Origin of the sequence: Paenibacillus tyrphae (genome assembly GCF_027925525.1) — a bacterium.
Taxonomy (GTDB): Bacteria; Bacillota; Bacilli; order Paenibacillales; family NBRC-103111; genus Paenibacillus_G; species Paenibacillus_G tyrfis_B.
This window is the reverse complement of the sequence record NZ_BSDJ01000027.1, coordinates 1-106,091: the sequence shown is the minus strand read 5'-3', so window position 1 is coordinate 106,091 and position 106,091 is coordinate 1. Positions and strand designations below refer to the sequence as shown.

Genomic DNA, 106,091 nt, shown 5'->3' with positions numbered 1-106,091 from the left:
CCCGTGAAATTACCGCTAATTGTAATCAAGTTCACGGGTTTCAAGGACGGCTGGAGGGATATACCCTACCGGCGTATGCAGAGGATTTTTACGTGAAGCGGGCTTCTCGAATAAACTCGGACCGGGCCTAAGCCCAGTCCCTACGAAGCGGATCAAACCGGCGGATTCGGATCGTACGGATAGTTCACCGGCGTAAAGAAGTCCTTGTATCGTTTGAATGACGGCGTCGTCGGCGACAAGATCTCCGCCACAGAGTTGCCGACAATCGTTGCGACATTGGCCAATTTGTCCTTGCTGATTTTATCGATGGTGTCGTACCGGGTATGGTATTCGGGCTCGGCGGGGGAATGGGTGTACAAAGCGGTGGCGACTCCCCGCTGGTAGAACGGAACATGATCGCTCCGTCCGAACCGGCCGTACGGAATGACCCCGGATAATCTGGAGGCAAAGGTCGCGCCCAGATCGGTGACCACGTTTTTCTGTCCGTTCACCGTGTACATGCCCAGGGTGCCGGAATTTTTGCTGCCTACCATATCGAGTTGAAAATGTCCGATGAACCGGCCGATATCTGTGGAGCTGAGCGAGTTGGCATAGGCTTTAGAGCCGTATAAGCCGTATTCTTCCGCGCCGAACGTCAGGAAGCGGACCTCCGAATCCCGCTGGGTACCTGCGACGACCCGCGCCACTTCCAGCACAACGCCTACGCCGGAAGCGTCGTCGTTCGCTCCGGGGCCTGCGGACACCGAGTCGTGATGGGCGCCGACCGTAACCAGATCGCTGGTCGTTGTCGCCGTATTGGGCCTTAGCGTAGCCACGACGTTATAGGAGGTGGCGGCCATGGCGGCTACACCCTGAACGCTGAGACGTACCCGGGGGCCGCCGTTTGCCGACGCCTTTTGCTTCAAGGCTTGCGCGTCTTTGCCCGAAAGGCTGACGGTCGGAAGGGAAAGGGTGCTGAATTGCGTATCCGAAATTGGGGCATCGGAGGACGGATTGTAAAGAATGACGGCCACGGCGCCTTGATCCGCGACGTTGGCGATTTTGTCATTGGTGTCGATTTGGCCCGCTTCGATCAGAGCTACCTTTCCCTTGAGCTCCAGACCTTTTACATCCTGCAGTGTTCCTTTTTTCGCATCGACAACCTCACCGCTGACATCGCCGCCTTGCGTGTTTTGCAGGGCTTGCGGAGCAAGCTGCTGGCTTGCCAATCCATGAGTTCCTTCGATCGTCAGTTGAATGCTGCTTGGGGCGGTAAATTTAGGGAATGTAAAGGACTGCAGGGTGACCGTGTAGCCGTACTTCTCGAGCTCGCCTTTGATGTACTGCACCGCATTGTACTCATTTTGCGTTCCGGCTACCCTCGAAGACATGGCCAAGCGCGAAACGTGGTTGAAGATGGCGTCTCCATTTACGGTGATGGCGTTAGCCGAGCCATGGACGACAGCGCCTTCGGGTCCGGCCTCCGGAGGAGCCGCTAACGCGAGCCCTGCACCCGATCCCCAGCAAAGGCTGGCTGCCAATAGAAAACGCGACCAAAAAATTCCTTTCATCATGTCACTCCTTTTTGTTGTGAAATGTAATACGCTTCTACTTTATTGCGGCGGCCAACTCAAATATGTATGCATTTTTGGAATGAACGAATGAAAAAAGCGCAGCCATCTTCCCGTACACGGAGAGGCTTGCGCTTTCGAATAATTAACCGATGTTTAATTATATTTAATTTCAATCAAACCTGCCCGCTCTCGCTCTCGATCCGATACGGCTTCGGTCCAAGCTCGATCATGCCGGCACGTTCCGTTTGAAGCTTGACCGTCGTCGGAAAAATACCGGGCATCCGCTCATCCGGAAACCAAGGCCGCTTGTGATCGATCACGATCAGCAGACCTTCCACATCGCCGACCGCGGCAAATTGCCGGCCGTCTCCGCTCCACTTCTCCAGCGAAAACGATTCGTGTAGCTGCCGGAGAGCGGCAGGCAGTTCCTCGACCGGCAGACCAATCTCGCTAATGCGTAAAATATCTTTGGGCGAGAAAGACTCACTGGTTGCATTGCTCAAGGAATGATGAGCGATCAATTCGACGAGATTGCCGTCCGGATCGTAGAAATATAAGGCCGTGGCATTCCAATTCGGAAAAGGATATTGTACGGCGTCGTCTTTGGCAATCAGCTCGATTCCTTTGCTGCGCACCCACTCCAACGCTTCGTTCGCTTTATTGTCGGGAATCGTGAAGGCGATATGGTAATAAGCTTGTTCCCGGTCATTCGAGACAAAAGTAAGCTTGGATTCGCCCGCCTGTAGTACAAGCGAATCCGCATTCTCTTCCAGCACGGGAAGCTGAAGCGTATCGCGATAGAACCGTTTTGTCGCCTCGTAATTGGAGGAGTGCAAAATCACTTCGCGTATTTTCATTTTGATCTCTCCTTCGTGATAGGTCACGAGAAGACTTTCGACGCGTCCCTTCCTGCCCGCGGAACCAAGGGATAGCTGTGGAACCCTTGTCCGTACACTTCGCTGGCTTCGCTTAGAATGACGAACGCTTGCGGATCTACCGTGCTAACGATCCTCTTAAGTGGCGCAATGTCGGCATTCCTCAGGACGACCATCAGTACCCCGCGGGGTTCCCCGGTATAGCCGCCCCAGCTTGTGAACCGTGTCAAGCCGCGGTCCAGTTCCAGCAAAATCGCAGCGCGCAGCGCCTCTTCGCGTGTTTGATCCGTAATGATAAAGGCTACCTTGGAATCTGAAGCCGAGTGGACCAGCTCCAGCGCCTTTTTCGTTAAAAACAATCCGATCCATGCATACAGCGCCTTCTCCGGCGAAAAGACGATCGCAGCCATTAAAATAACGGCAAAGTCGAGGATCAGCAGTGCCTTTCCCAGCCCGATGCCGAGCTTGCGGTTCAGGAGCAGCGCCACAATCGTAAACCCGCCGGAGGAGGCGTTGCCTTTGAAAATCAACCCCAGCCCAAGCCCGGTCCCGATACCGCCGTAAATGGCGGCCAGCAGCATGTTGTCTGTCAGCGGCGGCACGCCTTCGGTCAATAGAATACACAAAGGTAGCAGGACGGAGCCCAGTACCGTTTTGACCGCAAATCCCCGGCCGAATACCGCCGCTCCCGCCAGAAGCAGCGGCACGTTGATCAGCCATTGGCTGATCGCCGGCTTCAAGCCCGTTACATATTCGAGGACGGTGGACAAGCCGGTCACACCGCCCGCAGCAATCTGATGCGGATGCTGAAACATGTTATAGCTGATTGCCATCAGCAGGCAACCGATTGTCAAGTAAGCCATCTGCACTCCGAAGGCCGCCGCACGGCCATACCCGGAAGTGCCGCGATCCTGTTTCATGTTGCTTGCACACTCCCTGCTCTTGGATGTAGTTCTTCATCTTTTTATCATGAATGCTACACCCCAGCAAGAGCGCAGTGCAACGCGAATTCGCTGTATAACGCCTACGCCGCAATGCTTTCACACTTTCTTGCAATACAGCAATCCGGTCAGCCCTGGCTTGCTTTTAATCGTCATCCAATCTGCAAAATCTCGCGTTCCGCGTAGCGTCCGCCGTTCATTTCACCGATGACCTCCATAGCCGCCGGACCGCCAAGATGCATCGCCCATTTCTGAATCTCGCTCACCACTTCGCGCAGCGCCTGCCCCTTCGCTGTCAGCTCATAGTCAATGCGCACCGAAATTTGGTTTCGCACCTGTCGGACAACGATGCCTTCGAGTTCAAGATGCTTCAACCTTTCGGCCAAGGTGCGGGAATTCAGGTTGAGCAGCAGGGCGATTTCCGTAAACCCTGTATAGCCGTCAAGCAGCGCGGATATGATGTGCAGATTCCAACGCGTTCCGAGAAAATGATAAGCTGCCGGGCAATCGGCATGATCCGGTTCGGTACCCGTTTCCGACAGGTCATGAAGCGTACGTGCTGTCTTTTCGCCATGATGTGTCATGAGGGACCTCTCCTTTCTCGCAAGGGATTATATACTTTTTATACTTTTATGTTTATAAATTATGGTATCAATTTGCGGATTTGTCAATCGCTTCTTCGCTAGCCTTTTTTCCAACCCGCCATGACCACGAAATTAAAATATTTGTAAATGCAGTCCACGTCCGAAAATCCGGCCTGCTTCAGCCAGATCAGCTGCTCCTCCAAAGTGGACATCCGGTCCAGCTTGGTCCGTTCGTAAGCCGACGAAATTTCGCCCGCAGACAGCCCGCTGCTCTCTACCTTGCGTCTCCAATCCTGCTTATACCGCTCCTCCAGCGCAGGCGTGCTTCCCAACACCTGATCCGCGTTAATAAACAGTCCGTTGTCGTTAAGCAAGGCATAGGCGGTACGGTATACCTTTTGCTTCTCGGCATCGGCAAGGTGGTGAATCGACAGAGATGAGATGACGATATCATGCTTCTCCCGGTACTCACAGGCTGTATAATCCCCGACCATGTACGTGACATTCGGCACGCCGCTGAATCTCGTCCGGGCCACCTCCAGCATAGAGCCGGAGAGATCCACGAGGGTCAGCTTGGCCCGAGGGTGCTTCTGCAGCATGAACGCCGAAAACAAGCCGGTGCCCGCACCCAAATCTAAAATGCTCGGAGCATCGTTCCCCTCATCCGTTAACGAAACGGCAATCTGGTAAAAGTCGTCGAAGCAAGGAATCAATTTGCGTCTTTGCCGGTCGTATACGCTTGCTGCTTCGTCAAACCGTTCCACGAGCTGCTTTTTGGTATGGTCCATCTCGGTTCCCTCCGGAAAAAAGATTAGTAATTGCTTTAGCGATAGTATAAGCAAAGTACAGTTATAACAAAAATATATTAAAGTTATAATATATATAGTTAATAACTATAGAAATAAGGGTCAACATCGTCCAAAAAGACGTATAGGAGAGGCTGGCGGACGCCAAAAAGACCGTCGAACGATGCCCGACAGCCCATTGATAAAACGATGTTTTTCCTACATGAACAGCTACCCCGGCGCCGTTACAGACGCCAGGGTCAGTCCAATTCGATTCGATTACCGCGCAAGCTCCTTCAGCTCGGCCGACTCCAGAAATCTCTCGCAATCAAGCGCCGCCATGCAGCCTGTGCCCGCTGCGCTGATCGCCTGCCGATACCGGCTGTCCTGAACGTCGCCGCACGCGAATACGCCGGGAATGTTCGTTTCCGTCGTGCCAGGCTTCACCAGCAGGTAGCCGTGCTCGTCGGTCGTCAGCTGGCCGTCCAGAAACTTCGTATTCGGCGTGTGGCCGATCGCTACGAAGATGCCGTCTACTTCGATGATTTCTTCCTCGCCGGTGTCGTTGTTTCTCACCTTAAGCCCAGTCACGCCCCGTTCGCCCGCGATGACCTCCAGCGGAGTCCGGTTCAACTGCCAGCTGATTTTCTCATTGGCGCGTGCCCGCTCCTGCATAATCTTCGACGCGCGAAGCTCGGTGCGACGGTTCACCAGAACGACCTCCGAAGCGAAGCGGGTCAGGAAGTTCGCCTCTTCCATGGCCGAATCCCCGCCGCCGATGACAATAATTTTTTTGCCCCGGAAGAAGAAGCCGTCGCATGTCGCACAGGTGCTTACCCCGCGGCCGACGTTTTCCTTTTCTCCCGGAATACCGAGGTATTTCGCGGAGGCTCCGGTGGATACGATCACCGTTTCCGCTTGAATGTCGCCCATGCCTTCTACCGAAAGCGTAAACGGCCGTTTGGAAAGATCCGCTTTGTTCACCCATCCCGTCCGGAATTCGGCGCCGAAACGCTCGGCCTGTTTACGCATATTATCCATTAATTCGGGGCCCATGATTCCTTCCGGGAAGCCCGGGAAGTTCTCGACCTCGGTCGTCGTCGTCAGTTGTCCCCCCGGCTCCGGACCTTCGATCACCAAGGGCTTCAATCCCGCTCTCGCCAAATAAATAGCCGCCGTCAGCCCTCCGGGGCCGGTTCCAATAATTACGCTATTGTACATGATGTGTTCCTCCTTCATACTGCCTATCCTTAAGCTTTATCATATCTCCCTCGGAGACAGGTTGCATGAAGGTTTGATTAAGGTCACATGAAGGATTCATGAAGAAAGTGCCAGCGGCGGAGCCGGTTTCAGATTGTTGAGAAACCCTAGAGTAGAAAATCTCAGAGAAATAGAGGTGGGGTATATCCCGTAAGAGTTTACGTCCGCCTTTGAAACCCGTGAAAATACCGCTAATTCTAATCAAGTTCACGGGTAGATAGGGGGTCCCCGGAAAGTAATCGGAATAAGCTTCCAAGTATTACTTCACTTTCTGGGGGAGGGCAGCGGCTGGAGGGATATACCCCACCGGCGTATGCAGAGAATTTTCTTTGCGAAGCGGGTTTCTCAACAAGCTCGAGCGGCGGAACCGCTCCATGCGGCTATGCTTCGAGATATTTCCGGAAAAAGCGGACAATTTCCGTATTCATCGCGATGTGATTTTCCATTTTTTCCGTTTGATGCCCTTCGTCCTCGAAAATAATCAGCTTCGCTTCCTGGCCGCGGGCCCGCATGTCCGCGTACAACTGCTCGGCCTCGCTGACCGGAACGCGCGTGTCGTTGCGGCCGTGGAAGATGAGCAGCGGCACTTTGATGTTCTGCGAATGGTTGAGCGGGGCGATCTCCTCGAAGAAGTCCGAATCGTCCGCCAGCGTGCCGTATTCCGCTTCGCGCAGCGCTCTGCGCCATTCCCCGGTGTTCTGCAGAAACGTGCGGAAATGCGAGATGCCGACGATGTCCACCCCGGCCGCCCATAAATCCGGATAATGGGTGAGCGCGGCCAGCACCATAAATCCGCCGTAGCTTCGCCCCATAACGCCGATTTTGCCGGTGTCGACCGTCGCGAAACGGCTCAAGTCCTTCACCATCCACGCCAAATCGGCCACCGCGTCCATCCGCTTTCTCGCGTTGTCGAGATTCAGATATGTTTTGCCGTAGCCCATACTCCCGCGCACGTTGGGCGTCACGACGTTAAAGCCTTGCCCGACCAAATATTGAATGACCGGGTGAAATTCGAACCGGATCTGCGATTCCGGCCCGCCATGCACGTACACCACCGTAGGCGCGGGACAGCTTTCCTCGGCCTGCCCGGCGCTCCCCGCCGGCCGGTAGTAAAAATACGGCACCTCCACCCCGTCAAACGAACGGAACGTGTACAGCTCGGCCTCCTGCCACAAATGCTCGATTGTCTCCGACCTGCCGAACGAGGTGAGGCGCCGGAGCGTCTCGTCCTTCAACCCGTAGCGCCAGATGTCCCCAGGCAGCACCGGGCTTTTCAGCGCGAAAATCAGCTCGTCGTCATTCATCCACGACAACGATGAAATCACGCCGCGCGGCAGCTCCACCGCCGTGGAATGTCCGCCTTCCACCTCATACAGGTATAGCGCGGAAAAGCCGCCTTCGTTCACGGTGTACGCGATCCGGCTGCCGTCCGGCGACAGCTTCGCCGCCTCGATATCCCACGCCGGGACATGGACGAGCAGCTCCGCCCCCGCCCGTTCCGGGGAAAAGCGGTACAGCGCCATCGTGTTCTCAGCCGCATTGGTCACGAAATACCCTGTGCCGTCCTTCGTCAGTTGGACCGAAGCGTAATCGCCCGCCCCCGGCACGCCGATCTCCCGGATCGCGCCGCTGCGCAGCTCAAGCACGTGCAGCGACTGGACCACATTCGTCACATCGGCCAAAATCAGCAAGCCGCTGCCGTCCGGCAGCCAGCAGAGCGGCACGCACCGGCCTTCGTGCCGGTACACCTCCTCGACCTGCTTCGTCTCGACGTCCTGCACGAAAACATCGAACAGCCCGGGACCCCGGCGGTTGCTGGAAAATGAAATTTTTTGCCCGCAGGGAGACCAGTCTCCGACATTGTGAAAATGCTGTGGGGACACCATCAGCCCCTGCACATCCAACGTGTCGTTGTCCAGCACATAAAGCTGCTGCTTTTCGTTCCCCTTATGATCCATCCCAATAACCGTCCGGGAACCGCACGGAGAATGCTTGGCTTCCACGACCCGGTCGGGCAGCTGGATCACCTGCTCGCAGCGGTCCGTCGCCGCATCCCAGCTCCACAGCTGAGGCAGGCCGGTTTTCTTGGTCAAAAACGTAACTCGCCCGCGCCCCGGAACCACTTGCGGCTGATAGGCGGACAGTACGGTAAGATACGCGTGCAGCTTATCGTTTTGCTCGGTCAAAGCTTTCGATTCCATCGGTTGATCGCTCCTTTATAGCGGAAAATGGCAAGCCGCCAAATGGCCGTCCGCTTGCCGCTCCAAGGCAGGCGGCGCGCTGCGGCAAATGTCCTGCGCGTAAGGGCAGCGCGTATGAAAGCTGCAGCCCTTCGGAGGGTTCGCCGGGTTGGGCAGATCGCCCTGCAGGATAATGCGCTCCTTCCGCTGCGTCGGATCGGGCACCGGAACGGCCGATAGCAGCGCTTGCGTGTACGGATGGCGGGGGTGCGCGAACAAGGAGTCGCGGTCCGCCAGCTCGACGATTTTGCCCAAGTACATGACGGCGATGCGGTCGCTGATGTGTTTAACCGCAGGCAGCCCGTGGGCAATGAAGATGTAAGTCAGCTTCAGTTCTTTCTGCAGCTTCTTGAGCAGATTCAAAATTTGCGATTGGATCGACACGTCCAGAGCGGACACCGCCTCGTCACACACGATCAGGCTCGGATTCAGCGCGAGCGCCCGGGCAATCCCGATGCGCTGCCTCTGGCCGCCGCTGAATTCGTGGGGATGTCGCGACATATGGTGCTCATCCAGGCCGACCAGCCGCAGCAGCTCGACGACCCGCTCCTTCAAAGCTGCGCCTTTATACAGGCCGTGCACCTCCAGCGGCTCGGCGACGATGTCCTCGACCTTCATTCTCGGGTTGAGCGACGAGTACGGGTCCTGGAAAATGATTTGCAGATGGCGGCGCACCTTGCGCACGTCCTCTTTGCCAAGCGCCGTCAAGTTCTGGCCCTCGAACCAAACTTCGCCTGCCGTCGGCTCCAGCAGCTGCAAAATAAGCTGGCCCGCCGTCGACTTCCCGCACCCGGATTCGCCCACGATCCCAAGCGTCTCCCCGCGGTTCACAGTAAAGTCGAGGCCGTCTACGGCATGCACAACCCCTTTTTGCCGGGAAAACAAGCCTTGCTTGAACGGAAAATGCTTTTTTAACCCTTTAACTTCCAATAGTAGCTGGCTCGTTTGGCTCATGTCAAATCACTCCTTACTGTAGAAGCAGCGCGCCCAATGGCCCACGGCAACCGGTTCGAGCATCGGGACGTTGGACTTGCAGTGCTCGGTTGCGACCGGACAGCGCGGGTGGAACGCGCAGCCGCCCGGCATGTTCAGCGGATTGGGCACCGAGCCGTAGATGGAGCCCAGCTCTTCACGCTGCTCGTCAAGCTTCGGCAGCGAGCCGAGCAGCCCTTTCGTATACGGGTGCCTCGGACGGGCGAACAGCTCGAACACGTCCGCTTCTTCCACGACCTCGCCAGCATACATCACGACGACCCGGTCGGCCATCTCCGCCACGACGCCGAGATCGTGGGTGATCAGCACGACGCCCGTATCCCGGTCCTTGCTCAAGCCTTTGAGCAGCTCCAAAATTTGCGCCTGAATCGTCACGTCGAGCGCTGTTGTCGGCTCGTCGGCGATCAGCAGCGCCGGGTTGCAGGCCAGCGCCATCGCGATCATGACGCGCTGCCGCATGCCGCCGGAGAGCTGATGCGGGAAATAATCGACGACTTTGTCGGCCCGCGGGATGCCGACGCTCTCCAGCATGGCGATGCTTTTCGCTCTCGCCTGCTTTTTGTCCGCGTTCTGGTGGTTGCGAAACACCTCGCCTAGCTGATTCCCGATCGTGAACACCGGATTCAAGGACGTCATCGGCTCCTGAAAAATCATCGAAAGCTTATTGCCCCTCAGCTTGCGCATTTCTTTATGGCTCTTGCCGAGCAGGTTCTCGCCTTCCAGCAAAATCTCCCCGCCGACAACTTTGCCCGGCGAAGCGACGAGTCCCATAATGGACAGGGACGTGACGCTCTTGCCGCATCCGGATTCGCCGACAATGGCGAGCGTCTCCCCTTTCGATACCGTGAACGAAACCCCGTTGACGGAGGCGACGACGCCTCCCTCGGTTTTGAAATGGGTTTTCAGGTTTTTAACTTCCAACAGTGGCGCCAAAGGTTTCACCTCGATTCGTGTCGTGTACATCCCGCGAGTTAAGATTCTTTCGTTTTCATTCGCGGGTCCAATATATCGCGCAACCAGTCGCCGAGGAAAATGATCCCCAGCACGGTAATCGTAATGGCGATGCCGGGGAACGTCGCGACCCACCAGCTGGTGGCCAGATATTGTCTGCCGTCACTTAGCATGCCGCCCCACGTGACGGTTGGCGGCTGAATGCCGAGTCCGAGAAAGCTTAAAGATGCTTCCAATATAATGGTCGTGGCGATGCTCAGCGTGGACACGACGATGAATGACGATACGACGTTGGGCAGAATATGCTTGAAAATAATCCGTACGTCGCGCGAGCCGACGGCACGGGCCGCTCTCACGTAATCGCGCTCCTTGACGCTGAGCACTTCCCCCCGGATAATGCGCGCATACTTGACCCAGTTGGTGACCCCCAACACGAAAATGAGCGAGAACAAGCCGGGACCGAGCACCGCAAGAATCACGAGCATGAATAAAATATTCGGAATCGCCAGGAAGGCGTCGACGATCCGCATTATGATCCGGTCGGTCCAGCCTCCGTAATATCCCGAGACCAGCCCCAGAATGACGCCGATCGTTCCGGCGACGGCCACGGCGCATACGCCGACGAGCAGTGAGATTTGCGAGCCGTAGATGATGCGGCTGAGGACGTCGCGCCCCAGATTGTCCGTGCCGAGCGGATGGTCCGTCGTGCCTTTCGCCATCCACATCGGAGGCACCAGCCGCTTGGCCGCATTCGTCTTGGCAGGATCGTGCGGGGCCACGGCGCTCGCGAAAACCGCCATGAACACAACCGCAACGACGATGATAAATCCGATGGTACCCGTCTTGCTCTTCAGCAGCGAACGGACGATGCGCGCCGCCTTGCCGGGACGCTTCGATGCGGATGCTGCGCCGACCTTTCCGCTTTGCGCTTCTATCGATACGCTCATGTGTGCGCTCGCCTCCTGCGTTTAATTGAATTTGATGCGCGGATCCAGCAGCCGGTAGACGAGGTCCGCGAGCATGTTGCTGAGAATGACCAGGAACGCGATGACGAAAACGGCCGCCTGTACGATCGCCATATCCCGGGTATTGACCGCTTGAATAATAAGCTGCCCCATGCCGGGCCACGCATAGATCGTCTCTGTAATGAGCGCCCCGCTGATCAGTGTGGAAATTTGCAGCGCCATGATCGTGACGACCGGAATGAGCGAGTTGCGGAACGCATGCTTGTAAATGACAAGCTTCTCGGCTACGCCTTTACTGCGGGCGGTTCGAATGTAATCCTGTCCTAAAATTTCCAGCATACTGGAGCGGATCAAGCGCGTCATTTCGGCGGCGATCCCCGTACCGAGCGTCACTGCGGGCAGAACCAGATGCAGCAGCGTGCCGCGGCCGGACACCGGGAACATCCCCAAGTTCACGGAGAAGAGCAGAATAAACATAATGCCGAGCCAGAAATGCGGCATCGCCTTGCCTAGCACCGCCGCCCCGGTAGCGAACACGTCCCAGAACGAATTGCGCTTGGTCGCTGAAATGATGCCGAGCGGAATGGCGATAACCGTCGCGACGAGCATTGCCGCAGCCGCGAGCTCGAACGTCGCTGGCAGCCGGTCCAGCACGATCGGCAGCGCAGGCTGGTGGTAGCGGAACGAATTGCCGAAGTCCCCCTGTACCAATTGCGCCATAAATTTGAAATATTGGATGTGCAGCGGCTGGTCCAGACCAAGCGCCGTGGTCAGCGCCCTGCGGTCTTCGTCCGTCGCCGTGTCCGGAAGCATCAGCGTGACCGGATCTCCGGAAACGTGGACGAGCAGGAACACGATCAGGGAGATCAGAAACAGCACGGGGATAAACTGCATAATCGACTTCACGAAAAATTGCCTCACGGTGTACCTCCCAAGGACAGGATGGAATGACAAAGGGGTCTGCGACTGAGACCCCTCGAACAAGTTAGGTTAGCCTACTTCAAAATAATTTCGTCCGCATATGTGATTTCGTCGATTCTCGGAGTAAACTCTATGCGTTTGTTGATGCCGTAGTTCGCGCCCAATTGCAGCAACGGAATTTGCGGACGGTCCTTGGCCAAAATGTCCTGCGCCTGCTGGAACTGCTTCTCCCGCTCCTGGGCGTTCATATTTTTCTCCGCGTCGCTCAGCAGCTTCGTCACTTCGGGATTGTTGTACCCCGTATCCGGTTTCAGACGCTTGTACAGCAGCGCGGCGTCGAACATCGAGTTGGAGTACGCGACAAGGAACATATCTCCGGTCGTGCCGGCATTGCGTTTTTCGTTGAATTTGCTCGATTCCAAAATTTCCATCTTCACCTTGATGCCGACCTCTTCCAGCATCGCCGCGATCAGCTCGGACGTTTCCTTATCCTTGAGCGACTTGCCTACCGAGCCCGTGAAGTTGATCGTAAGACCGTTTTCAAAACCGGCTTCCTTCAGCAGCTGCTTGGCGCGCTCGGGATTGTAGTTCGACTTGCCGAACAAATCCGGCTTCGCTCCGAAGATGCCCGGGATAATCGGCGTCAGCGTTTCTTTGCCGTCGCCTTCGAACAGGCTGTCGATAATCGCTTTTTTGTTGATCGCCAGATCGATGGCCTCGCGCACGCGCGGATCGGCCGTCGGGCCGCTCGTCGTGCGCAGCGACAGCAGCATGACGCGTGTCGTCGGACCGCTGATCGTCTGGGTCGAGTTGACGTTGTTAATCCGTTTCATATCGGTCGGCGGAATCTGCACCGCGATGTCGACCCCGTCGGTCAGCAGCTCGGAGACCCGTGTCGCTTCCTCCGGAATCGAGCGGAACACCAGCTTGTCCCATTTCCCTTTTTCGCCGAAATAATCGTCGTTTTTCACCAGAATGACGCGGTCGTCACGAATCCATTCGGAGAATTTGTACGGGCCGGTGCCTACAGGCTTTTTCAGAAACTCGTCCCAGCCCTTTTCCTGAATATATTTGGACGGCAGCATGCTGGAGCCGAGGCGGGACAGGCGCGACAGCAGAACGGGCTCCGCTTCGTGGGTAATGACGTCGACCGTCAGGTCGTCGACCGCCTTCACTTCCTTGATCTGCTTGTAGTTGCCGTTCTCCACCAGCTTGGCGTCTTGGGCAACGCGCTCCAGCGAAAATTTCACGTCGGCCGCCGTAAACGGATCGCCGTTCTGGAATTTGACGCCCGGGCGCAATTTGAACCGCCAGGTGGTCGGGTTCACATTTTCCCACGATACGGCCAAATCGGGCTGAAACTTGCCTTCCCGATCCCGCTTAACCAAGTAATTGAACATGTTGACATGAACCGACTCCGTGCTCGTAAAGCCGTGGTTGTGGACGTCGAAGCCGAGAATGTCGCCGCTTCGGGCAATGGTCAGCACCTTCTCCTTCGTTTGCCCGCTTCCCTGCTGCCCGCCTGTACCCGCCGCATCCGGTTTGCCGCAGCCGGCAAGACCGACCGACAACGCAAGAACCAAGGCCAGACTGATGGATGTAAACCTTTTCATAAATGTGTGTCCCCCTTCAGGATTACTCTTGGATGGCAAAGTCTTCGATAATGGCCGCGATATGCTTGATGCCTCGGATATAATCGTCGACAGCGATATTTTCATTCGGGGCATGGTTATTCGAAGCAAAATGCCCGACCCCGACGGAAACCGCAGGAATGCCGATGCGCTGGCACAAAATGTACATCGGGCCGGTCGCGGGCGACATTGGCTTCAGCGTCGGCTCCGTCCCGTAGACCTGCTTGGCCGTCCGGACGACCGACCGCGCCAGAGCGTTATCGAGCGGCGTACGGGCCGGATACGTCATCGTATACGGAATCGCTTCGATATCGGCGAAGCCGTGCTCGTCCAGGTGCCGGCGCAGTAGTCGGAAGATTTCGAACGGGTCCTGATCGGGCACGAGACGAAAATCCAGCTTCACCCTCGCCTCGGACGGCAGAACCGTCTTCTTGCCCTGGCCGGTATAGCCCGATTGAAACCCGCACACGGTACAGGTCGGCTGGTAAATCAGCTTTTCTTTCAGCGGCAAACCGGACAGCCCGAGGACGAACGAGTCCAGACCGAACTTCTCCAAGGTGCTTTCTTCGTCGTAAGCCATCTGCCGGAGCACCTCGATGTCCGCCTCGGACAAGGCAGCCACCTTATCGTAAAAGCCTTCGATATGTATGCGTTCGTCGGGCGTTTTGAGCGTGTTGAGCGCCCAGATTAACCGCCAGGCCGGATTTTCGATCACGGCAGCATGCGAGGAGTGCATCTCCGTATTCGCCCCCCGGCACACGAGCTCGACGTAGCACATGCCTTTCACTCCGAAGCTGGCCTGCAGGCTGCCATCTGCGTTCTTGTAGCCGAACTCCCAGATACAGCCGTCCGCTTGCACAAGCTCCCTGTGCGCGTCGACGAATTCTCGGAGATGCAGGCTGCCGATCTCTTCTTCGCCCTCAATAACGAACTTCACATTCAGCGGAAGCCCGCCCCGCACCGCCGTATAGGCATGCACCGCAGCGAGCCGGGCGGTCAGATTGCCTTTGTTGTCCGCGACCCCCCGGGCATAGATGCATCCGTCCCGGATTTCGGCGGCAAATGGCGGCGAGTCCCACAACTCCACCGGGTCTTCCGGTTGCACGTCGTAGTGATTATAAAAAGAGAGCGTTTTCTTTTTACCGTTTGCAAACTCGCCGTAGACGACCGGGTAGCCGGAAGTATCGATCCGCTTCGCGTGGCCGCCGATCTCCCGGATCAGCCCCTCCACCATCTTCGCGGTTTCCACCATTCCCCGGTTTTGCGCCGCAACGCTCGGCTGGCGGCATAACGCCTGCAGCCAGCGGATATACTCGTCCCGGTGCCGCTCGATATAGTCAAAGACGTCCTGCAAGAATAACCACCCCCGATTTAGTGGAAAAATTCCCTTAATAGTCCCTTAATAAACTATAAAACATGTGCTATGATAGTGTCAACAAATAAAAATCGATCCGGACCCGCATTTCAGAAGGATTTTTACTGGTTGCTCCGAACTTGGAATAGGTCCGGCATTTTACATTCGGAAAGGACATCAAACGATATGATTGCCAGAGTTGGAGCCGTCGGCCCGAAAGATTCGATCGACCTGATCCGCGAGATCGGCCAAGAGTTTCAAGACCGGTTGACGATCGTTCCGTTCGTCTATCAGAACGTAAGCGAAACGGCGGATATCGTCCGGCGCGAAGAACATCACATTGACCTATGGGTATTTTCGGGACAAGCCCCTTACGCGATCGCTCAGGAGCAGAACATTAAGCAACCGGCGCTTTTCCCGCAGTTGAACGGCTCCTCCCTGACGAAGGTGCTGCTCGAAATCGTATACCGCGACCGGCTGCAGCTCGGGCGGGTCAGCTTCGATACGATCCTGCCGGAGCATTTCTACGAAACCTGCGCGGAGTCGGATCTGGCTTACGACACCATTCCGCTGCTGTCGTATACCGGCTTCAAGCCGACCGAAGAGCTGGTCGCCTTCCACTCCGGGCTGTTCGCTCAAGGCAAGGTCGATGCCTGCGCCACCTGCTTGAGCCGGGTGTACGAGGAGCTGAAGTCGCAGGGCATTCCCGTCTACCGGATTACGCCCAACCGGATGACGATCCGCACGATGCTCCATCTGGCCAGCACCGCAGGCGAAACCATGCATTTCAAAAAATCGCAAATCGCGGTCATGCTCATCGATATCGAAGAGCCGGAAAAGCTGATCGGGCAAAACAAAAGCTCCTACGACGTACGCCGTCTGGACCTGCAGCTTCAAGAGACGATTCTGGGCCATGTCGAGGCGCTGTCCGGCTCCTTTGTCGCCCTCGGCAACGGCAAATATATCGTCTTTACGACCCGGGGAGCGTTCGAGACGGCCGAGGCGAGTGCCCATCCTTCCGTGCTGCTCGAAAAAATCGCCTTGCTCACCGACCTGAAAACGAACATCGGCATCGGTTTCGGCGTGACCGCGCTCGCTGCCGAGCGCAATGCGCAGATCGCCCTGCAGCACGCCAAAAAAACGGGCAATTTTTGCGCCATTCTGGTCACCGACACAGGCGATATCGAAGGTCCCCTGCGGCAGACCGGCAGCATCAACTTCAACTATCGGACGGAGGATATCAAGACAAGCGAGCTGCTGAAAAAAGCGGGCGTGACGATCACGACCTACAACAAGCTGCTGTCCGTCCAAAAAAACCTGGGGCAAAACTCGATCAGCGCCCCCGACATCGCCGAATGGCTCGGCATGACCAAGCGGAACGCGCGCCGCATCCTCGGCGACCTGGAAGAGCACGGCCTCGTCGAGCTCATCGGCGAGGAAGCGCCGACCAACCGCGGCCGTCCGCGCAAAATATTCCGCGTCAAGGAGCTGCGCTAATCGTCCGCAGCTACCGTCGCCCGCGAACGGCGCTTATGCACGGCGCCGCTTTCACGGACGGCGGTCAGGGTAGCGCTTTCATAAAGCGATACGTCTTTTTTTCCCTTTGGGCCCCTTTTTTGCTTCGATTTATCCTTCTTGACATGCCAACACAAGCCGGACCAAAATTTCCGTCCCGATCACCAGCACGTCCTCGTCAAAATCGAAGCGGACCTGATGATGCCCGTCGGTCAGCGGTGAGCCGAACAGTAGATAAGACGCTTGGCCGCCCTGCTCCTGCACGCGGTTCATCATATAGACGACATCCTCCGAGCCGCCCAAGTCCATTCTCGGCACGAAAGATTTGACGCTGCCCATCTTCTCCGCCTCCTGCCGGATAAGCGGAATTAATCCGGGACTGCTCTCGGCTCCCGGTGCTTCGCCAACGATCTCCCATTCGCAGGCGACGTCGTGCAATTTGGCCGTCTGCTCCAGGATGCGGATCGTTTCTTTTTTCATAAAATCGTTCAGCTCGGTCGTCTCGCCGCGCGTTTCCAGCTCCATCACCGCTTTGTCGGCGACGATGTTGCGGCCCGAGCCCGCTTTGAGCGTGCCAACGTTAATCCGGGTCGCCCCTTCGCTGTGGCGGCTGATCCCGTTCAAGTGCACAATCGCCGAGGCCGCGGCCAGCAGAGCATTGCGCCCTTCCTCCGGAGCCGCGCCCGCATGGGCCGCTTTACCGGTGAAGACGGCGTTGATTTTGGTCGTCGCCAAAAAGCCCCCAACCGCGCCGACGATTTCGCCCAGCATTTTGCTTTGGAAGGCGATGTGGCCGCCGAATAAATAATCCACGCCGTCGAGCCATCCGGCATCGACCATCGCTTTGGCGCCGCGGCTGCCCTCCTCTGCAGGCTGAAACAGCAGGCGGATTTCTCCGGACAGACGTTCCTTATATCCCGCCAGCAGCTCCGCTACGCCAAGCCCGATCGCCGCATGCCCGTCATGCCCGCAGGCGTGCATCATGTTCTCGTGGCGCGAAGCGAAGCCTTCCCGGACGGGACGGTGGTCAGCGGCGGCGCATTCCGTCAGGTCGTTGGAATCGATGTCGAAGCGCAGCGCCACGACCGGACCCGGCTTCCCCGTCCGGATGACTCCCACGACGGCCGTATGACCGTCCCGCATCCGTTCGACCCAGCGCGGATCGGCCCCTTCCTCAATCGCTCTGTTCTCGTGGTGCCACAGCACTTCGGGCTGGGGAACGCCCATGCGCGAAGCGGATTTGCACGCTTCCTCCCGCACGTGAACATGGTATCCCAGCCGGCTCAATTGCTCCGCGATAATCGCCGCCGTGCGGTATTCCACCCAGCCCGATTCAGGGTACATGTGAAAGTCCCGCCTTCTTTGTATGAGCTTGCTTTTGATGCGCAGCACTTCCTGACTGATGTCCATCGGTTTATAATCCTCTCCTGTGCGAAACCTGACTGTCAATTTATTAACGGAATAATTCCTTAATAGTTCCCAATTAGAATATAAAATTTAATACCGCTTCTGTCAACAAGAAGCGGTGAGAGTATTAAGGAACCCGCTTCGCGTAGAAAACTCTCTTCATACGCCGGTGGGGTATATCCCTCCAGCCGCTGCCCTCCCCCAGAAAGTGAAGTAACACTTGGAAGCTTATTCCGATTACTTTCTGGGGACCCCCTATCTACCCGTGAACTTGATTAGATTTTGCGGTATTTTCACGGGTAGCAGGGATAGCGTAGACCAAAAAGCGGAAAAACCGGCGAACAGAGCCCCCTGAGCGACAATGGCCCGCCGCAGTTGGGGATACGACCTCCAACCACAACGGACGCCGTCATCAACAGCAAAGGGGATGGAGCCAAGGCCTCTGCGACGAGAGCGAGAACCAACCCCGCCGTTTGCCATAGAATCAGCTTCCTCCGGTCAAGCGTATCGCCAAGCGGAACAAGTAGCACCAGGCCAAGCGCGAAGCCGAGCTGGGTCGCTGCCGGAATGAAGCTCACGCTGTTATCGCCCTCGCCATAGCTATGGGCCATATGCCCTAACAAAGGTTGGTTATAATAAATATTTGCGTTGGAGAATCCTGCGGCGGCAGCCAAAAACAAAGTAAGGCCACGGACGCCCCGCCCCTTGTCGCTCATATGGCCTTCTCCTTTCTCTGCCGGGGCAGATTACCTTATCGTCGCATGTTCCGGATATACCCGGTTCACTACATTGTAGTTCAGTCCGGTCCAATATTCGGATACTTTCGGATCGGCGATCAGGTGCTCGTCTTTCTCAATTTCGCTGTACTCGTCGGTCATCAGAAAATCCTCTACATCGTTCATATTGGCAAAAGCCATGATCGTAATTCCGTCAATCCCGCTTGAGACGGGATGCCAGAACGGTTCCCCTTCGGATACCGGACCCATATTATGAAGCTGAACGTAACGCTTGACGTATTTGTGCGTCGCAGGCTTCGCTAGCACAAGGCTCGCATGCTTACGGAGCCAGCGCTCCTGGAACTCCTCCCGGCTCATGCCCTCTTGTCTTCGGTGAATCTTCACGAGCAGGATCGGGTCGCGCTGTGTTGCGCTCGGCAATATAATGTGCTCTGTCGCAATAACAGGGGCCAACTCACGGAAAATGGCCTGGTCTTCAGGAACAATCTTCGTTCGGAGTTTTTCTTGGCTGAATACGGCTTTCAAATCGTCGGGGGTGTTAAAAGCAAGATAGGCCATCCCAATCCGGTCGTCTATATTCCGGAATGTGACCGATGACCGTATCGTACAGCTCGCCGTTTGCGTCAGTCGGGGCCTCATAAGGCGGCGGGGTAAAATGGGTCGGACCCGCGGAAATGCGATGCACCTGATCGTAACGGGCCAAATGCCGGATTTTTCCCTCCTCCGTGTCCTGCGCATAAATAAAGCGGGGGCCGTGAACTTTGCGCCAATACTCTCCCCACTTTTCATAACTGGTATTCGGATCGCCCGCTAATGCAAGCTTCTGCGAGGGATCCGCTGGATCGGCAATCGCCTTTCCTTCCTGATCAAGCAGGGTATTCGGATCTCGTCGGCGTTGATCCAGCGGCGTGTTGTCGGAGCGGGACAATAAGGAGGCCAGAACGGTCATCGGCTCCCGAAAAGACCGGTAATTATCGAGATAGGGCGAACGATGGGAAAACTCGCTCTCGCGTGGCGAATGCTGTTTCATGATACTCACTCCTTTTGAAATTTTTGTTGGCATGGACTCCATGTAGATATCACTTAATTTCCCGATATGTATATATACAGAAATTTAGATTTATAATTGCAAAAAAGAAGCAGGCAGTGCCCGACGAACAGGCATGCCTACAATTCATTCCGCATATATTCCGTAAATTCCCGCAGCAATTGTTCATTTCTTCGGTAGTAGGTCCATTGGCCGTAACGTCTGGATTCCAAAAGTCCGGCTTTTTGCATCATGGACAAATAGCTCGAAACAACGGATTGCGTTAGCCCGGTTTTGGCTTGAATGCTGCCTACGCAAATCCCCCCTTTGAAATCGGCGTCTTTAGGCAAGTAGAGTTGAGGGTCAAAATGTTGTTCCGGATGCTTCAGCCATTCCAAAATTTGACGACGAGCTTCGTTAGACAACGCTTTAAATATCATCGTGGTATCCATAGCTTTACTATATCTATTTTTTTAGATATGTCAATGTCTATATTTTCGACGACGATTTCCTATAGGCAAAAGCTTGTACCGTCAAATCCTTAGTACAAACCTTTGGCGTTCCGGGGACCATACGAACAGGTTCGGCTCATGCGGAAACGGTCTTTCTCCTTACGAAACGTCTGTCTGCCAAATAAACGAGGAACAAAGATAACAAGCCGACACCGATCGGTATGCCGAACGCTTCGTACGAAAATGGCGCTCCTTCAAGCTTAAGCTGGCTTGTGGCGCGGTACTCGAGCCGCTTGGCGGCGAATTTCGCCGTCCGGATATCTTCCTGCTTCGCCAAATCTTCAAACGCAGGCTCCATCGCGAACCGCTCCGACGCATCGTTGTGCAGGTAAAGCTGCTCTGCCTTTCCGCCGTTTTCGTTCCAATTTCGGATATCTCCCGCAGCGCGCGTCTTGACGTCCGGCCCCACAAAAATCATTTTGTCGAGTTTCGGAGCATCCGCTATTTGATATCGGGCGATCAGATTCAGACCGTGCCGGGTAACGATCGGCCCGCGTTTGCTTGATATCGTCAATGTTGTCGTCGTGCCGGAAGCCCCGTACGTGTCAAAAGCCGAGGATAACATCAGCTCGTCGGCCCCGTCATACAGCAGGACCCCGTTCTTTTTCTTGTTCCATTGAAACGCATTGTTCAAAACATAGACGATGTCGCTCAATCCGGCCGCGAAAGGCTCCATTTGCGGATGCTCAACAAAATCGTAGGAAGGGTAATTCATTTCCTTCGCCACTTTCTTCGCCATCGGCTCTCCCATTTGCCGGGATATGACGTACAGCGTAGCATCGATCCCCGAAGTCAGGCCGGCCGAGGAGACTATATTGCCGTCAGGCACGTAACGCAGATCCCTTTTCCAAGTAATCTCGGTATATTTCTTTTCCAATCTGCCGATATCTCCCCAATGCGTTGCCGCAGACTTCCCGTTCAGCAGTCCGGTATCCGCCAAATTCTCCGCCCCGTTGCAGATGGACAACAAGGTCGTTTCCTTGCCGGAGTGCTTCCTTATCCAATCGCGGACAGGCTTGTATTTCGCCTCATCCAAAATCGGCATGAAAGGGATCACGATTATATCCGGACCTTTGCCCGTCAATTTGTCCAACTCGTCGAAAGTGTAATGCGGCGCGACATCAAGGCCGCCCGTCAACGATTTGATGTTTTTGTCGGGAGCTGCCGCAAACACATTGTACGAGTCAGTCATGGAGAACATTTCGTACGGTACGAGAAAATCAAACACCTCGGTCACTTCATTCGCCAAAATAACGGCCACTGTCGGCTTTTTCGAATCATAGGCAGGAGCTTGGATGCTTTGTAAAGAAGCCGGCACCGGTTTATCGTAAACCGACATAGCCTCCTGCATCGTGCTCATGAAACCGATCGTCCCGGTTCCTCCCACAACCAGAACGAAAACGCACACATACACGATAAAACGCCATACTTTTTTCAATTGCCTTCTCTCCCTTGATTTTTTTATAGTTCATTACTAATTATTACTTACTTTCTTAATTAAAGTATATGGGGAGAAGGCAAATTAATAAACTCGCCCGAAGACTATATTTTTCCCCGACTAAGGTCCAGGTAAAAGACATTTTTCTTGAACAGCAGCCGGATGTTTCTTTTATCATCATAACTGAACGGCCCTTTTCTGAACATGACTCCATCGGGCTATTCGCACAGTGCCGGCGAAGCATGGACGTGCATGCTAGAACGCTTTTGCCGCTGAATCGTCTTTCCGAAAAGAAAGCGCCGATGGCCGTTATCCATCAAGATCACCTCCGAATAATTCACACGGTGCTGCTCCAGCAGTCTGATCCTTCCAATCTTTCAGCGAGTCGCTCGGAATAACAACACGCGCATTGTTCATGTGAATTTCCAAGTTTATTTGCCTCGTTTCTATCGGCAAGTAATAGCAACCGCCGCCGCTCGACGACGAGCTGCCGGACGATGGGGTCTTCAGATTGATCGAAGCACTGATCGGTTTTGCCGTTACGTTACCGGCAAGGTCTTTCTGAAGCAAAAACAAAAAAAGAGCAGCTCGCCGCTTGCTCTACACCGGTTTTCGTTTGGTTTTGTAAATGCGTCCGCTTGTCCGTCCGGTCTGTAGCTCCTCTAGCCTTCTCCTTTTTTCAACGCCTCGGATACTTTCGTCATCGCCTTCTCGACGGCCTTCCGTTCTTCTTCATCCAGCACGCTTACGAAGTAATTGTAAATCCCCTCCGCATAGACCGGCCACGTTCGGAGAAATTCCCGCTTCCCTTCCCGGGTCAGGACCGCAAAGGCTCCCCGCCGGTCTTCCTCCGTCCGTTCCCTTTCGACAAGCCCTTCCCGTTCCAGCCGCTCGATCACCCGGGTCAGTCCGCTGCGGGTTAACACGACTTTATTGGCCAAATCGCTCATCCGCAGCTTCTTGTTCGGCGACTGGTACAGGGCCACCAACACATCATAAGTCGTAAGCGGCTCTCTTCGTCGATCGGATAAATCCACTTCGATTCGTTTAATCACGGCGGCATGGGCATTGACAAAAGCCCGCCAAGCCGAAAGCTGGTCTTCCTCAAGTCGGTGCATCCCGTTCTTCCTCCTGAATTGAACATCGGATAACTTCATCATACTTGATTCCGCGTTGACGGAGCAACTAAACCGTGCTAACTTAATTGCATAAGAAATAATTGATTATACAACTATTTTTTTAAAAAAGGAGGTAACTTTCATGAACGGCATGCTTCTCGGGCTTGTGTCGGCTTTATCTTTCGGAACGGCCGATTTCTTCGCGGGAAAATCGAGCAAAAAAATCGGCGTATTTTCCACTCTCTTTTATATGCAGCTCGTCGGCCTCCTCTTCTTGACGGCCGCCGTCTTCTGGAAGGGACAGTGGCCTGCTCTGCTGTCGCTCTGGCACGTTGCCGCAGCCTGCCTGTGGATGGCGGTCGATCTGATCGGAATTCTTTTTCTGTATCAAGGCCTGCTTACCGGAAACTCCGCCGTCGTCGCACCTGTCGCCTCCAGCTTCTCGGTCGTGACCGTCGTTCTGGCCGTGCTGTCCGGGGAACGTTTGGGCGCGGGGACTTGGCTCGGCATCGTCATCACGTTGTTGGGAGTCATCCTGGCATCCATGGTATGGTCCGGGAAGTCGAAACAGCAATCCGGCACGGCGTTGGCGAGCGGAGTGCTTTGGGCCATCTTGGCCTCCCTGTTTCTCGGTGCGGCCTTCTTCGGACTCCGTTTCGCGCAGGAAGCGCTCGGTGGTCTGCTGACCGTCTGGATCGGACGGCTGCAGGCGACGCTCCTGCTTCCGGTCCTTTACCGGCTGCTGAAGATCAAGCTCACTCCTCCGGGCAGGAACGGTGCCGTACTGGTCGCCATCGTCGGCATTCTGGATGCGGTCGCTCTTGTCAGCTACAACACCGGATTGGGACTGGAAGACACCTCTATCGTCATCACGGCAACTTCGCTGTTTGCCATCGTGACTTTACTGTGGGGAGTGCTTGCGGGGGGTGAAAAGCCGGCTTGGAATCAATGGATCGGGGTAGGCTGCACCCTCGCCGGCATTCTGATCGTGTCTTGGCCATAACGGCATGAAAGTCGACAACGTATAAAATAAAAAGATTGCCGCAATCCGCCTTTTTCGGCAGGATCGTCGGCAATCTTTTTCGTACACATTACCCTTCGGCAGGTGAGCTTCGCTCTCCCCCCGTCTTGACCGGGGCTGGAGCGTCCCGCTTGCGTAGCGTTGCGGCGGCATCGGAGTCGCGGATGCCGGACGCAAACCACAGACCGAGCAGCAGGAAGCCCGCCGCCCCTAGCAGGGCGGACCGGTAAGCCGCCAAATTCGGCTCCATGACTCCGGCAGCGTTCGCCGCTCCCGTGCCTACGGCAGCGAGAATGCCGGACAGCAGCGCAAGACCGAGCGCGGAGCCAAGCCGGTTCTGGACCTGGAACCAGGTCGATGCGCGCCCCATCGACGAAGGGGGAATGTTGGCAAACGAGGCGATCTGCACCGCGCCGACCGTATGGCCCAAGCAGACGCCCACGCCGAACAGCAGACTGCGGATCAGCCATGGGTCGGTTCCTTCGTGAACGAAGCTCAGCAGCACGAAGATCGCCGTCGTGCAGAGCAGCCCCGTCATGATGAGCCGTTTGGGGCCGAGCTTCGGATAAGACCAAAGCACGAGTTGGGACGATACCATCAGCCCCAGCGCTTCCGGAAACGTCGTCAGCCCGGTCTCGAGCGCCGAGGCGCCCAGCACGTATTGATACATCAACGGGAAGACGTAGAGCATGCCCAGCAGGCCGGCGGCCGAGCACATGCCGACAAGCCCCGCCGTGCGGAACAGCCTGTCACGCAGCAGACGCATATCCAGCATCGGCTTCGGCGCGCGCAGTTCGACGCCGACGAGAGCGGCCAGCAAAAGCATGCCCAGGAGGCCAGTGCCCGCAATCCAAGGCGAATGCCAGCCGAGGACCGGCCCTTGGCTCAGGGCGTACATCGTCAGCGCCATGCCGGGAGCGGAGAGCAGGAAGCCCGGCAGATCCAGCCGGCCGGCTTCCGGTTCCTTATGCTCCTTGAGATACAGCAGTCCGAACAGCAGAACCGGAATACCGACCGGGAGATTGATGTAGAAAATCCACCGCCAGGAGAACTGGTCCGTCAACAAGCCGCTGACGATCGGCCCAAACGCAGGCGCTGCGGCAATGGGCAGCACGAGTGCCCGCGACACCTTGGCCCGCTCCTGCGGCGGGAAGGCCCGGAACAGCATCGCCATGCCGACGGGCGCGAGCAAGCCGCCGCCGATGCCTTGCATCACCCGGTACGCGGTAAGCTCCGCCAGACCGTCGGCCAACCCGCACAAGGCGGAAGCCCCGGTGAACAAGCCGAGCGCCAGCAGCAATATCCGTTTGCTTCCCCAGCGGTCCCCGAGCCAGCCCGCTACCGGCAGGACAAGAGCAAGGCTCGCCAGATAGCCGACGTTGAGCGCGCCGGAAGCCGCCGGCGGTATGTTCAGCTCCCGGCTGATGGTGCCCAGCGCAACGTTCAGGACGGTGGCGTCCATCGCCGCCATAAACATGGCGGCGACATAGACGATGCACACCACGACTTTGGGACTCGGTGCTCCCTTCATCCCTGCTTCGTGTCGGCGTAAGCAGGCTCGGCATCAAGGCTGCGAGGCCGCAGATCCGACCAGTGTGCAGCGATGTAGTCGAGGCATGTCTCCCGAGCAGCCTGCCCGAACACCGCAGTCCAGCCCTGTGGAACTGGGATGAAAGCGGGCCAGAGCGAATGCTGCCCCTCGTCATTGATCAGCACCAGATAGCCGCTGTCCGTTCGCTCGAATGGATTGGTCATCGTTTGATTTCCTCCCTGAAGGTTTTGACTGCCCGGCTTTTCAGCGCCTGCAGCTTCACCGAAATCTGCTGTCCGATCTCCGTCAGCGGTCCGGGCTGGCACAAGTCTTTATGCCGGCACGCAATATCGTAGCGCTCCATCTGCCCGCTAATATACGGACGCCACATCTCGGGATCGATCGGATCGAACCAGTCCGGAATAATTGTGGAATGGAAGAACAGCAGATCGCCCTCGAACCTTTTCGGCACATAGGCCCCCAACAGACGGACCGAATTCTCGTAGGTCGTACGCAGATTCCGGATAATCGCTTCGTCCAAGCTTGCCAGCGCGCTGCCGTCGCTGCGCAAAATCTCAATGGCGGCGGCCATGGTAAGCGGAACGTCGCCCAGACTGTCCGGGTCGTAACCGCCGAGCGCCAGCATCGCGGTCAGCGCTTCTTCCTCGTCTACCTCGCCGCGAATCGGCAAATAATGGCTTGGGAAGGCGTCCAGCATCGCAAGGAACTCAACTTCCTCCCCTTCCTGCTGCAGTTGGACAGCCATCGCCTGTGCCACGTTGCCGCCGAGCGACCAACCCAGCAGCCGGTACGGGCCGGTTGGCTGCACCTTGCGGATGTGCGCAATGTAATCCGCCGTCATCTCGTCCAGCGACTGCGGCAGCGTCTCGCTCTGCGCAATGCCTCGGGCCTGCAAGCCGTAGATCGGGTATTCCATCCCGAGATGCTTCATCAGACCGGCGTAGCACCAGCTAAGCCCGCCCGCCGGATGCACGCAGAAGAGCGGCAGCTCGGTACCATGGGCCCGCAGCGGCAGGAGCACTTGGAGCGCGGATTGATCCGTCCCCATCTCCAGCCGCTCCGCAAGCCCGGCCACCGTCGGCGTCTCGAAGAGGACGCCGATACCGAGATCGCGGCCCATCGCTTCGCGAATATGGCTCATCAGCCGCACCGCCAGCAGCGAATGCCCCCCGAGCTCGAAGAAGCCGTCGTCGATCCCCACGCGCCGCAGCCCCAGCACTTCGGCGAACAAATCGCACAGCACTTCTTCTTGCGGCGTGCGCGGGCCTCTTCCGTCAGGGTCGACGCTCCAATCCGGCGCAGGCAGCGCCTTTCGATCCAGCTTGCCGTTCGGCGTAAGCGGCAGGACGTCCATGCCGATGACGGCCGACGGCACCATGTAATCCGGCAGCGTGGCGCCCGCATACCGGCGCAGCTCGGCTGGCTCGGCGAGCGAGTCCGGCGCGGGGACGACATAAGCGACCAGCCGCTTGTCGCCCGGCTGATCCTCGCGCACCACGACGGCGACCTGAGCGACGCCGGGATGCCTTGCCAGAACCGCCTCGATCTCGCCCGGCTCGATGCGGAACCCGCGGATCTTCACCTGATGATCCGCCCGGCCCAAATAATCCAGCGAGCCGTCGGCGAGGCGCCGGGCCAAATCGCCGGTACGGTACATCCGGGAACCCGGGGCGCCGAACGGATCGGCCACGAAGCGCTCCGCCGTCAGACCGGGCCGTCCCCAATATCCGCGCGCTAGCCCGGCACCGGCGACATACATTTCCCCCGTTACCCCTGGCGGTACGGGCTGCAGCGCCTCATCGAGAACATAGACCCGCAAATCCGGAATCGCTTCGCCGATCAGGCTGCCGGTGCCCGAAGCGGCGCTGCAGCGGTTCAGCTCCTTGTAGCTGACATGCACGGTTGTCTCGGTAATGCCGTACATGTTGATCAATCTCGGGGCGTCGTCCGGATGGCGCGCATACCATTCCTCCAGCCGTCCGAGCTCCAGCGCCTCGCCGCCGAAGACAACGTAGCGCAGAGCCAGCTCCCCGCCCAGCGACGATTGCTCGCGGTCCGCCTGCATCAGCTGATAAAACGCCGACGGCGTCTGATTCAGCACTGTAACCCGCTCCCGTACGAGCAATTGCAGGAATTCCGCGGGCGACCGGCTGACCGTGTGCGGCACCACCACGAGGCGGCCGCCATGGAGAAGCGGTCCCCAGATTTCCCACACGGAAAAATCAAAAGCATACGAATGGAACAGCGTCCAGACATCCTCCGAACCGAAGCCGAACCAATGCTGCGTCGAGGCAAACAACCGTATGACGTTCTGATGCGGGATCACGACGCCCTTCGGCTTGCCCGTCGAGCCCGAGGTATAGATCATATATGCGGGGCTAAGCGGCGACAATGGCCCTCTGCGATCGCGGTCGCCGGGGTTATCCGGCGAATAAGCCTTTAGCCGCTCCGCCGTATCCGGTGCATCCAGCGCCAGACGCGGCAAGCTGCCGGTATCCGGCAAGCCCAAAGCCCCGGCTTCGCTTGTGACAACGTACACCGGCCGGGCGTCCTCCAGCATATAAGCCAGCCGATCGGCGGGATAATCCGGGTCTAGCGGCAAGTACGCAGCCCCGGCCTTCAGCACGGCCAGCACGCCGACTACCATCTCTATCGAACGCGGCAGCGCCAGCGCCACCATCTGCTCGGGGCCGACGCCTTCGGCGATCAGCAGATGCGCCAGCCGGTTGGCGCGACGGTTCAGCTCCGCATAGTCGAGGTTCTCCTCCTCGTAGACGACCGCCTCCGAATCGGGAGTACGGGCCGCCTGCGCCTCGAACAGCGCGGGCAGATGAGCCCCCGGCGTCACGGGCAGCGGCTCGCGCCACTGCTCCAGCAGGCTGCTGCGCTCGTCGGGCATCAAGATGTCCAACCGTCCGATCGGCTGATCCGGCTCGGCCGCCGCTCCCTCCAGCACCTGCACAAACCGCGCGGCCAGCCTTTCTGCCGTGCCGCGCTCGAACAGATCGGAGCTGTACTCCAGAAGCCCTTCCAGCCCGTCCGGCGTGCCATCCGGCCTGCGGCGCTCGTTCAGCTCGAAGGTCAGATCGAACTTGGACGTGCCGGGGCTATCCAATTGAAGACGCGCCTCTACTCCGGGCAGCTCCAGCGCAGCATCGGGCGTATTTTGCAGCACCAGCATGATCTGGAACAGCGGGTGCCGGGCCCTCGACCGTACGGGATTCAGCACCTCGACCAGACGTTCGAAAGGCACATCCTGATGCTCGTAAGCGGCCAGACTCGCTTGGCGGACGCGGGCCAGCAGCTCGCGGAAGGACGGATCGCCGGACGTATCGGTGCGAAGCACCAGTGTATTGATGAACAAGCCGATCAGGCCGTCCAGCGCATCGTCGCTCCGTCCCGCAATCGGACTGCCGATCGGGATATCCGTCCCGCCGCCGAGCCGGGTAAGCAGCGCCGCCAGCGCCGACTGCAGCACCATGAACAAGCTGGCCTTGCTTTCGCGGGCAAGCTCCGCAAGCCGGAGGTTCTGCTCGCTGCCGATCCGGAAGCGGACAACACCGCCCCGGTAGCTTGCTGCCGCCGGCCTCGGACGGTCGGTCGGCAGCGTCAGCTCGTCCGGCAAGCCCTGCAGCGTCCGGGCCCAGTAGCCGAGCTGCTGCGCAATGAGGCTGTCGGAGTCGCCCTCGCTGCCAAGCAGCCGCTCCTGCCAGATCGCATAGTCGGCATATTGCACCGGCAGCGGAGCCCAAGCGGGCAATTCGCCCCGCAGACGGGCAGCGTAGGCGGCGGACAGCTCGCGGGTAAGCGGCACCAGCGACCAGCCGTCGCCCGCGATATGGTGAAGCAGCAGCAGCAGGGCGTATTCGTTTTCGCCAAGCACGAACAATTCGGCGCGAAGCGAAGGCTCCTCAGCTAGCCGGAAGCCGTAGCGCACCGCCTCCGCCAGCCGCGCGGACAGCTCGTCTTCGCGGACTTCGGTTACCAGCAGCCGGGGCTTAGCAGCCACCGCATCCAGAATGAGCTGCTGCGATGAGCCCTGCGTATCCGGGAAAATCGTGCGCAGCGTCTCGTGCCGGCTTACCACATCGCCGAGCGCTTCTTCCAGCGCGGCCACGTTTAGCGTGCCAGACAGCCGGGCCACCAATGGAATGTTGTAGGTCGGACTCGGGCCTTCCAGACGATACAGAAACCACAGCCGGTTCTGGGCAAAGGAAAGCGGGACCGCCTCCGGCCGCTCGGCTGGACGTACGGCGGGTCTGGCGGCCTGCGCCTGATCGAGACGCTTGGCGAGACCGGCCACGGTAGGCGACTCGAAGAGGCCCCCAATGCCGAATTCCACGCCGAACACTTCCCGGATACGGGCCACGATCCGCCCCGCCAACAAGGAATGGCCGCCGAGCCCGAAGAAGTCGTCGTCGATGCCTGCCTTCGCCAGGCCGAGCACCTCCGCGAACAAACCGCACAGCAGCTCCTCCTGCGGCGTTCTCGGACTACGGCTGACGACTGCATGGAAATCCGGGGCAGGCAGCGCCTTGCGGTCGATTTTTTTATTGGGCGTCAGGGGCATGGCGTCCAACGGCACGAAGGCGGAAGGCACCATGTAATCGGGCATCTCTTCGGCCACATACTGCCGAAGCTCCACCGGGTCGGGAACGTCCGGGGAATTGGTTGTGAAATAAGCGACAAGCCGCTTATCCCCGGGCCGATCCTCCCGCGCGACGACCGTAACTTGATCGATGGCCGGATGCCGCGAGAGCAGCGACTCGATTTCGCCGAGCTCCACCCGGAAGCCACGAATCTTGATCTGATGATCGGCGCGTCCTATGTAATCGAGGGTGCCGTCCTCAAGCCACCGGGCAAGATCGCCCGTACGGTACATCCGGCTGCCGGGCGGTCCGAACGGATCGGCTACGAATCGCTCGGCCGTCAGGTCCGGTCGGCCCAAATAACCGCGGGCCAGTCCCGCCCCCGCCAGATACAGATCGCCCGCTACGCCCGGCGGTACCGGAGACAACCCCGCATCGAGCACATAGGCCTGCGTGTTCGCAATCGGCCCGCCGATCGGCGGCGTCCCCGTGCGTTCTTCGCCCAGGCGCCCGGCGGTGGAATAGATCGTCGTTTCCGTCGGCCCGTATTGGTTATGCACCTCGCAGCCGAGCGACTGCATCGCAAGCTTCAGCCCCAGCGGAAACGCCTCGCCACCCGTGATGATCCGCAGGCCGGGGAACGGCTCGGGCTTGCTTGACGCGAGCGCTTGCCACAGCGTCGGGGTCGCTTGCATGATCGTCGCCCCCGACTCATGGATCATCCTTGCCAGCGCAGGCGGGTCCACGATCACCGGCTTCGGAGCGATAACAATCCGGGCCCCCGTCGTAAGAGGAAGGAACATTTCCAGCACCGAGATGTCAAAAGCAATCGTCGTCACCGACAGCAGCCGGTCCTGGACGCTCAGGCGGAACTTGTCCTGCATGGACGTGAGCAGGTTGGTCAAGCTGCCGAAGGTCACGATCACGCCCTTCGGCTTGCCGGTTGAGCCCGACGTGTAAAGAATATAGGCAGGATGAAGAGGCGACAGACGGCCGGTACGGTCTTCGTCGCCGGGAGAAGTTTCCGGCTGGCGCAGCAGCTGCGCTTCGGTGGCAGGCTCGTCAAGCACCAGCAGAGGCCCTGCCGCTCCGGAAGGCAGCCGGGAAGCCGTCTCCCTGTCCGTCAGGACACACAGAGGGGCGGCGTCTTGGAGCATGTAGGCCAACCGGTCCTGCGGGTAGTCGGGGTCCAACGGCAAATACGCGGCGCCGGTTTTATGGACGGCCAGCACCGCCACGACCGCTTCCGCCGACCGCGGCAGCAGCAGCGCCACGATGCCTTCCGGACCGACGCCCCGCGAGATTAAGGCATGAGCCAGCCGGTTGGCGCGCCGGTTCAATTCGGCGTACGTGAGAATCGTGTCCTCGAAAACGACGGCGACCTCATCCGGCGTGCGGGCCGCCTGGGCCTCGACCATCGCGGACGTGGAAGCTTCCGGCAATTCGCGGGCCGTTTCGTTCCATCCGATGAGCACCTGCTCCCGTTCCTCGGTCAGCAGCATGTCGATCTGCGAGATCGGCTGCCCGGGATCGGCCGAGGCAAGGCGCTCCAGCCAGCCAAGGAACCGCCGCTGATGGGCCGCCAGCTCTTCCGCCCCGTACACCGCCGGATTTCCGTCGAAATCTACCCGCAGCCCGCTTCCGTCCGACCGGTCATAGACGTGGATCGACAGATCGTCCACAGGCCCGGCAGACAAATTATGCGGAATGCCGGGGCAGCCGGCAAAGCTCAGCCGATAGTCGAACGGCATCACGTTGACCATCGGCCCGAACAAGCGGCGGTTTTCCCCGAGCAGCTTCAGCTCCCGCCGCATATCCTGCTGCCGGTACAGTTGGTGACGCCGGGCCTCGCGAACCTCCCGTGAAACTTGGCGCAGCAGCTCGGACAGCGGCATCTCGGGCCGCACGGTCAAACGCAGCGGCAGCAGGTTCATGACCATGCCCGGAATGCGCAGCGAAGCCGAGCCCAGACGGCACATCATCGGCTGACCGAGAATCACATCGTCGGCCCCGGTCATCCGATGCACGTAAGCCGCCACCGCCGCAATCACGACATCGGGCCACGTCGTTGCCGTCCGATCGGCCGCGTCCCGCAGCGCAGACGCATCGTCCGGCGACAGCTGCGCGGTCCGGCGCAGGAAACCCGCCCCGGCTCTGGCCGTCCGGCTGCCCAGACTCACCGCTTCCGGCGCGTCGGCGAAGCGGGCAAGCCAGAAGGCCCGGTCCCGCTCCTGCTGTTCCGAAGCGCGATAAGCCTCGTCCTCCTGGAGAATCGATTGCAGTGCGCCGAACGCTCCCGGCCCGGGTGGCTGCTCCTGGGAGAAGGCGGTATAGAGCTGAGCGGCTCTCTGGGCCAGCAAAGAAAAGCTGTAACCGTCGATGACAAGGTGATGGATGCGCTGATACCATAGAAACCGGTCCGGGGCCAGCTTGAACAACGCCTGCGTAAACAACGGTCCGCGCGTCAGGTCCATCGGCTCGGCCAAGTTCTGTCTCATCCAAGCCTCCGCCGCTTCCAGCGGATGATCCGTTCCGCTGAAGTCGATATGATGCAACGTCCAGTCGGACGACGGCTCAAGACGCTGCCAAGGCCCGTCCCCGTCTTCGCCGAAGCGCAGATGCAGCGCTTCCGCCTCCGCCACGGTTTGACGCAGCGCCGCTTCGAAACGCTCCGGGTCTACAGGTCCGCGAATATCGATATATTCCCCCGTATTGAACATTGGGCTCTCCGGGTCAAGCTGCTGGGCGAACCAAATCCCCAGCTGCGCCCCCGTCAACGGCCGGCGGGCCTGCCGAGCATCGGACATTAGCGCTCCCTCCTTCATGTCGTTATGTAATCTCCGTTCGGCAAAGTCCTGCTCAGGCGGGCGGACAGCAGAGCGAACCAATCGGCCAGCGTCGGACGCTCCGCCAGCTCCACGAAAGTGACTTCCGCCCCGGACCGCCGCCACCGTTCGGCCAGACTCATGATGCGGATCGAATCCAGGCCCCACTGCGTAATCAAGTTATCGTGCTCCGCGATGGACGACGGAGCTTCCTGCAGCAAGTCCGCCACCAGCTCCCGCAAGCCGTCCTTGGTCAGCGACCCGCTTTCCGCCGCCGGAGCCGCTTCCAATGCGGCTTCCGGCTCGGCTGAGGCTCCCGCTTCACCGCGGAGCGCCTTGATCAAACGTTCCGTTGTCATGACAACCGCGCAGCGTTCGGCCGCGTAGGTGATCGCCAGCCGGTGCTTCTCCAGCGAGAAGTCCGCCACCGCATCGGCGACGAAGAAAGGCTCCACTTCCTGCATGAACGCTTCGCAAGAAGTCATGAGGCAGCCGATGTGAGCGTAGATGCCGCATACGATCAACTGATCGCGGCCAAGCTGGGTCAGTCTGGCGCGGAAATCGGTCTTCTGAAAGGCGCTGTACCGCCATTTGGTCAGCACGATATCGCGCTCGCCCGGCGGCAGCTCCTTCACGATCTGCTTCTGATAGGGCCCGTCATTGATCCCGGGACCCCAGAAATCCTGCAGCAATCCGCGCTGCTCCGGTGTCTGGCCGCCCGGTTGGGCAGAATAGACGACCGGTATGCCCAGCTCGTCGCAAGCGCTTCGGAGCGCGCGGATGTTCTCCAGCAGTTCGATCACAGGGGAGGCCCCTGCCGTGAAAGCGTCCACGAAGTACTGCTGCATGTCATGAATCAGCAAAACCGCACGTTTCGGATCGGGCGTCCAATTCACCCGGTTAGTGGGCAGGTCGGACGCCGTCGGCATCGGATAAGGCGTTATGGCAGGAAGAGCCATCGTATCTCCTCTTTTCTCACGTTATTTTATTTTGTCGGAGGCGCAGCTAGAGCCTGCTGCTTCTGTTCTATCAGTCCGCGCAGCGCCTTTTTGCTGATCTTGCCGACCCCGGTTCGGGGGAACGAGTCCATAAATTCGACCCGGTCCGGAATTTTGTAAGCGGCCAGCCCCCGCTCCCTCAAGAACGCTTTGAGCTCGGCCGGAGTAGGTGCCGGTGAATACGGCACAATAAAGGCGCAGCTGCGCTCGCCAAGGTATGCGTCAGGCATCGAAACGACGGCGGCGTCATGCACGCCCGGATGAGCGAGGAGATGGTTCTCGACCTCCTCCGCCGCCACCTTGTCGCCGCCGCGGTTGATCTGGTCCTTCGCCCGGCCCTCGACGACAAGATAGCCCTCAGGCGTCATTCTCGCCATATCCCCTGTGCGGTAGAAGCCGTCCGCCGTGAACGCTCTGGCGTTGTGCTCTTCGGCTTTGTAATAGCCTCGGATCGTATAGGGCCCCCGCGTCAGCAGATGTCCGACCTGACCGGGAGCGACCTTTTCATCCTCGTCGTCCACGATGCGGATCTCATCATAAGGCGACATCGGTCTGCCCTGCGTATTCACCAGAATGTCCTCGGGATCGTCCGGCCGGGTATAGTTGACCAGCCCTTCCGCCATCCCGAACACCTGCTGCAAAGTGCAGCCCAGAACCGGCTTGACCTTACGGGCGGCCTCCGCACTGAACTTGGCCCCGCCGACCTGCAGCAGCCGAAGCGACGAAAGGTCGCTGCGGCGCGACTCGGCGGCGTCCAGCCAGACGAGAGCCAGCGGAGGCACGACGGCGGTGATCGTGACGCGTTCCCGCTCGATGAGAGGGAACGCCTCGTCCGGGCTGGAGCCGCGGGACAGCACGACGCGTCCGCCCGCATAGAGCGTGCCCAGCACGCCCGGGGAGCTCAGCGGATAGTTGTGGGCCGCAGGGAGCACGGCAAGATAAATGCTCTGCTCGTCGAGAGCGCACACTTCGGCGCTCATCCGCAAGCTGTAGATATAATCGTCGTGCGTGCGCGGAATCAGCTTCGGCAGCCCGGTGCTGCCGCCAGACAGCTGGAGAAACGCCACATCCCCGGAGCTTGGCCCCGGCAAATCGGGCAGCGGATCGGCGTACAGGTCGCGCAGCGCCGTAAACTTCCCGGGATCGCCGGCTACGATGACTTGGCGCAGCGTCGGCACCTGCTCCTGCACTTGCGCCGCCAGTTCCCGGTAATCGAAGCCTGCCTCGACATCCGGAATAATATAAGCATTCGCATTTGTAAACTCGGAAAAATAAACGATCTCACTTCTGCGATGAAGCGGAAGTGCGAATACCGGCAGCGCGCCCAGCCGAAACAGCGCAAAGCACACCTCGATAAACTCCGCGATATTGGGAAGCTGCAAAATCACCTTGTCGTCCTGCCGAATGCCGAGCTTGTAAAATCCGGCAGCCAACCGGTCGACTCTCGCATCCAGCTCGGCGTAGCTGATCCGGCTCGTTCCGCTGACGACCGCGATGCGGTCCCCGTAAGCGGCGGCGCGCTCGCGCAGCATCTCACCGAACGTCTCGCCCGCCCAGCAGCCGGTCTCCCGGTAAAAATCCGCCAGCTCTTGCGGCCATGAAGGATACTGCGAACGCATCATTTATCCCCCTTTACGACTGCCGGCTGCGGCTGATTCAGCCCCATCGCCTGCAGGAGCGTACGGAATTTGGCGGACGTTTCCGCCAGCTCGGCCTGCGGGCTCGATCCCTCGACGATCCCCGCGCCCGCGAACAACCGCAGCTCGCGGCCTTCCACCTCGGCGCAGCGAATCGTCACGACCCATTCCCCGTCACCGCTCGCATCGCACCAGCCGACCGCTCCCGTGAAGAAGCCCCGGTCAAACGGCTCGCTCTCGCGAATCGTTTCCCGCGCCAAATCGGTCGGCGTCCCGCAAATCGCCGGTGTCGGGTGCAGCGCCAAAGCCAGCTCCAGCGACGATACCCAAGGATCGGCCAGCTCTCCGGTGACGACCGTGGACAGATGCCACATCGTGGACGTCTGTACGAGCGAAGGCTCGCTTGGTACGTCCAAGCGGCTGCAATAAGGACGCAGCGCGTCAGCGACGGCTTCGATTACAACCGCATGCTCATGCCGGTCCTTCGCCGAGGCGAGCAGCGCCTCCGCCCTCCGCCGATCCTCGACCGGATCGCTGCTGCGGGGCGCAGAGCCCGCGAGCGGATTCGCCTTCAGCCGCCCTCCCGTTCTCGTCACAAGTAGCTCCGGGCTAGCACCGATCAGCGTTCGCGGCTCCTGACCGTTCGACTTGTCCGGGGTCCATGCGGCCCGTGCTTCTCCTGGGGCCAGATTCACCGCAAACGTATAGCCATGCGGATTATGCCGGGCCAGATTGCGGAGAAGCCGGTTGACATCAACCTTCGTCGGCAGCGTCAAATGCAAGGTTCTCCCGAGAACGACCTTGCGGAGGTCCCCCTTCTGAAAACGCGCCAACGCCCGGCTCACACCATGCTCGTAGACTTCCGGCTCCGGCACGGGGCGCAGCTTATAATCCGCGGTGTCGGGCTGCCTTTCCGCAGCCTCGCTGCCAAGCTGCAGTTTGCCGGCCCATCGGGCCGTCTGCGGTACGATCAGCTCCGCAGGCTTCACGGGATCGAAGGGGATCGCTCCCACGACAACGGAAGGCGCCCCCCCGGAAAATTGCGTGCGGGCCAGCAGCTCGGCCACGCGCTGCGGCAAGCTTTTGAGCCGATCCGCGCCACCCTGCACGGACAGTCTCGCCGCCTCCCCTTTCGCCAGCAGCGTACGCTGCGGCGAAGCCAGGAAAAACGACGAGCCGGCTTCGTACATATCGATCAGTTCGGAAGCCCATGCGGCAGGAACCGTTTCCAGATTCACCATGTCCATCATTCCTCTCTTTAAGAATGAAATTATCTTCCTAAGGTTGCACCGCCATCGATGCACAAATCGCTCATCGTTATATGACCCGCGCGGTCGGACACGAGAAAAACGACCGCATCCGCAATATCGGACGGTCTGGCCAGCTTCCCGAGCGGAATGCCCAGCCGAAACGACTCCGGCGAGCCCGCAATGACTGCCTGCTCCCCGGACTCATCCGCCCACAGCAGACGCTGCATTGCCGTATCGGTCGAACCCGGCGAGACGATATTGCAGCGGATATTGTGCCGGGCGTGCTCCAGCCCCAGACATTTGGTAAACATCGTCGACGCCGCCTTGGAGGCCGCATAAGCCGCCATATGCATGCGCGGTACCCCGGAGGCATTCGATCCTACGGTCACGATCGCCCCGGTTCGCCGGAAGGCCATGCGTCGAACGACGGCGCGGGATACGTAAAACACGCCTTTCGTGTTGACGGCGAATGTCGCCTCCCAGTCCTCGTCGCTGTACGATTCGATACGCCCCATCCGGAGCACCCCGGCGACATTGACGAGAATGCCGATGGGCCCAAGCTCCCGCTCGATCCGCTCCACCGCGTCCTCTACCGCCGAGCTGTCGCTGACGTCCGCCGGATAAGCCGCAGCCTGATAGCCCTGAGCATTCAGCTCCGCTGCAAGACTGCCCAGCCCGTCCGCATTGCGGTCTACGGCGGCCACGGAAGCCCCGAGCTCAGCCAGCGCACGCGCTACGGCTTCCCCTATGCCTTGGGCCGCTCCGGTGACGAGCGCGACTTTTCCTTTGATTCCAAGCTCCACCTCTTCATCTCCGTCCTTTCCCCTAATCTCGATATCCTTGCTTCCCCTGCATCTCCTTCCCGATAACTCGGCCTCCGTCACGGCCTCGGCCGAAGCGCCAGCCGCAAAGCCCGGCTGATCAGCACGGGCAGTACCGATACGTGCCCCTCGCCTTCAAACTCCTTATATTCCACGTCCAATCCGCGCTCGGACAAGGCGGCCAGCCGTTCCGAGAGCGCCAGCGCGCGGTCGCAGTTACGCGAGATATGCGTCTTCTCCAGCTCGCCAACGCCCAGCAGCAGCCCGATTCGATTGGCCCCAGGCTGCCATCCTGTCACAAATTCCCGCTCCGCCTCAAGCAGGAACGGCTCGTTCCAGTGCAGCGACGGGCTGCCCGCGATATAGCTTTGAAACGAATGCGGCTTCGCAAACAGCGCGTACAGCACAAATAACCCGCCGAGCGAATGTCCGAAAATCGTCTGTCTGCTGCGGTCCACTGGAAACTCGCCTTCGATCTGCGGCTTCAATTCCTCCTCGATGAATTTCAGGAAATGAGCGGCTCCGCCTTGCTCGGGAAGCGGCGTGCTGTCCGCTCGGTTCAAATATTCCTTCGTAGCCGCCGGCGTCAGATCGTAAAACCGCTCCGGCGCGAACGGTCCGTCCACCGGATACCCGATCCCGACGATAACCGCCGGGACGATCCCGGTTTTATCGGGCCGCCGGCTTTGCAGCCGCACGGCTTCCACCACCGTGCCGAATACCGAATTGGCATCCAGCAAATAAATGACTGGAAATCCGGCAGGAGGTGGGGCCTCCGGAGGCTTCGCCACGAGGATCTGGTACCTCCGGTGATGATCGCGCGATTTCATCGTCCACTGCTCCGCCCACGGAATATCGACTTTGCCGCGCGCGAGGTCTTTCAGCGTTACTTCGCTTTGTTCGTTCGGCTTGAACGTCACTATGCTTCCATCTCCTTCAATGCTTACGCTCTGAACCGCCACGCTTCCGTTCATCGGCGAATTCCGCTTATTTGACCAGATGCTTGACCGTATCGTCAATAATTTTCTCGTAAGCGATCAAACCATTCCCGAGCCAGTATTTATCGCTCACCTCGAACACCTGTCCCTGCTTGACGGCAGGCATCGCCTTCCAAATCGGGCTGTCCGTAATTTCTTTGATCCGCTCTGTGCCCTGACCATATTGATTGATGATGAAAATATAGTCCACGTCCAACTGAGGAAGAATTTCCAGGGAAATGGCGGCGCTATTCTCCTTCTCCACCAGCTTGGGCTTGCCCAGACCGAGCTTCTGATACAAGACCTGCCCGCTCATGTAGTTCCCGCCCATCAGGCTCACGCCCCTGGCTGCGAAGCGGATGACCGCCACCTTTTTCCCTTTTGCGGCTTGATCCAGCTTCTCCTTGGCTTCCTGCACTTTCTGGCGATACGCTTTGAGCGCCTGCTCCGCTTCCGCCGTTTTGCCGAGCAGACTCCCCAGAGTCGCAAGTGATTTCTCCACATCGCCGGAGGCATTCGTAAAAGCGTACGTCGGCGCAACCTTGGCGTACTTCTCATAATTGCCGTTGCCCGAATAGCTGTTATTTTGCAAAATGATCAAATCGGGATTATAAGCCATCAGCACTTCTGGAGAAGGGGGACCGCCCGAGAAATCGAGCCGGGGAACGCCGCTCAGCTCCTGCTGTAAATAATCTTGTCCTTGCGAACCGCTTGACCATTGGGCGACCGGCTTGATCCCAAGCTTCAACAAGGAGTCTTCCAGATACGGGGCAAACACCCGCTTCGGCGCGGCAGGTACCTTGACCTCATGACCCAGCTCGTCCTTGACGACCTGTTCTTGGGCAGGGGTCTGGCTTTTACCGTCTGCGGCAGCGTTTTTGTCGTTTGTATTGGCCTCCGGCGCAGGGGCTGCCCCCTTGTTCGCCGTGCCGCAGCCGGCCAGCAGTCCACCCGCCACGACGAGGCACAGCAAGACGGACATCGGCAACCTGCCGTCTAGTCTTAATCGATGAAGCATGTCACGCATGGAATCTCTCCTTCGTTGATAATAATTCTCATTCACGAGGATTATACATCATGGGCCGAAGCGGGCACCATGGACGCTATCCTGTAATGAATTTGGACAATTCCCTGTAAACAAGAGCTGTGCCTCATCCAGCATCCGCGCAACGGACACGGCGGAATACTCAAACCAAGGGTCCGAGGAAATCAAGTGCACCTGTCCGTTTCGGACGGCTTGGAGCTGACGCCATGCCGCCGAATGCTGGAGCGCCAGCCAATACGCCCGTGAAGCGGCCTCGGGACATACGAGAAGCAGCAGACGGTCGGGATTCAGCTCCGCAAGCCGTTCCATCGTAAGCGGCAGGTGGCCGGAGGGCTCTGCCCGGTAAACCAATTTCAGCTTTAAATCCCGGCAAAGCACATCCTCCATGCCGCGGTTGCAATAAGCATGGAGGCCTTGCCCGAAAATACGCAGAACCAGAATACGATCGGTGCCGAGAGCCTCGCCGATGTGCGCCCGGGCCAGCTCGGCCCGCCGTTCGTACCCGGCGATCCACTGCTCCGCCTTGTCCTCCTGCTCCAGGAACCGGGCGATCAGGCGAAGCTGCTCCCGCCATCCGTCCCGCTCCGCCGAAACGAATAAAGACGGCGCGATGTCCTCCAGCTTCCGTTTCTCGTCCTCGCCCAGCCGGTCGGTGCCGATAATCGCGTCAGGGCGCGCCTGCACAAGCGTCCCCAAATTTTCCTCGAACGACCGGCTCGTATAAGGGTCCGTCAGCTTGAGGGGGCGCTTGATCCGCTCTTTATAGACGTTATAGTAATAAGGAGTCCACTTGGAATCGAGCGGCGCGGCCGCCGGCATAATATTTAACGCCAGCAGTTGGCCGGTGACCGAGGAAGAGCATGCGGCGATTTGCTGCCTGGCTTTTTTGACATAGTCGGAGGGGGATACGCCCACCTCCTTCTTGAATTTGCGGCTGAAATAAAACTCGTCCTTGTACCCTACCTTCTGGGCGATTTCCCGCAGCCGCTCCTCCGATTCCATCAAATAGCGCTTGGCCCGGGTAATTCGGAGGTCCGTCAAATAATCCATCGCGCTCTGCCCGTACGTTTTCTTGAAGAGGTCCACAAAATATTTGGGGGTAATATTGGCCATCTGCGCCAGCTGTCCGATGGACAGCGGCTCGTTATAGTGCTCATTCATAAACTCGCGGATTTCAATCAGGCTTTTCTTCGGACTCCGGCTCCTCGCAGACGTGGTTCGTTCCCTCGGCAGCCTTTCTTTTTGAAGCATGATAGCCCTCCTCCCGGTATCCACATGATGACTTCTCGATAATGATAATCATTATCAGTAAGGTATCATATCCCTTTATTTCCAGTCAATCCCGTTCAAGAAAAATATAAGATTCACCCTTTCGCACAGCGTTGATAAAAAAATGACCGAAGAACATAAGCAACATCGCGTCGAACCGTTGCTTTTCTCCGGTCAGGCTTATTCAACTCAAATGACTACTTTTGGGGCGGGGCAGTCAGCATTTTCCGTATTCCGCACATGCCGCCTCGTGAAACGCCGCCCGGACTTCCTCCACGTCAATCTTGTAGCTGCAGCGAATGGAGAAAACGAAGCCGTCGGCGTGAGACGCGGCGATGCAGTTAAACAGCGAATAAATCGGCAGCGGATTCGGCTGTTTCACGACGGTTTCATCGTACAGGTTTTCCTGCAAACGCTCTTTGGTGCTGTTGCCCAAATAGTTAAACATGAACAGATCGAGGTGCTCATACTGCTCCCCAAACTGTACGAGCTGCTTGGTTCGGTCCCAGTTGCCACGGCAAGCGGGATCGGTAAGCAGGTGCATAAAATTGATGCTGCGGTCCTTCAAAAGATCCAGCCGGGTTCTTACGGTACGAAGCATCTCGTCCCGATGCAGCCTCGCATCGATCAAGAGAGGCACGAAATCGATATATTCCCCGACCGTATTGTAGTACGACGCCTCTTCGTACCTTCGTCCGTCATACAGGAACAGCAAGGGCAGATGATTCGCCGCCAAATAAGTTTGCAGCCCCTTGGTATACACGGAAAGCGCAGTCCCCAACGAATGCTCTTTGGCCGGAACATTTACGTTAAACAACAAAGCTTCGTCACTCGTTCGATGCGCCATCCGCCGCAAGATGTCGCGCTTGCTCTTATGAAACGTTTCCAGCTCGAAGGCCGCGATCCATTCTTGTTCCGTCATGCCTTTGGGTCCTTGCTGAATTTGACGCACATACTGAGCAAACGGCTTTACTTCCTCCGAAGGCAGCGCTTGGCCTTGAAGCAGACTTCTGTAGCAAGAGACCAGCTGCCGCTCGATGACTTCCGTTGTCACCCGGTCGCAAAGGACATGATGCAGGAGCCCGATGACATAATGCTCGCGCAGGTTTCGTTTCAGCACGACCATTTGATACAAAATATGCTCCCCGACGTACCGGGTGTTTTCAACGAAATCCTGCAGCATGTCCATAAACGGACCGCTCGGATCGCGGCCCGAAACATCGATGAGGCTAAGCTTCGGCGGACGTGCGGAAGGAAGCGCGTATTCCTTCCAGCATACACCCGGCTCCCCTTGGACGGGAACGCTTCTCAGCTGACCTTGATGTTGCACGAGCCAAGCGTAAGCTCGGTCTAAAAGCGCGTAATCCACATACTCGTCCAGCTTGAAGAAGACCAGACTGGGTGGCGTGTGGAACTTGATTTGCATTTGTTGTATCGCCCCGAGCGGGTATTCGTGCGTCACTTGCCCCGTTTGGATCCAGCGGTCCGTTTGATCGTAATCGTCTTGAAGCTGCCTGCGAATAGCTGTGGCCTCATCCGCTTCCATCCTCGTTAGACCGAGATGGCCGCAAAAGACCTCTTCGTCTATCGCTTGGTTCGGGTCCGTTTCGATTCTGTGGTGCAGAGGCACGATGTAGTGAGGCAGGAGCGTTCTGGCCACTTTGCCGTTCATCATCCCTACGAGTCTTTCAACGCATTCCTCATCTACAGCATCGCTGTAAAAAACGTAAATCTCTTTCGTTTCGTGAAGAAAATCGCACACTTGGTACGAGACCAGCTCGTATACGCCCCCCGTTTCCCGGTGCAGCCAAGAGATCAGTTCTTCTTTCGTTTCGATAAGATGTTCCTGAAGATGTTCCTGCTCCTTGGCCGATTGAAGGTAACCGGCCAGCGCCCGGACCGAATTATAGTGATAAATATCGGTTAAGGTAACGTAACATCCCGCTTTCTCCATTTCCGACATCAACGCCAGCGCTTTCAGCGAATGCCCGCCGAGATCGAAGAAGCCGTCCAACACGCTGAGGTTCGGAACGCCCAATACCCGCTGCCAAATTTCCGCCAGCTTGGCTTCCAGCTCTGTCACGGGAGCGGCGTGTGCTGCGCCGGTTTGCAGCCTGTCTTCCGGAGCCGGCAGCGCCTTGCGGTCCACCTTGCCGTTAATGGTCAGCGGGAGCTGCTCCAGTTGCACGAAGCAGGACGGGATCATGTAGTTCGGCAGCTCTTGCGCCAGAGCGCTTCGCGCCTCGCTTGCGGTGAACGCGCGGTCCGCCACAAAGTAGGCGCATAACTGCTTCTGCCCGCTCTCGTCCTCCCTGGCGACGACGACGGCCTCCCGGATCGCTTCCACTTTCGCGAGCTGAGACTCGATCTCTCCCGGCTCGATCCGGTATCCGCGAATTTTCACCTGGCCGTCGATCCGGCCTTTGTATTCCAGCGTGCCGTCGGAACGCCATCGGACCAAATCGCCCGTGCGGTAGCACCGCTCTCCCGGCCGATACGGGTTGTCGACGAACTTCTCCGCCGTGAGCTCAGGAAGGTTTAAATACCCGCGCGCAACGCCTTCCCCGCCGACGAGAAGCTCGCCCCATACTCCAATGGGCAGCAGTTTCATCGAACGGTCTGTCACGTAGGCTGCCGAATAGCGGATCGGACGGCCGATTGGCACCGGTTCCGTCTGCACTCCGACGATCGGATGCGTCGTGGAGAACGTCGTATTTTCTGTCGGGCCATAAGCGTTCACGATAGCGAGCCCGAGGTTATCGCGCAGCACAAGATTGACGTGCGGCACCGATAGGACATCTCCCCCGACAAGCAGCGTTCGCAGGCCGCCGAACAGTGCGCTGTCCTGCTGAGACAATTGATTAAAGAGCGGCGAGGTGAGCCACATCGTCGTAATCCCGTAACGCCGGATCGCCTCCTTCAACTTTTCCGCGTTCAAGATGACCTCGTTGTTCACGAGATAAAGCCGTCCGCCATTCAGCAGCGCTCCCCAAATCTCGAACGTGGAAGCGTCAAAAACGATAGCGCCCGTTTGCAAAATTCGCGTCGTTTCATCCAGTGCGACGTAGTTGCAATTTTTCACCAGCCGGACGACGCTGCGGTGTTCGACCATCACGCCTTTCGGCTTGCCGGTCGAACCCGATGTATAGATGACATAGGCCAAATGGTTCGGCCCCGCTGCGGGCTCAACATTCGATCCATTCCCGTCGTACGCTTGCGGATCATCCAAACGCACCGTTTTCCCGCTAAAGTCCGGATGTGCCGATAACCCGCCTCGGATGAGCAAAATGTTCGCGCCCGAGTCGTCCAGCATGTAGCGGATACGCTCCGCCGGATAACCAGGATCGATCGGCACGTACGCGCCGCCGGTTTTCAAGATGGCCAGGAGGCCCACGACCAGGTCCAAGGAACGTTCGATCATGATACAGACCGGTTGATCCGGCTGCACTCCTTCCGCCCGCAAGGTTCGCGCCAACCGATTGGCCCGCTCGTTCAGTTCGGCATACGTCAGTTGCCGGTCCCCGAATACGAGAGCCGGTTGGTCCGGCGTGCGCTCCGCCTGTTCCTCGAACAGCTGAAAGATCGTCTTCTCCCTCGGGTATCCGGCCCTGTTGCCGATCATTTGCAGCAATTGCGCCTCCTCCTGCAACGTCACTACCTCCCGTTCATCCATGCTTCCATTTGCAGACGATTGCCGATAACGAAATAACATTCATATATCATACAACATTGCTATTTATTTACTCTTTCACTTCTACTTGTAAGATTAACACTGTCGTTCCTTTTTTGTCCAATGAAATGCAATCGTCTTGAAACAAATTTATGTGGGCGCAAACGGTTGAAATAGATGGAAAGGATAGCAGTTGAGGTCAGGCTTCATTGCTTTGAAAGCTCTTGAAGCACCTCTCTTACCCGCTCGATCAACGGCGCCGGCGCTTTCTTTAACGAACCCGTATCAAACGGAGACTGAGGATCGTATTCCAAAATTAATTGGACCGCTTTACTCGTATCTTCTCCAAATTCCCATGCCGCCAATTGAAGCGCCATATCGATACCGATACCGGAGGAGACGCCGGCTGCCGTTACGATTTGACCGTGGCGAACCACTCTCTCAAACGAAATATACCATACATATGTAGGGTATATCTGTGTCAGCATGATGAATCCCGGATAACTCTAAAGAGCTAAAACCATGGCCCGCTAACGCTAAACTCCATTTTCATATGAAGGGAATTGCTTCTTAACTGTGAAAAAGACGGCCGCAAAATGCGACCGTCCTTAATAACGGGTCCTAAAAAAGAAGGAGCTTACTTCATTTCCCAGTCCGTAACCTGTGCAATCTCGGAATCGACGTTCTTCAGATTCATTTTCCCCATGTCCACGAGAGTGTCCCATTGTTTTACGCGGTTTTTACCGTTAGGTGGCTGATTGTACTCGTTCGTATCCACAACCAAGGTACGCTTGGCATGGAAATTCTTCATGAAGGTTTTCTCATTCGAGCTGCTGCCGGAACGGGCGAGCAGACCTTGAAGCGTATCCGAGCCGCCGGTAGCGCCTTGATTCAGCGCCGTATCGACAAACGATCCGATTGTCAATGCACTGGTAAAACCGCGCTGACGCGCTTGTTCAACGCTGTACCGGATATACACGTTATAGAATGTTTCCCACATCGCTTTTCTCCAGGCCGCATCGTTTTGAAGCTTTTCAATCTTGCCGCAGAACACCTTTTCGCTATCTTTAATTTCCAGAATCGAGCCTTTCATTTTCCCGTTGATGCCAAGGCGCTTCAGTGCGCCTTCGGCCGACGGGTTGCTGGCTCCTTTGGCAGCGTCATAGGCTTTGAAGAGGTCCGGGCCATCGGGATGGGTATCTCTGGAGCCGCCTGTGGTAGCGCCGAAAATACCGATCGTATACCCGCGCTTATCTTTAATGTCTTCGCAATACCCGTAGTATTTGGTCCAGTTCAAATCGTCCTGCTCCGGTTTATTGATGAGCTTCATGATGTTGTTCCACTGCTCGCCATCGAGCCCCGTATTATTGCGAAGGAATTTCAGGGTTTCCGGGGAGAAATTATCGTCGGGAGAGGCTGCGGCTGCTTTGGATGGCTCGAACAAAGCGGATGCGCCAAACAAGGAAGCCAGTAAGGTAAAACAAATAAAGGCTAACAAAATTTTGGCCCGGCTTTTGGATGGTCTAGCATTGGACATATGCATGTAATCCCTCCTAAAAATGTTGACCGCATGAATAAACAACAGGCTGCTTGCCGCTTTACAGGCAATTTAAATCTAATTATCTTCTCCTTTCTCCTCAATACATATAAACGTTTATATTTTTGTGCATCGGTTAACCAGCTGGTTTTCAGCTTATACCCGTCCCTCCCTTCTTCGTTTTAATATAATCGTTTATACTTTCAGACGTTAGTTCCCTTTCAGAAATCTAACCCTGAGTATCCTCGACTTTCACCAAGGAAAATATAAACGTTTATATTTTTAGGTTAAAAGAGGCCTTATATTCGAAAAGCAGCCCAGTGTTGCGTACAACACCGAATCACTTTTAACCTCGCGTATAAAACCGCTTACTTCCAAGATTACCACCAGAATCGGACATTGTGAAGACACTTTTTTAATAAATATGGCTGCCGCCCGAATAAAATATATGCTGCATCACCGCTTTTAAACACACATCAATGCTAAACAAGACAACGCGCCCATGGAACGGACGTTTCCTGAGCGCGTAATGTACAGCTGCCGATCGATAAGCAAATAGATCCGTAACCATTCCGCTTCGATTTTGCGTATCGCCGGGTCGCTGCGATTGGCGCAGTTCAATAATTACAGTTTGCTCATCGTTGATGCCGAGACATCCGCATAAGTTGCATCAGAACATCCAGATAAACACGTCTTGTTCAACGAGCATGCCGCACATTTTCCTTGACGCGTCTTCCGTACATAACGGACAAGCGACCAAGCCGCATACCCGAAAATAACGACCCCGGCAATGATACTGAATACCATACGGTTCCTCCTTCACGAGCGCATCTAGCGAATTAATGAAACCCAAGTACCCTACCGACATTATAGACAGCTAGCGCGATCACATAAGCTATTGCCAGTGCGTAACCGATGGAAAACCACGTCCATCGGGCCGACCCCGTTTCTTTTCGAATAACCCCGACTGTCGCAAGGCAAGGAACGTAAAGCAAGATGAAAACCATAAAGCTAAAAGCCTGAAGCGGAGTAAAAAACGGCGAGATCATTCCCGAAAGACCGGCATCGTCAGGAGCCGCATAAATGATGCCCATCGTCGAGACGACGACTTCCTTCGCCAGAAATCCGGTAAGCAGCGCGGCACCCGCTTGCCAATTGCCGAAACCGAGCGGAGCAAGGACCGGCGACAAGATGGAACCGATGGCCTGGAGGAAGCTTTCGTTCATCGGCACGTTCCATCCGCCAGGCCCGGTGTATCCAAGCAGCCATATGACGACCGAGCCGCCGAAAATGAACGTTCCCGCTTTTCGGACGAATCCCTTGCCTTTCTCCCATGTGCTCCGCGCCAACGTTCGCCACTGCGGAATACGATACGGCGGTAGTTCGATGACAAACAGAGATTGTTCGCTCTTCGCGATCGTCAAGGAGAACACCTTTGCCAACACGAGCGCCACGACAACCCCTAATACGTATAACGATAAAACGATAAGAGCCTGATTACTTTTGAAAAACGTCCCGACAAACAAGCTGTAGACCGATAATCGCGCGGAACACGACATAAGCGGCGTAAGCAAAACGGTCAGCAAGCGCTCCTTCGGCTGCTCTATCGTCCTTGCGGCCATGACGCCGGGAACGTTGCATCCAAACCCGATAATCATCGGGATGAACGCCTTGCCATTCAGGCCGACACCTTCCATTAGCCGATCCATAACGGCCGCAATGCGAGCCATGTAACCGGAGTCCTCTATGAAGGATATGATGAGAAAAAGCATGAAAATTTGTGGTACGAACACCAATACACCGCCCACACCGCTTATGATCCCATCCAAAATAACCGACTTGATGAACTCCGCGGCGCCGAACGTGTCAAGCAAGGAGCTGATTCCGTTCTTAACCGGACCGTTCAGCAAAGCATCCAGTTGATCGGATAACGGAGTGCCGACCCAATCGAACGTCAGCTTGAACGTCAAATACATGAACGCAAGAAATATGGGAATGCCGAAAACCTTATTCGTAGCGATATCGTCGATCCGCTCTGACAGCGTTCTTCTGCCCTTCTTCGTTTCCCGAACGGAGCGTTGCAGCCACCCGTCAATCATGACTGCGCGCTGTGACCGGATGTACTGGCGTATATCTCTCATGCCCATACTCTGCCTAACTTCGAGTTCGATCGCGTCATAGAATGACTGAAGCCAAGCGGGATCGATGAATTTGCAAAGCCGCTGCAGGACAAGTATATTCCCTTCCAGAAACTGCAGCGCGAGCCAGCGCTTCCGTTCCATCTGAGCCGGCATCCGGGCCTCCAGATCGGAAATGGCTTTTTCCAGAAGCGATCCGTAATCGAATCGCCGCGGCAGCGATTCATTCTGCTCGGTCTCTGCGGCCATAACCCGCTCCAGCTCTTTGCAGCCTCGGCCCGATCGGGCGACCACGGGTACGACCTTCGCGCCTAGCTGCGCCTCCAGTTCGCATACATCGATGCGAAGCCCGCGCGCTTCGGCCACGTCGACCATGTTTAGCGCGACGACGACCGGTACACCGTACTCGAGCAGTTGCACGGTCAAGTGCAGGTTGCGTTCCAATTGCGATGCGTCTACGACGTTCAACAACATCGACGGCGACTCTTCCAGCAAGTAGCGCGACGCCACACCCTCATCCTCAGAAAGCGGGCTAAGGGAATAGATCCCCGGCAAATCGATAACTTTTCCTCTTTTGCTCGTTAACGTACCGACCTTCTTTTCCACCGTCACGCCCGCCCAGTTGCCCACATATTCGTAAGAGCTTGTCATCGTGTTAAAGAGCGACGTTTTCCCCGTATTCGGGTTCCCGGCAAGAGCAACGGTGATCATACCGCTTCCACCTGTATACAAACCGCTTCTTTGCGCCGAATGGCAATCCACTGCCCTTTCGTTTCGATCATGCACGGACCGCCAAACGGCAGTACTTTGCGAAGCGAGATGACGGATCCTTCCATAATGCCGAAATCGTTCAGCCTATGCAGGACAAGTTCATTCACGGATGCCAAATCGATTATTTTCACCTTGGTGTCTCGGGCAATATCCGTTAATCTCATCGTTATCATCCTAACCTCTAAGAATTGGATATTGTTGATAATGATTATCAGTATCTCCGAGGCTTATTGTAGGCCTGTACACAGCAAATGTCTGTGACATTTATCAAATATTTATATCAAAATTGCAACGAAAGAAAAAACGTTTTTTACCCGACCGCTCTATGCCGCTACAGAAGCAGTCCGCCATAAACCAACAATCCCCAACCTCCTCTTCCCAACTCCCTGCTTTTCACTTATAATGAGAATCATTATCAATTACAGGAAGGATATGCATCCAAACATGGAGCCCGTCAGAGCCAAGCTGTTGAAGCTTTCCGAGGGCACAAGCTGTTCGCATGCTTATAGGAAAGCGCTTGTGAAGCTGCTGCAGCAGCATGTCCCCTTCGATGCCGCATGCTGTACTACCGTCGATCCTGAAACGCTGCTGTCCACAGGAGCTGTAACGGATAAGGAGGTAGAGCTCATTCACGACCGCTTGTTCGAATACGATTATGTGAGAACAGATTATATTCCTTATCACCAATTGGTAAAGTCAGACGATTCGACCGCGACATTAAGCGGCGCGACGGAAGGCCGGCTGACGAGCAGCGCACGTTACAGGAACGTGCTGTCTCCTGCCGGCTTCAGCGACGAATTGAGGGCGGCGCTAATATATAAAGGGGTGTGCTGGGGATATTTGACGTTGTTCCGCCGCTTCGGGCAACCGTTCTTCAGCGAAGAAGAGCGTGCCTTCATCGCTTCTCTCGTACCAATCATCGCTTTGCGTTTACGCAGATCCAGCTTCGCCATGCCGGCGGAGGTTAAAGCGGAACCGGATATGGAGCCCGGCATTCTGGTGCTGGATGAAAGACTTGGCACTCTATCGGCCAACGAGACCGCATACCGCTGGCTGTCCCGACTTCGTGAATGGGAAGGCATCGACGGTGCCACGCTTCCCAGACCAGTCCGAACGGCCTGCTTCCGAGCCTTGTCGACATGGTCTGCAGCATCGCTTCCGGCGCAGTCTCCGGCAAAATCTTGTGTTCATCTTCCCGGTTATCCCTATCTGACAATTCGCGCAAGTCAATTGCACGGACCGGCGGACGGTCCTCGGCTTGCCGTATCGTTCGAGCCCGCCGGACCGGCAGATACGCTGCGCCTTATGGCCGAAGCCTGCGAGCTGAGCGAACGCGAAAAGCAAATACTCGATGCGCTCATCAGGGGCATGTCCACCAAGGAGCTCGCGCTTTCGCTGCATATTTCCGCCTATACTGTGCAGGATCACATCAAATCGATTTTTGTCAAAACGGGTGTATCCAGCCGCAGAGATCTTGTTTGGCGCCTATTCTCCCGTTTTGGCGTCGTGAGCCGCTTGGAGGATTTGTAATGTGGGTTATTTACGCTTCTTGTGCGGCGCTGTTCGCCGGCATTACTTCGATTCTTGCTAAGATCGGAATTCAAAAAATAGATTCCAACCTGGCTACTGCTCTTCGGACCGGAGTTGTAGTCATTTTTGCCTGGATCATTGTATTTGCGGGAAATATTCAGTACAGCCTGCTCGATATCAGCCTTAAATCGCTTCTCTTCCTGATTTTGTCAGGAGTAACGACTGGCGCTTCCTGGGTTTTCTACTTCAGAGCGCATCAACTGGGAAATGTTAATGTAGTCGTTCCGATTGATAAATCAAGCACCGTTCTCACGATGCTTTTTGCGATTACCATTCTGGGCGAGTCGGTCACCATATTAAAAATGATCAGCATGGCCGTGATCGGGCTTGGCACGTATTTGATGATCCAAAAACAAGCTGTCGAACAATCCGCTTCTAAGATCAGTCATTCGATTGTGTACGCCGGACTATCCGCTTTTTTCGCGCATTGCAAGAAGGGCAGGCTAGTATCGTGGTGCCCATCGACAAGTTGAGCATCATCGTAACGATCATCTTTGCTTATTTTGTATTAAAAGAAAAATTGTCGATGAAAGCTTGTATCGGTTTGATTTTGCTTACTTCCGGAACTTTACTATTGGTGGTGTGAATCGGATGCCTCCCGTAACCGTCCATTAAATGAGGGCAAACTGACGCAGAAGCTTCGTAACGGTCTCTCTCTTGACTGGCTTGCTGATATACTCATCCATTCCGGCGGCCAGGCATTTTTCCCGATCGCCCTTCAAGGCGTTGGCCGTGACGGCAATGATTCGGGGGCTCTTCTCTTTGAGATTCTTTTTTATGATTTGGGTTGCCTCCAGGCCATTCAGAACGGGCATATGCAGGTCCATAAAAATGATATCAAAATGTTCTTTGCGGGCGGCTTCGGCCGCTTCTTTACCGTTGGTGACGACGGTAACCTTATGTCCCATTTTTTCAAGCATTTTGCTCATCACAAGTTGATTGATCGGATTGTCTTCAGCGAGCAAGATGCTTGTCTTCATCGCGTTGTTTGGCATCGGCTCGAAATCCTGTTCACCTGGAAGCTCCGGAGCTTCCTTAAGCCTGATGGTGAAAATAAACGACGATCCGTTGGTACCGTCACTGACGGCGTGAATTTCTCCGCCCATCATACGGACCAGCCTGCGGCTGATCGCAAGACCGAGGCCGGTGCCTTCGTGTCTGCGGGTCATAAAGCTGCCCATTTGCGCGAACGGCTCAAATATGTGGTTAAGCCACGCGGGATCGATGCCCGTCCCTGTATCCGTAACGGTAAAGGTCAGCTTGTCCGGATCTTCCTTCCGCTGCTCCACTTTTACCGATATGCTGCCCCTTGGTGTAAATTTCACAGCATTGCCCAACAGGTTGATCAGCACCTGTTTCAGCCGCTCGTGGTCGCCGTAAATATAGTCGGGAACATCGTGATTGAGGGTGTACGTCAGGCTTAAGTTCTTTATTTCAGCTCTGCCGGAAATGACGGAAAAGCTGTCTTTAATGCATCTTCGCAGATCGAAAATCTCCTCTTGAAGTTCGATTCGCCCGGCTTCGATTTTCGAAAGATCAAGGATGTCATTAATGATGCTGAGCAGGGTCTCTCCGCTTTTGCGGATCACTTCTATACAGCTCCGCTGCTCCTCGCTTAAATCGGTCATATCAAGCAAAATATCCGTCATTCCGACCACCCCGTTCATGGGTGTACGGATTTCATGGCTCATCATGGCCAAAAACTCGCTCTTTGCTTTATTGGTGGCCTCGGCTGTCTCCTTGGCAAGCAGTAATTTTTTCTGTTCAGATATGTCCTTACAAATCAGGTAAAACCCGATATTATGCCCGCCTACAAAAATCGGCGCTATACTTGCAAGCACTTCGACGGTATTACCATCTTTGGTAACCAGCATGCCGATGTCATGCTCAATTGAATTATCGTAAAGAGACTTTTCAAGTATCTTGCTTACATTTTCTTTTCCGATCAGATTCGCAAGCTTCATACCGATCAATTCCGTTTCGATCAAGTACCCGGTCAGCTTCTCGGCCATGGTATTGGCATTAATAATACGGCCGTCGAGGCCAAAGGATATAACGGCATCATGGTTGTATTTTTTTAGCGAAGTATACCGTTCGACGGACTCCTGAAGCCGTCGCTCCGAATCTTTTTGTTTCGTGATATCAATCATTTGGGTAATGTAATACATTGGGTTGCCCGTCTCGTCGCAAAAAAGCTTGATGGATAGCAGTCCCCACATGATCTCGCCATTTTTTTTGATGTATCTGCCTTCCATCTGTACTTCACCGTCATTGCTCAATAACGCCTTTAGATCGTCAATGTCGGGTTGCGCTTCATCGGGGTGAGTAAAGTCGCCTATTCGCTTGCCGTCAAACTCCGCTTTGGAATATCCCAACATCTTTTCCATTGCGGGATTGACCGTCAAAATAAGACCATCGGGCGAAACAAGGGAAATTCCAAAAGAAGCATGGTCAAACACTTGTTGATTGAAGGTGACTTGGTTCAAATTCACGCGATGCATGCGGCTTACCTCCGTAGGTTCTACAAATAACTTCGTTTTTTCGTTCAAATGACACAATTCCTAAGGTATTTACCCATTATTGGGTCTACTGAAACATAAAAGTTTTTAATCCAATATAACTCACGCCATGTGGCGCAACAGCCTGCCGACAATATCCGGAAGGCTGTTTCTTCTGGCCGCGCTGAGGATGCCCAACTTACAAGCATTTCGCTTTTCTATCGCATAAGGTGTAATCAGGAAAGGAGTGGGTGGATTGACGAAAATCACAATCGCTGCAGTCGGGGATTTGTTGATGAAAAAGAAGATGATCGCCTCGGCCGCACGGGAAGGCGGATTCGCCCCCATTTTTGCTAAAGTGAAACCCTATCTGCGGAAATCCGATTTAACGATAGGCAATCTGGAGACGACCTTCTCCGGCAACAATTTTCGCGGAGAGCCCGGAAAACTGTTGTTTAACTCCCCGGACAAATTCGCTGCTACGCTCCGAAACCTGGGCTTCGATGTATTAAGCACAGCCAATAACCATTGTATGGACGGGAAACGAGCCGGTTTGATGCGGACATTAAACGTCCTCGATCGACACGGTCTGCGGCATACGGGCACGTATCGCTCCGCCCGGGAAGCCCGCCGCAAGCTGATTGTTAACGTAAAAGGAATAAAAATCGGAATACTGGCTTATACGAAAGGAACGAACGGGATTCCCGTGCCGGAACCGCGGTTAGTCAACAGGCTAAACCGGAAAAAAATAATAGCGGACGTACGCAGCTTGAAGAGTAGAACAGATTTTATCATCGCTTGCCTGCATTTCGGGAAAGAATTTCGAACTTATCCTGACCGCAACCAAATCCGGCTCATGCGGTTGTTGTTTAAGAATGGTGTGAATGTCGTGCTGGGGGCGCATCCCCATGTGCTGCATCCGATCAGAATGTTTAAGATGAAGGACAACGACGGACTTACTAGAAATCGGATAGCGGCGTCTTCTCTAGGAAATTTCGTATCCACCGAGCTTCCCCAGCATACCGCTAGACTGCGAGGAACCATCTTGAGGTTAACCTTAACGAAAAATGCAAAAGGGGTAACGGATGTGTTGAAAATGTCACGTGTGCCAACCCGCATTTTGCAAAATATAGGAAAGAAAAACGTTTATCGGGTTGTGCCGGGTAGATAGCGACGGGCATTGGCCGATGATGACACATAAGCCCGGGAACAAAGCAGCATCGCTTTCGCTTCCCGGGTTGTTTTTCTGAAAGGCAGCCGTGCTTTAACGGATTAGTTTTCGTTCAACTCACTGGAAATTTGAACACCGAATTGTTCAAAACGGGCGATAGCTGCATCAATTGACACTAATGTTTCTGGTAAATACACGCCTCCACGTGCAGTTTGTTTGCCATCCAGTCCTAGAATATGCTCAAGTGCAACCAATACGCCAAGCGCTGTAAGATGTGCCTCCGGAATTAAAATAAAAGCCGGATTTCCGGCAAAAAAGGATAGATTTTCAGGGGGTTCCCGAAGCTCTATCCTTCTTTCCGTTTGCCGCTGTCCTATCGTCTCCACGATGGCGCCGCGTTTTACTTGCCGTTAAAGAATAATTGAATTGCCCGACTCGCGTTATTCGGCGAATCCGACCGTGAATCATGTTAAACGCGACATAGAGCCCGTAGTCTCGATTTTTTCGCTCTTACTTTGCCGCGAATTTGTAGGCAATCGGCAGGCTTTCCGGGGCAAGCAGCACCGTGCTGTGAATCGGCACTAGTTCCTTCGCGTGTATTCGCGCTAGCTTGCTCATTTGTCCGAACAATTCGGTAAGGGCAATTTTCACTTCCAATTTGGCCAAATGAACGCCGAGACAGTAGTGGATGCCGTTCGAGAATGCCAGATGATTGGCATTGTTTTTGCGATCGATATCGAAGATGTCCGCGTTTTCAAACACCCGCTCATCCCGATTCGCCGCTCCCAGCCACACGTTGACCGGGTCTCCCCTGCGCATCAAATGACCGCCGATTTCAATGTCCTTCATGACGATGCGGAACGTCGATTGAACAGGCGAACGATACCGCAGAACTTCATCAATCACTTTGGATACCGTCTCCGGGTCCTCCCAAATCCTCTGCATGACCTCCGGGTGTTCGTCCAACGTAAGCACCGTATTCGTCAAAAGGTGCGCTGTCGTTTCAATGCCCCCGATAACAAGCAGGAAGCAAAAATCAACCAGTTCCTTGTCGGTAAACCCGCCCCCTGTCTCTCCTTTGACAGACAGCAACGCGCTCACCAAATCGTCCTTGGGTTCTCTCCGCCGGCTGTCAATCATCCATTGGAAATAGCTGCAAATCTCGTCTTGAAGCGCTTCGCTTTCCTCTTCATATGCATCCATTCCCCCGGTGAACGAGTTATACTTTATTTCCAGTTCAGACCACCTTTTAAAAGGAAGCCGATCTTCAGGGGGAATGCCCAACCAGTCCGTTAGGACATGAAGCGGCAGCGGGATCGAGAAGCTCCGGACCAGATCCGTTTCTTCCCGTCCCCTCAAAGCGTCGATTAATTCTGTCACCACTGCGACAATGCGCGTAGCAATGCCCATGGCCATCTTGGGCGTGAACAGCTGGCTCGCCATGGAACGGTATTTCTGATGCCGCGGCGGGTCCATAAACAGGATGCTTCTCTCCTCAAAAGAAACCTGGGAAGAGAAGGTAGAATGATCGGTCAGCACTTGCTTGACATCCTCATACCGGAACACATTCCAGGCATGATTGGTGTCTTTGTAGACAGGATTGGCAGCGCGCATTTGCCGGTAAAGAGGGAACGGATTCAATCCGTCCCATGTGATCGGCTGATTCATAGGGCCCTCCTCGTTTCTTCTTATTTCCGATTCAAAGCAAAGACGGTATCCGTCAGCACGCGGTCAAATGCAGAGGCAAGTCCTTGAAGCAGCGGTTTGCGGAACATGGAATAGTGGTCTCCCGCGACCTCATGGATATTGACCGGCTGACTGGAGAGGGCGCGCCACCTCATGCCCATATTTTCCACCGGACTCGTCAACGCCTGGAAGAAATCTATTCTTGCCGCAATCGGATTGGCAGCAGCATAATGATCGCGAGCATAAGTTAACGAACGGCATACGTTATAAATCTTGATTAGCTCAGGCAAGCTTTTGCAGTTCTCAACCTCCGGCATACTCGCAATGAGCTCTTTGTTGGACAGCAGCATCGACAAGAGTTCTTCGCCGGCCTGCTCTTGCTCCGCCAAGGTCAGGAACGTATGCCATACCTGCTCCGAACCGGCGGTTTGCTCCAATAATCCCACGACAAGCGGCGAATGGAGATACGGGGCGAACATATTCGTTAAAAGCTCCATCTCCGCTGCCGGTTCGAATGGGCTGTCCTCCGCTATGTCCTCAGCGTCCCCCTGAACGAACGGGGAGTCGATCAGCCCTAAAAATCCAACCGTAAAGCCCAGTGCTTCCAAGAGTCGGGCCATTTCGAAGGCAATCGTCCCGCCGATGCTCCATCCCGCCAAATAGTAACAGCCGTCAGGCTGGATGCTGCGGATTTTGTCAACATACGATCCCGCGATCTCCTCCATGGATAACGCGACAGGCTCATGATGCTGCAGCGGCGCAACTTTGATTGCCCAGCATTGGAAGCTATCGGACAAATACCCGCTGAACGGCACGTAAGGCTCCGCTTCGCCGTCCCCGGCATGAATGAAGAAGAGTTGCTTGTCCTTGGCCGCGCCTTCTTTCAACAGCAGCAGTTGTTCGTCCTGCCCTTTCTCTTCTGCCGCCGGAAGCAGCGTGCTGACGAATTCCGCCAATTTGCAGACGGTCGGGCGGTTAAAGATTTCGACTAATGGGAAATTCACCTGAAGCGCATCGAATATATCGAAGGCAAGCCTCGTGGCCAGCAGCGAATGTCCGCCGATTTCAAAGAAATTGTCGTGAATCCCGATTTCGTCTTTATCCAGTATCTTCTTCCAGATCGCCAGAAGCGTCTCTTCCATTGCGTTCTGCGGCTGCTCTTGTTCGCGGAGAGCGACATGAGCCGACGTAGGCTCCGGCAGCGCCCGGCGGTCGATTTTCCCGTTTGGCGTTAACGGCATGGTCGTCAGCGGGACAAAGTAGGCGGGAATCATATACTCCGGCAAGCGCTTGGCCAGCTCTTCCCGCAGTTCGCCTGCCGAAATAGGCGAGTCCGTCACGTAATAAGCGCAAAGCGATTTTTCCCCCGCCTTCTCGACGATGAGAACCGTTGCTTCTCTCAAAGCTTGAAGCTCCAGCATCCGGCTCTCGATTTCCCCTAATTCGATGCGATGGCCCCTGATTTTGACCTGCTGATCGATGCGGTCCATGAACTCGATATTCCCGTCGGGCAAGAACCTCGCCAAATCGCCGGTTCGATAGATCATGCGGCCTGGCTCCAAAGGATGCGGCACGAATTTCTCCGCCGTCATTTCCGGCAGGTTCAGGTAGCCCAGCGCCAAACCGTCCCCGGCCAGGCAAAGCTCCCCTGGGATGCCAATAGGCATCAGTTGCCCGCCAGCCCCCAGAATATAGGCTTCCGTATTGCTCAGCGGCTTGCCGATTGGGATCGTCGCGGCGTCGGCGGCAATGTCGTCTACCGGATAGAACGTCGCATAGACGGTGCTCTCCGTCGGTCCATACATGTGAACGATGACGTCAGGTCCTAGAGCGGCCAGAGCGCTGCGCACATGATTCACCGATACGCGTTCCCCGCCAAACAATATTTTTCTCAGCCGTGTCAAGCTGTCCAATCGGGTATCCACAAGAAGATTGAATAAAGCGGTTGTGACAAACATAATCGTCACCCGCCGGTCGATCAGGATGCGGCTGAGCCGATGGATATCGAGAATGTCGGATTTCGGCACGACGACAAGCGCGGCGCCGTTCAGCAAGGCGCCAAAGAAGTCGAAAGTAAACCCGTCGAAAGCATAGTTGGACAAGGAAGCGACGACATCATCCTCTCCAATCTCAATGTAGTCCGTTCCCTTCACGACTCGGGCCACATTCGCGTGCGTCGTCATGATGCCCTTTGGTTTGCCGGTCGTGCCGGAGGTATACATCACATAGGCGAGATCGGAGCCTTTTCCATGCGCAATGGCGGGTCTGGCCTCTTGATCTCCCAGCATTATTGCGTCCATCCGCACGATCTCCGCCAAGGAGCCTGCGGCAGACGCCGCTTGTGCAAACACAGCCTCTCTGGTCAACAGGACACGCGCTCCGCTGTCCTGAAGCATATATTGGATACGCCCCTGCGGATATTCCGGATCGATCGGCAAGTAGGCATTTCCTGTTTTTAAAACAGCCAGGATCGCCGTGACCATATCGAGCGAGCGGTCCATCAGAATCGCCAGAATGCCTCCCGGCTGTATGCCTTGCTCCAATAATCCGCCGGCTACTTGATTGGACTTTGCGTCAAGCTCCCGATAAGTCAGCTGCTCCTCTCCGAATACGACTGCCACTCGATCCGGGGTTTTCTCCACCTGCTCTTCAAAGAGGCAGTCCAGCGATTGATGCCTAGGATAAGCCGTCTGCGTGTTATTGAAGACTTCACAGATCTGCCGCTTCTCCTCCTCCTCGATGAGTGTGATAGCGGAGATCGTTTCTTCAGGCCGATTCGCCATGACGCTTAACAGCTGCGCCAAATGCCGGCCCATCCGCTGGACAGTGCTGCGTTCGAATAGCGCTGTGGCGTATTCGATGTCGAAGACTATGCCGTCCGCATGGCTTTCCTTCGCCGTCACGGTCAAGTCTACTTTCACCGTTTTCACATTGACATCCAGTGGCCGCACGGGCAGAGGCAGGCTTGGCAGCACGTCCGTCTCCGCGCTTTGCAGGGTGAACATGGTGTCGAACAGCGGATTGCGATTGGCTTCGCGGACCGTCATTGTCTTTTTCACGAGTTCTTCAAAAGGATAACTTTGGTTCTCGTATGCCTCTAGCGTGATCCTCTTCATCTCATGAATGAAGCCTAGAATCGTATGCCGGTTAGTCGGCTGACTGCGAATTGCTAGCGTATTGACGAACATCCCGATGATTTTATCGAGATCCGCATGCAATCTCCCCGCAACGGGCGTTCCTACCACGATATCTTCTTGTCCTGTGTAAGCATGCAGCAATAGGGTGTAGCCGGCCAGCAAAACCATGTTTAGCGTCGCGCCCGTCTCGGCCGCTAATCTGTGGAGCCCCGACGTTACGGCGGCGTCGATCCGAAACTGGATAACGTCCCCTCGGTGATCCGACACCTTGGGACGCGGACGATCCGTCGGCAGTTGGAGAACAGGCAGGCTGCCCACAAATTGACCCAGCCAGTAGGCTTCCTGTTTAGCCAGCTCGCCTTGCGCAGCCAGCCTATTCTGCCATACGGCGTAATCCTTGTAGTGAAGCCGTAATTCCGGCAAATCCGCGTTGGCATAAAGGGTTCCTAATTCTTCCATCAGGATATCATTGGACAGGCCATCGCCAATAATGTGATGCATGTCGAGCAGGAGAATCTGTTGATTCGGATTGATTTGTACCAGCTCTGCACGAAATAATGGAGCCTTGTCAAGCTCGAAAGGCTTCACGAATGTTTGCATCATGCCGGCCATAGCCGCTTCGATGTCTGCGTCGTGATGAAGGGCATGCTCCGGCTCACGATAGGTTAACGCGAAGACCACCTCGTCTTCAATGCGCTGAAAAGCCTCCGTATCAACCCGAACAAAGGAAGTTCGAAGTGATTCATGACGGCGAATCAGCTTCCAAAGCGCCTGCTCCAGTCGGTTGATGTCCAAATTCCCTTCGATCAGCAGCGCATCGGGCATATTGTAGACGATGGACGCCGGCTGCATCTGCTGCAGCATGTACATCCGCTTTTGCGCGGAGGATAACGGATAAACGTCCCTTTTGTCGTCGATACGGTCGATCTGCGTATATACGGAAGCTTCATGATTTCTGATAAACATCGCTTGATCCTGAAGAACCGGCAGCTTGAAGATTTGAGACAACGGCATGTCAACCTGGAACTGCCGAGAGATCGCCTTGACGACCGCCATCGCCTTGAGCGAGTGTCCGCCCAGCTCAAAGAAATGATCGATTCGGCCAATGCCGTCTCTGCCCAGTATTTCTTCCCAGATCGAGACAAGCTTGACTTCGATGGTATCCAAAGGCGCTGAATAGGCGGCTTCCTCGCGCATGCGAATGGCAAGCAGAGCGTTTCTATCGATTTTGCCGTTCGGCGTCAAAGGCATCTCATCCAACTGAATGATAGCGCTGGGGATCATAAAATACGGCAGCGACTGCGCCAAATAGTGCCGCCAGTACGCGCCGGATTGCCGCTCTTCCGCGACGATATAGGCGACCAGTATTTTTTCGCCGTCCGGGCTTTGATCCGCAAGCACGACCGCTTCGCCGACCCCTGCATGCAGCTGGAGCTGCGCTTCGATCTCGCCCAATTCTACCCGGTACCCGCGAATTTTCACCTGCTGGTCCATTCTGCCCAAGTATTCCACATTACCGTCCGGCAGCCATCTCGCCAAATCGCCTGTCCGGTACATCCTCTCGCCCGGGATAAACGGGTTAGCTACGAATTTGGCCGTCGTGAGCTCAGGCTGATTCAAATAGCCTCTGGCTAATCCCACGCCGGCGACATAGAGCTCGCCAGGCACGCCTATCGGCTGCATTTGCCCCTGAGGCCCCAAAATATAGACCTGTTTATTCGGCATGGGCTTTCCGATCGGAACATTGTGGCCGCTTGACTCCAGGCAGTTGAAAGAAGTCGTCGTCACCGTTGCTTCCGTCGGTCCGTACATGTTGTACACGAGCCGGTCCGTCAAATTCGAGTAATAAGACGGCTTCACGACATCCCCGCCCGGATAGAACAGCCGAACAGGATGACCGGGGGACAACCGTTGATTCAGCTCGCTTAAAAGCAGCGAAGAGCAGAATAGGACGGTGACGTTTTCCCGTTCAATGACAGCCTCCAGCAAATCCGCATCCAGCCCCTCTTCCTTATTGGCGATATAGACAGTGCCTCCGCATAATAGCGCCAGGTACATTTCGTCAACAGCGCCGTCAAAGGAAACCGACTGCAGATGCAGGACCGTATCCCGATGGTCAAGCTGAAACCGCTGAATAAAGGTATACAGATAAGCGGCAAGATTGCGGTGTTCATTCATAACACCCTTAGGTCTGCCTGTTGATCCGGACGTATAAATGAAGTAAGCCAAATGATGCATGTCCGTCACCGATGCCAAATTCGAGCCGTCTTCCGCATACGAAACTTCTTCCGCAAGGTCCAGCACAATCCCGTCCCACTGCCTGTCCTGCAAAAACCGGCTTTTTGTCAATAAAATCGATGCTTGACTATCCGCAAGCATGTAATCGATCCGATCTTGCGGGTAGTCGGGATCGATCGGGACGTATGCCCCTCCGGCCTTGAGCACCGCCAGGACGGCGACAATCATGTCGACAGACCGTTCTTCCATGACGGCGACCACGGTTTCCGGCCGGACGCCTTTACGCCGCAGCGTTCTGGCCAACCGATTGGCTCTATCGTTCAGCGCCCGATAACTGATTCGAGCAGCGCCCTGCTTCAAAGCGATGGCATCCGGCGTTCGTTCCGCCTGCTCTTCGAACAGCTGATGAGCGGTCTTCTCCGCCGGATAGGCGGCAGCCGAATCGTTAAATTCAACCAATAGACAATGCTTTTCTTGCGGTGGCAATAGTTCTACCGCGGAGATTGGCAGATCCGTATCCATGACCAACGATGTCAGCCATTGGCTGAACAAATCCTTCCAGCGCTCGATCGTTTCCCGTTTAAACAGTGCCGCGGCATATTCGAAGCTGAAGGATAAGATGTCCTCTTCCTCTATGACGGATAAAGTCAGTTCAAACTGCGTGACGGCATGCTCGAAAGGAAGGGAGCGCATCCGCACGCCGTGATCCCCGCCCTCATGCTTATGAGACAAGGTAAACATCGTGTCAAACAGAGGATTGCGGCTCATATCCCGCTGCGCCACCCGCTGCTTCACCAGCTCTTCGAACGGATAATCCTGATTCTCATACGATAAGAGCAGGGTCATCTTCACTTCCTGCAAATAGGCGGCAAAGGTTTTCTCGCCCTCCGGGAAAGTGCGAACCGCCAGCGTATTGACGAACATGCCGACGATGCCTTCAACATCGACGGTCGGGCGGCCGGAAATCACCGTGCCCGTAATGATGTCATCTTGACCGGCCATGCGCGACACGAAGGCGTTGTAGGCCGCGAACAGGACCATGAACAGGGTTGTGCCTGTTTGCTGCCCGATTCGGTATAAAGCGGCAGTCAGTTCGCGATCAGTGGCGAATTCGACTTCGCCGCCGGTGAAACTTTGTATCGCCGGACGCGGATAATCCGTCGGCAGGCTCAGCACAGGCAGGGAGCCCGAGAGCGAGTCCAGCCAGAAAGCTTCTTGCTTTTTCATCGCTTCCGATTGCAGCATTTCTTGCTGCCAGCAAGCGTAATCTTTGTACTGCAAAGGCAAAGGCGGGATCTCTTCGCCGTTGTAAAGCCTGAACAGCTCATCCATCATCAGGTTCACTGAAACGCCGTCCGAAATGATATGGTGCATATCCATCAGCAGGACGCAGCGATCCTCCGCGACTTGATACAGAGCCACCCGCCATAGCGGAGCCCGGTCCAGATCAAAGGGATGGATAAAGGATGCGAGCAGGGAGGGGACCTCTTCCTCCGTGGCGGCGCCATGCTCAATTTGGAAATCAACCACCGAATGAATCCTCTGGAAGGCCTCTCCGTCCACCATTTCAAAAGAAGTGCGCAGCGATTCATGCCTGTGCATCAACCGGGCGCATGCGTCATTCAGCCGCTGCACGTCCAGCGCGCTTTCAACCAGGAAGGCAGCCGGCATGTTATAGCTTTCTTCCGCCCCTTCTAGCTGCCGCAAAATATAGAGCCGCCTTTGTGCCGAAGATACAGGGTACCGTTCGCTTGGCGGAGCCGGAGCAATCGGCGCAAAGCCGCTCTGGCGCTTGGATTGCAGCAGCTGGGCCAAGGCCTCGATTGTCGGCGCCTGGAATACGCTGGTCAAGGCGACTTCCACTTGCAAGTGCTTGTATATGCGCGCCACAAGCATCATGGCTTTTAACGAATGTCCGCCCAGCTCGAAAAAGTTATCCCGAATGCCGATAGGCTTAACTTCCAACAGCTCTTCCCAAAGGCGGACAAGCTCCTCTTCCAGCGGCGTTCTGGGAGCTACGACCCTGCTGTCGCCCTCCAACGGATGGTTAGGAACCGGTAGCATTTTCCGGTCCGCCTTGCCATTGGGGGTCAGCGGAATCCGGTCCAGCTTGACCAAAAAGGACGGAATCATGTAATTGGGCAGCAAGCTGGCCAGCGAGCTTTTCACATCATCCATGGTCACGAACGTGTCCGCGGTAAAATAGCCGCAAAGATGCCTTACGGCACTATCATCCGTATATACGGTGACAACGGCTTCTTTGACCCCTTCGATTCGCAAGAGGGTAGACTGGATTTCCGATAATTCGATGCGATAGCCGCGAATTTTGACCTGCTCGTCGGCGCGTCCCACATATTCGATCCGCCCGTCAGGCAGCCATTTTGCCAAGTCCCCTGTTTTGTACATCAACGTGCCGGCCACAAGAGGATTCGCCACAAATTTGGCAGCGGTCAGCTCGGGTTGATTTCTGTACCCTCTCGCCAGGCTGGCCCCACCGATACACAGTTCACCGACTACCCCGATCGGCGATAAACGATAATCGGCATTCAAGATATACACCCGATTGTTAGCGATTGGACGGCCAATGGTAATCGGACTCTCCTGCTGAACATGTCGCGTGATCGTGCCGCCGATGCTATTTTCCGTCGGACCGTATTCATTGGTTAACTCAATATGCCCGTTTTTCGCGTTATGCTCATCGACCAAGCGCTGCGGGAGGGCTTCCCCGCCCAACGTGATCACTTTTAATGAACGGCTGTCTTCTGCGCTCAAACACTCCATTAGCGCTGCGTACAGGCTCGGCACACACATGAAATGGGTCACGGCGTGATCGACAATCGCTTTGCGAATCACAAGCGGATCTTTGGCCCCTTCGTCCGGAAGCAGAATGGAAGTGGAGCCTGCCAATAACGGAGCAAAGAAGGAAGATAGAAACCCGTCGAAAGCAAAGGAAAAGAGTTGAACCATCCGATGGGAAGCATTGAAGCCGTACTCGCCCATTCGCCATGTCAGGTAGTTCATAACGCTGCGATGCTCAATCATAACCCCTTTCGGCATGCCGGTTGTTCCCGAGGTATAGATCACATAGGCCAAATTATTCGGAGCGGCGGCCGGTTCCAGGTTTACGCCGTCTTCTGCCCCGACAGGGTCCTTTTCAAGCTCGTCCAGGTATATCGTATCGAGCGAAAAATCCGCGTTAGGCTGCAAGCCCGTTTGCGTAATAAGCCATTCGGCCCCGCTGTCGTTCAATAAATACTTGATTCGGTCATCGGGATAAGAAGGATCGATAGGCAAATAGGCGCCGCCGGCTTTTAAGATCCCGAGTAATCCGACAATCATTTCCACGGATCGCCGGACCCTAATGCCGACGATCCGGTCCTTCGTCACACCTTTATCCCGTAAAATTCGGGCTAACCGGTTCGCTCTTTGGTTTAACTGCGCAAAAGTAAGCGAAGCTTCCCCGCAAATGACCGCGGGATGGTCCGGCTGCCGCCCCGCTTGCTCCTCGAACCGGCCGTGTATGGTGGCGTGGTTTGGCGGCGTATCCAGATGGGTACGGTTAAATTCGACCAGTAATTGTTGCTTGTCGCTATCCGATAACAGCTCGATGTGGCCTATTGGCGCAGCGGCTTCCTGGGTGATGGATTCCAGCCAGCGTATGAACTGCTTGGCCCAACGCTCTGCCGTTGACGAATGGAATAATGCGCTGGCGTATTCCAGCCGGAAAGCAATATCCGTCTCCAGTTCCATCGCCGTCAAGGTTAGATCAAACTGGGCAATCGGATGCGCGGCTGGATACGTACGAATGCTCAATTCGCCGGACATCGCATTCGGATCAAGCACTTCCTCCATGGTGAACATGACGTCGAAAATCGCCGTTCGGCTGGGATCGCGCTGAATGCCGAGTTTTCTGACCAAATCGTCGAACGGATAATCTTGATGCTCGTAGGCCGATAGGAAGGTTTGTTTAACTTCGCTCAAATAGGAATCAAAAGTTTTGCTCGCCTCCGGACAGCTGCGAATGGCCAGCGTATTCACGAACATACCTACGATATCCGACAGCTCCGAGCGCGATCTGCCCGACGATACGGTCCCGACAATCATCTCTTCCTGATTCGTTATACGCGATAAATAAGCGCTGAAAGCTGCAAGCAAAACCATATAAAGCGTCGTCCCCGTCTGCTGCGCCAGCCGACGAAGCGCTTCTGTCAGCCCGGCATTCGCCCGGCAAATGATCTGCTCGCCCTCGAAGCTGCGAACCGCAGGTCTCGGCTCATCCGTCGGCAATTCCAGAACGGCCAGCTCGCCGGAAAGGGCTTCCAGCCAGTAGGCTTCCTGATCTTCCCGTTCTTTCGAACCTTCCTGTCCTTGCTCCCATACCGCATAATCTTTGTAGGCCAGGCGCTGCTCCGGCAGCGAAGCTCCCCGGTAAAGCTCGTAGAATTCCTGCTCCAGAATTTGCAGAGACACACCGTCGCTCACGATATGATGGATATCGGTCAGCAAAACATGACGCTGCTCTCCGAGGCCGATGACACTGACCCGATACAGCGGCGCGGAGGCCAGATCGAAGGGACGTATGAACTGGCGGATGAGCGCAGGAACCTCCTCTTCCTTCGCTTCGGCAAAGTTCACCTCGAAATCGACATGGCCATGAACGCGCTGCATCAACTCTCCATCGCTGAACTCAAAAGAGGTGCGCAAAGAGGCATGGCGTTCAACCAAGCGGGTACATGCGCCGACAACCCGCTGCCGGTCCAGCTTGCCTTCAAGCAGCAGCACATTCGGCATATTATAAGCGGCTTGAGCGGAATCAAGCTGGTGAAGCAAATAGATTCTTTTTTGCGCGGAGGAGACGGGATACATCTCGCCCTGCTCCGCCGGTTGAATCGCGGTGTATTCATTGCCGCCCAGCAGGGCAATCGCCTTGGCCAGCGCCTCTACCGTGGGCGACTGGAAAATTTCCCGCAGCGACACATTCACCTTCAATTCCTGATGGATACGGGAGACCAGCGCCGTGGCTCGGAGCGAGTGCCCGCCGATCTCGAAGAAATTGTCGCGGACCCCCACGCGCCCAAGGCGCAAGACATCCTGCCAGATCGCGGCCAGCTTATCTTCCAGTTCGTTCCTAGGCGCTATATAGGATACGTCGCCCTCTTCCCGGTCCGGCGCAGGCAGCGCCTTTCTGTCGACTTTGCCGTTCGGCGTCAACGGCATCCGCTCCAGCCGCACAAAGTACGACGGGATCATAAAATGAGGTAGCGTCTTCGCCAAATCTTCCCGCATCCCCGCGGTGGCCAGGTCTTCATCCGCCACCACGTACGCGCATAAATACCGCTCTCCCTGCCCGTCATCGCGGATGATAGCCGCCGCTTCCCGCACGGAAGCGATCTGCAGCAGCCTCGACTCCACTTCGCCCAGCTCCACGCGGTAACCGCGCAGTTGTACCTGGTTATCGATCCGGCCCAAATATTCGAGATTGCCGTCCGGCATCCAGCGGACCAGGTCGCCCGTCCGGTACAAGCGCTCGCCCGGCACGAACGGATTCGCTACGAACTTCTCCGCGCTGAGCTCCGGCTTCCGGTAATATCCCCGCGCTACGCCGGCGCCGCCGATGACCAGTTCCCCCGGCACGCCGACCGGCTGCAGCTGCATGCGGTCATTGACCGCATACATACGCATATTCGGCATCGGCTTGCCGATCGGCACATACCCCGCGCCGGGCAGCTTGTCCAGCGGCTCCTCGTAGTAGCTCGTGTCGATGCTCGCTTCGGTCACGCCATACACGTTCAGAATCCGAATGTCCGCGCCGAACCGCGTTTGCAGCTTGGCATACTCCTCCACGGAGCAACTGTCCGAGCTCACAATCACAACCTTCAGCTCCGGCAGCGGGATGCCCTGCTCCCGCACATAGTCGAATAACGGCGTAATCAGCGCCGGCGTCGATTCAAAGATCGTGATGCCTCGTTCTTGCAGCAGCCTCGCCAGTCCGGGAATATCGGCCCGCACTTCCTCCGGGCATAAGACGCATTGTCCGCCGTTCGCGAAGGTACGCGCCATATCCCCTGAGAACACGTCGAAAGAGAAGCTTGCCATTTGTAGCAGTCTCACCGGAAATTGATCCAATCGATAGACCGTCCGATAAGCCATGGCGACGTTGACGAAGCTTCGGTGCTCGATCATCACGCCTTTGGGCTGGCCCGTCGTCCCCGATGTATAGATGACGTAGGCCAAATCCTCCGGCCCGCTGAGAAGCTCTACAGGGGCGGAGCTCACCGCCTCCAAACCGTCATCCTCAAAATAAAGCACTTCTCCGCTGAAGCCTGCGCCTTCGGAGGACTCCTCCGCCCGGCTGCCCGCGAGCAGCTCCACGATCTGCCCTTGCAGCTCGCGCTGGGTTAACAACAGCGCAGCCTGGCTGTCGCGCAGCAGGTACGCGATCCGCCCCACCGGGTAGGCAGGATCGATCGGCAGGTACGCCCCACCCGCCTTCATGACGGCCAGCGCCCCGATGATCGTATCCGCGGAGCGGCGCGCCATAATGCCAACGATCGTCTCGCGCCGCACGCCCTTGGCCCGTAGCGCGCGAGCCAAGCGATTGGCCTGCGCATTCAAAGCGGCATACGTCCATTCCGCTTCCCCGACGACAAGCGCCGTTTGCTCGGGCGTTCTTGCCGCTTGCTCTTCGAATATTTCATGAAACGTCCTGCTCTCCGTGTCATAAGCCGCAGCGGTATCGTTAAATCCAACCAGAATGTGCTCCCGCTCCGCTTCGGACAAAAGTTCGATGTCGCCCAGCACGGCGTCCGGCTCATGAAGAACTTTTTCCAGATATCCCTCAAAATGCTTCGCTATTTGCTCAATCATGCGAGCGGAATACTGGTTAATGTCGTACTCGATTTGCAGAGTCAGCCTTTCACAGCTATTCCCGGTCAAAAAGGAAAACGCCGCCAGCGAGCCGACGGCAGCTTGATAGGCATCATCATGAATCGCATCCAACCGGACTATCGTCGTGCAGGCAGGCAGCCCCTCCGCCATCTTAGGCAATTGAAGATGTTCCGCTACGATCGCGAAAGGAAAGTTTTGATGCTCGTTGGCAGCCAACACGGTTTCCTTCATGCGCCCCAGCCACTGTTTGAACGTGAGTGAGGAATCGTAGTCTGTTTTTAACAGCACGAATTGGTTCAGCCATCCGTCATGCTCTCTTTGCTGCGCGAAAGTCGGCATCCCCACGATCACCGTGGCTTCGTCCGTATACTTCGCTAACAAATACTTAACGCCCGATAATAAAATCATATAGCGCGCAATATTGGACTTGTTCGAAATCTTGTCGATTTTCTCGATCAAGGGAAGCGGAATTTCACGCGAATAGCGCCCGGTTTTCTCGCCGGATTGGGCGGTCGGCGCCTCCCTGGGGAAGCCCGATACAGCGTCGTGAGGTTGAAGCAGCTGTAGCCAATACTGTTTTTCTTTATCGAACTGACCGCTTGCCAGCAAAATATGTTGAGAGAGCATATCTGACATCGTGTAACCTCCAAGGTTGTTAAAAAATAAACTCAATCGGTTCATCCACGGTATTCGTTAAAGGCTTGAACGTTTGCAGGTGGATATCCTTGATCTGAACTTCCACATTTGCGGTCATCGTCCGGAGAATGAAGATCCAGTCGTTACTCATCCGCTGAACGGTTTCTTTCTTAAATAACGATGTCATGAAATCCAACGTACAATAAAGGGTATCTCCCAGTTCCACCACATCCAAGGAGAGATCAAACAGCGATACCGCAAAAGGAAGCGGGAAGTACTTCATGGCGACATCCGACAGCTTCTTCTCCCTATTTTCCGTATTGTGCAGGGCAAACAAGGTATCGAAGAGCGGATTTCTGCTTAGATCCCTCTTCAGCCCCAGCTTCTCCACCAACCTATCAAACGGATAATCTTGATGTTCATACGCGGCAAGCGTCGTTTGCTTCATCTCTTGAAGGAAACCGGCTGCCGTTTTTTCTCCGGAAAGCGCCGCTCTGATCACCAGCGTATTGACGAACATACCGACAATCGGCTCAAGGTCCGCATGGGACCTTCCGGCAATAAGCGAGCCCACGCGAATATCTTCCTGTCCGGTATATTTATGGAGCAAGATGTGATAGGCGCTCATGAGCGCCATGTATAATGTGGTTCCCGTTTGCATAGACAATTGCCGGAGTTTGTCGGTGAGCTCTTTGTCAATGCTAAAAGCGACCGTATCGCCGGCAAAGCTTTGAACGGAGGAACGCCGATAATCCGTTGGTACCTGCAGCGTGCTCAGTTCTCCCGCCATAGCGGACAACCAATAATTTTCATGAACCTTGAAGATGTCGCTGTCGAAATATTTCCGCTCCCAAACCGCATAGTCTTTATATTGAATGTCCAGCTGGAGCAAATCTTTCCCTGCATAGAGCTCGCCGAGCTCATGATGAATAATGTCCAGAGAAAAACCGTCGGAAATCATATGATTCATATCCAACAGCAGTAAATGGCGCTCTTCCGATAAAGCGATGAGCTCAACCCGGAACAGCGGCGCTTGCTCCAAATCGAACGGTTGCGCAAAAGCTTTCACCAGAGCGTCCAACTGCTCTTCCGTTGACTGCCTGTACCGCACTTGGAAATCCACCGCCGGATGAATGCGCTGCACCACCATGCCGTCTACCATCTCGAAGGATGTACGCAAGGCCTCATGCCGTTCGATCAACGCGGACAAGGCTTTTTCCAAGCGCCCCCGCTCCAGCCTTCCCTCAAGCATCATCGCATGCGGCATGTTGTAAATGAGCTCCGACCCCGGCATTTGCTGCAGTATATAGAGACGCTTTTGTGCGGAGGAGAGCGGGTAATACGCGCGGGAATCCGCTTTGACGATAGTTGCAAACGAGTTGCCGTTCAGCCCTTCAATCGCGAAAGCCAGCTTTTCTATCGTGGGTGACAGGAAAACTTCCCGCAGCGGCAGCTGGACATTCAATTCCTTATGAATGCGCGAAATCATCGCGGTGGCTCGGAGCGAGTGCCCGCCGATCTCGAAGAAATTGTCGCGGACCCCCACGCGCGCAAGGCGCAAGACATCCTGCCAGATCGCGGCCAGCCTATCTTCCAGTTCGTTCCTAGGCGCTACATAGGATACGTCGCCCTCTTCCCGGTTCGGCGCAGGCAGCGCCTTTCTGTCGACTTTGCCGTTCGGCGTCAACGGCATCCGCTCCAGCTGTACAAAGTACGACGGGATCATAAAATGAGGTAGCGTCTTCGCCAAATCTTCCCGCATCCCCGCGGTGGCCAGGTCTTCATCCGCCACCACGTACGCGCATAAATACCGCTCTCCCTGCCCGTCATCGCGGATGATAGCCGCCGCTTCCCGCACGGAAGCGATCTGCAGCAGCCTCGACTCCACTTCGCCCAGCTCCACGCGGTAACCGCGCAGCTGTACCTGGTTATCGATCCGGCCCAAATATTCGAGATTGCCGTCCGGCATCCAGCGGACCAGGTCGCCCGTCCGGTACAAGCGCTCGCCCGGCACGAACGGATTCGCTACGAACTTCTCCGCGCTGAGCTCCGGCTTCCGGTAATATCCCCGCGCTACGCCGGCGCCGCCGATGACCAGTTCCCCCGGCACGCCGACCGGCTGCAGCTGCATGCGGTCATTGACCACATACATACGCATATTCGGCATCGGCTTGCCGATCGGCACATACCCCGCGCCGGGCAGCTTGTCCAGCGGCTCCTCGTAGTAGCTCGTGTCGATGCTCGCTTCGGTCACGCCATACACGTTCAGAATCCGAATGTCCGCGCCGAACCGCGTTTGCAGCTTAGCATACTCCTCCACGGAGCAGCTGTCCGAGCTCACAATCACAACCTTCAGCTCCGGCAGCGGGATGCCCTGCTCCTGCACATAGTCGAATAACGGCGTAATCAGCGCCGGCGTCGATTCAAAGATCGTGATGCCTCGTTCTTGCAGCAGCCTCGCCAGTCCGGGAATATCGGCCCGCACTTCCTCCGGGCATAAGACGCATTGTCCGCCGTTCGCGAAGGTACGCGCCATATCCCCTGAAAACACGTCGAAAGAGAAGCTTGCCATTTGCAGCAGTCTCACCGGAAATTGATCCAATCGATAGACCGTCCGATAAGCCATGGCGACGTTGACGAAGCTCCGGTGCTCGATCATCACGCCTTTGGGCTGGCCCGTCGTCCCCGATGTATAGATGACGTAGGCCAAATCCTCCGGCCCGCTGAGAAGCTCTACAGGGGCGGAACTCACCGCCTCCAAACCGTCATCCTCAAAATAAAGCACTTCTCCGCTGAAGCCTGCGCCTTCGGAGGACTCCTCCGCCCGACTGCCCGCGAGCAGCTCCGCGATCTGCCCTTGCAGCTCGCGCTGGGTTAACAACAGCGCAGCCTGGCTGTCGCGCAGCAGGTACGCGATCCGCCCCGCCGGGTAGGCAGGATCGATCGGCAGGTACGCCCCACCCGCCTTCATAACGGCCAGCGCCCCGATGATCGTATCCGCGGAGCGGCGCGCCATAATGCCAACGATCGTCTCGCGCCGCACGCCCTTGACCCGTAGCGCGCGAGCCAAGCGATTGGCCTGCGCATTCAAAGCGGCATATGTCCATTCCGCTTCCCCGACAACAAGCGCCGTTTGCTCGGGCGTTCTTGCCGCTTGCTCTTCGAATAGTTCATGAAACGTCCTGCTCTCCGTGTCATAAGCCGCAGCGGTATCGTTAAATCCAACCAGAATGTGCTCCCGCTCTGCTTCGGACAACAGTTCGATGTCGCCCAGCACAGCGTCCGGCTCATGAACCAGTTGCCTTAACAGCTGTACGTAGCACCGGGCCCATCGTTCAATCGTTTCCTTATTGAATAAGGCTGTGCAATAATCAACAATAAGCTTAATGCCGCCTTTTTCTTCAAGCACGCTAAAGGTCAAATCGAACTTGGAGGCGCAATAGCCGAATTTGTACGGCCTTGCCTGAACATCCGTCAATTCCAAAGCAAGCTCCACATTCAGCAGCTCGAACATCGTGTCGAAGATTGGATTACGGCTTATATCTCTGCGGATGTTCAGCTTCTCAATCAATTCTTCAAACGGATATTGCTGATGCTCATACGCGGATAATGCCGTGTGCTTGACCTCTTTCAAAAAGTCCGAAAACCGTTTATTCCCTGCTGGGAACATGCGCAGCGCCAACGTATTGACGAACATCCCCATGATGTTCGTCAGTTCGTCCTGCGGTCTTCCCGTAATCGGCGATCCTACGATGAATTCTTCTTTGCCGGTTAATTTGTGCAAGAGACCTGCATACGCCCCCAGCAGCACCATGAACAGGGTCGTTCCTGTCCTGCCGGCCAATTGATAGAGCTGCTCAGACAAATCCTGATCTAACACAACCTGAATATGGTCGCCGTTGAAGCTTTGTAGCGCCGGTCTGGCACGGTCCGTCGGCAGTTCCAGGACCGGAATTTCCCCGGCCAGCGCGTCCAGCCAGTAGGCTTCCTCTTTTTTATATTGATCCGTTTGCATGAAATCCTGTTGCCATACGCAGTAATCCTTGTACTGAAGATGAAGCGGCTGCAGGGTGTTCCCCGCATAAAGCTCGCTTAATTCGCGCAAAAGAAGGCCGATCGTCATGCCGTCCGAAATGATATGATGCATGTCGAACAACAATAGATGCTTATCTTCTCCGATCTTGATCAAATCCACGCGCATAAGCGGCGCCTGGCTCAGATCAAATGGACGAACAAAGCCGTCAATGCTTGCCTTCGCTTCCGTTTCCGACGCCTCGAGATAACCGATGCGAAAATCGCCGGTCGGATGAATGCGCTGAACAGGAACGCCATCGATCAGTTCAAACGAAGAGCGCAGCGCGTCATGCCTTGCAATGAGACCGGCAAAGGCATGCTCCAGTTGTCCGCGATCCAGCTTTCCTTCAAGCAGCAGCACTTCCGGCATGTTGTATGCTCGCTCGGCGCCTTCCAGTTGATGAAGAATGAACAGCCGCTTCTGCGAGGACGACAGCAGATAGTAGTCCCTTTGTTCCGCTTTGACAATGGATATGAATTGATGACTATTCTGTTGTTGAATGACTTTAGCCAATTGCTCAATCGTCGGATGCTCGAATATATCCCGCAGGGCGATCTTCACATTCATAAGCTTATGAACACGCGACATCAGGGACATCGCTTTTAACGAATGGCCGCCGAGTTCAAAGAAGTTGTCCCTGATTCCCAATTTCGCAACGCCAAGCACCTCTTGCCAAATGCGGCATAGCGCTTCTTCCGCCGGGTTGTTAGGCGGTATGTATGCCGTTTCGTTAAGCAAATCCTTGGCCGGCTGCGGCAGTGCATTCTTGTTGACCTTCCCGTTTAACGTAATCGGCAGCTTCTCCATCCAGACAAAATGAGAAGGAAGCATGTATTCCGGCAACGAATACGCCAGATCTTGCCGCAACTGTCCGAAGCTCATTTCTTCTTCCAGCACGATGTAAGCTGCTAAATAGGGGCTGCCGTTCGCTTCCAGCCATGTTTTCACGGAAGCTTCCCTAACGAGCGGATGCCGCAGCAATTGAGATTCGATCTCGCCGAGCTCAACCCGGTGCCCCCTAATTTTGACCTGATCATCTTTTCTGCCTAAATATTCAATGTTACCGTTAGGCAGCCAGCGCGCCAGATCGCCCGTGCTGTACATTCTTCCTCCCGGATGATTCGGGTCGGGAAAAAACTTCTCCGCTGTCAGCATCGGATTGTCGACATATCCCCGGCCTACATTATCCCCGGCGATATACAATTCGCCCGCTACGCCCTGAGGCACCAATTGACGGTGCGCATCGAGAATGTAAATGGACGTATTGGCAATCGGTCGGCCGATCGGCGGCAAATCGGCAATCGGATTCGACGGGTCGACCGTATACGTCGTCACGACATGAGTTTCCGAAGGACCGTAATGATTATGCAGGTAGATGCCTTGCGCACGGAGCATCTTTTTTAACTCGTCGCTGACAACGAGCTGCTCTCCGGCTGTCACGATATGCCGGACGCAGGTCGGGAAACGGGCCGCAAAATCGCTGTCCTGAAAAACAAATTTGAGAAAGGAGACGGGTAAATACAGCACCTCGATTTGATTGCCAGCAATGACTTCCAATAGCCGGTTGACATCGGTTTGGGTATCATTATCAATGAGATGCAGCTTCCCACCGGACAATAAGGTGGAAAAGACCTCTTGATAGCACACGTCGAAGCTCAAGGTCGTATATTGCAGCACGCTGCCGCTGCAGTCGATATTCGTCTGAGTAAATTGGAAATAGAGCAGGTTCACCAGGTTGCGATGCTCCAGCATCACGCCCTTTGGCTTGCCTGTCGTACCCGATGTGTAGATGATATAGAGCAAATCATTCGGCGTATTGACATAATCTACGGGAGCTTTGCTTTCTTCCTCCAGCGGTTCCGTCTCCACATCCAGTACCGGCGTCCCGGTCAAGCCCGGGTCCATCAAACGGGTTTGCGTGATCAGAACAGCGGCCTGAGATTCCTCCAGGATCAGCCTGGCCCTTTCATGCGGATACTTGGGATCGATCGGTACAAAAGCAGCGCCCGCCTTCAATACGCCGAGAAAACTGACAATCATCTCTAACGAACGTTCCAGCTTAATGGCAACGATGTTGCCGGAGCCAACCCCGCGCCTGCGCAGCGCCCGGGCCATCTGATTCGCCTTTTCATCCAATTCCCGATAGGTTAACTGCTCCTGGCCTAAGGAGACGGCTGCTCGTTCGGGCGTTCGTTCCGCTTGCTCCTCGAACAGCCGGTCAATGGTTTTATCCCGCGGATAGTCGGCCTTCCTATCATTAAAAGCGGCCAGTTGCCGCCGCTCGGCGTCCGTTATCATCGTGAGATCGGCCACGAGACCGTCCGGATTGCGGACGATTGCATGCAAAAGCACGCTAAAATGGTGAGCCAGCTTCTCCATAGCAGGGCGGTCAAACAAATTTTGATTATATTCAAAATGTAAGGATAGCCCTTCGTGCAGAAACATTTTCAGGCAAATATCGTAATTCGTCTTGCCGCTGCCGGCGAAGGAGCGAATTTGAAGGCGGCTGCCTTCGGTATGAAAAATGTGTTCAAAAGGGATATTTTCCAGTACGACGATGGAATCAAACCATTCATTATTTTTCAAACCGCATTCCGCTTTGATGTCGGCAAGAGACGTATACCGGTAATTTTCCCGCGCCTTCATGTCTTCGGAAATCTGATGGATGAGGGACTTCCCGCTCGCGCCCGCCGTCAAGCTCACTCTTGTCGGCAGCGTATTAACGAACAAGCCTGCGACTTGTTCCATTTCCCTCAGCTGATGGGGTCTCACCGATTCCACCGAGCCAAAAACCACATCGTCCACGCCTGTATACCGCTGCAGCAGCACTCCCCAAGCCGCATATAGAAGGGGAGCTAGAGTAAGGTTGGAGGCTATCGCCAAATCCTGGGCCTCGCGGTACACCGTTTCCGAGACGTTGAACGTCAAGTGATCCACGGTATAATCGTCCGATTCATGGACCTGATTGGTCTTCAGCCGGGTAGGCTCGAATGCGGCCAAATAACGCTTCCAGTAGGTTAACGACTTACCTTTGTCCTGGAGCTGCAGCCATTTGACGAATTCCTTGTATTTTCCTTTCCTCGGCTTCTGATGCTCTTTCCCATCAAGCAAACGATTATAGGCGTCCTGGAACTCCTTGAGCAGAATCCCCATACTCCAGCCGTCAAACAAAATATGATGATTGGATAGAATCATTTCGATTTCATTGTCGGACAGTACGCAGAGCAGAATGCGGTAGGGCTCAGACTCCAGGACCAGCTTTTGCGCCCGATCCGTTTCTTTGATGACTTGCAGCTGCGCAAGCTGATCATTCGCGGAATAAGGGGTCAAATCGATCGTCAGCACAGGCGGGTCGAATTGCTTGAGGACCAGTTGAACCGGCCGATCGATGTTGTCCCACTTGAAAACCGTGCGCAGCATTTCATTGTCGGCAGCGACCTTGCCCCAGGCTTGCTTAATTTTATCAATGTCGATGACACCCGTTATCCGAAAACCGAATTGCTCAAAATACATATTCGAATCCGGGTTTTTGATATAGTGAAACAGCATGCCGGCCTGCATAAGACTCAAATTAACGATATCTTCGACATTCTCTTTCGTAATCACTGGCTTGCTCATGGTCTCTCCCCTATGATTAGGCATAAACGCCTTGTCTCTCGCTGCAAACTTCTTGCGCACAAAACTTTTGCATGCTCGTCTTAATGATCGCCATGCCCTGCATCAAAAGCTCGGTCTCGATATTTAAAGGCGGCATGATTTTGATGACCGTATCGCCTCTTCCCGCCCTTTCGATAATGAGTCCCCTCTCATAACACTCTGCGACAATTTTCTTCGATATCGCTTTATCCGTAAGATTGGAGACATCAATCCCCCAGATCATCCCAATGCCGCGAATCTGGATGTTGGCGTCAAGAGGAGCAATTTCTTTATGCAAAAAGCTGTCAAGGAATGCGGCTTTCGCTGCTACCTCCTGCTCCAAATTCACTTGTTTGCGGTATTCCAGGGCAGCCGTGCCGCCAATGAAGGCCAACTGGTTGCCTCGGAAGGTGCCGTTGTGCTCCCCAGGGTGCCAAATATCGAGCTCAGGCTTCATCAGAACGAGCGACATCGGCAATCCATAGCCGCCGATCGATTTGGAAAGAATGACAAGATCAGGGACAATGCCTGCGCGTTCAAAGGAGAAAAAAGTTCCCGTTCGCCCGCATCCCGCTTGAATATCGTCGCATATCAATAAAATGCCGTGCCGTTCGCACAAAGCGCTCAGTCGGCGCATCCATTCAACCGGGGCGACGATCACGCCGCCTTCCGCCTGCACGGTCTCGAAGATGATGGCTGCCGGCTTCTCGATCCCGCTGTTTTCATCCGTCAGAACAGCTTCCATATAGGCGATGGTATCGAACGTATCCATGAAGCCGTATGGGTAAGGCATGAACGTCACATGCGAGAGGGGAACTCCCGCACCCGCCCTGTTGTACAGGTTGCCGGTCAAAGCCAGGCTTCCGAGCGACATGCCGTGGAATCCGCCCATGAACGAAAATACGCCCGTACGCCCCGTCACCTTCCTGGCCAGCTTGATGCTCGCCTCCACCGCATTCGTACCCGTCGGACCGCAAAACTGCATTTTGTACGGATAACGGCCAGGAGCGAGAACTTCCCTCTGGAAGGTTTCAATAAACGCCTGTTTCGCCTTGGTAAACATGTCCAATCCGTGAATAACGCCGTCATTTTCGAGATAGTCCATAATTTTTCGCTTGATATACGCGTTGTTGTGCCCATAATTCAGGGCGCCGGCGCCAGCAAAAAAATCAATATAACGTTTCCCGTTTTCCGCTACCATGACGCTATCTTTAGCGCTGCTATAAACATCTGAAAAGGTTCTGCAATAAGATCGCACATTCGATTCCCATTCTTCAAATACGTTCATAAAGTTTCACCCTTACGCATTGAGATTAGTGGAGAAATGTAATTCCGCCGGCTGTGTGCGTCGAACCTGACGATGTTCAACTTTCTGCAGCTTTCCGAACTCCAGTTTGACGAGTTGATCCGCTAAATCGAAATAAGCGTCATCATGGGTAATCGCAATGATGCATTTGCCTTCCTTTTTTAATTCGGGCAGCAGCACCTCATAGAAGTACCGGCGGAACTCCGGGTCCTGGTCGGCCGCCCATTCGTCGTACAGACAAAGCGGTTTATCTTCCAAGTAATTGATGAGAAAAGCAAGCCGTTTTCTTTGTCCGGTAGACAGCTTAACCGTACTGAAAGCATTGTCTTTCACTTCGACCTTGTCTTCAATGCGAAGCAGCTTTAAGTATTCTGCGACCAGCGGGCCTTTCTGTTCCAGGTCAACGCCGTACATTCTCTTAAACAAGTAGAAGTCGCTGAAAATGGTAGAGAAATATTCTCCCAATTGCGCGGACCCGACGGGGCGCCCATTGATGCGAATCTCGCCTTGGGTTGGCGAGTACAACCCTGTGATAAGCTTGGCCAGCGTTGACTTCCCGCTGCCGTTCCCTCCCGTGATGAATGAGATTTCACTTGAATGAAAGCGAAGATTAATCGGACCTACCATGAACGATTCGCCGTTATCGCCCGTATAGTTGAAATGGACATCTACCAATTCCAAGGTTACAGGGGTAGTCTGATCGGCACCGGCCAAATCCGAGACATCCGGTTGAGACCTCGGCAAAGCTCCGAGATCATGCATAAATTGGTTGATGCGCTGCCAGCTGATTTTCATTTGCATCATATTGGGCATCGCGCCCGATAACACGGTAATAGGCCCGATCATGAACAGGAATAGATATACAAAGCTTTGCAGCGTGGCGACATCTAGGCTTTGAAACAGATGCGGGAATAGAAAAACAACCGTTCCGATAATGACAATAAAACTGATCTCACTCATGATGGTGACATAGGCAAACTTGACTTCTCCAACAATTCTCCGCTCCATGTAAACGTTGCAGCTGGCTTCGATATCCCCGCGGAACTGGTCGTTTTTCTTTTTATTGATCGAGAGCTCCTTGGAGCCCCCGACCATATCCTGGATAAAATCGAGAAACATGCTTTGCAGGTCTCTGACGTTCTCCCAAATCGCGTCCAGCTTTCCGGATTGTCTGTGAAAGATCAGCACAATAAGCCCGAGTACGCAAAACAGAAGCAGCAGCGCATAAGGGTTTAACACCCCTAGATACACAAAACAGCTGATCAGCGTGATTGAGCTCGTCAACACCGTGATGAGTGTATTCGCGAATTCGCTAATGACTTCCATTTCATTGTTTAAGCTCGAATAGATCCGCCCACTCTCGACATTTTCCAATTTCTCGTAGGGAGAACGAAGATAAGTGTCGATCATCGTCATGCGCTTGTCGTAGATGAGCTCGTTCGCAATCGAGATTAGTTTTTTTCTGACCAATACTTGGGAAATGACGTAAAAGGTCAGCGCCAGCGTGAAATACAGCAGCATTTTGTTTAATTCCGCGCGGCCGCCTGCGACGGCGATATTGATGCAGAAGATGATTAACGCATTGCTTACGCCGCCCAGTATACTTAAAGTTCCTAAGTAAAACCACGGCTTTTCGTTTTTCCGGGGAAAATAAGCGATCAATACCGCATACACGTAGAAGATCACCATAGCTGCATAGAGGATAATAGCCGCCGGCAGTAGGCTTGGCGGGGCCCATTCCGACAGGCGCTGCCAGGATGGATCATGCCCCAGCAGAGCCGGGATTCTATAAATGCCGAATCCCAGACTCGCCATAAAAGTGACAGTCAGCAGGAAGCTTGCCATAGCCCGTCGTCCTATGCTCCGATAGGTTCTCGTTTTGCCTGCGATCTGGGCAAGGACGAGGAGCATATAAACCAAAGTGACAAGAGCAAAGCTCCCCGCAAGGCTCATTACGATAATCGCAATAGCATCCAAGCTCATATAGCGACTCTCCTTCGTTTTTATAACGAAAATATATGATCGATATCTTCCTGTGAAATATCTGCGGAATCAAAATCCGACGGCGTATATTCAGTATGATTCAAGCTCAAGCAGTGCTCCATAATCCGGATGAGGTGCTGGGCGAACAATGCCGCCAGCTTGCTCAGTGCGTCTTCGGCATAGAGGCCGGCATTCGAGGTGAAGATAACTTGAAGCGTCCCCTCTTCGACGATTGGCGCAATAGCCAGCAAGCCTGTCATCGGCGCGCCCGGGCTTATCTCCCGGTACTTTCCTTCCTGATCGATGGAGACCCAAGAATAGGAAGGCATATGATCCCAGCTTCTTACGCCCTGAAGGCAAATATCAGGCTGCTCGGAGAGCCGCAAAACAGGAGAGGCGGACGCATGACGCAGCTGCTCCTTGGCTGCTTTTATTCGTTGGGACATAGACCCGGAAGGATCATGAGTCAGCACCGGACAGCAGTAGCTTGTAAAGCGGCCCACCGTTCTGGCCGCCTCCAACTGCCCGGCCTGGTCTTGTCGGCCGTCGATCTCGAGCGCTATGTGCATGGGGTTGTCGTCAGACATGTCGTTCGCGGCAAAAGCGACGGCCATGGCTAGCAAGTCACCCGGTTCCGTGTTGTAACCTTCATTAGCCTTGGACAGCAGCCATTCGGTATGCAGAGGAGAAAAGTCTTTGACGACGCGGTAACCCGTGCCGGATGCCGAATACTCCTGCTCTTGGTTAACGGCTCCAGATTCCGTAGAGAGCCCGCTTTGCTTTAATACCCATTCTTGGTAAGAATGCGTCTTAGGCGGCAAGACAATGGGGGTTCCCCGCCGGATGCTGTCGATCATGCCAGCCAAATCCTCGATGATGATTCTCCACGAAGTCGGATCGACAATGAGGCGATGAGCGGCCAACAGCAGCCGTTTTCCTTGTTCGCCCAAATCGAACAAGCATCCTCTGAATAAGGGTGAGCCGTTCAATTGAATCATGGAATGAATGCGCCCAATATGGCATGCAAGGTGCTCTTCCAAATCGTCAGCATGCACATTCGCGAGATCGATCGATTCCGGTTTCAGCTCTTCCTTGGTGTAGCGGTCATCGTACCTTAATCCATTCCCTTCGATGTCCATAACAAGCCGCAAGGAATCGTGGTGGCGTACCAGCTCCGTCAGGCACGAGCCCACTTGATGGGTAGCCGATTCGCTTGTCAGATGTAAGATGATCGATTCCACGCCTGCCGTCAAAGAAGTGAGAGGAACAACACCTTGCAAATAACCTTGCTGTTGGCCGGTTCCATTTGCGGTCATCACTTCCGACATCTCCATGAATACAGGGCTGGACAGCATTTCCGCTACTTTGATCGAAAAGCCGCAATCTTGGAGCTTGTAGGCGATTTGAATCGCTTTAATGGAATCGCCGCCCAAAGCATAGAAGTTATCGTGACGGCCCACTATTTCCACACCCAGTACGTCTCTCCAAACGCTGGCCAACAACAGTTCCTTTTCCGTTTCCGGAGGAGCAAATGCGGCGGACGATTCCTTTTCGAGATCAGGATCGGGCAATTCGTGCCGGTTGATTTTGCCGTTTTGCGATAAAGGAATGCGATCGAGCTGCACAAAATAGGAAGGCACCATATAGTCGGGCAATATACGGGACAGATGCGCCCGGAGCGCGTTCGTCTCGATTTCATGATTAGCCGCATAATAACCGCATAACTGCCTATTCCAATCCCGCCCCGCTCGGGCAAGTACCACCGCTTCCTTGACGCCGGGATACTGGCGGATTTGAGCTTCGATCTCGCCCGGCTCGATCCGATAGCCGCGGATTTTCACTTGATCGTCGCTGCGTCCCAAAATTTCCACCGTGCCGTTGTGCATGCGCCTTCCAAGATCACCGGTCCTGTACATGCGCTGACCGGGAATGAACGGATTAGGGAGGAAGGCGGCAGCCGTTAAATCAGGACGATTGAGGTATCCCCTGCCTACATTGGTCCCGCTAATGCAAATTTCTCCGACCTCGCCGATCCCCCTAAGCTGCATGTCCTTGTTCATGATATACAGACTGGAATTATGCAGTGGAGTCCCGATAGGCAGGATCTTATACTGATCCAACGATTCTTTGGTGACCGTGTAAGAAGTGACATCGACGCAGCACTCCGTCGGGCCGTATATATTCGTGATTTGGGTTTGTTCCATCTGAAAATGCGCATAGAACGCGCGAATGACATCTGAGGAGAGCGGTTCTCCCCCAATAATAAGTCGCTTCACGTGAATGGCGTGTCCCCGCGTAGAATCGTCTTGAAGCAGCAATTTGATATGCGCCGGCGTCCCGTCGGAAACATCGATTCGATAATGGTTGTAAAAAGCTAACAATTGCCTGCCGTCTACGCGCGCTTCCTCCGGCACGATATGTAAATGATATCCTCCCAGCAAAGCGGCAAACATTTGCTGCACTGAAGCATCGAATACGAAGGGAGCGACAAGCGCAATATGCAGCGGTTGATCGTCATTGTGGTAGATCGTTTCATGCAGAGTGCCGACCAGGTTGACGACATTCCGGTTTTCAATCATGACGCCTTTGGGATAGCCCGTTGTGCCTGATGTGTAAATCACATAAGCCAGCTGCTCCGGGCACACGCGAATAGCGGGATTATCCTTGAGCTCCACTTTCTGCAAAACGTCATCCACTACCAGCCATTTGCCCGAATATCCTGCGATTTCAAACTGCGCTTTGGTCGAAAGGATGATTTCCAGCGCGCTATCTTGAATGATGTAATCGATGCGCTCATTAGGATATGCTGCGGAGATAGGCACATAAGCGCATCCCGCTTTGAGCACTCCAAGAATGGCAATCATCATTTCCAGCGAGGGCTCCGACAAGATGCCTATGCATTGCTCGGGCTTTATGCCTTGCCCAATAAGACCCCATGCCACTTGATTCGCTTGTTCGTTCAATCTGAGGTAGCTTAACGTTTGTTGACCGAACGTTACCGCTTGGCGTTCCGGCGTCCTGTTCACTTGCTCTTCAAACAATTCACTGATCGATTTATGTAGGGGATACTCCGATTCCGTACGGTTCATGTCAAAGATAAGCGTTCGCTTCTCTTCTTCACTCACGAGACTAAGATCAGAGACCGTGACAGATTCGTGCTGCATCATGATATCCATCAGAAACAGCAGGCGGGTATGCATGAAACGGATTTCTTCGTCCGTAAACAGGTCCGTCTTGTAGTCGTACTCGACTAACAAGCTCCCGTCCAGGGACCAATCCTTGATAATAAACTGAAGCGATTCCGCTTGTTTTTCGCTGGTGTATTCCACGAGTTCCAGCGGAACGCCGTTCATTTCTCGTGGAGGCCTCGTGCCAAGGTAGTTGACGATTACCTCAAACAACGAATCGATTCCTTTTTTCTTGAGTTGTAGATCTTGATGGAGAAGGTTGTATGGATATTTTTGATGCGCGTAGCATCTCATTAATTCTTTCTGAGCGCTTTGCAATACAGCTAAAATGGACTGCTGCTCGTCGATGTAAATTCGTAGTGGCATGGTACTCGTAAACATACCGAACATATTTTTTTCTTGGTGCCCCGAGCGGTTCAAGACAGGGGTGTTAATGATCAAATCATTTTGCTGAACGAACTTATTCAAATAAAGCAGCATGGCACCCACGAAGAAGGTGTTCATGGATATCTGATGTCGATCGGCAAATTGTTTCATTCGCCCGGTTTGTTCAAGACTGAGCTTGAACCTTGTCCGCTTGCTAATCATTGCACTCGAACGAATGGGGAAAGCTTCCGGCAAATCCTTGAATCTATCGAGCCAAAATTGCCGGCCTTTCTCAAATCGCTTCGAATCGAGATATGCCTGCTCATTGTCGATCGAATCCAGGAAGGAGAATTCCACTTCCTTATTCACCGGTTCCCCGGCCGTCAGCTTCTCATACAGCTCGACGATTTGATCGACGATGATTTGCGTCAATGATTTGCCGTCTGCAATGATATGGTGAAACCGATAGAAGAATCCTGTATTCTCGTCTGAAATGCGAAACATCGTCATGTGATACAGCGGCGAATGCTCCAGCCGGAACGGCGCAGCCATTTCCTTCTTCACCCATGCATGGAAAGCCGCTTCTGGCTGATCCTGCTTGCTGAAATCAATAAAATCCACAGGCTTTTGCTGCTCAACGACGTATTGATGCGTTTCATTATTGCTATGTCCGATCTGAATACGTATGCCCGGATGTTTGCTAATAAAGATCTGAATGCACATCTCCAAAGTTCTAAAATCAATGCAGCCTTTAAAATGCATCGCAAGAGCAACATTATGAATATTCGAATTCGGGTAGATGTTTTCCACATACCAAATTCTTTTCTGCGAATTGGTCAACGGCCATTTCGTCACGGTTACTCACCCTTTATGGAGACATTATGTAATGGAAGCTAAAAGATTTGATCCCTTCCGCAAGAAGTTCCAATGCAGCTTCAGTCGTCTCTATCGGGTACACGGTTGGAACTCGGATATAAGAGCCTGTTCCGCCCTGATAATTGCTTATGGTTGTAATCGCAAAACTGTAATTGACCAGCATATAATCTGCAAATAAGTCGATATCGTCCACCGGCAGTTGCACATAGAACTGGGTTCCGCCTCGAGGGACCATATAGCTGATACCTTGAAAAGCCGCGAGCTTCGCTTCTACATATTTTTTTCGCGCGGCGATCGTCTCTACCAAATCCCGATTGCCGCGTTCTAGTAAAAGCTGGGCTTGCTTTTGCGCTATGCCGCAGATGGCGACACATTCTTGCTCAAAAAAGCCGGCCATACGCCGTATATTTTCCCGGTCCGACATCACCCAACCGATCCGCAGGCCGGGAGAGCCGTAATTTTTGGACATCGAATTTACCGCATAGACGTTTTTCCATACAGGGGTTGCCGCGAGCGGTGTGAACGACTGCGCGCCATCAAAGGTAAGACTGTCGTAAATCATGTCTGCAACCAGGTTAATCCCCCTGCGTTGAACCAGTTCAGCAAGTTGAGCCAGGGTATTCCGGGAAAGGATGTCTCCGGTCGGGTTATGGGGCGTGTTGACATAAACCAGGCTCACGTTCGGGTCGGCACATTCCGCTTTAAGCCTCTCGATATCAAGCTCGCCTTGATGCGAAGTAAAATACTTAATTGTATAACCATAGCTTTCCAAAATTGTAGCGATGCTTCCCAGTATAGGAGCCTGGCAAAGAGCGACCGCATGAGGCCGGTACAAGGAACGGAAAATAAGCGAAAGCCCGTGAAGAGCTCCGTTGGTGACAAGGATCTGGTCCTGCTCAAGCTGCAAGCCGTACATCCCGTTTTCCCGATTGCGAATGGCGTCTAACAAAAACGGATAGCCTTCACAAGGGGCGTATTCGCTGACGAGCGGGAATTCAAATTGCGCTGTAGGCGATTGGGTCTCCCATTGGGGGACATTTTCTACCCATACCCGCCATGGCTTCTCCGGCTGAAGACTGACGTATTGCAACCGCTGCTGGAGCAAAGTAAAGGGGCTATCCGAAGTGGTAATCCGCTGCATCCGCTCATTTCCCCCTTTGTAATAAATAACCAATGGTCAAATCAGTAGAGTCGACATGGTGGTTCACAGTTTCTTTCGCCTTCACGGTGAGATTGAGACGTGCAAAAAGGTTGTCCCAGTACTTCTCCGTCTCCAAACGCTGACGTGTAAAATAATGCAAAAGATAATAGGGGTTATAGTACGCTTTAGCTAAACCGTGATTCATCATGTCCGGGTCGTCGATGCGGTTGTCAACCTCAATAATGATAATATGGATCTCCGGGAAGCGATCCGTGATCTGTGTCAAAAAGCGGATGACGCCCTCTTCGCCGTCCTGTCCGAGAATTTCGTGCAGTACAAAGCCCAATACGATGAAATCCGGTTCATAATCAAAATCGCCTTCAAAAAACTCGATGGCCGGACTGCAGGTCAAGCGAATCCGATTCTGCAAACCATACTCCTCCACGAGCTTGACCGCCTCCGCGTAGCCCCCTTCGCTCGGCTCGACTCCCCAAGCCTGGATATCAGGGTACAGCTTGCAAAACTCAACCAAATACAGACCGTTTCCGCACCCCAGATCCAAAAGCCGATGACATCCGCCTGGAATGCGGGACATGAGGCTTTGAGTCAAAGGTATCGCATCGTAATGGCTGATGCCGCAGCTTCCCACCCCTACCTTCATCGAATCGCGACTGGCCCACCCGGAGTTCGCCTTCAGCTTGCCTCCGACCTGGAGGAACGTTTCCGCATACCCGCCGATCATCATTGTATACCAGCCCCGAAAATCTCCCAGTTCAGCCCCTTTTGGGCTTAATCGGAATCGGCCGTTCTCCTCGATCACAATCTGCTCGTTCTTTGCATATTTGAGAAACCCCTCTAATTTCTCTTCATCCAATTCCAGCCTGTTCGCCAGCTCGCCGACAGATGCGGAGCCAGTCTCGACGAGAACGTCGAATAACCCTGTATCAAAGAGATGATAAATACTAACAGCCAGAGTAAAATAGCGGATTGGCTGCGTTGATTCGATCAATCGATCTTCCAGTTTAGGCACTACCATTACCATTTCCAATCATCTCCCGTAAATAGTCGCACATAAGCATGGCTCAAAAATGGATATCTGACACGCTGGGTTAAACTTTACTTCAGTAATGTTTTCGCAATGTTATTAAAACATGAAGAAATGATTAAGATTTTCATGGTTAAATTATAAAACCAATTCATCACATATCCCCCGCACACCTGAATTTATCTAATAACAAGCTTTTTCTCTCTACTACACTTTTTATACGCGTTCTCAAGACAACAATCGGCGATCCTTGAGGTTGCAGTAAGTATAAGATTCACACGGCGGCGCTGAACTCACAGGCAGCATAGTAAAATAACCGCGTGCCGCTCATGACGAACCTGGAGTTCTGGCAACGGAACTATTTCATTGATATAATAAAGAGGAATTGTCTGGTTTTTTTGTTGATTGTTTGCAGTTCATTTGGAGGTATAAAATGGAGCTCAGAAACCTTAAAACCTTCCAAGTCGTCGCCGACCAATTAAATTTGTCCAAAGCAGCCGAAATTTTATCCTATACACAGCCTACGATCTCTGTCCAAATTCAAGCATTGGAAAGAGAATTGGGACATCCTTTATTTAATCGTGTCGGCAAAAAAACGTTCTTAACCCCTACCGGAAAATTGGTGAAACACCATACGGATATCATTTTGAACGCTATAACCGATTTGGAAACCGCTTTAAAAACGCTTGACGAACCTTACGGCAAACTTGCCATTGCAGCCCCTGAATATTACTACGGCCGGCATCTCTCGTTGTTAATCAGTTCTTTCATTAAAGACCATCCAAAGGTTAAATTAGATTTGGCTTGCTACAATAGTAAAGAAACAATAAAGCTAGTAAGCTCCCATCAAGCCGATATCGGAATCATCGCAGGAAAGTATAATTCATCCGAGATGGAATCGATTAACCTGGACACAGAAGAGGTTATGATGGTTACGACCCAAGAGATCTCCGAGCAATATGACTTGTCCACGGTTTTCTCCCATTACCCGCTGATCACTTATAGAGAAAGTTGTAATTTGGAAGACGTCATTAAAGGATGTCTATCTGAATTGGAGTATCAACCTACGAACATCATTGAGTCCGGCAGCGATGAAGCGATCAAGCGTTCGGCACTCAATCAGACAAGCATCGCTTTGCTAAGCTCAGACGGAATCAAGGAGGAGCTGGCTACGGGTAAGCTTGTCCCGATCCATCGTTTTCAACATCGGGTTGAAACATCTCTTATTTACCTCAAATCCAGGTCGGAAGAAGCAAATATTCAAAGCTTTTGCGATCTTCTCAAGCAGGCTTGGAAACCTTTAGAAGATTGAAATTGGGCAGAAAGAATGGCAGAAGGAGCATGCGTCTCCTTCTACCATTTTTTCTGCCCAAATGTATCAGTAAGCGATTTCAATTTTTATTATTTTACATTTTCTTCTTATACTTCATATGATAAATAACATAACAAAAAGTAACAAATGGCACTGCGCAATACAGCGCAAGCCGTTGATTCGGATCAAAGGCAAGCCCGATGCAAGCAACCGTACACAGGATGAAGGCCGCTATTGGAACAAAGGGATACAACGGGGTACGGTATTTCAAGTCAGTAAGACGCCCGCCTTGCTTGAGGAATTTTTTGCGGAACATATATTGAGAAGCAGCGATAGCCATCCAAGCCATAATAGCGGTCAATCCGGCAAGCGAAACTAGCCACAGATAAACGGTGTCTGCCGCATAAACGCTGGATAACAGTGACAAGCAGGCAATACCGACACTAATGATTAATGCATTTAACGGTACTCCTCTTGCCGTTAATTTTCCCAGAGCGGCAGGAGCCATTTTGCTTCTCGAAAGAGCCCAAAGCATGCGGGATGAAGCATACAGTCCGGAATTCGCAACGGACAATAGAGCCGTTAAGATCACAAAATTCATAATGTCGGCAGAATAAGGAACACCGATATTGTCAAAAACCATAACAAACGGACTTTCTATAACTCCCGCTTCTTTCCACGAAATTAATCCCGAGACAACAAAAATGGATAGCAGGAAAAATAAAATAATTCGCCAGACTGTATTTCGAATGGCTTTAGGCACGGAAGTCTCCGGATCTTTGCTTTCTCCCGCGGCAATTCCAACGAGCTCGCTGCCCTGAAAAGCAAAATTAACCGTGACCATCGACATCAACACGCCGCCTAAACCATTAGGAAATAAACCGCCTTCTCCCGTAAAATTAGAAAACATAGGCGCAGACGAATAACCTTTCATGTGAATAAACCCGAACATAGCAGCGCCGCCTAAAACAATAAATGCGATGATCGTAAATAGTTTAATACTCGCAAACCAGTACTCCGTCTCGGCGTATGCTCTTGTAGAAAGAGCATTCAGTAAAAAGAGCACAATCACAAAGAGGGTACACCAGATCCAAGTCGGTACGTCAGGAAACCAGCGCTTCATGATTAACCCGGAAGCTGTAACCTCAGAGCCTAATGTAATTACCCAACCAAACCAATATAACCAACCGACCGTAAATCCTGTAGCAGGTCCGATATATTTCGTCGCATACGTTTGAAAAGAGCCTGATTCAGGCATGGCAACGGATAATTCGCCAAGGCACATCATAACGAGATACATAATGAGTCCGCCCACCAAATACGCGAGAATCGAACCGCCAGGTCCCGCCTGACTAATCGTATACCCTGAACTGATAAACAGCCCTGTGCCAATAACTCCACCGAGTGAAATCATATAGACATGCCTGCTCTTCATCGTGCGCTGCAACTCGGTCACACCATGTATCCTCTGTTCTATGATGAATTCGCCCCCTTATTCTGCACCATACACTCATGAGCTTTGGCGATTGAAAGGCATCCTTACTGGGTTGCAGCTTCCACTTCATGAAAAACCGATACAATTCGTTCAAGCGCCCAATCCAAATTTTCTTGTGAAATATTTAACGGCGGAGCAAACCGAATCGTCGTTTCATGCGTTTCTTTGCACAGCAGGCCCAGCTCTTTCAGCTTTTCGCAATAAGGACGCGCCGGTTCGTTCAATTCAAGCCCGATAAATAAGCCGCGGCCGCGAATTTCCTTCAATTTGCTGCTTTTGATCTCCTTTAGCTTATTTATAAAATATTGTCCCGATTGTTCGGAACGACGAACCAGATCCTCTTCTTGCAGAACATCCAATGCCGTAATTGCTACTGCACAGCCTAACGGATTACCGCCAAAAGTAGAGCCGTGAGAACCCGGGTTAAACACGCCGAGAATGTCCTGGTCAGCAGCGACCGCAGAAATCGGAAATACCCCTCCGCCCAATGCTTTACCCAAAATGTACATATCCGGCTTCACATTCTCCCAGTCGCAAGCAAATAACTTGCCCGTGCGCCCGAAGCCCGTTTGGATTTCATCGGCAACTAACAAGACATTGTTTTCGTTGCAAAGCCTTTGCGCTCCTTGGATAAATCCGGTTGGCGGAATATTGATGCCCGCTTCCCCTTGAATCGGCTCGAACAAAAATGCAGCGGTATTCGGCGAAATCGCATTTTTCAAAGCTTCCAGATCGCCGTACGGAATAATTTTGAACCCGGGTGTGAACGGCCCGAATCCAGCCTTATACTCTTCCTCGGAGGAAAAAGAAGTAATCGTAATCGTGCGTCCATGGAAATTGCCTTCACAAACAATAATTTCAGCTTGATTGGCAGGCACTTTTTTCACGCCGTACGCCCAGCGCCGAATGGCTTTGATCGCCGTTTCCACGGCCTCTGCGCCTGTATTCATCGGAAGGATCATACTTTTCCCCGTCAGCTGCGACAGTTTTTCGTAAAAGGTCCCTAGCTGGTCATTGTGAAACGCACGGGATGTCAAAGTGACTTTATCCGCTTGATCCTTCAACGCTTGAACGATTTTCGGGTGTCTGTGCCCATGGTTTAGCGCGGAATAGGCACTTAGCATATCCATATATTTGTTGCCTTCCGGATCTTCCACCCATACTCCCTCCGCTTTAGATATCACGATAGGCAGCGGACGGTAATTTGCAGCTCCGTATTTTTCAGTCTGTTCAATAATTTGCTTTGTTTGTGTCATGGCAGGGCCTCCCCGATCAAAATGATTTTATTTATAGAATTCGTTCTCCAAAAAGCGAGCCGGCCAAGTCGACAGCGGATTTGGCCGTCCTGTTGTTCACATCGAGCATCGGATTCACTTCTACAATTTCCGCCGAGACAAGAGCGCCATGTTCATGCAGATATTCCATAGCAAAATGACTCTCTCTATAAGTAATCCCGCCCTCTACAGGCGTTCCGACACCGGGCGCTTCCCGCGGGTCCATCCCGTCCAAATCCAGACTGAGGTGAATACCATCCGTACCTGCCGAAACCCGCTCTAACGCCTCATCCATGACCGCTTTCATGCCATATTTGTCGATGTCATACATCGTAAATACGCGAATGCCTTGCTCCTTCAAGAACAGCCTTTCACCCGGATCGATCGATCTCGCCCCGATAATAACAACGTTGCGCGGATCTAATTTCTTGTTCGCTCCCCCAATGGAAGTTAGACTCGGATGCCCGTGACCTAACAATACAGCTAGCGACATTCCATGAATGTGACCCGAAGTGGTCGTAAATTCCGTATTCACATCCGTATGCGCGTCGAACCAAATGACACCAAGCTTGTTCACATGCTGCAGGATACCTTTAATTGTTCCGATAGCAATACTGTGATCTCCGCCGATAACGAGAGGAAACCGGCCTTTTCCCATCTCTCGGGCCACCACTTCAGCCAATTTCGTGTTAACGCGAACGATTTCCGCCAAGTACTTTAATTTTTCATCAGGATCACACCTGTCCTGCAAGCGGTTAACCTCGATATCGCCGCAATCACTGACGTGGAAACCCAACGTTTCCAGCCTTGCCTGAATATTTGAACTTCGAATCGCAGTCGGCCCCATGTCTACACCAGAACGATTGGCACCGAGTTGAAGCGGCACTCCGATAAGTGAAATATCGTTGCTGTTTTTTGTAGTAATCATAGAGAACCCCTCGGTTTCATATAGTTTTTTTACATAATATGATGCTTTCCAACAAAGGTAGCGCTTTCTTTCCAGGTCATCCCGCTCGATGACATCTCGAATGTATCATAGCTTCGGCGGATTCTGAAATTGAAATCGTCTATTGTTACTATTTAAATTATTTATGGTCAACGATGCTGGGGGGTGGATAAGCAGAATAGTGTAAATGAAATGTGATCCTATAGCGGCTGGATCTGTCTAATTACGAAGGAAACCGGTTGAATTATGACAGACGGTACGCCTCAACGTCCGGGACGACCAAATACTTGATTTTGAAGCCATTCGTCATCAAGGGATTGGAAACCAAAATTGAGCTGCCGGCTTCCAATTAAATGAGAAAGACAGACTGCCAAGGTCATTCTTTGCAGTCTGTCTTTTATTTATTATTATATCCCAAGCATTGGTAGATGCTTTCGAGTATGATAAGTGAGTGCCAATGCAATGCACTGTTTGAATTCGTTTACTGGTATTTCATCATTTTCTGCAAATACAATCGCTCGATTCCCTTCATAGTTGAATAAATCTCTATAAACCTCTTTAAACGTAGCAACTAGCTTTGTATTGCAGTTAAAATACATGGCGTATTGGTCTGGGCTTGACGGTTTCCAGCCTATTCTAACTGTACTCCCTTTTTTTGTGATGTAACTAGGCTCTCCCCATTTTAGCGTTTCATCCACGTGATCAACGCCTTCTGTCTCAATGGCCGTATCCAAAATTAACTGACGAAGAATCAATAGCTTCGACCGAATTTGTTTAGGATACTGTTCGAATACATCCTCCACCTTGGTATTTTTAATTGCACTCATATTGATCATTCCTTTTTTAAGCTGTCCGGTACAGCATGGAAGCTATTTTATCGAAATATAGACTTCTGCTTGTCCGTCCTCTGGATTAATATCCTTGCTGTAATATTCAAAATCACCCGTGAATGCTCGGTTATTTCCCGGCTGTTGTGACCATTGCCAAATATCAGCCCAAGTACGCTGCACCATCTCTATAATTGGTCCACGTTCTGTGACGAATACGGCATATTTTGCAGCAGGAACCGTAAATGCTTTTATCATATCTAGGTTTTGAAGTTGTAATGCTTCCTGCACATGTACGCTGACCATTACTTCATAAAGTCCCGCATCTCCCTGCTCATAGTTGAAGTAACAGCTATAATGACCATCCTCTTGTATATTAACACCTAGCTTCTTACCAATATTTTGAGAATGGAACTGTTCGAATAACTTACCAATTTTTCCAGCTTTGCTTAGTTCGGCTTCATTTGTGGTAACGGTACTAATTCCAGCTAACGTGAAGGAGGGTAATTCCTCAATTCGGGTAGGTTCAATTCGTTCGTTATGTTTCATCCTTTATCATTCTCCTTAATTATAGAATGAAACCAGTATAAAACAATAAACCTGACAACCGACTGTCAAGTTACCTTGTCATTTTTATAAATTGTTGCTATTTTTTCCGCACGACTAGCAATGATTTTCCGTAAATGTTGGGGCTCAAGCACCTCTACATGATGTCCCAAGCCAAGAATGAAACTATAGAGCCATTCATTTTCCGGATATGCCTTTTTTACTAGCCAACTGCCATCCTCAACTGGCAAAAGTTCTTCGATGCCAAACCATTCTTCCGCTAAATAACGAGCTTCATCTTGGAATCGAAGGACAACTTCCGGTACATTGGATGGTTTGAATTTACTTTTGCCTTCGATATGCCCCTGAGTAGCGGGATCTCGACGAATGAAAGTTCTTTCACGATCTATCGCGAGCTCTTTCATTCTTTTTATTTTAAACAGGCGGAACTCTTCTTTCTCTAGACAATAAGCTTGCAGATACCAATGCCTTCCTTTGAGAATGAGCTTATGTGGCTCTACTATACGCTGGGAAACTTCACCTTCTGCATTCGAATAGGTGAAGCTAATTAATACACAGCTATCTAATGCTTCGTCTAATAGTTGTAGTTTCGGACGGAGATGTTCAATACCATCCCAAGGAGTGTAATCGATGAGTACGCGATTTGTCTTATGTTGAAATTCTTCTTTATGCGATGGCAGTACGACACTATTTATTTTTTCCACTAGTCGTTGGTGTTGCTCTTTGCCATATGAATTGGAAATACTGCGGAGGGCGGTGACGATAGCAGCAAGCTCGTCATTTGTTAGCATATTTCGATCCAAGCGGTAACCTTCTGCCAAACCAATGCCGCCGTTTGTTCCTTGATAGGTGACGATCGGGATGCCGGCTGCATTAATTGCGTCTATATCTCGGTATATCGTCCGAATGGATACCTCAAACCGCTCCGCCAATTCCTTAGCCTGCACCATACGACGGTTCAGCAGTAGAATAATGATAGATAAGAGCCTTTCCAGTTTCAAAATATGTAACCTCCATTAAGGTGTTATTCAACATAAGGGCGCTTTTCTAGAGTAACGAAAAAAGTCCAATTTCTCAATTGAACTGCACTCCTTAGAATAGACATTGGAAAAACCCCTAGGTTAATCCGATGAATTTGAACTGCACCCCAATTGTTAGACACCATCTAACAGTTGGAGGTGCAGTTTTTTATGGCAGTAAGTGGTCAGAAGTTTAAAACGTATTCAAAGAAGTGGATGCGGAGGTATAAGCAATTAGGTGAGTTTGGACTCCTGGATCAACGTAAGAAGACGTTTGGATATCGGCAGATACAGGACGAATTTTACCGACAGTACGGCCTGTGTTTGAACCATAAGAAGGTATTGCGGCTTATGCGAGAGTTAAAGATTAAGGCAATCATTCGTCGCAAATAGGTTCATCGCACGACACGTGAAGCAGCTAAATCTGATGGGAGGATCGCGGAGAATCTGCTACAGAGAGATTTTAGTGCGACAGGACCCAATCAAAAATGGGTAACGGATGTGACTCAATATCGAGTATTGGATGATCGCATTTATTTATCCGCAATGAAGGAACTTTTGGAACGGTGAAATTGTTGCCTACCACATAAGCAGCCGTAACGGCAATCCTCTTGTATTAGAGACGTTCAGGAAGGCTTTTGAAACGCATAAAGACGTGACTGGACAGCGCAAAGAAAGCTAAACAAGCTGACGCCGGCAGAGTACCGACGTCAGCTTGTAGCCTAGGGCTTTTTTCAATGTCCGCTATTTGGGGTCTTGACCACTGTGGGACAGTCCCCTATTCTTTTGCAAGCTTCATCCTCTGCCCTTGTCGCTTGAATATAAAATCGGACACCGATCTGTGTGGTGTCATAATTGTTGAGAAAATAGCTTATATTTATGCATTATCCGTATAGTGATTCAAACATGCTGTTTTTGGAGGCGGAAGTATAAAAAGTGCTTGCCTTTGACTTATCAGAAAGCCAATGGCAAGCACTTTTTTTATGCGATATAGAAATATACAGTAGGTAAAGAGCCTGGTCAATGCCTCTTTCCGATGTTTGAGCATTGAAAATCGTTCCGCCCGCAGCGCACTGGCAGCCCCAAGCGGGCTTTCACGTGAGGCTCATGACTGCACAATCTGAATTGTTATCTAACATCTACAGGGACAACAGCCTCGAGAAGCTGCTTCTCCAGCTCTTCCCTGTACTGCCGTGTCTCTTCTTCGCTCCAATGCAAATACTGCTCCATAAATGCAATAACCGGCGTCCTGAATTCATGCACCCATGAGATATTAAAGAGCAGCCCGCCCGTACGCCGGTTAAAGAAATCGATCGGTTTCACCGTCATTTCCTCTTCAATAGCGTAGACAACCATGGCCAGCACGTCTAAAGGAAGCTCGAAGTCCGAACCATTTTTTCCATGGGTAGAAGCCAGCTCGTACAAACGATCAATATTCGAGCCGTATTTTCGAACAAGCTTCTCCGCTTGCTCCTTGCTGAACCCCCGCTTTATGCCCTCCGCCGTTTTCCGCTCGATAAAGGTAGGGAATCGATCCGGTCCGCCTACATGTCCGCCGGAGATCGGCATGGTTTTGGTCACGCAAGGGGTAAATTTGGTTACTCCTTCCTTCTTGAACAAATCGTTCAAAAGATCGACGACCATTTCCGCCATTTTACGATAACCGGTGAGTTTGCCTCCCGCAATGGTAATTAATCCGGACTCCGACTGCCAGATTTCATCCTTGCGGGATATTTCCGACGCCGTTTTACTTTCTTCAAAGATAAGCGGGCGAAGTCCCGTCCAACTGGATTCAATATCCTGAATGCCAAGGTTCAATGTGGGAAACATATAATTAACGGCATTAATGATATAGTTGCGATCTTCGGAAGACATTCTCGGATGAGCGATATCTCCCTTGAAGACAGTATCCGTGGTACCTACATACGCCTTACCGTCCCGCGGAATAGCGAATACCATCCGCCCGTCCGGCGTATCGAAATAGACCGCTTGCCGCAGCGGAAACCGGGATTGGTCGATCACCAAATGTACTCCTTTGGTCAGCTGCAAATGTTTCTTGGTTTTCGATTGATCCATCTCCCGAAGCGTATCTACCCAAGGCCCGGCGGCATTCACGATTTTGCGGGCAAAGATCTCATACCATGCTCCATGGATCGTATCCCTGACTTTCACTCCAACAACTTTGCCGTTTTGATAAATAAACTGCTCGACCTTGGCATAGTTTACAGCCTTCGCTCCACGCGCGAACGCTTCTTTCATCACCTCGATGGTGAGGCGGGCGTCATCGGTACGATACTCGACGTAGACGCCGCTTCCCTTTAGCCCTTCACGCTTGACGAGCGGCTCACGCCGTATCGTTTCCTGAACGCCGAGCATTTTCCGCCGCTCGCTTCGCTTCACTCCCGCCAAAAAATCATAGAGCCTCAGTCCCAGAGAAGTACTGAACTTTCCGAACGTACCGCCTTGATGGAACGGAAGCAGCATCCATTCCGGAGTGGTCACATGAGGGCCATTCTCATACACAACCGCGCGTTCTTTCCCGACCTCGGCGACCATTTTTACCTCAAGCTGCTTCAAATAACGCAGCCCTCCATGGACCAGCTTGGTGGATCGGCTGGAGGTTCCCGCTGCGAAATCCTGCATTTCCACCAGCACCGTGTTCATGCCCCTGGTCGTCGCATCAAGCAGAATACCGGCCCCGGTAATCCCGCCCCCGATGATAAGGACATCGAACGTTTGCTTCGGTAAGGCTTGTAATATTTCCGTCCTTCTGTTACTTGAAAAGGCTTCCTCCATCTTGCATCCCTCCTTCGACGATCACGAGTTAAATGGAAATCAAGTCTTTTATATCGAAGTTAACTGCAATTTCATAATCGGCTTGGCTGTTGTCGTACTTGATTTTTGCCGTTTTAAGCTCCAGATCGTAGTACCAGCCTTCTTCCTTCGCTTTCCACTCGGCGGGATCGAGAAACATCGGAAGCTTTCTACCCTGCAGCATCACTTGAACCGGAGCAATTTGGTTACATACCAAATCAATGACGATTCGTTTCACTGTGCTGGCGTACGCTCCGTCTTTCTTGAAAGAAATAACGGTGTTTCCATCCGTTTCGACGTTGATCGTTGTTTTCAGATAGTCGCCGTTCTTGTAATTGTTCGTTACCCCGTCGTCCTCATACAGAACGAAGCTTGCGTTCTCGGACGGCTCGATCAGCAAATGCAGCTCTTCTATACGGTCGTTATGAATGTTCTGCACATACGGCGCGAGCGGAATAACAGCCCCGCTGCGGATAAACATCGGAATCGAATCTAAGGAAACCTTAAGCCGGATCGTCTGTCCCCCTGCATAACGCTCTCTTGTATGCCAGTCCACCCATTCGCTGCCTTCCGGCAGGTACACCGTTCTCGTTTCCGCCCCTTTTTCCAGAACATTGGCGACCAGGATCGACCTTCCCAGCATGAAATCGAAGCTTTCCTCCCAAGTGGCGGGGTCATGCTGAAATTCATACACCGTCGGCCGCATGACCGGAGAGCCCAGGACGGAAGCTTCGTACAGTAAAGAGTAGAAATAAGGGATCAAACGGTAACGAAGCTGAATCGCCTCCCGGATATATGGAGTATACGAAGGATACATCCACGGCTCGGTGACGGTATTGTCGGTGTTGCAGGAATGGATGGAGAACCTCGGTTGGAAAATCCCGTTCTGTACCCAACGGACGAACAGCTCCGGTTCCGGGGCAGGGCCGAAGAAGCCGCCAATATCGCAGCCCTGGTTCGCTACACCGGACAGTCCCATTCCTAAAATAACAGGAATATTGAATTTTAAGCTGTGCCAGCTCGTATTGTTGTCTCCGGCCCAGGTTTGGGCATAACGCTGAATACCGGCAAATCCGGCGCGGTTGACAATATAAGGTCTCGTATTCGGCGCAGCTTCGGCGATCGCTTCCTTGGCCGCTTGAGCCATAAGATTGGGAAGAAGCGGCCGCAAGGCGCTGATTTCTTTCTTGCCGCCTTCAAACTCGCACAACGCATCCGGATTGTTAATTTCATATTCGTTATTGTCGTTCCAGATGGAAGTGACCCCCAAGTTAATAAACGATGCTTTCAACTGGTCTTTCCATAATTGTCTGCCTTTCGGGTTGGTGAAGTCGACGAAAGAAGCTGGTCCTCCCCAATAACGGTCGGTTTGGGATTTGTCCCCCTTATCGTCTTTTATATAGGCACCCGCCTCGTCAAATTGTTTATATAACGGGTGAGTAAGCAGCATACCCGGCTTTATATTAGGGGCCAATGCCGCCCCCTTGCTTCGCATTTGTTCGATAAAGTTTTGCGGATGAGGGAATCGTTGATTATTCCAGTTAAAGACATACCTTTTCCCGTCTTCGCCAGTGGTGTAGCCTGAAGACATGAAGAATCCGTCGCAGGGAATTCCTTCCGCCTTGCATCTGTCCAGAAAGTTCAAAATCGCTTGATCCGAATCCCGGTCCAGTTCGGTATAGTACATGGTGGAGCCCATATATCCAAGCGAGTATTGCGTCGGCAAAATCGTTTTGCCCGTTAGATCCGTGTAGTGGCGGACGACATCCTTTATTTGCGGACCGTACATGAAGAAGAGATCCAGTTCCCCGCCGTCCGCGCAAAAATAACTATACTTGTTCCAGTAGCCGCTGCGTTCGCATCCCATATCAAAAGTGGATGCATGGCTGTTATGATAGAACAAACCCGTTGCAGACTGCGTCTTTCCGTTAAATTTAATATAGAACGGGATGTGCTTATACAGCGGATCCGTATGTTCCGAATCGTAACCGATCGTATCCACATTATGCATCCGCAGCCTTCTCTTCTTTTTATTCAAATGCCCGCTTTTCTCACCGAAGCCGTAGTAATGGTCTTCATCCGTCAGGTTTGAATAATGATACGATCGGCCGTGCTTATCTTTCACATAGGGGCGCTCTTTCAAATCCTCATGGAGCACTCGGCCTTCCGCATCCGTAATTTCAATGGCAAAAGGCTCCCGGTGTATCATCAGCCGTAATTGATTCGTGCGGAGCAGCAAGTGGGTACCCAAATCTTCATACTGAGCCGGAAGAGCCGCCACTCTCCTGCGATCCTCGACCATCCCATCCATCTTGTCATCCCATGCGGTCATGGCCAGCGTATACGAAGCTTCTTCGGCAAACTGTTCGTCGAAGGTGCAGCGGATTCGGATCACATAATCATTCATCAGATAGATGCGATACTTGGCTTCATCGGTCACAAGGTCCAAATAATGATGCCCTTCCACGGCCTGCAATAACTTACTGCTTACTCTCATGATTTACCTCCACATTCCTATCCGTTATTTAAAAGCCCTCGTTGCATGAACGGCTTTTTTCCATCCGTCGTACAAGTTACGACGCTTGGCATCGTCCATATTCGGCATGAAGGTTTTATCTCGTTTCCATTGTTTCACGATGTCCGACTGATCGGCCCAATACCCTACAGCCAGTCCAGCCAAATAGGCCGCACCCAAAGCTGTAGTTTCATTAATTACCGGGCGTTCGACAGGCACATTCAGGATATCGCTCTGGAACTGCATCAAAAAATTGTTTTTTACCGCTCCGCCATCCACACGCAGCGAATGCAAAGTAATCCCCGATTCCTCTTCCATCACGGCGAGTACATCCTTGGTTTGATAAGCGAGAGCTTCCAGGGTTGCGCGTATGAAATGCTCTTTGGTGGTTCCGCGGGTAACCCCGAATACCGCTCCCCTGGCATCGCTGTCCCAATAAGGGGTTCCGAGCCCGACGAGCGCCGGTACCACGTACACCCCTTCGGCAGATTCCACACGTGAAGCAAACGCTTCGCTTTCCTCGGCGCTCTTGATCATCCTAAGCCCGTCGCGCAGCCATTGGATCGCGGAACCCGCCACAAAGATGCTGCCCTCCAGCGCGTATTCCACCCGGCCGCCTATGCTCCAGGCGATGGTCGTGAGCAGCCCGTGTTTTGAGTACACCGCTTTACTGCCGGTATGCATCAGCATGAAGCATCCGGTTCCATAGGTGTTTTTGGCCGCTCCTTCCTCAAAGCACGCTTGTCCGAATAACGCGGCCTGTTGGTCGCCGGCCGTTCCTGCAATCGCAATCTCCCCGCCAACGATTTCCTTATCCGTTACGCCGTAGATGCAGGAGGAGGGCCTGACCTCGGGAAGCATCGATTCCGGAATGTTTAACCGTTTCAGCAGCTCTGTATCCCACTTCAATTCCCGGATATTAAACATCATCGTACGGGAAGCGTTGGAGTAGTCCGTCACATGAACCTTGCCTCCGGTCAATTTCCAAATCAGCCAAGTATCGACGGTACCGAACAATAATTCTCCCCGCTCCGCACGCGCTCTGGCGCCGGGTACCTCGTCAAGAATCCAGGCTGCTTTAGTCGCCGAGAAATACGCGTCGATCAGGAGGCCGGTTTTCTCATGGACCAGGTCCTGCCATCCTTGGGATTTTAACCGCTCGCAGATTGGAGCGGTTTGCCTGGATTGCCATACTATAGCGTTGTAGATCGGCTTTCCCGTCATTTTGTCCCAGACGACCGTCGTTTCACGCTGGTTCGCAATACCGATTGCCGCCACTTGACTCGGTCCGATACCTGCTTTCGACAAGCACAATGAGATGACAGAAACGACCGATTCCCAAATTTCTTCCGCATCCTGCTCAACCCAACCGGGCTGTGGGTAATACTGGGCGAACTCCTTTTGCACCGCTGAAACAATCCGGCTGTCATGGTTGAACAATATCGCTCTTGAACTGGTGGTTCCTTGATCTAACGACAATATGAAGCGTTCCATCCCCAAACTCCCCTAAAAAATCCCTTCACCGACAGAGACAACCGGCCCCTGTGGTGAAGGGAATTGGATTTTTGCAATTATTTCATCCCGGATGTCACCATACCGCTGACGAATTGACGCTGGAATATGACGAAAACCACAAGCACCGGAATCATCGTAATGACGGACATGGCAAGCAAGCTTCCCCAATCAACGTTAAATTCTCCTATAAAGTTGGACAAGGCCAATTGAATCGTATATAAGGACGGATCGCTAATTCCGATAAGAGGCCATAAGAAATCGTCCCATCGCCACATGAAGGAGAAAATCGCAAGCACCGCCAAGATCGGCTTGCAGATCGGCAGAATGATTTGCGAATAAATCCGCCATTCCGATGCCCCGTCCATCCGGGCCGCCTCAAGCAGTTCATCCGGTACGGTAAGCAAATACTGCCTGATCAAGAAAACGCCTGTCGGCGTGGCTGCCGGCGGGATGATAAGAGCCAGCAGGCTGTTGAACAATCCGAGGAAGCTGAGCACCTTAAAGATCGGGATCATAATGACCTCAAGAGGGATCATCAGGGTAGACACGAACCCGACGAGCAGCACCGCAGCCCCTCTGAATTTATATTTAGCCAGCGCGAACCCTGCCATCGAGTTGATCAGCAGCAGCAGAATCGTTGAGCTGACCGTGACGATAGTGCTGTTGATGAAGTATTGTCCGAAGTTGCCTTTCTGAAAGGCAGCCGTAAAGTGCTCGAAAGTCATCGGCTCCGGCCAAAATCTCGGGGGAAAGCTGTACAAATCATTGTTCGTCTTGAAGGACGAGATGACAATCCAAAGCACTGGAAACAACCACATGGCAGCCATTACAATAAGAAGAATATACAAGACGGCTTTGGCGGATGCCTTTAATTCCACGCTAATCGGAGCCTCCCTTTGACAGTTTGAACTGCAGAGCGGTAAACAGCGAGATAAGAACAAACAATAACACGGACATTGCGCTGGCCATGCCCAGCTCCTGCTTGGCAAACCCGGTTTCGTATATATATTGCACGATATAAGTCGTATCTTTGCCCGGTCCGCCCCCCGTGAGCGCAAACAGTAACGGATATGCCTTAAACGCCTCGATCAGCGTCAGCATCACGACAAGTACGGTCGTAGGCTTGAGCAGCGGAAGCGTAATGCTCCAGAATACCCGAGGCTTGGATGCCCCGTCCAATCTGGCCGCCTCATAATAATCATTCGGTATGGCCTGCAAGCCGGCCATGAAAATGACCATATAAAATCCAAGACGCGACCAAACCGTTGCGATCACCACCGATACATTCGCGAAAAAAGAATCCGATAAAAAATGAACCGGTTCCAAGCCGAACATCGTCATAAAGTAATTCAAAACACCGAAATCGCCGAAAATCCACTTCCACGTCAAACCAACAATGATATACGAAATCATCGTAGGCCAATAAAATACGGAGCGAAATAGCCCTTTAAGCCGGATTTGCTGGATCAGCATCATCGCTACGGCGAGGGATAGGCAGTAAATCGACGGTACTACAATGAGTGCATACAGGGCGGTTTTTCCCAGTGCGCTCCAAAACTCATTGTTCGAAAAGATCTCTTTGTAATTGTCAAAGCCTATAAACTCCATCGGATTCAATCCGTCATATTCGTGGAAAGAATAAACGAATCCGATTACCATGGGAATCACGATAAAAGTGGTAAAAATCAACAAGTTAGGAAGTACAAACAAATAAGGAATCCATTTTTTAGATTGTCCCGGCTTCCTTATTGTCTTTACGGCAGAGGTTTGTACAGACATCAGGCTTACTCCTTTCCCTTCAACCGTACCGATGCATGGATTATTTCTTCTCTTCGCCGATGGCTTTATCAATTAATCCCGCAACTTTATCTAAGCCTGCTTGTCCCGTTATTTTTCCAACAATAATTTCCGAAATCGTCTTCTTCAACTCATTGCTGAATTTGGGCACAATCGTTTGCTTGGACCAATCCTCAGCTGCTGCCGGAACGGTGTTGTTCAGCTCGTTCGAGAAAACTTCCATCATCTCTTTACCGAAAGCATAGTCCAGCTTCGCGTTGTCTTTGCGCGGGCTCAGGAACAATGCCTCTTGGGTATATTTCGCATTTACTTCTTTCGTGGTGATATAGTTAATGAAATCGGTTGCTTCTTTCTCCACGCCGGAATTTTTGAATGCCATCGCGAATTTGCCGCCCGGTACCGAGGAACGCTGCTTGGCTTTCGGCATGTACGTTACGCCCCATTCGAAGTTCGAAATATCTTTATAATTGCTAATCATCCAATTTCCTGCCAAATGTGCGGCGACCGTCCCGCTGCGGAACAAGTTATTCGGGTTTTCCCCGCCAAGCCATACGGATGTGGGGGCGATGCCGTCGGTATGCAGCTTTTTGAAATATTCAACCGCCTGTATACCCGCTTCATTGTTGATTGTGGCTTTTGCTCCATCCGGGCTCATGAGGCTGCCTCCGAATTGGTACAGAATAGTCGACCACCGTTGCGGCGTAAAGTCCCACACAAGACCGTATTTAGCCCCGCCTTTTTCCATTACCTGCTTCAAGGCGGCGGAGAACTCATCCCACGTCCAGACATTGTCGGGAGATGACGGCACCTTCACTCCGGCTTTATCAAACAAGGTTTTATTGTAAATCAATCCATTAGCCGTAACATCCATAGGAGCGGCTACCGCTTTATTATTCACCACATAGAAGGGTTTGAGGGAATCGATGAACTGTCCGGTATACTTCTCCAATCCGCCGTTGCTCTCGCTTAAGTCCACCGCCTGTTTGGCAAACCCGCCAAGCTCCGTCGTACTGATTCGGGCCAATGCCGGAGGCTCTCCGCCTGCGATCATCGTTTTCAATTTCGTCGACAGATCTTTATAAGGGACTTCGATCATATTTACTTTTACATTCGTATTTTTAGCTTCGTAATCTTTGATAATATCTTTCATGATTGCGCCTTCATTTCCATCTGCAAACCAGACAAAGTCCAGCTTTACGTTTTTACCGCCGGCTTCCGCTCCTCCACCCGATTCCTTCTTGGCGCAAGCGGCACTCATAAGAGTCAACAGAACCATGACCATACCAATAGATATCGCTTTCATTTTCTTATTCATCGCTTCTACCCCTTTTCTTCGTCTGGATAATTGAACCTTTTGCTCTCAGCGGCTCAAAGCATTATGCGCCAAAGTCTTTTTTACGGTAACTCTGCGGTGACACGCCGGCGTACTTCTTGAAAGAACGGCTGAAATGAACCGCCGTGTTGAACCCGAGTTTTTCTGATATTAATCCGACCGGCTCATCTGTCGTTCGAAGCATTTTTTTGGCTTCCTCGACCCTTTTACTGATGATATAGTTGTTAATCGTATATCCCGTAACCTCTTTAAAACAGTGACAAATATAATATTTGTTCAAATGCAGAGCCCCCGACAATTCCTGAAGAGAGAAATTCTCCGTAAAATGCTGATTTACATATTGCAAAATGCGGCGAACATTCTCCTGGCTGTGCGATGGCTGTACGGCAGGCGCAATTTCATGCAAACGTTTGGCCTTGCGATAAATGGCAACCAACAATTGAACCAGAAGCGCTTTCAAAATCAGTTCGTATCCGAACGATTCCCGTTCGTTTTCCCGGTGCAGTGCCCGGAAATACGCTTCTACTTCTTTGCGCTCTTCCAGTGACCAACGAATTAACCTTCCGCTGGGCGATTCAAACAAAGACATTAGCTTTTCAAACATCTCTCCCGACATCTGCTCTTGCAAAAAAGACTCCGTAAAATTTACATAGCTGCGGACATAGGGAACATCTTTCGACGGATTAACCCTATGAATGGTGCTTCCCCGAAATAGAAGCATATCTCCTGGAGATAGATCGTATATATTATCTCCGATAATATAATTCGCATCCCCGCGTATGAAATAATAAACTTCGAGTCCTTCATGGGTATGAACAGGCCAGTTGTACTGCCAGTCATCTGCGTCCGCCCTTACATACATCCCTAATTTTCGAAGAGCCAGATTCGTGGGCGTATGAATTACCAATAGGGGCCTCCTTTCAACACCAAGCATAACTACTGTGATGTTTTTCACTCAAAATATAACATACTCAAATTGTGCCCACTTAACATATATTGCTCTTAATTTGATATGAATTGTTGAAAACGAACGATACGGTCTTCCAAAAAGATTGTTCAAAAATACCGAAAGCCCGGAGTTCTTCATCCACAAACGGAGAATCGATCGTCCTTTATAGCTATTGTATTATACACAAAATTCGACATCAATCGACAAAATTCTAACCAGATCATAATACTATATCATTTTGACGATGGTTTTTACAAAGTCGATCAGTGTAATCTCGTTTCCTTCCTTATCGGTCCCGATCGATCGTGCAGGATACTTCCTTGTGCGTTTTTTTCAGCGATCGAAGATGCATCGGAGTTTCGATACTAATGATCGTATATAATCGAAATATTCAGTTTTGCCTTGTATCGATGCAGTACGGGCGCCAAGAGGGGCGCCTGTTTTCACATTCTTGGGCTTATTGACGACTTTAAGGGGGGGCATACATGTGGCGAAACAATTAGAACAAGTAGAAATATATGAGCGTTGGGGAAAAGAACTCGAAGCGACAAAGAATTTACCATTTGCTAATGCGGACAAATACCGGAATCTTATCTTGATTCTTCAAACATGCGAAATCCTAACCGCAGAGATTAAGGGAAGAAAGCTAAAAAAGTACGATCAATTGCAAGTAATTAGCCGCTTTCTAATGGCGCGATGACGTCGAAAGAAACGCATGGGTAGATTATTATAGGTTACAAGACATTCAGTGTATACCCATTGGGAAGTATACAAAGAAAGACGACATAAAAAAGATATGCATTTCGATGAATCTTTAATGAAGAAACGATTGATCGGTTAAAGCAGGATTTTAGTGACTTTAAAGCCGAATATCACCATGCGGGCAATAAGGTTCATTGGGCAAAAATATCTTCGTTATTGAAACGTGCTCAAGCCCTTGACGATACGGGGAAACTTCAAAATGGGTTCCCCGATAGGCATTCCCCAACGCCGACTGGTACGCCTTAATGTTCAAGTGATTCGTCGAAACGAAACGTTCAAGCGCTTTTTGTCATGTCCATTTCCTTCATGGCTCGTTCCACATAATAGTGGAAAATGCGCCATAACCTTGTATCATGCTCGCCTACTTTTCGAGCTACAGCTGCAACAGGCATCTCCGTCATTAATGCCATCACGTGGGCCTCAAACAGCCAACTGAACGATGCATGTTCCCGTGCCCAATTTACTTTGACGGTCGTGATTTTATCGCAATGCCGACAATGAATTCGTGGCAGTCGTGCATGGAGTATGGTCTGATATTGCCAAAAGTCCAAATGACGCCAGGTTCTGTTTTCATTCACGATATAATGCACTTTACCGCT

Annotated in this window: 68 protein-coding genes and 1 pseudogene; 9 read left to right on the top strand and 60 right to left on the bottom strand. The window is 53.6% G+C overall.

Going from position 1 to position 106,091, the window contains the following annotated elements:
• Positions 1–152: 152 nt before the first annotated feature.
• From QMG93_RS25950 to QMG93_RS25890, 13 genes are all read right to left on the bottom strand, one after another.
• Positions 153–1,553, bottom strand: coding sequence for a M28 family peptidase (locus tag QMG93_RS25950; protein ID WP_281941677.1), 1,401 nt, complete (start codon positions 1,551–1,553; stop codon positions 153–155).
• A gap of 173 nt (positions 1,554–1,726) precedes the next feature.
• Entirely contained in the window at positions 1,727–2,410 is a 684-nt protein-coding gene (locus tag QMG93_RS25945; RefSeq protein WP_281941675.1) for a VOC family protein, read from the bottom strand.
• A 23-nt stretch (positions 2,411–2,433) separates the two neighbouring features.
• Positions 2,434–3,348, bottom strand: a complete 915-nt coding sequence (locus QMG93_RS25940; protein ID WP_281941673.1) for a YitT family protein — start codon at positions 3,346–3,348, stop codon at positions 2,434–2,436.
• A 173-nt stretch (positions 3,349–3,521) separates the two neighbouring features.
• On the bottom strand, positions 3,522–3,953 hold the full coding sequence (locus tag QMG93_RS25935) for a winged helix-turn-helix transcriptional regulator (protein ID WP_281941671.1): 432 nt from the start codon (positions 3,951–3,953) through the stop codon (positions 3,522–3,524).
• A gap of 98 nt (positions 3,954–4,051) precedes the next feature.
• Positions 4,052–4,741, bottom strand: coding sequence for a class I SAM-dependent methyltransferase (locus QMG93_RS25930; RefSeq protein WP_281941669.1), 690 nt, complete (start codon positions 4,739–4,741; stop codon positions 4,052–4,054).
• Positions 4,742–5,017: 276 nt separating this feature from the next.
• Positions 5,018–5,959 carry a thioredoxin-disulfide reductase gene (trxB, locus tag QMG93_RS25925; protein ID WP_281941667.1) on the bottom strand — a complete coding sequence of 314 codons (942 nt, stop codon included), beginning with the start codon at positions 5,957–5,959 and terminating at the stop codon, positions 5,018–5,020.
• A gap of 419 nt (positions 5,960–6,378) precedes the next feature.
• Positions 6,379–8,199: a S9 family peptidase gene (locus QMG93_RS25920; protein WP_281941665.1), complete on the bottom strand. Its 1,821-nt coding sequence runs from the start codon at positions 8,197–8,199 to the stop codon at positions 6,379–6,381.
• 15 nt (positions 8,200–8,214) lie between these two features.
• Positions 8,215–9,192 (bottom strand): ABC transporter ATP-binding protein, encoded by a 978-nt coding sequence (locus QMG93_RS25915; RefSeq protein ID WP_281941663.1) that lies wholly within the window; start codon positions 9,190–9,192, stop codon positions 8,215–8,217.
• A 6-nt stretch (positions 9,193–9,198) separates the two neighbouring features.
• A complete protein-coding gene (locus QMG93_RS25910; protein WP_281941661.1) occupies positions 9,199–10,194 on the bottom strand; it encodes an ABC transporter ATP-binding protein in 996 nt (331 codons plus the stop codon).
• Between the two features lie 8 nt (positions 10,195–10,202).
• Positions 10,203–11,129: an ABC transporter permease gene (locus QMG93_RS25905; protein ID WP_281941659.1), complete on the bottom strand. Its 927-nt coding sequence runs from the start codon at positions 11,127–11,129 to the stop codon at positions 10,203–10,205.
• Positions 11,130–11,150: 21 nt separating this feature from the next.
• Positions 11,151–12,068, bottom strand: a complete 918-nt coding sequence (locus tag QMG93_RS25900) for an ABC transporter permease (protein WP_281941657.1) — start codon at positions 12,066–12,068, stop codon at positions 11,151–11,153.
• A gap of 74 nt (positions 12,069–12,142) precedes the next feature.
• Positions 12,143–13,681 carry an ABC transporter substrate-binding protein gene (locus QMG93_RS25895; protein ID WP_281941655.1) on the bottom strand — a complete coding sequence of 513 codons (1,539 nt, stop codon included), beginning with the start codon at positions 13,679–13,681 and terminating at the stop codon, positions 12,143–12,145.
• 22 nt (positions 13,682–13,703) lie between these two features.
• Entirely contained in the window at positions 13,704–15,053 is a 1,350-nt protein-coding gene (locus QMG93_RS25890; protein ID WP_281941654.1) for a M20/M25/M40 family metallo-hydrolase, read from the bottom strand.
• Positions 15,054–15,239: 186 nt separating this feature from the next.
• On the opposite strand from QMG93_RS25890, the gene QMG93_RS25885 reads away from it, so the two are divergent.
• On the top strand, positions 15,240–16,550 hold the full coding sequence (locus QMG93_RS25885; RefSeq protein ID WP_281941651.1) for a hypothetical protein: 1,311 nt from the start codon (positions 15,240–15,242) through the stop codon (positions 16,548–16,550).
• Positions 16,551–16,679: 129 nt separating this feature from the next.
• On the opposite strand, the gene QMG93_RS25880 is transcribed toward QMG93_RS25885, so the two are convergent.
• The 7 genes from QMG93_RS25880 to QMG93_RS25850 form a co-directional block, all read right to left on the bottom strand.
• Positions 16,680–17,978, bottom strand: a complete 1,299-nt coding sequence (locus tag QMG93_RS25880; protein ID WP_216789304.1) for an amidohydrolase — start codon at positions 17,976–17,978, stop codon at positions 16,680–16,682.
• 290 nt (positions 17,979–18,268) lie between these two features.
• Positions 18,269–18,691: a hypothetical protein gene (locus QMG93_RS25875; RefSeq protein ID WP_281941648.1), complete on the bottom strand. Its 423-nt coding sequence runs from the start codon at positions 18,689–18,691 to the stop codon at positions 18,269–18,271.
• Between the two features lie 30 nt (positions 18,692–18,721).
• On the bottom strand, positions 18,722–19,270 hold the full coding sequence (locus tag QMG93_RS25870; protein WP_281941647.1) for an EthD domain-containing protein: 549 nt from the start codon (positions 19,268–19,270) through the stop codon (positions 18,722–18,724).
• A complete protein-coding gene (locus QMG93_RS25865; protein ID WP_281941645.1) occupies positions 19,251–19,742 on the bottom strand; it encodes a hypothetical protein in 492 nt (163 codons plus the stop codon). Before QMG93_RS25865 ends, QMG93_RS25870 begins: the two co-directional genes overlap by 20 nt.
• Positions 19,743–19,879: 137 nt before the next feature.
• Positions 19,880–20,179, bottom strand: coding sequence for an ArsR/SmtB family transcription factor (locus tag QMG93_RS25860; protein WP_373949116.1), 300 nt, complete (start codon positions 20,177–20,179; stop codon positions 19,880–19,882).
• A 148-nt stretch (positions 20,180–20,327) separates the two neighbouring features.
• Complete coding sequence (locus tag QMG93_RS25855; protein WP_281941642.1) at positions 20,328–21,689, bottom strand: DJ-1/PfpI family protein; 1,362 nt, start codon at positions 21,687–21,689, stop codon at positions 20,328–20,330.
• A gap of 662 nt (positions 21,690–22,351) precedes the next feature.
• Positions 22,352–22,807, bottom strand: coding sequence for a MarR family winged helix-turn-helix transcriptional regulator (locus QMG93_RS25850; RefSeq protein ID WP_281941641.1), 456 nt, complete (start codon positions 22,805–22,807; stop codon positions 22,352–22,354).
• Positions 22,808–22,949: 142 nt separating this feature from the next.
• Here QMG93_RS25850 and QMG93_RS25845 point away from each other — a divergent pair, with 142 nt between their 5' ends.
• Positions 22,950–23,810, top strand: a complete 861-nt coding sequence (locus QMG93_RS25845) for a DMT family transporter (RefSeq protein WP_281941639.1) — start codon at positions 22,950–22,952, stop codon at positions 23,808–23,810.
• A gap of 88 nt (positions 23,811–23,898) precedes the next feature.
• On the opposite strand, the gene QMG93_RS25840 is transcribed toward QMG93_RS25845, so the two are convergent.
• The 16 genes and pseudogenes from QMG93_RS25840 to QMG93_RS25765 all read right to left on the bottom strand — a co-directional run bounded on the left by QMG93_RS25840 (position 23,899) and on the right by QMG93_RS25765 (position 49,071).
• On the bottom strand, positions 23,899–25,359 hold the full coding sequence (locus tag QMG93_RS25840; protein ID WP_281941638.1) for a DHA2 family efflux MFS transporter permease subunit: 1,461 nt from the start codon (positions 25,357–25,359) through the stop codon (positions 23,899–23,901).
• Complete coding sequence (locus QMG93_RS25835; protein WP_281941637.1) at positions 25,356–25,583, bottom strand: MbtH family protein; 228 nt, start codon at positions 25,581–25,583, stop codon at positions 25,356–25,358. Before QMG93_RS25835 ends, QMG93_RS25840 begins: the two co-directional genes overlap by 4 nt.
• Positions 25,580–32,776: an amino acid adenylation domain-containing protein gene (locus QMG93_RS25830; RefSeq protein WP_281941635.1), complete on the bottom strand. Its 7,197-nt coding sequence runs from the start codon at positions 32,774–32,776 to the stop codon at positions 25,580–25,582. Before QMG93_RS25830 ends, QMG93_RS25835 begins: the two co-directional genes overlap by 4 nt.
• Before the next feature lie 14 nt (positions 32,777–32,790).
• The gene (locus QMG93_RS25825; protein WP_281941633.1) at positions 32,791–33,753 is read right to left on the bottom strand and encodes an isochorismatase; all 963 of its coding nucleotides are present in this window, start codon (positions 33,751–33,753) and stop codon (positions 32,791–32,793) included.
• 26 nt (positions 33,754–33,779) lie between these two features.
• On the bottom strand, positions 33,780–35,411 hold the full coding sequence (locus QMG93_RS25820; RefSeq protein WP_281941682.1) for a (2,3-dihydroxybenzoyl)adenylate synthase: 1,632 nt from the start codon (positions 35,409–35,411) through the stop codon (positions 33,780–33,782).
• Positions 35,411–36,670 (bottom strand): isochorismate synthase DhbC, encoded by a 1,260-nt coding sequence (gene dhbC, locus QMG93_RS25815; RefSeq protein ID WP_281941632.1) that lies wholly within the window; start codon positions 36,668–36,670, stop codon positions 35,411–35,413. The genes QMG93_RS25820 and dhbC overlap by 1 nt, the downstream gene beginning before the upstream one ends.
• Before the next feature lie 29 nt (positions 36,671–36,699).
• A complete protein-coding gene (locus QMG93_RS25810; protein ID WP_281941630.1) occupies positions 36,700–37,482 on the bottom strand; it encodes a 2,3-dihydro-2,3-dihydroxybenzoate dehydrogenase in 783 nt (260 codons plus the stop codon).
• Between the two features lie 77 nt (positions 37,483–37,559).
• Positions 37,560–38,420: an alpha/beta hydrolase gene (locus tag QMG93_RS25805; protein WP_413789339.1), complete on the bottom strand. Its 861-nt coding sequence runs from the start codon at positions 38,418–38,420 to the stop codon at positions 37,560–37,562.
• A gap of 67 nt (positions 38,421–38,487) precedes the next feature.
• Entirely contained in the window at positions 38,488–39,504 is a 1,017-nt protein-coding gene (locus QMG93_RS25800; RefSeq protein ID WP_281941626.1) for an ABC transporter substrate-binding protein, read from the bottom strand.
• A gap of 48 nt (positions 39,505–39,552) precedes the next feature.
• Positions 39,553–40,773, bottom strand: a complete 1,221-nt coding sequence (locus QMG93_RS25795) for a helix-turn-helix domain-containing protein (RefSeq protein WP_281941624.1) — start codon at positions 40,771–40,773, stop codon at positions 39,553–39,555.
• A 235-nt stretch (positions 40,774–41,008) separates the two neighbouring features.
• Entirely contained in the window at positions 41,009–44,446 is a 3,438-nt protein-coding gene (locus QMG93_RS25790; RefSeq protein ID WP_281941622.1) for a non-ribosomal peptide synthetase, read from the bottom strand.
• A 221-nt stretch (positions 44,447–44,667) separates the two neighbouring features.
• Positions 44,668–44,904: pseudogene (locus QMG93_RS25785) on the bottom strand (DJ-1/PfpI family protein); the annotation flags it as partial.
• Positions 44,905–45,098: 194 nt separating this feature from the next.
• Entirely contained in the window at positions 45,099–45,998 is a 900-nt protein-coding gene (locus QMG93_RS25780; protein ID WP_281941620.1) for a chitosanase, read from the bottom strand.
• Positions 45,999–46,622: 624 nt separating this feature from the next.
• Positions 46,623–46,805, bottom strand: coding sequence for a FeoB-associated Cys-rich membrane protein (locus tag QMG93_RS25775; protein WP_281941618.1), 183 nt, complete (start codon positions 46,803–46,805; stop codon positions 46,623–46,625).
• 32 nt (positions 46,806–46,837) lie between these two features.
• Entirely contained in the window at positions 46,838–48,847 is a 2,010-nt protein-coding gene (gene feoB / locus QMG93_RS25770) for a ferrous iron transport protein B (protein ID WP_281941616.1), read from the bottom strand.
• Positions 48,844–49,071 carry a FeoA family protein gene (locus QMG93_RS25765; protein WP_281941614.1) on the bottom strand — a complete coding sequence of 76 codons (228 nt, stop codon included), beginning with the start codon at positions 49,069–49,071 and terminating at the stop codon, positions 48,844–48,846. Before QMG93_RS25765 ends, feoB begins: the two co-directional genes overlap by 4 nt.
• 280 nt (positions 49,072–49,351) lie before the next feature.
• Between QMG93_RS25765 and QMG93_RS25760 the strand changes: the two genes are divergently transcribed.
• The 3 genes from QMG93_RS25760 to QMG93_RS35445 are packed head-to-tail and all read left to right on the top strand — an operon-like array spanning position 49,352 to position 51,083.
• Positions 49,352–50,437 carry a helix-turn-helix transcriptional regulator gene (locus tag QMG93_RS25760; protein WP_281941612.1) on the top strand — a complete coding sequence of 362 codons (1,086 nt, stop codon included), beginning with the start codon at positions 49,352–49,354 and terminating at the stop codon, positions 50,435–50,437.
• A complete protein-coding gene (locus tag QMG93_RS25755) occupies positions 50,437–50,970 on the top strand; it encodes an EamA family transporter (protein WP_281941610.1) in 534 nt (177 codons plus the stop codon). Before QMG93_RS25760 ends, QMG93_RS25755 begins: the two co-directional genes overlap by 1 nt.
• A complete protein-coding gene (locus QMG93_RS35445; protein WP_413789338.1) occupies positions 50,949–51,083 on the top strand; it encodes a hypothetical protein in 135 nt (44 codons plus the stop codon). Before QMG93_RS25755 ends, QMG93_RS35445 begins: the two co-directional genes overlap by 22 nt.
• 25 nt (positions 51,084–51,108) lie before the next feature.
• Here QMG93_RS35445 and QMG93_RS25750 read toward each other — a convergent pair whose 3' ends face one another.
• Entirely contained in the window at positions 51,109–52,998 is a 1,890-nt protein-coding gene (locus QMG93_RS25750) for a PAS domain S-box protein (protein WP_281941609.1), read from the bottom strand.
• A 253-nt stretch (positions 52,999–53,251) separates the two neighbouring features.
• On the opposite strand from QMG93_RS25750, the gene QMG93_RS25745 reads away from it, so the two are divergent.
• Entirely contained in the window at positions 53,252–54,166 is a 915-nt protein-coding gene (locus QMG93_RS25745; protein ID WP_413789337.1) for a CapA family protein, read from the top strand.
• 101 nt (positions 54,167–54,267) lie between these two features.
• On the opposite strand, the gene QMG93_RS25740 is transcribed toward QMG93_RS25745, so the two are convergent.
• The 9 genes from QMG93_RS25740 to QMG93_RS25700 form a co-directional block, all read right to left on the bottom strand.
• Positions 54,268–54,552: a hypothetical protein gene (locus tag QMG93_RS25740; protein ID WP_281941605.1), complete on the bottom strand. Its 285-nt coding sequence runs from the start codon at positions 54,550–54,552 to the stop codon at positions 54,268–54,270.
• Between the two features lie 124 nt (positions 54,553–54,676).
• Positions 54,677–55,834 (bottom strand): cytochrome P450, encoded by a 1,158-nt coding sequence (locus QMG93_RS25735; RefSeq protein WP_281941604.1) that lies wholly within the window; start codon positions 55,832–55,834, stop codon positions 54,677–54,679.
• Between the two features lie 20 nt (positions 55,835–55,854).
• A complete protein-coding gene (locus tag QMG93_RS25730; RefSeq protein WP_281941602.1) occupies positions 55,855–68,751 on the bottom strand; it encodes a non-ribosomal peptide synthetase in 12,897 nt (4,298 codons plus the stop codon).
• Between the two features lie 19 nt (positions 68,752–68,770).
• Positions 68,771–76,444, bottom strand: coding sequence for a non-ribosomal peptide synthetase (locus tag QMG93_RS25725; RefSeq protein ID WP_281941601.1), 7,674 nt, complete (start codon positions 76,442–76,444; stop codon positions 68,771–68,773).
• 16 nt (positions 76,445–76,460) lie between these two features.
• Positions 76,461–77,750, bottom strand: a complete 1,290-nt coding sequence (gene ectB, locus QMG93_RS25720) for a diaminobutyrate--2-oxoglutarate transaminase (protein ID WP_281941599.1) — start codon at positions 77,748–77,750, stop codon at positions 76,461–76,463.
• 12 nt (positions 77,751–77,762) lie between these two features.
• Positions 77,763–79,751, bottom strand: coding sequence for a cyclic peptide export ABC transporter (locus QMG93_RS25715; protein WP_281941597.1), 1,989 nt, complete (start codon positions 79,749–79,751; stop codon positions 77,763–77,765).
• Between the two features lie 20 nt (positions 79,752–79,771).
• Entirely contained in the window at positions 79,772–84,160 is a 4,389-nt protein-coding gene (locus QMG93_RS25710; RefSeq protein WP_281941595.1) for an amino acid adenylation domain-containing protein, read from the bottom strand.
• Between the two features lie 13 nt (positions 84,161–84,173).
• Entirely contained in the window at positions 84,174–85,322 is a 1,149-nt protein-coding gene (locus QMG93_RS25705) for a beta-methylarginine biosynthesis bifunctional aminotransferase (RefSeq protein WP_281941593.1), read from the bottom strand.
• A gap of 4 nt (positions 85,323–85,326) precedes the next feature.
• Entirely contained in the window at positions 85,327–86,364 is a 1,038-nt protein-coding gene (locus QMG93_RS25700; protein WP_281941590.1) for a 2-ketoarginine methyltransferase, read from the bottom strand.
• A 436-nt stretch (positions 86,365–86,800) separates the two neighbouring features.
• On the opposite strand from QMG93_RS25700, the gene QMG93_RS25695 reads away from it, so the two are divergent.
• Positions 86,801–87,679 (top strand): LysR family transcriptional regulator, encoded by an 879-nt coding sequence (locus QMG93_RS25695; RefSeq protein ID WP_281941588.1) that lies wholly within the window; start codon positions 86,801–86,803, stop codon positions 87,677–87,679.
• Positions 87,680–87,773: 94 nt separating this feature from the next.
• On the opposite strand, the gene QMG93_RS25690 is transcribed toward QMG93_RS25695, so the two are convergent.
• The 6 genes from QMG93_RS25690 to QMG93_RS25665 all read right to left on the bottom strand — a co-directional run bounded on the left by QMG93_RS25690 (position 87,774) and on the right by QMG93_RS25665 (position 93,789).
• Positions 87,774–89,114, bottom strand: a complete 1,341-nt coding sequence (locus tag QMG93_RS25690; protein ID WP_281941680.1) for an amino acid permease — start codon at positions 89,112–89,114, stop codon at positions 87,774–87,776.
• Positions 89,115–89,218: 104 nt separating this feature from the next.
• Positions 89,219–90,430, bottom strand: a complete 1,212-nt coding sequence (locus QMG93_RS25685) for an ornithine--oxo-acid transaminase (protein WP_281941587.1) — start codon at positions 90,428–90,430, stop codon at positions 89,219–89,221.
• 31 nt (positions 90,431–90,461) lie between these two features.
• Positions 90,462–91,376 (bottom strand): arginase, encoded by a 915-nt coding sequence (gene rocF / locus QMG93_RS25680; protein ID WP_281941585.1) that lies wholly within the window; start codon positions 91,374–91,376, stop codon positions 90,462–90,464.
• Between the two features lie 425 nt (positions 91,377–91,801).
• Entirely contained in the window at positions 91,802–92,221 is a 420-nt protein-coding gene (locus QMG93_RS25675; protein ID WP_281941584.1) for a DUF1801 domain-containing protein, read from the bottom strand.
• A gap of 42 nt (positions 92,222–92,263) precedes the next feature.
• Entirely contained in the window at positions 92,264–92,770 is a 507-nt protein-coding gene (locus QMG93_RS25670) for a GyrI-like domain-containing protein (protein ID WP_281941582.1), read from the bottom strand.
• A 65-nt stretch (positions 92,771–92,835) separates the two neighbouring features.
• A complete protein-coding gene (locus QMG93_RS25665) occupies positions 92,836–93,789 on the bottom strand; it encodes a helix-turn-helix transcriptional regulator (RefSeq protein ID WP_281941580.1) in 954 nt (317 codons plus the stop codon).
• Between the two features lie 189 nt (positions 93,790–93,978).
• On the opposite strand from QMG93_RS25665, the gene QMG93_RS35440 reads away from it, so the two are divergent.
• Entirely contained in the window at positions 93,979–94,200 is a 222-nt protein-coding gene (locus QMG93_RS35440) for an IS3 family transposase (RefSeq protein ID WP_413789336.1), read from the top strand.
• 735 nt (positions 94,201–94,935) lie between these two features.
• On the opposite strand, the gene QMG93_RS25660 is transcribed toward QMG93_RS35440, so the two are convergent.
• The 7 genes from QMG93_RS25660 to QMG93_RS25630 all read right to left on the bottom strand — a co-directional run bounded on the left by QMG93_RS25660 (position 94,936) and on the right by QMG93_RS25630 (position 104,688).
• Complete coding sequence (locus QMG93_RS25660; RefSeq protein WP_281941578.1) at positions 94,936–96,603, bottom strand: glycerol-3-phosphate dehydrogenase/oxidase; 1,668 nt, start codon at positions 96,601–96,603, stop codon at positions 94,936–94,938.
• Between the two features lie 28 nt (positions 96,604–96,631).
• Positions 96,632–99,118 carry a TIM-barrel domain-containing protein gene (locus tag QMG93_RS25655; protein WP_281941576.1) on the bottom strand — a complete coding sequence of 829 codons (2,487 nt, stop codon included), beginning with the start codon at positions 99,116–99,118 and terminating at the stop codon, positions 96,632–96,634.
• A gap of 24 nt (positions 99,119–99,142) precedes the next feature.
• Positions 99,143–100,630, bottom strand: coding sequence for a glycerol kinase GlpK (glpK, locus tag QMG93_RS25650; RefSeq protein WP_281941574.1), 1,488 nt, complete (start codon positions 100,628–100,630; stop codon positions 99,143–99,145).
• Positions 100,631–100,707: 77 nt separating this feature from the next.
• On the bottom strand, positions 100,708–101,529 hold the full coding sequence (locus QMG93_RS25645) for a carbohydrate ABC transporter permease (RefSeq protein WP_281941572.1): 822 nt from the start codon (positions 101,527–101,529) through the stop codon (positions 100,708–100,710).
• A 1-nt stretch (position 101,530) separates the two neighbouring features.
• Complete coding sequence (locus QMG93_RS25640; RefSeq protein WP_108531246.1) at positions 101,531–102,430, bottom strand: carbohydrate ABC transporter permease; 900 nt, start codon at positions 102,428–102,430, stop codon at positions 101,531–101,533.
• Positions 102,431–102,470: 40 nt separating this feature from the next.
• Positions 102,471–103,763, bottom strand: coding sequence for an ABC transporter substrate-binding protein (locus QMG93_RS25635; protein WP_010495820.1), 1,293 nt, complete (start codon positions 103,761–103,763; stop codon positions 102,471–102,473).
• 61 nt (positions 103,764–103,824) lie between these two features.
• The gene (locus QMG93_RS25630) at positions 103,825–104,688 is read right to left on the bottom strand and encodes an AraC family transcriptional regulator (RefSeq protein WP_281941568.1); all 864 of its coding nucleotides are present in this window, start codon (positions 104,686–104,688) and stop codon (positions 103,825–103,827) included.
• A gap of 529 nt (positions 104,689–105,217) precedes the next feature.
• Here QMG93_RS25630 and QMG93_RS25625 point away from each other — a divergent pair.
• A complete protein-coding gene (locus QMG93_RS25625) occupies positions 105,218–105,430 on the top strand; it encodes a hypothetical protein (protein ID WP_281941566.1) in 213 nt (70 codons plus the stop codon).
• A gap of 337 nt (positions 105,431–105,767) precedes the next feature.
• Here the strand turns inward: QMG93_RS25625 and QMG93_RS25620 are convergent.
• Positions 105,768–106,091: helix-turn-helix domain-containing protein (locus tag QMG93_RS25620; protein ID WP_281941564.1), on the bottom strand; the 324-nt coding region annotated here is incomplete at its 5' end.

Coding starts and splice junctions, on each gene's coding strand:
- QMG93_RS25950 (WP_281941677.1), bottom strand. CDS start 1,553: ATGATGAAAGGAATTTTTTGGTCGCGTTTTCTATTGGCAGCCAGCCTT.
- QMG93_RS25945 (WP_281941675.1), bottom strand. CDS start 2,410: ATGAAAATACGCGAAGTGATTTTGCACTCCTCCAATTACGAGGCGACA.
- QMG93_RS25940 (WP_281941673.1), bottom strand. CDS start 3,348: ATGAAACAGGATCGCGGCACTTCCGGGTATGGCCGTGCGGCGGCCTTC.
- QMG93_RS25935 (WP_281941671.1), bottom strand. CDS start 3,953: ATGACACATCATGGCGAAAAGACAGCACGTACGCTTCATGACCTGTCG.
- QMG93_RS25930 (WP_281941669.1), bottom strand. CDS start 4,741: ATGGACCATACCAAAAAGCAGCTCGTGGAACGGTTTGACGAAGCAGCA.
- trxB (WP_281941667.1), bottom strand. CDS start 5,959: ATGTACAATAGCGTAATTATTGGAACCGGCCCCGGAGGGCTGACGGCG.
- QMG93_RS25920 (WP_281941665.1), bottom strand. CDS start 8,199: ATGGAATCGAAAGCTTTGACCGAGCAAAACGATAAGCTGCACGCGTAT.
- QMG93_RS25915 (WP_281941663.1), bottom strand. CDS start 9,192: ATGAGCCAAACGAGCCAGCTACTATTGGAAGTTAAAGGGTTAAAAAAG.
- QMG93_RS25910 (WP_281941661.1), bottom strand. CDS start 10,194: ATGTACACGACACGAATCGAGGTGAAACCTTTGGCGCCACTGTTGGAA.
- QMG93_RS25905 (WP_281941659.1), bottom strand. CDS start 11,129: ATGAGCGTATCGATAGAAGCGCAAAGCGGAAAGGTCGGCGCAGCATCC.
- QMG93_RS25895 (WP_281941655.1), bottom strand. CDS start 13,681: ATGAAAAGGTTTACATCCATCAGTCTGGCCTTGGTTCTTGCGTTGTCG.
- QMG93_RS25885 (WP_281941651.1), top strand. CDS start 15,240: ATGATTGCCAGAGTTGGAGCCGTCGGCCCGAAAGATTCGATCGACCTG.
- QMG93_RS25880 (WP_216789304.1), bottom strand. CDS start 17,978: ATGGACATCAGTCAGGAAGTGCTGCGCATCAAAAGCAAGCTCATACAA.
- QMG93_RS25875 (WP_281941648.1), bottom strand. CDS start 18,691: ATGAGCGACAAGGGGCGGGGCGTCCGTGGCCTTACTTTGTTTTTGGCT.
- QMG93_RS25870 (WP_281941647.1), bottom strand. CDS start 19,270: ATGGCCTATCTTGCTTTTAACACCCCCGACGATTTGAAAGCCGTATTC.
- QMG93_RS25865 (WP_281941645.1), bottom strand. CDS start 19,742: ATGAAACAGCATTCGCCACGCGAGAGCGAGTTTTCCCATCGTTCGCCC.
- QMG93_RS25860 (WP_373949116.1), bottom strand. CDS start 20,179: ATGATATTTAAAGCGTTGTCTAACGAAGCTCGTCGTCAAATTTTGGAA.
- QMG93_RS25850 (WP_281941641.1), bottom strand. CDS start 22,807: ATGCACCGACTTGAGGAAGACCAGCTTTCGGCTTGGCGGGCTTTTGTC.
- QMG93_RS25845 (WP_281941639.1), top strand. CDS start 22,950: ATGAACGGCATGCTTCTCGGGCTTGTGTCGGCTTTATCTTTCGGAACG.
- QMG93_RS25840 (WP_281941638.1), bottom strand. CDS start 25,359: ATGAAGGGAGCACCGAGTCCCAAAGTCGTGGTGTGCATCGTCTATGTC.
- QMG93_RS25835 (WP_281941637.1), bottom strand. CDS start 25,583: ATGACCAATCCATTCGAGCGAACGGACAGCGGCTATCTGGTGCTGATC.
- QMG93_RS25830 (WP_281941635.1), bottom strand. CDS start 32,776: ATGTCCGATGCTCGGCAGGCCCGCCGGCCGTTGACGGGGGCGCAGCTG.
- QMG93_RS25825 (WP_281941633.1), bottom strand. CDS start 33,753: ATGGCTCTTCCTGCCATAACGCCTTATCCGATGCCGACGGCGTCCGAC.
- QMG93_RS25820 (WP_281941682.1), bottom strand. CDS start 35,411: ATGCGTTCGCAGTATCCTTCATGGCCGCAAGAGCTGGCGGATTTTTAC.
- dhbC (WP_281941632.1), bottom strand. CDS start 36,670: ATGGTGAATCTGGAAACGGTTCCTGCCGCATGGGCTTCCGAACTGATC.
- QMG93_RS25800 (WP_281941626.1), bottom strand. CDS start 39,504: ATGCGTGACATGCTTCATCGATTAAGACTAGACGGCAGGTTGCCGATG.
- QMG93_RS25795 (WP_281941624.1), bottom strand. CDS start 40,773: ATGCTTCAAAAAGAAAGGCTGCCGAGGGAACGAACCACGTCTGCGAGG.
- QMG93_RS25780 (WP_281941620.1), bottom strand. CDS start 45,998: ATGTCCAATGCTAGACCATCCAAAAGCCGGGCCAAAATTTTGTTAGCC.
- QMG93_RS25775 (WP_281941618.1), bottom strand. CDS start 46,805: ATGGTATTCAGTATCATTGCCGGGGTCGTTATTTTCGGGTATGCGGCT.
- feoB (WP_281941616.1), bottom strand. CDS start 48,847: ATGATCACCGTTGCTCTTGCCGGGAACCCGAATACGGGGAAAACGTCG.
- QMG93_RS25765 (WP_281941614.1), bottom strand. CDS start 49,071: ATGAGATTAACGGATATTGCCCGAGACACCAAGGTGAAAATAATCGAT.
- QMG93_RS25760 (WP_281941612.1), top strand. CDS start 49,352: ATGGAGCCCGTCAGAGCCAAGCTGTTGAAGCTTTCCGAGGGCACAAGC.
- QMG93_RS25755 (WP_281941610.1), top strand. CDS start 50,437: ATGTGGGTTATTTACGCTTCTTGTGCGGCGCTGTTCGCCGGCATTACT.
- QMG93_RS25750 (WP_281941609.1), bottom strand. CDS start 52,998: ATGCATCGCGTGAATTTGAACCAAGTCACCTTCAATCAACAAGTGTTT.
- QMG93_RS25735 (WP_281941604.1), bottom strand. CDS start 55,834: ATGAATCAGCCGATCACATGGGACGGATTGAATCCGTTCCCTCTTTAC.
- QMG93_RS25730 (WP_281941602.1), bottom strand. CDS start 68,751: ATGTCAGATATGCTCTCTCAACATATTTTGCTGGCAAGCGGTCAGTTC.
- QMG93_RS25725 (WP_281941601.1), bottom strand. CDS start 76,444: ATGAGCAAGCCAGTGATTACGAAAGAGAATGTCGAAGATATCGTTAAT.
- ectB (WP_281941599.1), bottom strand. CDS start 77,750: ATGAACGTATTTGAAGAATGGGAATCGAATGTGCGATCTTATTGCAGA.
- QMG93_RS25715 (WP_281941597.1), bottom strand. CDS start 79,751: ATGAGCTTGGATGCTATTGCGATTATCGTAATGAGCCTTGCGGGGAGC.
- QMG93_RS25705 (WP_281941593.1), bottom strand. CDS start 85,322: ATGCAGCGGATTACCACTTCGGATAGCCCCTTTACTTTGCTCCAGCAG.
- QMG93_RS25700 (WP_281941590.1), bottom strand. CDS start 86,364: ATGGTAATGGTAGTGCCTAAACTGGAAGATCGATTGATCGAATCAACG.
- QMG93_RS25695 (WP_281941588.1), top strand. CDS start 86,801: ATGGAGCTCAGAAACCTTAAAACCTTCCAAGTCGTCGCCGACCAATTA.
- QMG93_RS25690 (WP_281941680.1), bottom strand. CDS start 89,114: ATGAAGAGCAGGCATGTCTATATGATTTCACTCGGTGGAGTTATTGGC.
- QMG93_RS25685 (WP_281941587.1), bottom strand. CDS start 90,430: ATGACACAAACAAAGCAAATTATTGAACAGACTGAAAAATACGGAGCT.
- rocF (WP_281941585.1), bottom strand. CDS start 91,376: ATGATTACTACAAAAAACAGCAACGATATTTCACTTATCGGAGTGCCG.
- QMG93_RS25675 (WP_281941584.1), bottom strand. CDS start 92,221: ATGAGTGCAATTAAAAATACCAAGGTGGAGGATGTATTCGAACAGTAT.
- QMG93_RS25670 (WP_281941582.1), bottom strand. CDS start 92,770: ATGAAACATAACGAACGAATTGAACCTACCCGAATTGAGGAATTACCC.
- QMG93_RS35440 (WP_413789336.1), top strand. CDS start 93,979: ATGGCAGTAAGTGGTCAGAAGTTTAAAACGTATTCAAAGAAGTGGATG.
- QMG93_RS25660 (WP_281941578.1), bottom strand. CDS start 96,603: ATGGAGGAAGCCTTTTCAAGTAACAGAAGGACGGAAATATTACAAGCC.
- QMG93_RS25655 (WP_281941576.1), bottom strand. CDS start 99,118: ATGAGAGTAAGCAGTAAGTTATTGCAGGCCGTGGAAGGGCATCATTAT.
- glpK (WP_281941574.1), bottom strand. CDS start 100,630: ATGGAACGCTTCATATTGTCGTTAGATCAAGGAACCACCAGTTCAAGA.
- QMG93_RS25640 (WP_108531246.1), bottom strand. CDS start 102,430: ATGTCTGTACAAACCTCTGCCGTAAAGACAATAAGGAAGCCGGGACAA.
- QMG93_RS25635 (WP_010495820.1), bottom strand. CDS start 103,763: ATGAATAAGAAAATGAAAGCGATATCTATTGGTATGGTCATGGTTCTG.